Source organism: Streptomyces sp. NPDC002573 (assembly GCF_042889625.1).
GTDB lineage: Bacteria > Actinomycetota > Actinomycetes > Streptomycetales > Streptomycetaceae > Streptomyces > Streptomyces gibsoniae.
This window is the reverse complement of record NZ_JBIARC010000005.1, coordinates 1-113123: the sequence shown is the minus strand read 5'-3', so window position 1 is coordinate 113123 and position 113123 is coordinate 1. Positions and strand designations below refer to the sequence as shown.

The window sequence follows — 113123 nt, the reverse complement described above, 5'->3', positions numbered from 1 at the left end:
GACCTTGTAGAACTTCGATCCGGCCACGCCCTGGACGCCGCCGGCCCGACTGCGCCCGCCCGCGTTCACCATGAAGGCGAAGAAGAGGGCGAGCAGAATGGTGATCACCGGGATGAAGACCAGAAACAGGATGTTGTGCCAGATGGCCTCCAGGAAGACGTCGTCCTGGAGCAGCGCCCGGTAGTTGGCCAGGCCGACGAACTTGAAGGTCTGCGACTGGCCTTTCCAGTCGGTCAGCGAATAGCCGAACGTCTGGATGTACGGCCAGATGACGAAGATCAGATAGAGCGCGACGGGGACGAAGAGAAATCCCGCGACGAACCGGTACTGCCCTTTGCGCATGGCGTTCCTGCCCCTGGTGTGCCGTTCCGGGCCGGGAATCGATCCGATTCCCGGCCCGGAATCCGGTCGGCCGGGCGGGCCCCGGTCGCGAGGGCCCGGCCGGCGGCGAGCGTCAGTCGTGGTGGTTCTTCTTGGAGGCCGGGTCCTTGGCCTGCTTGTCGACCGCGGCCTGACAGCGCTTCAGCCACTCCTTGGGCTGGATGCGCTTGGCCATCAGCTCGTTGGACGCGTTCTGGATGGCGGTGTCCATCTCGCTGTACCAGTCGGGGTAGAGGAAGCGGAAGGTGTTGGTGCCCGCCGCCTTGGACGCCTCGACCGTGGACTGCGTACCCGGGCGCAGGGTCACACCGGTGTCGACACCGTCCTGGAGGATGGTGAGCGAGTTGGCCTGCTTGGCGAACAGCGTCGACCACTCCTTGGAGAGCATGTGGCGCATGAACTCCTTGGCCGCGGGCAGGTTCTTGGCCTTCGCGGGGATGATGAAGGGCTCGCCGGAGCCGGCCCGGATCGCCTCGAAGGGCATCGCGCTGCCGGACAGCAGCGGCATCGGCAGGAACTTCATGTCGAAGTCCGTCGGCGTCTGCTTGAGCTGCTCGTTCTCCAGCCAGGAGCCGCAGGTGATGAAGGCGGCCTTGTACTGGTTCCAGCGGGTCTGCGACTCGGTGTGGGTCAGGCCGTTCGTACCGGGCATCAACAGGCCCTTCTCGACGATCTCGTAGATCGCCTCGATGCCGGCCTGCGCGGCGTCGGAGCCGACGAACGCCTTCGGGTCGAGGTTGTCGATCGCCTTGACGGCGTCGATGCCGCCCTTCTTGGCGATCATGTCCATGATGGCGACGTTGATGTAATAGGGGTACTTGCCCTGGTGGGCGAGGCCGCCGATGCCCTGCTTCTTGGCGTCCTGACAGATGGTGAGGAAGTCGTCCCAGGTCTTGGGCGGCGTCCAGCCCTTCTCCTTGAAGAGCTTGCCGGAGTACCACAGACCCCACACCGTGTAGATGTAGTTGAGGGCGACGACCTTGCCCTCCTGGATGCCCGGGTCGAGGGTGCCGGGGATGAGGGTGTCGCGGACCTTCTTGCTGGGGTCGTCGACCGACGGCGCGTCGAGGACCTCCGCGAGGTCGAGCAGTTGGCCGTTCTTGTAGAGGACGTCGACCTTGATCTGCTGGGCGCCGGAGTCGTCCACGATGTCCGGCGGGTTGCCCGCGTTGAAGCGGGGCTGGAGCTTGCCCGTGATCTCCTGGGTGCCGGTGTGGGTCGAGGTGATGCCGAGCTTCTTCTGGTAGTCGGTCTCCCACGCCTTGGCGTAGTCGTCGCCGTAGCCGCCCTTGAAGATGACGACGTCGAGCTTGCCGCCCTTCTCGGCGCCGAAGGGGTTCGACTTCGACGTCTTCCCCTTGTTCTCGTTGTCATTGGAACCGCCGCCCCCGCCGCTGGCGCACGCGGACAGAAAGCCCATCGCGGGGACGGAGATCAGGCCGAGCGCGGCGGACCGCTTGATCAGGTCGCGGCGGCCGACGCCCCCGGATGTGTTCTCGCCGGAAGTGGATCCCATGCTCAAGTCCTCGCCTTCTCCAGGACTCAGGCGGTGAACCGGATCCTCCCGGCACCGCGGTGATGGTGAAGCTGGGGTCGTGCATGAGGGATTCAGTGGGAGGGCGCGACAGCCCGTCGTGCCGAAAACGGTCCGCCGCCTCCCGATTCCCCCCGGTCGTGCCTGCCCAGGGCTCGCCGTGGCGCTGGGCGACGGCTGCCCGAACGCCGACAGGTATAGTCCACTTCCCGCCAACGGAGCAAGATCGAATGCAAGGTTGACCGTCTGCTTTTCCGAAGTGAGACCTCGCGGAAATACGCGATGCCCGTATGCCACTCGCACGAGATATCCGCCGCAATGACCCCGAATGCCACACTCAACACCCTTGACATCACAGGCCACTTGGACACCTACTGGTCCTTGCGCAGCAGAGTTGACAACGTTGTCCATATTTTCACAGCGCAGGGAGGGTGCTCGCGCATGCAGCACAGATCTCGGCACAGACGGGCTCGGTCGGCGGTCGTGGCAACGGCCGCCTTCGCATTGGTGGCGGGGCTTCAGGGGGCGGCGGCGGCGCTGCCCCACCAAGGCCCCGCCGCGGACCGGGAGTTCGCCTCCTCGTTCGAGGCGGGTGACCCGGCGCCGACGTGGCTGAACACCGTGGACACGGGAGCGGACGGCAGCAAGCGGGCGTCCGGGGTGGACGGCGGATACACCACGGGGATCCCCGGCAATGTGACCGACGAGGTCACCGATGTCCGCGCCGGCGCCGAGAACTCGGGCGCGGGCGAGGTCAAGGAGAACCTGATCGACGGCGAGCCCGGTACCAAATGGCTCACGTTCGCCCCCACGGGCTGGGTCGAGTTCGACCTCGACGCGCCGACCAAGCTGGTCACCTACGCGCTGACCTCGGCCAACGACTACGCCGAGCGGGACCCCGCCGACTGGACCCTCCAGGGCTCCACGGACGGCAAGGACTGGAAGACCCTCGACACCCGCACCGACGAATCGTTCGACCAGCGTTTCCAGACCAAGTCGTACGATGTCGCGGAGCCCGCCGAGTACTCCCACTTCCGGCTCGACATCACCAAGAACCACGGCGCGGACATCCTCCAGCTCGCCGATGTGCAGTTCTCCACCGGCAAGACCACCGAGCCGACGCCCAAGGACATGCGCACCCTGGTGGACCGGGGCCCGATCGGCTCCCCCACCGCCAAGGCGGGCGCCGGTTTCACGGGCCACCGGGCCCTGCGGTACGCGGGAACCCACACGACGGACGGGCGGGCGTACTCGTACAACAAGGTCTTCGACGTGAACGTGCGCGTCGAGCCGAACACCCGGCTGTCGTACCGGATCTTCCCCTCGATGGCGGACAAGGACCGGGACTACGACGCCACGAACGTCTCCGTCGACCTCGCCTTCACCGACGGCACCAATCTCAGCGGCCTCGGCGCGCTCGACGAGCACGGCTTCCCGCTGACCCCGCAGGGGCAGGGCGCCTCCAAGGCGCTGTACGTCAACCAGTGGAACGACGTGGCCTCGCGGATCGGTTCGGTCGCCGCGGGCAAGACCGTGGACCGGATCCTGGTGGCGTACGACTCGCCGAAGGGACCGACGAAGTTCCGGGGCTGGCTGGATGACATCGCCCTGAAGGTGGCGCCGCCGGAGAAGCCCAAGGCCCATCTGTCCGACTACGCGCTCACCACCCGCGGCACCAACTCCAGCGGCTCCTTCTCGCGGGGCAACACCTTCCCGGCGACGGCCCTGCCGCACGGCTTCAACTTCTGGACGCCGGTGACCAACGCGGGCTCGCTGAACTGGCTGTACGACTACGCCCGGGCGAACAACGCGGACAACCTGCCGACCATCGAGGCGTTCAGCGCGAGCCATGAGCCGAGCCCCTGGATGGGTGACCGGCAGACGTTCCAGGTGATGCCCTCGACCGTCGCCGGCACCCCGGACACCGGCCGCGCCGCGCGGGCGCTGGCGTTCCGGCACGAGAAGGAGACTGCGCGCCCGTACTACTACGGGGTGACCTTCGAGAACGGGCTCAAGGCGGAGATGGCACCGACGGACCACGCGGCGGCGCTCCGGTTCACCTATCCGGGCGACAACGCGAGCGTGATCTTCGACAATGTGACCGAGCAGGCCGGGCTGGCCCTCGACAAGGACAAGGGGATCGTCACCGGGTTCTCCGATGTGAAGTCCGGACTGTCGACGGGAGCGACACGCCTGTTCGTCTACGGCGTCTTCGACGCGCCCGTGACGGACGGTGCGACCTCGGGGGTGAAGGGGTATCTGCGTCTGCGCCCCGGTGCGGACCACACGGTGACCCTGCGCCTGGCCACCTCACTGATCAGCATAGACCAGGCGAAGGACAACCTGCGCCAGGAGATCCCCGACGGCACCTCGTTCGACACGGTGAAGACACGGGCGCAGCGCGCCTGGGACAAGCTGTTCGGCACGATCGAGGTCGAGGGCGCCACCACCGACCAGCTGACGTCGCTCTACTCCTCGATGTACCGGCTGTATCTGTACCCCAACTCCGGCTTCGAGAAGGTGGGTTCGGGCTACCAGTACGCCTCCCCGTTCTCCCCGATGACGGGTCAGGACACCCCCACGCACACCGGGGCGAAGATCGTCGACGGCAAGGTGTACGTCAACAACGGCTTCTGGGACACCTACCGGACGACCTGGCCGGCGTACTCCTTCTTCACCCCGAAACAGGCCGGTGAACTGGTCGACGGCTTCGTCCAGCAGTACAAGGACGGCGGCTGGACCTCGCGGTGGTCCTCGCCGGGCTACGCGGACCTGATGACGGGCACCTCCTCGGACGTGGCGTTCGCGGACGCCTATGTGAAGGGCGTGAAGTTCGACGCGGAGGCCGCCTACGACGCGGCGGTGAAGAACGCGACGGTCGCCCCGCCCGCGTCCGGCGTCGGCCGCAAGGGCATGACGACCTCGCCGTTCCTCGGCTACACCAGCACCAGTACCGGCGAGGGCCTGTCGTGGGCGATGGAGGGCTACGTCAACGACTACGGCATCGCGAAGATGGGCGAGGCGCTGTACAAGGAGACCGGCAAGAAGCGCTACCAGGAGGAGTCGCAGTACTTCCTGAACCGCGCCCGGGACTATGTCGACCTCTTCGACCCGAAGGCCGGCTTCTTCCAGGGCCGCGACGCGCAGGGCAACTGGCGGGTGGACTCGTCGAAGTACGACCCGCGGGTGTGGGGCTACGACTACACCGAGACCAACGGCTGGGGCTACGCCTTCACGGCCCCGCAGGACAGCCGGGGCCTGGCGAACCTGTACGGCGGCCGCACCCAACTGGGCGACAAGCTGGACGAGTTCTTCGCGACGCCGGAGACGGCCTCGCCGGAGTTCGTCGGCTCGTACGGCGGGATCATCCATGAGATGACGGAGGCGCGGGACGTCCGGATGGGCATGTACGGGCACTCCAACCAGGTCGCGCACCATGTGATCTACATGTACGACGCGGCGGGCCGCCCCTGGGAGGCCCAGGCGAAGGTCCGCGAGGTGCTCTCCCGGCTGTACAACGGCAGCGAGATCGGGCAGGGCTACCACGGCGACGAGGACAACGGCGAGCAGTCGGCCTGGTATGTGTTCTCGGCGCTGGGCTTCTATCCGCTGGTGATGGGCAGCGGTGAGTACGCCGTCGGATCGCCGCTGTTCAAGAAGGCCACCGTGCATCTGGAGAACGGCCGGGACCTGGTCATCAACGCCCCGAGGAACAGCACGCGCAACGTGTACATCCAGGGGCTGAAGGTCAACGGCCGCCCGTGGACGTCGACGGCGCTGCCGCACTCCCTGCTGTCCCGGGGCGGGGTGCTGGACTTCGACATGGGTCCGCGGCCGTCCTCCTGGGGCAGTGGGAAGAACGCGGCCCCCGTGTCGATCACCCAGGACGACAAGGTGCCCTCGCCACGCACCGACGTGCTGAAGGGCGACGGCCCGCTCTTCGACAACACCTCGCTGACGGAGGCGGCCGTGACGAGCGTGGATCTGCCGGTGGCGAGCCCCACCAAGGCGGTGCAGTACACGCTGACGTCCCCGGCGGACCACACGAAGGCCCCGACGGGCTGGACCCTGGAGGGCTCGGCGGACGGCACCCGGTGGACCACCCTGGACCAGCGCTCGGCCCAGTCCTTCCCCTGGGACCGGCAGACCCGGGCCTTCTCGATCCCGCACCCGGGCTCGTACGCGCACTACCGGCTGGTCCTGAACACCGCGTCGACGCTGGCGGAGGTGGAGCTGCTCTCCTGACACCCCCGTGAGAGAAGGGGCGGGCGCGGGGTCCTCTCCGTGCCCGCCCCGTCGTCGTACGGGCCGGGCTCGGCATCGTGAGACGTCTTGGTGGGCCGCACGCGCCGGCGCACAACGCCCCCGAACATCCCCGGTACGGGCGAACACTCTTGACATCGTTGTCCGTTCTGACGGTACAGTCATGTACAGACCACCCCGACAACGTTGTCGCGCATCGGTCGTCACAAATCATGTCCCACCCGGTACGGCCCACTCCCCCTTCCCGGCCGAGCCGGCTCGCGGACCGGGTGGCACGCTCACCGCCCACCCGGTCCGCCCTGAGTTGTCTCCCGTTCCCCGCGCCGCCGACATCTGCGGCGCCCATGGCATCCACGCCGCCATGGCACCCTCGGCACCCGACACGTCACCCGTGGGGGCGGTGTTGGCCGCACCAGGACACGAACGGGGCAACCCCAGTGCTCTCGTGGTCATCTACCTGTACGAACGCAATGACCTGGGAGAGGGCGGGCTGTGCACGGTTCCGGTGCGGACGGTGGCCACGAGAGGGGCACCGCCGGTTCCTGGTGGGCGCCCGCCGTGGCGAATCTGCTGATCGGACTGGTCGCGATACTGCCCGGTTTGTGCGTACGGTGGCTGCTCGCGCGATATGCGGTGATCCACTGCGCCGACGGGTTCGGCTGCGCCGGCAAGTCGCCGGACAACACACTCGGCATGACACTGGGCGCGCTCCTGGGCGGCGGGTTCGTCCTCGGCATGGTGCTGGTGGTGGACATCCTCATGCCCTGGCAGGAGGGCCGGCCGGTGCATGTGTGGCTCGGCATGGCGACCCTGGTCCCGGCGCCGTTCGCAATCGCTCAGGCCGCGGGGTGGATCTAGGAGGCGTTGCCCGACTTCGGCGACGGCCGGGGTTTCCGCCGAAGCTCGTAGACTCTCGGCGTGGCATTCCTGAGCACCCCGCACTACTGCTTCCTGTGATCGGAAGGCATTGAGGGCGATGTCGGACGGCGTCGCCCTCCTTGGTGTGCCTGCTGCCTGAACACAGTGTCCGGCGCTGCCCGTATCGAGGTGGCCGGACTCCGGGCCCGCTCCTTCATGAGGCGGCCTTCAGAGCATGTACAGGCACGGCCCTTCCCTTCACTGCTGCCAGGAGTGCCTTGTGCGCGTGTCGCCCTCCCTCGCCCTCGAACCGTTTCTCGACCTGCTGCGCTGTCCGGCGTGCGGGGTCCGTCTCCACCTCCACCGCGCCTCGCTGCGCTGCCCGGTGGGCCACACCTACGACATCGCCCGCCACGGCTACGTCGGCCTCCTGACGGGCACCCGTGCCGTCAGCGGGGACGACGCGGCCATGGTCCGAGCGCGGGACCGGTTCCTGTCCACCGGCAGGTACCGGCCCATCCGCCAGGCCGTGGCCCGCCTGGCGGCCGACGCCGTACCCGACCGGTGCACGGTCGTGGATGTCGGGTGTGGCACCGGCTACTACCTCGCCGGCGTACTGGGCCGGCTGCCCGGCGCCCGGGGTCTGGGCCTGGACACCTCGGTGCGCGCGCTACGTTCAGCGACCCGGGCGCATGACCGAGCCGCCGCGGTGACCTGGGACGTCTTCCGCCCCTTCCCGCTGGCCGACGGGGCGGCCGATGTCCTGCTGAACGTGTTCGCCCCGCGCAACCCTTCCCAGTTCCACCGTGTGCTGCGCCCGACCGGCCGACTGGTCGTGGCGCGCCCCACGGGGAGGCACCTGGCGGAGTTGCGCGGTCAGGTGCCCGCGATGCTCACGGTCGACCCGGCCAAGGAACGGCGCCTGCACCGGGCCCTGGACCCCTACTTCGAGGCCGTCGGAAGCCGGAGGGTCGAGTACGCCACGTGCCTGACCGGGCCCGAGGCCCTCGACCTGATAGCGATGACGCCGAGCGCGCACCACCTGCACCGCGCCGACCCGGCCGATGAACGTCGCCTCCTGCCCGGCCCGGTCACCGTCTCCGTCCTGGTCACCGCTTACCGGCCTCGGTGACCACAGGCGGACCCGGCACCGCATGCAGCCGCTCCGGCCCCGGCCGGGAACACGGCAAGGGCCGCACCCCCGCCGGGCGGGGGTGCGGCCCTCGACTGCCGTGCCTGAGCGCTTACTTGCGGATCAGGTTGCGCAGCACGTACTGCATGATGCCGCCGTTGCGGTAGTAGTCGGCCTCACCGGGGGTGTCGATGCGGACGACCGCGTCGAACTCGACGCCCGAGTCGGTGGTGACCTTGACCGTGCGCGGCGTGGTGCCGTTGTTCAGCTCGGTGACGCCGGCGATGGAGAAGGTCTCCTCACCGGTCAGTCCGAGTGCCTCGGCGCTCTGGCCCTCCGGGAACTGGAGCGGCAGGACGCCCATGCCGATGAGGTTCGAGCGGTGGATGCGCTCGTAGGACTCGGCGATGACGGCCTTGACGCCGAGCAGCGCGGTGCCCTTGGCGGCCCAGTCGCGGGACGAGCCGGAGCCGTACTCCTTGCCGGCCAGGACGACCAGCGGGATGCCCTGCTCGATGTAGTTGCGCGAGGCGTCGTAGATGAACGACACCGGCGCGTCGGCCTGGGTGAAGTCGCGGGTGTAGCCGCCCTCGGTGCCCGGCGCGATCTGGTTGCGCAGGCGGATGTTGGCGAACGTACCGCGGATCATGACCTCGTGGTTGCCACGGCGCGAGCCGTAGCTGTTGAAGTCACGACGCTCCACACCGTGCTCGGTGAGGTACTTGCCGGCCGGGGTGTCGGCCTTGATCGCACCGGCCGGGGAGATGTGGTCGGTGGTGACCGAGTCGCCCAGCTTGGCGAGGACGCGGGCACCGGCGATGTCGGTGACCGGGGACGGCTCCATCTGCATGCCCTCGAAGTACGGGGGCTTGCGGACGTACGTCGATTCGGCGTCCCACTCGAAGGTGTTGCCGGTCGGGATCGGCAGGGACTGCCACTGGGCGTCGCCCGCGAAGACGTCCTGGTAGGACTTGTTGAACATGTCCTCGCCGATGGCGTTGGCGACGACGTCGTTCACCTCGGCCTCGGTCGGCCAGATGTCCTTCAGGTGGACCGGGTTGCCGTCCTGGTCGGTGCCCAGGGCGTCCCTGGTGATGTCCACCTTCATGGAGCCGGCGAGGGCGTACGCGACGACCAGCGGCGGGGACGCCAGGTAGTTCATCTTGACGTCGGGGTTGATCCGGCCCTCGAAGTTCCGGTTGCCGGAGAGGACCGAGGTGACCGCGAGGTCGTGGTCGTTGACGGCCTTGGAGACCTCCTCCGGCAGCGGGCCGGAGTTGCCGATGCAGGTGGTGCAGCCGTAGCCGACGAGGTTGAAGCCGACCTTGTCCAGGTACGGGGTCAGGCCCGCCTTGTCGAAGTAGTCGGTGACGACCTTCGATCCCGGGGCGAGGGTGGTCTTGACCCACGGCTTGCGGGTCAGGCCCTTCTCGACCGCCTTCTTGGCCACCAGGGCGGCGGCGACCATGACGTACGGGTTGGAGGTGTTGGTGCAGGAGGTGATGGCCGCGACCGTCACCGCACCGTGGTCGATCGTGTAGGTCGTGCCGTCGGGGGCGGTGACCTGGACCGGGTTGGACGGCGCACCGTTGGGGGCGACGGCCGGGGCGTCGGAGGCGGGGAAGGACTCCACGCCCGCCTCGTCGACGACGTCCACGTAGTTGCGCACGTCCGTCTTGAACTGCTCGGCGGCGTTCGCGAGGACGATACGGTCCTGCGGGCGCTTCGGGCCGGCGATCGACGGGACGACCGTGGACAGGTCCAGCTCGAGCTTCTCGGAGAAGTCCGGCTCGGCCTTCGGGTCCAGCCAGAGGCCCTGCTCCTTGGCGTAGGCCTCGACGAGCGCGACCTGCTGGTCGCTGCGGCCGGTCAGGCGCAGGTAGTTCAGGGTCTCGTCGTCGATCGGGAAGATCGCGGCGGTGGAGCCGAACTCCGGCGACATGTTGCCGATCGTGGCACGGTTGGCCAGGGAGGTGGCGGCGACGCCCTCGCCGTAGAACTCGACGAACTTGCCGACCACACCGTGCTTGCGGAGCATCTCGGTGATGGTGAGCACGAGGTCGGTGGCGGTGGTGCCGGGCTGGAGCTCACCGGTGAGCTTGAAGCCGACGACGCGTGGGATGAGCATGGAGACCGGCTGGCCGAGCATGGCGGCCTCGGCCTCGATGCCGCCGACGCCCCAGCCGAGCACACCGAGGCCGTTGACCATGGTGGTGTGGGAGTCGGTGCCGACGAGGGTGTCGGGGTAGGCCTGGCCGTTGCGCACCATGACCGTGCGGGCCAGGTGCTCGATGTTCACCTGGTGGACGATGCCGGTGCCCGGCGGGACGACCTTGAACTCGTCGAAGGCGGTCTGGCCCCAGCGCAGGAACTGGTAGCGCTCCTTGTTGCGGCCGTACTCCAGCTCGACGTTCTGCTTGAAGGCTTCGTTCGTGCCGAACTTGTCGGCGATGACGGAGTGGTCGATGACCAGCTCGGCCGGGGCCAGCGGGTTGATCTTCGCCGGGTCGCCGCCCAGTTCCTTCACGGCCTCACGCATGGTGGCGAGGTCCACGACGCAGGGAACGCCCGTGAAGTCCTGCATGATCACGCGGGCCGGCGTGAACTGGATCTCCTGCGACGGCCGGGCCTGGGAGTCCCAGTTGCCGAGGGCGCGGATGTGGTCGGCGGTGATGTTGGCGCCGTCCTCGGTGCGGAGCAGGTTCTCCAGCAGGACCTTGAGGCTGTACGGAAGGCGGGCCGAGCCCTCCACCTTGTTCAGCCGGAAGATCTCGTACGACTCGTCGCCCACCTGCAGCGTGCTGCGGGCGTCGAAGCTGTTCGCCGACACGACAGTCTCCTTCATTGATGTGCGCGTACCACCGCAATGCTGCCGCCACGACAGCTGGACCGATCCGCTGAGGTAAGGCTAAGTTAGGTAACCCTTACTAGAGCGTCGGCCGTGGTGCGCCTCGGCAGATATCTCGATGTCGAGATAACTCTAGTACATGGGTGCGGCTCGGTCATGCCGGAGCCACCCCGGGGGCCCCGGAAGGCCCCCCGAGGTCCGGAAGATCCCCCGAAGCCCTCCCCGCACTCCTCCACTCACCCGGCCTGTCATCAATCCGCCGAGCCGGGGTATCCGAGTGATCCGGGACATCCGACACGAGTCGGGCGAGCGAAAAAGGGAGGCATCTGCATGCCGCTCACGTTCCGCAAGAGTTTCCGGATCCTTCCGGGGGTGCGGCTGAACATCAACAGGCACTCCTGGTCCCTCACCACCGGAGGACACCACGGGCCGCGCCACACACAGAGCAGTACTGGACGTCGTACGATATCGATGGATTTGCCGGGACCTTTCGGCTGGCGTCGAACCCGTTCCACCAGGCGCCGTTGACGAGGCATCACCCGAATGGACCCCCCAAGAGGCGCCATCTCATATCTGAGATAACCTCAGTCACATGTCAGACGACTACCTCGTACGTATCGGCAGGCTCATCCGTGACGCCCGGCAGCACCGCGGCTGGACTCAGGCGCAGCTCGCCGAGGCGCTCGGCACCAGTCAGAGCGCCGTCAACCGGATCGAGCGCGGCAACCAGAACCTCAGCCTTGAGATGATCGCCAGGATCGGCGAGGCCCTGGACAGCGAGATCGTGTCCCTGGGCTATGCGGGTCCCATGCATCTGCGGGTGGTCGGCGGCCGCCGGCTCTCGGGCGCCATCGACGTCAAGACAAGCAAGAACGCCTGCGTGGCCCTGCTGTGCGCCTCGCTGCTGAACAAGGGGCGCACCGTGTTGCGCCGGGTCGCGCGCATCGAGGAGGTGTACCGCCTCCTGGAGGTGCTGGCCTCGATCGGCGTCCGCACCCGGTGGATCAACGAGGGGATCGATCTGGAGATCGTGCCGCCCGCGGACCTCGACCTGGAGGCCATCGACGCCGCGGCCGCTCGCCGCACGCGGTCCATCATCATGTTCCTCGGGCCGCTGCTGCACCGTATGGACCGCTTCAAGCTGCCGTACGCGGGCGGCTGCGACCTCGGTACGCGCACCGTCGAGCCGCACATGATCGCCCTGCGCCGGTTCGGGCTGGACGTCACCGCCACCGAGGGGCATTACCACGCGGTGGTGGACCCGACCGTCACTCCCGGCCGCCCGATCGTGCTGACCGAGCGCGGCGACACCGTGACCGAGAACGCGCTGCTGGCCGCCGCCCGCCACGACGGGGTCACGGTCATCCGCAACGCCTCCTCCAACTACATGGTCCAGGACCTGTGTTTCTTCCTGGAGGCGCTCGGCGTCGCGGTCGAGGGCATCGGCACCACCACGCTCACGGTGCACGGTGTGCCCAACATCGACGTCGACGTCGACTACTCCCCATCCGAGGACCCGGTCGAGGCGATGAGCCTGCTGGCCGCCGCGGTCGTCACCGAGTCGGAGCTGACCGTGCGGCGCGTGCCGATCGAGTTCCTGGAGATCGAACTGGCGGTGCTGGAGGAGATGGGGCTCGACCACGACCGCAGCCCCGAGTACGTGGCGGACAACGGCCGCACGCGGCTGGTCGACCTCACCGTACGGCCCTCCAAGCTGGAGGCGCCGATCGACAAGATCCACCCGATGCCGTTCCCCGGCCTGAACATCGACAACGTCCCGTTCTTCGCGGCCATCGCGGCCGCCGCGCAGGGCAAGACGCTGATCCACGACTGGGTGTACGACAACCGGGCCATCTACCTCACCGACCTCAACCGGCTCGGCGGGCGGCTGCAACTCCTCGACCCGCACCGCGTCCTAGTGGAGGGCCCGACCCGCTGGCGCGCCGCCGAGATGATGTGCCCGCCGGCCCTGCGGCCCGCCGTGGTGGTCCTGCTGGCGATGATGGCGGCCGAGGGCACCTCGGTGCTGCGCAACGTGTACGTCATCAACCGCGGCTACGAGGACCTGGCCGAACGACTCAACTCGGTCGGCGCGCAGATCGAGACGTTCCGGAACATCTGAGCCCGACCCGGCACGGCGGAACACCCCGAGCCCCATCGCTCACCGCATCGAGCGATGGGGCTCCGTGCTGCGTGTGCCGCCGTCGTCACCGCCCTGAGCGCCTCTGCGAGACGGGACGGACGGCGGACCGGAACTTGACGGCAGACTGCTCCGGTGCCGTCACTTCGCGCGTCGGATGGGTCACGGTGCTTTTCAGCGGCCGAACCGCCGGCCCACGTTCGGAGGCGATCTCCGGCGCGAGCGCGCGTCGGACAAGGTGACTGATTACGCGGTGGCCGTGGATGCATCAGCGCAGATGCTCTCGGCTCACGAGCGCAAGCGTCTGCGAACGGCCGGCGAGGTGCCTGATCGGTTCCTGACCGACGTCGAGCGTCGGTATCGGGAACTCCGCAAGCAGCGCTGACACCCCGGTGTTCTCCGTGGCTCCCCCTGTCTCGCCAACTCGGCCTCGGTCGTGAGGAGGTGATGGCGAAGCCCGGGTCGCCGCCGGGCTTCCCTGGGCTACCGTGGCCGCCCATGTCAGTGCTGATCATCGGTGGCAGTGGTTTTATGGGGACCGAGTCGGTGCGCCAGGCCGTCGCGGCGGGGTACGAGACGGTCGCCACGTTCGCCTCCCGGCCCGGTGGGGCCTCGGGTGTCGGCTGGTGTCCGCTCGGTCTCCGGGACCCGCGCGAGTCGCCGGGGTGATGGCCGACGTGGCCCCCTCGGTCGTGGTCAACGCGTCCAGCGGCGGGGCTGACTGGGCGGTCACCGCCGACGGCGCGATCCGTGTGGCGCCGGCCGCCGCCGAGCAGGGCTGCCGCCTGGTTCATGTCTCCAGCGACGCGGTGTTCTCCGGCGCGCGCGTCCGCTACGACGAGAGGTGCCTGCCCGACCCGCTCACCCCGTACGGCGCGGCGCATGCCGCCGGTGAGACGGCGGTCCGGCTCCTGGTGCCGGGCGCCGTCGTTGCCCGTACCTCGCTGATCACCGGACACGGCCGATCCGTGCACGAGCGCATGGTGCACGCCCTGGCGGACGGCACCCGCGACGGCGTCCTGTTCACCGAGGACATCCGCTGCCCGGTGCATGCCGAGGACCTGGCCGCCGCCCTCTGGGAGCTCGCGCTGTCCGAGGCGGCCGGCGTGTTCCATCTCGCCGGCCGGACGCCCTGAGCCGTCACGACCTCGGAGTGCTCGTCGCCCGGCGGGAAGCGCTTGACAGCACGCGGCATCCTGCCGGGCGACGAGCCGACACCTCACTGCCGGGGGCCCTCGACGTGCGCCTCGACAGCCGCGCCACACAGGAGCGGCTGCGGACCAGGCTCCGCGGCGCACGCGAGTTCCTCCGTCAGGACGGCCGGCCGTCCTGGGTCGCCGTGTGTCAGGCGGACTGCAGCAACTCGCGGAGTCCGGTGGTGTCGATGAGGTGGGCCCGGCTCGGGAACACCTTGTCGACCAGCACCTGGTGGGTCTCCGGGTCGGAGTCGGCTATGCCGTCGGTCAGGACGTAGACGCGGTAGTCGCGGCCGGCGGCGTCGTGCGGGCGTACATCGAGTACCGCGCGTCGAAGGACGGCCGGGCGAGCAGGTCACGGGCCGTGACGGGAGGGGTGTTGTCCCTTCTGGGAGCAACGGCGGCCATCGCGCAGTTGATCTTTCTGGCCCTCCACCCGGATCTGCCCGTCCAGGAATAGAGGTTCAGCTCGAACGGGTTGTGGGCCTTGACCCGTCGCGCCTTCCCGGCCCCTCGGAGGCACCGGTCACGGAAGCACGGCGAAGCCGTCGAGTTCCACCAGGGCCTCCTCGTCCCAGAGGCGCACGGCGCCCACGACGGCCATCGCGGGATAGGCGCGGCCCGCCAGTCGCCGCCAGATACGGCCGAGTTCGGGGGCGCGGGCGCGGTAGTCGGCGACGTCGGTGGCGTAGACGGTGACACGGGCGAGGTCGTCGGGGGTGCCACCGGCGGCGCGCAGGGCGGCGAGCAGATTGGTGAGCGCCCGCTCGAACTGCTCGGGCAGGTCGGCGCCGACGACCTTGCCGTCCGTGTCCAGGGCGGTCTGCCCGGCCAGGAACACCACCCGGGACCCGGTGGCGACCACCGCGTGGGAGAAGCCTGCCGGAGGGGACAGTTCGGGCGGGTTGATACGCGAGAGGTCGGGCGGGTTGCCGACCGGCAGCTCGGACGGGTCGGTGTGCTCGACGGTCACGGGGCCTCCATGGTGGCGTACAACTCCTTGGCGACGATGCCGCGTTGGACCTCGCTCGCCCCCTCGTAGATCCGGGGCGCGCGCACCTCGCGGTACAGGTGCTCCAGGAGGTGGCCGCGGCGCAGGGCGCGGGCGCCGTGCAACTGGACGGCCGCGTCGACGACGTACTGCGCGGTCTCGGTGGCCAGCAGCTTCGCCATCGCGGCCCGCTTCGGGACGTCCGGGGCGCCTTCGTCGTACGCCGTCGCCGCCGCGTACACCATGAGACGGGCCGCCTCCGTGCGCAGGGCCATCTCGGCGACCTGGTGCGCGACGGTCTGGAGGTCCTTCAGCTTGCCGCCGAACGCGTCCCGCCGCGCCGTGTGCGCGAGGGTCGCGTCGAGGGCCGACTGCGCCATGCCCACCGCGAAGGCGCCGACGCTGGGCCGGAAGAGATTGAGGGTGCCCATGGCGACCCGGAAGCCCCGGCCGGGCTCCCCGAGGACGTCGGCGGCGGTCACGGGCACGGCGTCGAAGACCAGGGCGCCGATGGGGTGCGGCGAGAGCATCTCCAGCGGGGAGCCGGTCAGGCCGGGGCGGTCGGCGGGGACGAGGAAGGCGGTCACGCCGCGCGCGCCCGCGCCGGGGGTGGTGCGGGCGAAGACGGTGTAGAAGTCGGCCTCGGGGGCGTTGGAGATCCAGCACTTCTCGCCCGTGAGCCGCCAGCCCCGCTCACCGTCGCGCTGGGCGTGCACGGAACCGCTGCCGTCGGCCTCCGTGGCGCTGTCGCCGTTCCCGTTCGCGCCGTTCGCGGTGGAGTCCGGGTCCGCGCGCAGGGCCAGCGCCGCGGCGTCCGAGCCCGCGTCCGGCTCGGTCAGGGCGAAGGCCGCCACCGTCGTCCCCGCGCGGACACCGGGGAGCCAGCGGGCGCGCTGGTCCGGGGTGCCGTAGGCATGCACGGGGTGGGCGCCGAGCCCTTGAAGGGCGAGGGCCGTCTCCGCCTCCGTACAGGCATGGGCCAGCGACTCCCGCATCAGGCACAGCTCCAGCGCACCCGAGGTGAACAGCCGGTCCAGCAGCCCGAGTCGGCCGAGTTCCGCGACGAGGTCCCGGTTGACTCGGCCCGGCTCACCCTTCTCCGCGAGCGGGCGCAGCCGCTGCTCGGCCAGGGTGCGCAGTTCCGCACACCAGGCGGTTTGTGCCGGATCGAGCGAGAATGCGGTCATTGCCGGTCCCTCTCCCTGATGGCGCACCGGGGCGAGTGGGCTGCCCACACGAGCGTATCGCGGACCGTTGACTGTCGTCACCAAGACGATACGCTCGATGCGCGAGCCCACCACGACAAGGGGGCGAGACGCCATGGAAGCCAGGGAAGCCAGGGAAGCCACGGACCCGAGGGACCCCGACAGCGCCCCGGACGCCGTCGGCACCACGGACAGCTCCGGTATCGCGAAGACAACCGGCACGGCCCACGCGGCCGCCGGCACGATCAACCGGGTCGGTGCCCCCACCGCCCACCTGGACACCTTCTCCCGGGACCAGCTGCCGCCCCCCGAGCAGTGGCCCGAACTCCTTTTCGACCTGCCCGAGCTCCAGTACCCCGAACGGCTCAACGCCGCCGTCGAACTGCTGGCGGACACCGCCGCCGAGCGCCCCGCGTTCCGTACGGCGGACGGGGCCGTGTGGACGTACGGTCAGCTCCGGGCCCGCGTCGACCGGATCGCGCACACGCTCACCGGCAGCCTCGGCGTCGCCCCCGGCAACCGCGTCCTGCTGCGCGGCCCCACCACCCCCTGGCTCGCCGCCTGCTGGCTCGCGGTCCTGAAGGCGGGCGCGGTCGCCGTCACCGTGCTCGCCCAGCAGCGCGCGCACGAACTGCGCACCCTGTGCGAGATCGCGCGGGTCGGGCACGCCCTGTGCGACGCCCGCGTCGTCGACGACCTGGTCAAGGCCGAGGTCCCCGGGCTGCGCATCACGCCCTACGGCGGTGACTCCCCCGACGATCTGCTGCGGCTGCCGGCGCCCGGGGAGCCGTACTCACCGGTGGACACGGCGGCCGACGACGTGGCGCTGATCGCCTTCACCTCGGGCACCACGGGCCGCCCGAAGGGCTGTATCCACTTCCACCGCGATCTGCTCGCCATCGCGGACACCTTCTCCCGGCATGTGCTCCGGCCCCGCCCCGACGACGTCTTCGCGGGCAGTCCCCCGCTCGGCTTCACCTTCGGGCTCGGCGGGCTCGTCGTCTTCCCGCTGCGGGCCGGCGCGAGCGCCCTGCTGCTCGAACAGGCGGGCCCCCGGCAACTGTTGCCCGCGATCGAGGAACACCGGGTCTCCGTGCTGTTCACCGCCCCGACCGCGTACCGCGCGATGCTCGACGAGCTGAACAGCGAGGACGAGGCCGACAGGCACGACATCGCGTCGCTGCGGCGGTGCGTGTCGGCCGGGGAGAACCTTCCCGCCGCCACCTGGCGGGCCTGGCACGAGCGCACGGGGCTGCGCGTCATCAACGGCATCGGCGCGACCGAACTGCTGCACATCTTCATATCCGCCGCGGACGACGGGATCCGCCCCGGGACCACCGGAGTGCCCGTGCCGGGGTGGCAGGCCCGGGTGCAGGACGCGCACGGCACACCCCTGCCCGACGGCGAGCCCGGGCTGCTCGCCGTGCGCGGCCCGGTCGGCTGCCGCTATCTCGCCGACCCCCGGCAGCGGGAGTACGTGCGGGACGGCTGGAACATCACGGGCGACACCTATGTCCGCGACCCCGACGGCTACTTCCGTTATGTGGCGCGCGCCGACGACATGATCATCTCGGCCGGGTACAACATCGCCGGGCCCGAGGTCGAGGAGGCGCTGCTGCGGCATCCGGACGTGGTCGAGACGGCGGTCGTCGGCCGGCCGGACGAGACGCGCGGGCAGGTGGTGGTGGCGTACACGGTCCTTCGGCCGGGGGCACGCCGCGACCCGGAGGCGCTGCGCGCCTTCCTCAAGTCCGAGCTGGCGCCGTACAAGTGCCCACGCGAGTTCGTCTTCCTGGACGCGCTGCCCCGCACGGCGACGGGCAAGCTCCAGCGCTTCCGGCTGCGGACGGACAATCACCCGGTACCGCCACTTGGTGATCATGAGTGACGCGGACGTTCTAGAGTGATCATCGTGTCCGATCAGCACGCTCCCCGTTCCCTCATCGTGACGTTCTACGGTGCCTACGGCCGCTTCACGGCCGGACCGGTGCCGGTCGCCGAGCTGATCAGACTGCTCGCCGCGGTCGGGGTGGACGCGCCCTCCGTGCGCTCCTCGGTGTCCCGGCTGAAGCGGCGCGGGCTGCTGGTGCCCGCGCGCACGGCGGCGGGCGCGGCGGGGTACGCGCTGTCACCGGACGCCCTGCAACTGCTCGACGACGGCGACCGGCGCGTGTACGCGACGACGCCACCCGAGGACGAGGGCTGGGTGCTCGCGGTGTTCTCGGTACCGGAGTCGGAGCGGCAGAAGCGGCATCTGCTGCGCTCCCGGCTCGCCGGACTCGGCTTCGGCACCGCGGCCCCGGGGGTGTGGATCGCGCCGGCCCGGCTGTACGAGGAGACCAGGCACACCCTGGAGCGGCTGCGCCTGGACCCGTATGTGGACCTCTTCCGCGGTGAGCACCTCGGTTTCGCGCCGACCGCTCAGGCGGTGGCACGCTGGTGGGACCTGGCCGGGATCGCCAAGCAGCACGAGGCGTTCCTCGACCGGCACGCGCGGGTGCTGCACGACTGGGAGGCACGCGGGGAAACCCCGCCGGAGGACGCCTACCACGACTATCTGCTCGCCCTGGACTCCTGGCGTCATCTGCCGTACGTCGACCCGGGGTTGCCCACCGAACTGCTCCCCGGGGACTGGCCGGGCACCAGCTCCGCCGCGGTCTTCCGCGCGCTGCACGAGCGGCTGCGGGACGCGGGAGCGGTCTTCGCGGGAGCCCACTCGGAGGCATGACGCGGCGGTGCCGCGGGACGCGACGCTCGCCTCATCCGCCGGGCGGCCGCGTCCTCAACTGCCCAGTGCGAGACGGGGCTTGGGCGCATCCGTGCGTCCCGTCTGCGGTCGGCGGCTGCCGGCGCGATAGGGCGCGGGCCATACGGCGCCCGGTCCGCTGTACCCCTGTTCGGCCGCCGCGTGCAGCGTCCAGTGCGGGTCGTACAGATGCGGCCGGGCGAGGGCGCACAGGTCGGCGCGCCCGGCCAGGATCAGCGAGTTGACGTCGTCCCAGGACGAGATCGCGCCGACCGCGATCACCGGGATGCCCGTCTCCTGACGGATCCGGTCGGCGTACGGCGTCTGGTACGACCGTCCGAACTGCGGCTGTTCCTCGGCCACCACCTGGCCGGTCGACACATCGATCGCGTCGGCGCCGTGCGCGGCGAAGGCGCGGGCGATCTCGACGGCCTCCTCGGCGGTGGTGCCGCCCTCGGCCCAGTCGGTCGCAGAGATCCTTACGGTCATGGGCCGTTCCTCGGGCCACACCGCGCGTACGGCGTCGAGGACCTCCAGCGGGAAGCGCAGCCGCCCGGCGAGGCTGCCGCCGTAGGCGTCGGTGCGCCGGTTGGTGAGGGGCGAGAGGAAGCCGGACAGCAGATAGCCGTGGGCGCAGTGCAGTTCGAGCAGATCGAATCCGCTGCGGGCGGCCCGGCAGGCGGCGGACGCGAACTGTTCTCGGATGTCCGTCAGTTGGGCGCGAGTCAGCTCGCGGGGCGTCTGGCTGCCGGGCTTGTACGGGAGCGGGGAGGCCGCCACCAGAGGCCAGTTGCCCTCCTCCAGCGGTTCGTCCATGCCCTCCCACATCAGCTTGGTCGAGCCCTTGCGGCCGCTGTGTCCGAGCTGCACGCCGATCGCGGTGCCCGGTGCCTGGGCGTGCACGAAGTCGGTGATCCGCCGCCAGGCCTCGGCCTGCCGCCCGGTGTAGAGACCGGCGCAGCCCGGGGTGATGCGCCCCTCGGCGCTCACGCACACCATCTCGGTCATCACCAGGCCGGCCCCGCCGAGCGCCCGGGCGCCCAGGTGGACGAGGTGGAAGTCGCCGGGGACGCCGTCCACCGCCGAGTACATGTCCATCGGCGAGACGACGACCCGGTTGCGCAGGGTCAGACCGCGCAGCCGGAAGGGGGTGAACATGGGCGGGGTGCCGGGCGGGCAGCCGAACTCCTCCTCCACCGCCTCGGTGAAGCGCGCGTCACGCAGACGGAGATTGTCGTGGGTGACCCGGCGGCTGCGGGTGAGCAGGTTGAACGCGAACTGCCGGGCGGGCTGGTCGAGATGGAGCCGCAGGTCCTCGAACCACTCCAGGCTGGCCCGGGCCGCGCGCTGGGTGGAGGCGACGACCGGGCGCCGTTCCTCCTCGTAGGCGACGAGGGCGTCCCGCAGCGAGGCGTGCTCCTCCAGACACGCGGCCAGCGCCAGCGCGTCCTCCACCGCGAGTTTGGTGCCGGAGCCGATCGAGAAGTGGGCGGTGTGCGCGGCGTCGCCGAGGAGGACCAGGTTGTCGTGCGACCAGCAGGCGTTCACGACCGTGCGGAACGTCGTCCAGGTGGAGTTGTTGGAGCGCAGGGGCCGGCCGCCGAGCGCGTCCGTGAAGATCTTGGCGCAGCGCTCGATCGTCTCGGCGGTCTCCGACTCGTCGAACCCGGCGGCGCGCCACACCTCCTCCCGCATCTCGACGATGACGGTCGAGGCGTCGGCCGCGTACGGGTAGCCGTGCAGTTGCATCACGCCGTGTTCGGTCTCGGCGATCTCGAAGCGGAACGCGTCGAAGGCGAAGTCGGCGGCGAGCCAGATGTAGCGGCAGCGGTGCTCCTCGACGGTCGGCCGGAACACCTGCGCATAGGCCTCGCGGGCGGTGCTGCGCACCCCGTCGGCCGCGATCACCAGGTCGTACGCCTTCATCAGCCGGGCCGGGTGCGGGGCCTCGGTGCTGAAGCGCAGCTCGATGCCGAGCGAGCGGCAGCGCTCGTGCAGGATCTGGAGCAGCCGCCGCCGGCCCAGTGCGGCGAAGCCGTGGCCGCCGGAGGTCTGGCACACCCCCCGGTGCACGATGTCGATGTCGTCCCAGCGCACGAACTCGTCCTTCATGGCCGCGTGCACCACTGGGTCGGCGTGCTCGATGCCGCCGAGGGTCTCGTCGGACAGGACGACACCGAAGCCGAAGGTGTCGTCGGGGGCGTTGCGCTCCCAGACGGTGACCTCCCGCGCCGGGTCCAGACGCTTGAGCAGGGCGGCGGAGTACAGCCCGCCGGGCCCGCCGCCGATGACCGCGACGCGCAGAGGCCGGGGGGCCGCTGTCATGGCTACCTCCCCTGCCATTTCGGGGGCCGCTTCTCGGTGAAGGCCGCGTGGAACTCGGCGTAGTCCTCGCCGTTCATCAGCAGGGCCTGGGTCGAGGCGTCCAGTTCGACGGACGCGGCGAGCGGCATGTCCAGCTCGGCGGTGAGCAGCGCCTTCGTCTGCGCGTACGCCAGTGCCGGGCCCTCGGCGAGGCGGCGGGCCAGCGCCTGGGCGGCCTCGTCGGCGTGTCCCTCATCAGTCAGCTCGCTGATGAGTCCGATCCGCTCGGCCTCGGGGGCCCGCACCGGCTCGCCGAGCATGAGCAGCCGGGTGGCGTGGCCGAGTCCGACGACCCTGGGGAGCAGATAGGCGGCGCCCATGTCGCCGCCGGACAGCCCGACCCGGGTGAAGAGGAACGCGAAGCGGGCGGAGGGGTCCGCCACCCGGAAGTCGGCGGCCAGCGCGAGCACCGCGCCCGCGCCCGCGGCCACCCCGTGCACGGCGGCGATCACCGGGAAGGGGCACTCCCGCACGGCCCGGACAACCTGCCCGGTCATGCGGTTGAAGTCGAGCAGCTGGGCGGTGTCCAGGGAGAGGGTGGCGCCGATGATCTCGTCGACGTCGCCGCCCGAGCAGAAGCCGCGTCCCTCGCCGGCCAGCACCAGGGCCCGCACGGACCTCTCCCGGGACAGCTGGGCGAGCAGATCGCGCAGGTCGGCGTAGGCGCCGAAGGTGAGCGCGTTGAGTTTCTCGGGGCGGGCCAGGGTGACCGTGGCCACCCCGTCGGACTGGGTGTACCTGAGGTGACGCCACTCGGAGGTGTGGGCGGCGGAGCCGGTGAAGGGACTCATGACGTGCGGCCTCCTCGGTCGGGGGCGGCTGTCCGCACTGCTGCTCTGTGATGAAGTTATCACTGATCCGTGACTGTCGTCACGAGTGCGCGATACCCCGAACGGGGAGACATAGGTCGTACGGCGCGCTGCGACAGCCGCCCGCGGGTCGTCACGCCTCGTCGACAACCGGGTAACGACGACCGCCCGTGGGCGCGGCGGGACGTCATCCGGGGTACGCAGCCGGGTACCGGGGCGTAGGAGCTCCGGGCGAAGCCCGCCGACCGCCCCGTACGGGGCGCGCCGTACCATGCTGCCTCGTATCGAAAGCAGGACCGCCTGCGCCATGAACGGACCCGCCGTGTACGAACCCCCCGCCCCCGCCTCCTGGCGCGTCGCGCTGCCGCACACCGCCGCGGCGGTGCCGGTCGCCCGCGCCCTGGTCCGTACGGCCCTGGCGGAGCTGGAGCACCCGGCCGACAGCGACACCGCGGAACTGCTCACCGCGGAACTGGTGGCGAACGCCGTCGAGCACGCGGCGGGCGAGGGACCGATCGAGCTGGTCGTCGAGCTGATGCCGACCGGCTGCACGGTCGAGGTGCACGACCCGGACCCAGTGCCGCCCGGCGACCTGACCCGGCCCGCCCTGCCGCCCGCCGACCCCTGGCAGGAGCACGGTCGCGGGCTGCTGCTGATCCGCAGTCTCAGCTCGTCCTGCGGTCACCGCCCCACCGCGTCCGGCAAGGCGGTGTGGTTCAGACTGCCTGCGGTTCCGCGACAGCGTCGTCCTCGGTGACGGGGGCGGACACCAGCCGGGAGTGACGGCGGCCGTAGAACGCGTAGACCAGGCAGCCGGCGGCCAGGAAGGCCGCGAACTGCACCCAGGTCGTCCAGCCGGTCTCGTACATGAGGTAGAGGCAGAAGCCCACACCGAGCAGCGGCATCACGGGGTACAGCGGGACCCGGAAGGAGCGGGCGAGGCCGGGTTCGCGGCGGCGCAGCGCGATCACCGCGACATTGACCACGGCCATGGTGGCGAGGGTGCCGATGGTGCACAGGTTGACCACCGCGTCCAGCGAGGAGAAGGCCGCCGGGACGGCGAAGACCACCGCCACGATCAGGGTGCCGCTGACCGGGGTCGCGGTCTTCGGGGAGACCCGCTCGAACACGCGCGGGACGAGGCCGTCGCGGGACATCGACATCAGGATGCGGGTCTGGCCGTACATCACCGCGAGCACGACCGAGGCGATGGCGACGACCGCGCCGAAGGCGATGACTCCGCCGCCGACCGTGGAGCCGGTGACCTGGTTGACGACGTACGACAGCGCGGCGGGCCGGCCGCCGACCGCGGGGCCGCCGATGGCGCCGATCGCGGCGAACGCGACCGCGCAGTACAGCACGGTGACCAGGCCGATGCAGACGAGGATCGCGATGGGGATGTTCCGGCGGGGGTTCTTGGCCTCCTCGCCGGCGGTGGTGATCGCGTCGAAGCCGATGTACGAGAAGAACGCGGCCGTGGTGCCCGCGCCGATGCCGCCGAGCCCGGCGGGCGTGAACGGCGTCAGGTTGCCGTGCTTGAAGGCGGTGAAGCCGATGGCGCAGAAGACGACGAGGATCGCGAGCTTGAGGACCGCCATGGCGGCGGTGGCCCGGGCGCTCTCGCGCACGCCGCGCACCAGGAGGACGGAGGCCAGGGCGATGACGATCACGGCGGGGAGGTTGATCACCCCGCCGTCGCCCGGCCCGGCGGACAGCGCCGCGGGCAGCTGCCATCCGGTGAGGCTGGCCAGCAGCTCGTTCACGTACTGGCTCCAGCCGACCGCGACGGCGGACACGGAGACGCCGTACTCCAGCAGCAGGCACCAGCCGACGAGGAACGCCGTGCCCTCGCCGAGGCCGGCGTACGCGAAGGAGTACGAGGACCCGGAGACCGGGATGGCGCCGCCCAGCTCGGCGAACGCGAAGGCGGTGAAGACGCAGGTGAGGGCCGCGAGCAGGAAGGAGACCACGACCGCGGGCCCGGCCTGGGCGACCGAGTCGGACAGTCCGACGAAGATACCGGTGCCGACGATCGCTCCGACGCCGAAGCAGACGAGCTGGAACAGGCCCATATGGCGCTTGAGGCCATGACCCGCGAGATCGGCGCCGGCCTCGGCGACGAGCAGCTCGGGTGACTTGATGCGGAAGGGGTTGGCGGGGCTGCCGGGCATGAAGGTGGTGCTCTTTTCCGTGGTGCGGGGCGACCGGGGGGTGTCCCCTGCCCGGGCGAGGCCGAGAGGCTGCCGGGCGCTGTGGGGGGGAGGTCGCGCGACGAACCGCGGAAGGGGTGGTTCCGGGCTCGCCGAGGATCGTACGGGAAGGGTGCCGGGTTCCGCTGTGGCAGCGGGCACGCCGGTCAGGCGAGGGTGGCGACCAGGATGGCCTTGATCGTGTGCATCCGGTTCTCGGCCTCGTCGAAGACGACGGAGTGCGCGGACTCGAACACCTCGTCGGTGACCTCCAGCTCGGTCAGTCCGTGCCGCTTGTGGATCTCGCGCCCCACCTCGGTGCCGAGGTCGTGGAAGGCCGGCAGGCAGTGCAGGAACTTCACGTCGCCGTTGCCGGTGGCGCGGAGCACGTCCATGGTCACGGCGTACGGGCCGAGCAGCGCTATGCGCTCGTCCCAGACCTCCCTGGGCTCGCCCATCGACACCCATACGTCGGTGGCGACGAAGTCGGCGCCGCGCACGCCGTCCTTCACGTCCTCGGAGAGCGTGATCCGGGCGCCGGAGGCGGCGGCGAGCCGCTGGGCCTCCGCGACGACCCTCTCGTCCGGCCACAGCGCCCGGGGGGCGACGACACGGACGTCCATGCCGAGCAGGGCGCCGGTGACGAGGTAGGAGTTGCCCATGTTGGAGCGGGCGTCGCCGAGGTAGGCGAAGGCGATGCCGGTCAGCGGCTTGGCGCAGTGCTCGGTCATGGTGAGCACGTCGGCGAGCATCTGGGTGGGGTGCCACTCGTCGGTGAGGCCGTTGTAGACGGGGACCCCGGCGTGGGCCGCCAGCTCCTCGACCACGCGCTGCCCGTGCCCCCGGTACTCGATGGCGTCGAACATCCTCCCGAGCACCCGAGCGGTGTCCTTGACCGACTCCTTGTGCCCGATCTGTGAGCCGGACGGGTCCAGACAGGTGGTGTGGGCGCCCTGGTCGGCGGCGGCGACCTCGAAGGCGCACCGGGTGCGGGTCGAGGTCTTCTCGAAGATCAGGGCGATGTTCCTGCCGCTCAGACGGCGCGTCTCGGTCCCCGCCTTCTTGGCCGCCTTGAGCTCGGCCGCCAGCTCCACCAGGAAGCGGAACTCCTCGGCGGTGAAGTCCAGCTCCTTGAGGAAGTGGCGGCCGGCGAGGGCGGTCGGGACTGTCGCCATGGGGCGCTCCAGGGGTTGCGAGAGGCAGGACGAACAAGGGGACGAATGGAAGTCTATACGACGCCTCACATTTATATACGGCCCCCGACCCGCCCCGGCCGCTCCGGCTCCCTCAGACGCCGTCCCTCTCCACCGGGCAGCTCATGCAGCGGGGCCCACCCCGGCCCCTGCCCAGTTCGCTCCCCGGGATCTCGATCACTTCGATCCCCTGCTTGCGCAGATGGGTGTTGGTGGTCGAGTTCCGCTCATAGGCGATGACCACTCCCGGTTCGACCGCGAGGACATTACAGCCGTCGTCCCACTGCTCCCGCTCGGCCGCGTGCACGTCCTGCGTCGGGGTCAGCACCCGGATCTCACTCAGGCCCAGCGATGCGGCGATGGCCCGGTGCATGTGCTCCGGCGGATGGTCGGTGACCTTCAGCTCCTTGTCGCCGACGCCGGGCTCGATGGTGTACGAGCGGAGCATGCCGAGTCCCGCGTACTGGGTGAAGGTGTCCGCGTCCACCATGCTCATCACGGTGTCGAGGTGCATGAGGGCGCGTTTCTTGGGCAGGTCGAGCGCGACGATGGAGCGCGCCGACCCCGCGGCGAACAGCTTGGTCGCGAGCATCTCGACGGCCTGGGGCGTGGTCCGTTCGCTCATGCCGATGAGCACGGCGCCGTTGCCGATGACCAGCACGTCACCGCCCTCGATGGTGGAGGGGTAGTCGGCCTGCCCCTCCGACCAGAGATGGAAGGCCTCGTCGCGGAACAGCGGATGGTGCCGGTAGATCGCCTCGAAGTGGACGGTCTCACGCTGCCGGGCGGGCCAGCGCATCGCGTTGATGGAGACACCGTCGTAGATCCAGGCGGAGGTGTCGCGCGTGAAGAGGTGGTTGGGGAGCGGGCGCAGCAGGAAGTCGTCGAGATCCATCACATGGAACCGCACGGACATCGGCTCCGGGTGCACCTCCAGGAACTCCCGCTTGGTCATGCCTCCGACGAGGGCCTCGCCCAGCTCGGCGGCGGGCATGGCCTCGAAGGCGGCGCGCAGATGGTCGGTGGCGAGCGGCCCGTACTCCTTCTCGTCGAAGACACGGTCCAGCACGAGAGCCCGGGCCGCCGGGATCTCCAGGACCTCGGTGAGCAGATCACCGAAGAGATGGACCTCGACCCCACGGTCGCGCAGCACGTCGGCGAACCCGTCGTGCTCGGCGCGGGCCCGGCGCACCCACAGCACGTCGTCGAAGAGGAGCGCGTCCTTGTTGCTGGGCGTTAGCCGTTTCAGCTCGAGATCCGGCCGGTGGAGGATGACGCGGCGCAGACGCCCGGCCTCGGAGTCGACATGGAATCCCATGCCTCCATCCTGACCATTCGGGCGCGTGTTCATCCTTCGTTCCTTCAGAACCGGGCGGTTTGGTTCGCCCGGGCCGGACTCTTCGATGTCGTCTACTTGACGATAAACAGCTTCCTTGATTATCGTCTCCATGACGAGAATTGGTCGCGAACAAGGGGGCTGCGCACACATGGCCGACATCACCAGACGCTTCGGCTGGCGTCATCTCCGCGGGGCACCGACCGCGCACATCCGTCACCACCGGGCGGGCCGGCTGGTTCACGACGGGCCGGGGCTCAGCTTCTGGTACCGCTCGCTGACCGCCGCGCTCTCCGAGATACCGGTGGAGGACCGCGAACTGGCGATGACGTTCCGCGCCCGCACGTCCGACTTCCAGGACATCGCGGTGCAGGCCACCGTCACCTACCGGATCAGCGACCCGGGCGTCGCCGCCGAGCGGCTCGACTTCTCCGTCGATCCGGACACCGGAGTGTGGCGGGGCGCGCCGCTGGAACAGCTCTCCACGCTGCTGACGGAGGCGGCCCAGCAGCACGCCCTGGACGTCCTGGCCCGTACGCCGCTGTCGGCCGCCCTCGTCGACGGCGTCGCGGCGGTACGGGAGCGGGTCGCGGCCGGGCTCGCCGCCGAGCCCCGGCTGCCCGCGACGGGGATCGATGTGGTCGCGGTCCGGGTGGTGGCGCTGCGGCCGGAGCCCGAGGTGGAGCGGGCGCTGCGCACTCCGGCGCGCGAGCGGATCCAGCAGGACGCGGACCGGGCGACGTACGAGCGCCGGGCCGTGGCCGTCGAGCGGGAACGCACGATCGCCGAGAACGAGCTGGCCAGCCGGATCGAACTGGCCCGGCGCGAGGAGCAGTTGGTCGAGCAGCGGGGTACGAACGCACGGCGCGAGGCGGAGGAGCAGGCGGCGGCGGACGCGGTGCGCGCCGAGGCGGAGGCCGCGCGGACGGTACGGCTGGCGGACGCCGAGGCGCGGCGCACCGAGCGGCTCGCCGAGGCGGAGGCGGCGCGCTCCGTACGGCTCGCCCGTGCGGAGGCCGAGGGTGCGCGCGAGGTCGGCGAGGCGCGGGCCCAGGCGCAGGCGGCCTGGCTGCGGGTGCACGCGGAGGTGGATGTCGCGACGCTGCACGCGCTGACCGGGACCCGGCTGGCCGAGAACCTGCCGCGCATCGACAGCGTCACTGTCTCGCCGGATGTGCTCACCGGACTGCTGTCCCGGCTGGGCGGGTCCTCGGGAGAGCAGGCGTGAGTCTCGCCCCACGCGCCGTGCTGGTCCATCGCGCCACCGAGTACGAGGAGTTGGTGGCGCGGCACGGCACCCATGGGCAGGCCGCGTTCTTCCTGGCGTCCCGGGGGCGGTCGCTGGAGGAGGTGGCGGAGCGGCACCGCCGGGCGCATCAGGCGCTGGCCGAGGTGGCGGCCGCGGTGCCGCTGACCTGGCGGCAGGCCCGGGTGGAGCGGCGCGACCTGGACCGGTTCCTGTTCGCGCCCGAGGACGTGGTGGTCGTGGTCGGGCAGGACGGGCTGGTGGCGAACGTCGCCAAGTACCTCGCGGGCCAGCCGGTGGTGGGGATCGACACGGATCCCGGGCGCAACCCGGGCGTGCTGGTACGGCACCGGCCGCGGGACGCGGGCGCCCTGCTGCCCGCCGCTCTGGCCCGGGACGGCGGGATCGACGAACTCACCATGGTCGAGGCCGTCGCCGACGACACACAGCGGCTCGTCGCGCTCAACGAGATCTATCTGGGAGCCGCCGGTCACCAGACCGCCCGCTACCGCCTGGGCCTCGACGGCGACAGGGGTGCCGTCGAGGCCCAGGCCTCCTCCGGGGTGCTGGTGGGCACGGGCACCGGCGCGACCGGCTGGCTTCGCTCGGTGTGGCAGGAACGCGGCAGCGCTCTCACGCTCCCGGGCACCACGGAGCCACGCCTGCTGTGGTTCGTCCGCGAGGCCTGGCCGTCGCCGGCCACCGGGACGTCCCTGGTCGCCGGTGAACTCGCCCGCTCCGCCCGCCTCCGGGTCACCGTGGAGTCGGACCGGCTGATCGCCTTCGGGGACGGCATGGAGAGCGACGCGGTGGAACTGACGTGGGGGCAGACGGTGCGCGTGGGGGTGTGCGGGGAGCGGTTGCGGCTGGTGGGCTGATGACCGGTGGCCCTCACCGGTACGGCGACCGGTGGGCCGACGGCTGGCATGCGCCGGCAGCACAGGAGTCGGTGGGCCGACGGCACGCATTCGTCAGCGGCGCGGCCGCCGTCGTACTGCCGACAGGCACGCGTCAGCAGTACGGCGGCTGGTCGGTCAGGGAGGACGCGACGCGCATCCATACGCCGAAGAGCCGGTAGAGCGCCGCGAGTTCGCCCTCGGCGCGGACGGTCCGGCTGTCGGTGGCGGTGACACCCGGGATGCCGAGCAGCGTGGCGGGCACCGAGGCCGACTGCCAGCGGACGCTGAGGGTGGACGTTCCCGGTGACGCCGGGACCGGTTCGCGCGGGGCGGTGAGGGCGGCGATGACCGCCTCCTCGATCGCCCGCCGCGCCTCCGTCTCCGGGCGCAGTTCGGCCGCGAACCGGCCGCGCGCGTACTTCACCGCCACGGTGGCGATCGACCCGTCCCAGGCGACGGCCTCCTCGCACGCGGCGTCGTCCCCGGTGAGCGCCACGACGGGGACGCCCAGCGCCGCCGCCGTGGCCTGGGCGAGCCCGATCTCGCCGACCGGACGGCCGTCCAGCCACATGTCCTCGATCTCGTGCCCCATGAAACTGTGGCTGAGCACGCCGGGCTCGCCGGCCCGGGAGTGGTAACCGACGCAGACCATGGCGTCGTGCCCGGGGGTGAGCCCTTCGAGCATGCCCATCTGCTTGGGTCTGCCCCGGACCAGCCGGACCGCCGGATGCAGGTACTCGGACAGCAGATTGCGCATGGGGCCATGGGCGTCGTTGACCAGGACGCCGGTGGCGCCGGCCGCGAGCGCGCCCCGGACCGCCGCGTTGACGTCCTCCGCCATCATCCGCCGGCCGCGCTCGTAGTCCCGCCCACCGGGCTGGACGTCGTCACGGTCGACGAGCCCGGTGATGCCCTCCATGTCGGCGCTGATGTAGATCCGCACAGTGCGTACTCCTCAGGCTTGCTCGTCCGCAGGGACGCCAGGCCCGAGGAGTACGGTTCCGTCACAGCCGGGGGTCCACCGGTTCCGACTCCAGGGCCAGCACCCCGAAGACCGCCTCATGGACCCGCCACAGCGGCTCGCCCTCCGCGAGGCGGTCCAGGGCCTCCAGGCCGAGGGCGTACTCGCGCAGCGCGAGGGAGCGCTTGTGGTTCAGGAACCGGTTGCGCAGCCGGGCGAGGTTCTCCGGGCTGGTGTACTCGGGGCCGTAGATGATCCGGAGGTACTCACGGCCGCGGCACTTGATGCCCGGCTGGACCAGACGCCCGGCCGCACTCCTGACCACCGCCTCCACCGGCTTGACGACCATGCCCTCGCCGCCGCGCCCGGTCATCTCCAGCCACCAGTCGATCCCCGCGCGCACCGACTCCGGGTCGCCGGTGTCGACGTGGAGCCGGCGGGTCGTCTGCAGCAGCCCGCTTCCGTCGTGCTCGACCAGCCGGTCGATCAGCGCCAGTTGCTCGTCGTGCGGCACCGCCGCGAGACTGCGGCCCTGGACCGCCAGCAGCTGGAACGGGGCCAGGCGGACGCCGTCCAGTCCCTCGGTCGTCCAGCAGTAGCGGCGGTACGCCGCCGTGAACGCCTCCGCGTCCGCCGCCCGCGCACGCTGACGCGCCAGCAGCCCGGTCACGTCCACGCCCCGCTCCGCCGCGCCCTCCAGCGCGGCCAGCGCCCCGGGGAACACCGCCCCGGACGCCGCGCCCACCGCCGCGTACTGCGAGCGCAGCAGCCCGGAGGCCTTCAACGACCACGGCATCAGCTCGGCGTCGAGCAGCAGCCAGTCCGTCTCCAGTTCCTCCCACAGGCCCGCCTCGCCGATGGCCGAGCGCAGCAGGCCGAGGATCTCCTCGGTGACCGTGTCGTCGTCGAAGAAGGGGCGGCCGGTACGGGTGTACAGCGACCCGGTGGGGCCGTCCCCGCTGCCGTCCGCCTCCGGACCGAAGGCACTGCCGACGCCGAAGCGCTTGCGTGCCGCCTCGGCATCCCGGCACACCAGGGCCACCGCCCGCGAGCCCATGTGCTTCTCCTCGCACACGACCCGCGCGACCCCGTCCTCCTGGTACTGCGCGAAGGCCTCGGCCGGGTGCTCCAGATAGCCCTCTACGCGGCTGGTCGCGGTCGGTGCCATCGTCGGGGGCAGATAGGGCAGCAGCCGCGGGTCCACCGCGAAGCGGCTCATGACCTCCAGGGCCGCCGCGGCGTTCTCCTCGCGGACCGAGACCCGGCCGGCATGCCGGGTCTCGACCACCCTGCGGCCCTGGACGTCGGCGAGGTCCAGCGGACGGCCGTCGTGCCCGCCGGGCGCCTCGCTGCGCAGCGGCCGGGCCGGCTCGTACCAGACCCGCTCGGCCGGTACGTCGACCAGCTGCCGCTCCGGCCAGCGCAGCGCGGTGAGCTTGCCGCCGAAGACGGCACCGGTGTCCAGGCAGATGGTGTTGTTGAGCCAGGTTGCCTCCGGGACCGGTGTGTGTCCGTAGACCACGGCGGCCCGGCCCCGGTAGTCCTCCGCCCACGGGTAGCGCACCGGCAGGCCGAACTCGTCCGTCTCGCCCGTGGTGTCGCCGTAGAGCGCGTGCGAGCGGACCCGGCCCGAGGTGCGGCCGTGGTACTTCTCCGGCAGCCCGGCGTGGCACACCACCAGTCGGCCGCCGTCGAGGACGTAGTGGCTGACCAGTCCGTCGATGAACTCCCGTACCTGCTGCCGGAACTCCTCGCTCTCGCCCTCCATCTGCGCGACGGTCTCGGCGAGTCCGTGGGTGTGCTGGACGTTGCGGCCGCGCAGATGGCGCCCGAACTTGTTCTCGTGGTTGCCGGGTACGCACAGCGCGTCGCCGGACGCCACCATCGACATCACCCGGCGCAGCACGCCCGGACTGTCCGGGCCGCGGTCGACCAGGTCGCCGACGAAGACGGCGGTGCGGCCCTCCGGGTGCGTGCCGTCGACGTAGCCCAACTTGGCGAGCAGCGCCTCCAGTTCGGACGCGCAGCCGTGGACGTCGCCGATGATGTCGAAGGGGCCGGTGAGGTGGGTCAGGTCGTTGAAGCGCTTCTCGGTGACGACGGTCGCGTTCTCGACCTCCGCCACGCCCCGCAGGATGTGCACCTTGCGGAAGCCCTCGCGCTCCAAGTGCCGCAGTGAGCGGCGCAGTTCGCGGGTGTGGCGCTGGATGACCCGGCGCGGCATGTCCGCCCGGTCGACGCGGGCCGCGTTGCGCTCGGCGCACACCTCCTCCGGCACGTCGAGCACGATCGCGATCGGCAGCACGTCGTACTGCCTGGCCAGCTCGATCAACTGGCGGCGGCTGTCCTGCTGCACGCTGGTGGCGTCGACCACCGTGCGGCGGCCCGCCGCGAGGCGCTTGCCCGCGATGTAGTGCAGCACGTCGAAGGCGTCCCGGCTCGCGCTCTGGTCGTTCTCGTCGTCGGCGACCAGCCCTCGGCAGAAGTCCGACGAGATGACCTCGGTCGGCCGGAAGTGCCGGCGGGCGAAGGTGGACTTGCCCGAACCGGACGCGCCGATCAGCACCACCAGGGAGAGGTCGGTCACGGGCAGGGCGCGCCCCTGGGCGTCGGTCTCGGTCATGCGGCCTTCTCCTCCTTCGTGGTCAGCGTGAACACGGCCATCTGGGTGGGCGGCCCCACCTCGGGGTCGTCGGGTCCGACGGGGACGAACCGCACGTCGTAGCCATGCCGTCCGGCCACCGTGTCCGCCCATGCGCGGAACTCCGCGCGGGTCCATTCGAAGCGGTGGTCGCCGTGGCGGGCGTGCCCGGCCGGCAGGCTCTCCCAACGGACGTTGTACTCGACGTTCGGGGTCGTCACGAGCACCGTCCGGGGGCGGGCCGCGCCGAACACCGCGTACTCCACGGCGGACAGCCGCGGCGGGTCGACGTGCTCGACGACCTCGCTGAGCACGGCGGCGTCATAGCCCTTGAGCCGGCGGTCGGTGTACGCCAGCGAACCTTGGACGAGCCGTACGCGCGACGCCTGCCGCTCCCCCATACGGTCCAGCTTCAGGCGCCGGGACGCGATGGTGAGTGCCCGCACCGAGACGTCCATGCCCACGATCTCCGTGAACCGGGGGTCCTTCAGCAGTGCCTGCACCAACTGGCCCTGTCCGCAGCCGAGATCGAGGACGCGGGCGGCACCGGACTCCTGGAGCGCGGCGATGATCGCCTCCCGGCGCAGCACCGCGAGCGGGGTCGGCCTCTCGTCGGCCTCGGCCGCGGCCTCGGTACCGGTCTCGGTCTTGGTCTCGGTCTCGCCCCTCCCCTCGGTCCCGGTCCCGGTCCCGGTCTCGTTGTCGTTGTCGTAGTTGTCGTAGTTGTTGTTGTCGATGTCGTCGTCGCGGATCTCCTCGACCGCGTTGTCGATCTCCTCGACCTCGCTGTCGTCGGTCTCCGCGAGCCGCACCAGCTCCAGCCGCTCGATCGCCTGCCGGGTCAGCGACCAGCGGCGCGACAGATAACGGCTGGTGATCAGCTTCTGCTCCGGATGTCCGGGCAGCCAACCCTCGCCCGCCCGCAGCAGCTTGTCGACCTCGTCGGCGGAGACCCAGTAGTGCTTGGCGTCGTCGAGGACTGGGAGCAGGACATACAGATGGCGCAGGGCCTCGGCCAGGGTCAGCGCCTCCGACTCCAGCACCAGGCGCACATACCGCGAGTCACCCCACTGAGGGAACTCGACGTCCAGCGCCACCGGTTCGACGGTGACCGCCCAGCCGAGCGGCGCGAAGAGCTGCTGTACGAGATCGGGGCCGCCACGGGCGGGCAGGGCGGGTATCTCGATGCGCAGGGGCAGCGGTTCTCCGGCGCGCTCGGGCAGGGTCGTGCACACGCCCCGCATCGCGGTCGAGAACACACCGCTCAGCGCCACGGCGAGCAGGGAGGACGCCGCGTACGGGCGGTCGTTGACGTACTGCGCGAGGGCCGCGTCGGGAGCGCCGCCCCGGCCCTTGGTCTTGCCCCGCCGGACGAGTGCCACCGAGTCGACCTCCAGCAGCAGCGCCGCCGTGCAGCGCTCGGCGTCCGCCTCGGGGTAGAGGACGTGCGCGGTGCCGTAGGAAGTCGAGAACGCCTGCGCCTTGCCGGGGTGCTTGTGCAGCAGGAAACCCAGGTCGGTCGCGGGGCGTTCGGCCGTGCCGGTGGTACTGATCGTCAGGAACATGCATCGAGTCTTCCGGCTCCGGTCCACCGCGACCACCGGATTTCGAACAGCGCCGCTGGACGGGACCCGTAGAACTTCCTCCGCGATGGGATCTTGACCTTGCCGTCGGCGTCAGGGTCGCACGATGACCGGCATGGAGCTCACCGCACCGCAGAGCCCCGGCTTGCCGCACCGGCGGCGCCGCTCGTCACGGGAGTCGTGCTTCCGGTCGACGGTGGAGCGGTCGTCGCGTGATAGGAGTGGCCCAGGAGATGGAGCGGGTGCGGATCGGTGAGCTGGCCGGGGCAACCGGTACGACCCCTCGTGCACTGCGGCACTACGAGCAGGCCGGGCTGATCTCCTCCGAGCGCGCGTCCAACGGCTACCGCATCTACGACGAGCGGTCGGTGGTCCGGGTCCGCAACATCCGCTATCCGCTCTCCGCCGGGCTCACCCTGGACGACGTGCGCGCGTTCCTGCCGTGTCTGGACGGCGACGTGGCTGCCGCGGCGCCCTCGGACAAGGGCCTGCGGGTGCGTTGCAACGGCTGGCGGTCGTCGACGAACGCATCGCCGCCCGGACAGAGGCCCGCGATCGGCTCGCAGCCGCGCTCCGGGAGCGGACCGGCGGTCGGATCCGCACGGTGGCCTGACCGGTTGTCTCACCACGGCTCCTTCGGTCCGGGGCAGGGCCCCGGACCGGGCAGGGGCTCGCTTCGACTACCGCAGCTGGGACTGGACCTGCGCGGAGATCAGATCCAGGTGGTCCAGGTCGGCGAGGTCGAGGATCTGGAGGTAGATGCGGCGGGAGCCGATCTCCTGGTAGCGGCCGATCTTGTCGACGACCTCGGCCGGGGTGCCCGCCAGGCCGTTGGTCTTCAGCTCGTCCACCTCACGGCCGATCACGGCGGCGCGGCGGGCCACCTCCTGGTCGTCCTTGCCGACGCAGACCACCAGCGCGTTCGAGTACGTCAGCGCGTCCGCGGCACGTCCGGCCTGCTCGGCGGCCGCACGGACCCGGCCGAACTGGCGCTCGCTGTCCTCGATCGACGCGAACGGCATGTTGAACTCGTCGGCGTACTGCGCCGCCAGCCGCGGGGTGCGGGTCGCTCCGTGGCCGCCGATGAGCACCGGGACCCTGGACTGGGCGGGCTTGGGCAGGGCGGGCGAGTCGGTCAGGTCGTAGTACTTCCCGTGGAAGCTGAAGGTCTTGCCGGCCTCGGTCGCCCACAGCCCGGTGACGATCTCGAGCTGCTCCTCGAGGCGGGCGAACTTGTCCTTCGGGAACGGAATGCCGTAGGCCTTGTGCTCCTCCTCGAACCAGCCCGCGCCGATGCCCAGTTCGACACGGCCCCCGGACATCTGGTCGACCTGCGCGACCTGGATGGCGAGGACACCGGGGAGGCGGAAGGTGGCGGCGGTCATCAGCGTGCCGAGGCGGATGCGCTTGGTCTCGCGGGCGAGTCCCGCGAGGGTGATCCAGGCGTCGGTGGGACCGGGAAGGCCGTCCACGTCGCCCATCTTCAGATAGTGGTCCGAGCGGAAGAACGCGTCGAAGCCCAGTTCCTCGGTGGCCTTGGCGACGGAGAGGAGGGTTTCATAGCTCGCCCCCTGCTGGGGCTCGGTGAAGATGCGAAGATCCATGCCTCCATCCTGCACGCTCGAACGCCCTGCGGCCTCCGTGCTCCCGCCGGGGCCCCATGGAACCGGTGGGGTGAAAAATCCGCGAGACCCTCAGCCTGCGCGCCCGGCCGGGGCCACGGAGGGTGTGCTCAGCCCGCCGTTCTGTACTGCTCCCGTATCTCCCCGTCCTTGGCCGCCAGTCTGCGCAGCATCTCTCTGACCCGGTCCCTCGACTCGTCGGCCGCGTCTATGGCCTCCATGCACTGCCAGTACGTGCCCTCGTCACCCGCCGCGCTCGCGACCGCGACCAGGGCCATGCCGAGCTCCGTGAGGAGCGTGCCGAGGTCGAGAAGGGACTTGCGGGCGTCGCCCAGCTCCGTGAGCTGAGCGGCTCGCAGATCGGCCACGTCGATGGAGGGTGTGTCCAGCACGCCACAGCCTCTGCCCGCCAGCTCCGTCAACCCCAGCGCCTCGCCGCGCAGTTCGGGCGGGCCCGAGACCGCCAGGCGACTGCCGATCGCCTGCGCCAGGGCGTAGGCCTGCCACGCCTCCGTCATGATCCTCGACCCGTCCTCGCTCCCCGACAGGGCGCGCCTGCTCATCACGATGAGCCGCACCGCGTCCATGCGCTGCCCCCGCTCTGTTCCGACGCGCTTGCGCACGTCTGGCCCGAACTCCGTTGTCCACTACCCAGAGTGAATGCTCGCGGGACGAAAAGCCAGAGCTGGACCGAAATCTGTGGACAACCTGCGGGATGGGGACAACTTAATGACTCCGGAGAGTGACGGACGGGGTCCCGTCTCCTCGGGGACGGAGGCCCGGGCGTCGCCCATCCGGACGGGGGCGGGGGTGGTCTCGTCTCAATGAGTCCCCGGCGCCGGGAACCTCTCCTCATTGCGGTCGATCTTCGCGTCGAGCGCCGCCAGCGCGTCGATGCCGAGCACCTCGCACAGTTGGAGCAGATACGCGAACACATCCGCCACCTCGTCCGTCACCCGATGAGCCGTCGCCGGGTCGTCCATCACCCGCGCCGACTCCTCCGGCGTCAACCACTGGAAGATCTCGACCAGTTCGGAGGCCTCGACACTCAGCGCGGACGCCAGGTTCTTGGGCGTGTGGTACGGCTGCCAGTCGCGCGCCGCGGCGAAGTCGGCGAGGCGGCGCTGCAGCCCGGCCACATCGAGCCCCTCGCCCGGCCCGGCGCCGGGTGCCGCGGGCTCGGGCCGCGATGTCGGATGCTGCGGTCGCGATGTCGGGTGCTCGGGTCGCGGTGTGAGGTGCTCGGGTCGCGGTGTGAGGTGCTCGGGTTCTCGTCTCACGGGCTCGGGTTCCGGTGTCACGGGCTCGGACTCTGATGTCACGGGCTCAGGTCTACCACCGTCACCCCGTCCGCCTCCGTCGCCCAGCGCGCCTCGCTCACCGCGCCCACCAGGCGGACATGGCCGCGTTCGGTCATCCGCGCGGCCAGCCGCAGCAGTGCCCGCGTCTGCGCGGGGTCCATGCACCGGTCGAGGCCGTCCGCCAGCACGGTGAGGGTCTGCATCGCCGCCGGGACCTCCCCCACCGGGTCCACGTCGAGCACGCCCGGACCGGTGAGGAGCACCAGAGCCAGGGCCACATAGCGCAGTTCGCCGTCGCCCAGGAGCTCCAGCGGCGTCCGCAGCCCGTCACCCCGGTCGAGCAGGGCACGCACCCTGCCGTCGCCGAGCGGCTCGGCCAGCAGATCGACGACCCGACCCGCACAGCCGGCCGCGACCGCCGAGGCCAGCAGGGCATGGCGCCGGGCGCACTCGGCGCGGGTGCGCCACAGGACATCGGCGAGGTTGTCGCACCCCGGCAGCAGCCGGCCTTCACCCGACGGGACGGGGGCGCGCATCCGGCCGGGGCGCGGGTCACATGCGAAGACCGAGCGCAGGGCGACCACCATCTGCTCGGCCGCGGCGAGCACCCGGCGCTGCCCCTCGGTCTTGCCCGCCACGCGCAGCGGCAGCAGGGCGGTGCCTAGGCGGTCGTCCGGGAGCGGACCCCGGGTGACCGGTGCGGAGCCGGCGGTGTGCCAGGCCGCCTGCACCGCCGCCCGGCCCGGATCGCGCAGGGCCGTCTCCAGCAGGACCAGTCGGCCGGAGGTCAGCCGTTCCCCGACGATGCGCAGTTCGGGCTCGGCCTGCACGGCGAGGTCGAGCCGCAGGGGTCCCTCGGGGCCGTCGGCCGTGCAGCCGATACGGAAGCCGCGCCGCCGCTGGGCGTCGGGCCGCGCCCGCTCGGGCACACAGCCCGCCGGGTACGGGAACGCCTCCCCCAGCTCCGCTCCGCCGCCGAGCCGCGCCAGCGCCTCGTAGGCCTGCAACACCCGGGACTTGCCCGAGCCGCTCGGCCCCGTGAAGAGCGTCAACGGCCCCAGCGTGAACGCGGCCCGCCGGTGCCCGGCGAACGCGGACAACCGCAGCTCGGTGACGCGGGGCCGCTGCGGACCCGAGTTCGCGACCCCGGGGCGGTCCACACCCGGATCGGTGACCCCGGGCCGGTCCGTACCCGGATCGGTGGCCGCGGACCGGTCCTCATCCGGATCGATGGCCTCGGGCCGGCCCGGCCCCGGATCGGCGGAGCCGGACCCGTCCGGCAGATACAGCGGGGGTAAGACGGTCATGTCCGGGACCGTAGGGGCCCGTGGCCCGGGCGAACCGTTCCGCCTCCGCAGCCTTCCTACGATCGGGCGACCGAAGCGCCCGCACGTCGACAACCGACATCACGCCGACGACCTGTCAGCGTCCCTTAAACGCCCTTCCACGCCCGATCGGCACCTCGCCGGCACCTCGTCGACGCCCCATCGACAACTCGTCGCCCCTAGGCGCCCCGCCCTCAACCGCCAGGACCCCGGCCTCAGACGCCGGGAACCCCCGCCCCCTCGATCAGCCCTCGCACCTCGGTCCCGGGCGGGGTCAGCAGGAAGACGTTGCGGTCGACCCGGTGCATCCCGCTGGCCAGGCCGAAGACGACACCCGTGCTGAAGTCCAGCACCCGCTTGGCCACCTCGGTCTCGGCGCCCGTGAGGTCGAGCAGCACGGGCACGCCCGCCATCAGCGTCTCGGCGACCTCACGGGCGTCCGCGAACACATTGACCCGCAGGACCACGAAGCGGCGGCGCGCCTCGGTCGGTGCTTCGGGTATGGACCGGTGGCCGACCGAGGACGGCCAGGCGTCCCGGCCACGCAACGGAACGACCTGAGCGAGCCCTTCCCACTGTTCGTCGGTGACATCGTGGCTGTTCACCGGCCCTCCCCGCTGGCTCGCACTCATCGTCTGCACCGGCCAATTCTTACGCATGGTCACTCGTTCGGCCCAACAGCGACACGGGCCGCGACCCGGACCACGGCGCCCAGGGCGGCCACTCGGGCCCTTCCGCCACTCCGCCCACCGAGGCCGAAGTGGCCGTTTGCGCCGTTCCGGCCGCCGCCCGCGGCGAAGCGGCCGCTTCCACCGCACCGTCCACTCCGGCCCCACGGGCCACTCCGCCCGAACTGGCCGCTTCCGCCGCACCGCACTCCCCGGGCACCGTCCGCGCGCCCCCTCACAGCGTCCGGGCGCCCCCTGTGCAGTGCCCGTAACCCCTCAAGATCGAGGCGCATAACATCCGCGTAACCACCGGTTCCTACGGTCGTCGTCATGACCACCAGTCCCGGAACGCGGCAGATACGGACCGTCTGCTCGTACTGCGGCGTCGGCTGCGGGATCGTGCTCGACGTCGCGACCGGCGCCGACGGCCGTCGTCGCGTCGTCAAGGCGTCCGGTGACAAGGAACACCCCGCCAACCGCGGCCGGCTGTGCACGAAGGGCGCGACCACCGCGGACCTGCTGGCCGCCCCCGGGCGGCTGACCACGGCGCTCGTCCGTGCGGACCGCGGCGCTGAGCCGGTTCCCGCGTCCGTCGACGCGGCGGTCCGGGCGACCGCGCACCGGCTGCGGGAGATCGTGGACCGGCACGGTCCGGACGCGGTCGCGTTCTATGTCTCGGGGCAGCTCAGCCTGGAGGCGCAGTATCTGGCGAACAAACTCGCCAAGGGCTTCATACGGACGAACCGGATCGAGTCCAACTCGCGGCTGTGCATGGCGAGTGCGGGGGCGGGCTACAAGCTGTCGCTGGGGGCCGACGGGCCCCCGGGGTCGTACGACGACCTGGACAAGGCGGACGTCTTCCTCGTCATCGGCTCCAACATGGCCGACTGCCACCCGATCCTCTTCCTGCGGATGATGGACCGGGTCAAGGCGGGCGCCAAACTGATCGTGGTCGATCCCCGGCGCACCGCGACCGCGGCGAAGGCCGATCTGTTCCTGCAGATCCGGCCCGGGACCGATCTCGCCCTGCTCAACGGGCTGTTGCAGCTCCTGCACGAGTCCGGTCGCACGGACGACGCCTTCATCGCCCGGCACACCGAGGGCTGGGAGGCGATGCCCGGCTTCCTCGCCGGCTATCCGCCCGCGACCGTAGCGGAGATCACCGGTCTCGCCGAGTCGGACATCAGGGAGGCGGCTCGGCTCATCGGCGAGGCGAAGGAGTGGACCAGCTGCTGGACGATGGGGCTCAACCAGTCCACGCACGGGACCTGGAACACCAACGCGCTCGTCAATCTGCATCTGGCGACCGGTGCGATCTGCCGGCCGGGCAGCGGTCCGTTCTCGCTCACCGGGCAGCCCAATGCCATGGGCGGGCGCGAGATGGGTTACATGGGGCCCGGGCTCCCGGGGCAGCGGTCCGTGCTGGTGCCCGAGGAGCGGGCGTTCGTCGAGGAGTTGTGGGGGCTGCCCGTCGGCACGCTCCGCGCGGACGGGACCGGGCGCGGGACCGTCGAGATGTTCCGGAAGATGGCGGAGGGAGAGATCAAGGCCTGCTGGATCATGTGCACCAACCCCGTGGCGTCGGTGGCCAACCGGAAGACCGTCATCGAGGGGCTGGAGGCCGCGGAGTTCGTCGTCGTGCAGGACGCGTTCGCCGAGACCGAGACCAACGCGTACGCCGATGTCGTCCTGCCGGGCGCGCTGTGGAGCGAGGCGGAGGGCGTCATGGTCAACAGCGAGCGCGGACTGACGCTCGCCCGGCCCGCGCTGGATCCGCCGGGTGAGGCGACGGCCGACTGGCGGCTGATCGCGGCCGTCGCGCGCGAGATGGGGTACGGGGACGGGTTCTCGTACGACAGCGCGGAGGAGGTCTTCGAGGAGATCAGGCGGGCGTGGAACCCGAAGACCGGCTGGGATCTGCGCGGGGTGACGTACGGGCGGCTGCGCTCCGGGCCCGTGCAGTGGCCGGCCGCGCGAGAGGACGGCCCGGCGCGCAACCCCGTCCGGTACGTGGAGGACGGGCTGTCCTTTCCGACGCCGAGCGGGCGGGCGGTGTTCCATGCGCGGCCGCATCTGCCGCCCGCCGAACTGCCGGACGACGACTTCCCGTTCCTGCTCAACACCGGACGGGTGCAGCACCAGTGGCACACGCTCACGAAGACGGGGAAGGTCGCCCGGCTCAACAAGCTCAACCCCGGGCCGTTCGTGGAGGTGCACCCCGAGGACGCCGCGGCGCTCGGGGTCGCGGACGGCGATCCGGTCGAGGTCGCCTCGCGGCGCGGGCGGGCCGTCCTCCCGGCGGTGGTGACGGACCGGGTGCGGCCGGGGTGCTGTTTCGCGCCGTTCCACTGGAACGACCTGTTCGGCGAGTATCTGAGCGTCAACGCGGTGACCAGCGACGCCGTGGACGCGGTGTCGTTCCAGCCGGAGTTCAAGGTGTGCGCGGTGGCGCTGACGAAGGTGGCGGAACCGGCCGCTGCGGCAGGCGGCCCGCAGTCGGCGGCGGCCGGGGCGTCCCCGGCGGACCCGACCGCCCCCCATGGCCAGGTTCCGGCCCCTGCCGTCGCACCGCTCTCCCCCACACCGGGCGCGGCCCTGTTCCCCACCGCCCCGACCGGCGTGCCCTTCGGGTTCGTCCCCTCCCCGCCCCCGGTTCTGAGCAGCCCGGAACGCCGGTATCTGACCGGGTTCCTCACGGGCCTCGTCTCCGGCGCGCCGGGCGTGCCCGTACTGCCGCCGGACGCGCCCTTCAGCCCCGAGCACGCCCTGTGGGTCAACGGCCTCCTGGCCGGCATGTACTCCAGGTCCGGGTCCGGGAGCACGCCCCGGGAGCAGGCCGACCGTGAGGTCGTCGTGCTGTGGGCCTCGCAGACGGGGAACGCGGAGGAGTTCGCGGCGGCCACCCTGCGGCGGCTCACGGAGACCGGCCACCGGGTCACCCTGGTCGGCATGGACGAGACCGACGTACGTCAACTTCCGGACGAAGCCGATCTGTTGCTCATCACGAGCACGTTCGGCGACGGGGATCCGCCGGACAACGGCTCGGGGTTCTGGAGCGAGCTGTCCGGCCACGAGGCCCCCCGGCTCGACGGCGTGCGGTACGCCGTGCTCGCCCTCGGGGATTCCTCGTACGACGACTTCTGCGGGCACGGGCGCCGACTGGACGCGCGTCTGCACGAGTTGGGCGGAACACGTCTCGCGCCGCGCACGGACTGCGAACCCGACTACGAGCCGTCGGCGGGGGCCTGGCTGGAAGAGGTACTCGGCGCCCTGGGCGCCACGACACCCGCCCAGGCCGCCCCGGGAGCAGCGGCCCCGTCCGCACCGGGAACGCAGCCCCCGCTCCCGACGGCACCCGGTGTGAGCGAACCGGCCCCGACGGCCTTCCGGACCGGTAAGCCCGTCCCGGCCAGCGCCCGCCTCGTCGGCAACCAGCCGCTCAGCCGGCCCGGCGCGGTCAAGGAGGTGCGGCGGTTCACCTTCGACACGAGCGGGACGGACCTCTCGTACGAGACCGGGGACGCGCTCGGGGTGCACCCGGTCAACTCCCGTGCTCTGGTGGAGGAATGGCTGGAGGCGACGGGGATCGACGGCTCCACGGCGGTCGAGGCTCCGGACGGCGGCGAGATCCCCTTCGCCGACCTTCTGCAGCGGCATCTCGACATCACCCGGATCACCCCGGACCTGCTGCGTTTCGTCGCCGACCGCACCCGTGACGACCGGGAGCTGCGGCAGCTGCTGCGGCCCGACAACAAGGACGGACTGGCCCGCTGGTCCTGGGGACGGCAGGCGGTCGACGTGGTGGCGGAGCACACGGTGAAGGCGTCGGCCGAGGAGTGGACCGGGGTGCTCAAGCGGCTGCGGCCCCGGCTGTACTCGATCTCGTCGAGCCCGCTCGTCGATCCGCGCCGCGTCTCGCTGACGGTGTCCGTCGTACGTTACGAAGGCCTGCACGGACGCCGCCGGTCCGGGGTCTGCGGTGGCTTTCTCGCGGACACCGAGCCGGACACGGCGGTCCCGGTCTTCGTACAGCGCGCCCCGCACTTCCGGCCGCCCATCGACGGCTCGACACCGATGGTGATGGTGGGCCCCGGAACAGGAATCGCACCTTTCATCGGTTTTCTCCAGGAGCGCCGCGAATTGGGGCACATGGCACCGAACTGGCTGTTCTTCGGCGAACAGCACCGCGCCACGGACTTCTACTACGAGGACGAGCTGACCTCACTCCACCGGGAAGGCGTTCTCACCCGGCTCGACACCGCCTTCTCCCGCGACCAGCGCGCCAAGGTCTACGTCCAGGACCGGATGCGCGAGCACGGCCCGGAGCTGTGGCACTGGCTGCGCGACGGCGCCCGCCTCTACGTCTGCGGAGACGCCTCCCGCATGGCCAAGGACGTCGACCAGGCACTACGGGACATCGCGGCCGTGCACGGCGGCCTGAGCGAACCGGAGGCAGCCGCGTATGTGAAGCAGTTGACCGCCGAGAAGCGCTATGTGCGGGACGTCTACTAGGAGGACGGGACGGCTGCAATGACGGCAGAACCGGTCGGGGTGCGTATCCGACCAGTCGGCACACCTCTGCACATGCACTTCTTACTGCTCTCACACCGGACTCTTCACCTCCAGGCGGCCCTCGTTCATCCTGCCCCCTTACGTTCCGTGGCGTGCAGTTGGCAGAAGTGAGGCCTCCGACAAGCGGACGATGGATACGTCTGCGCCCCCTCGTGGCGTCGGACGAGCCGGACAGAACTCCCGCGCAGTGGCATCGGATCCTGACGCTGCTCGCGGACATCAGCCTGTTCATCGGTACCCGCGAGGTGTGGACCTCCGCCGCGAGCCATCAGCTGGCGATCGCCGCGGTGATCTCCCTCTGCTACGCGTCGATCCTGGTCACCGGCGTACTGACGCTGGTGGTGCGGAGCAGCCGGTCGCTGGCACGGCTCGACCTCGTCGTCCTGGTGACGGCGGTCGCCCTCGCCTACTGCGCGCTGTCCGTGAAGCACGGCTTCAGCGACGAGTCGATCCTCACCACACAGGCCGCCCGTGAGATCCTGCACGGTCACCCGGTGTACGGGCAGCCGTGGCCCTGGCTGTTCGGTCACGGCATCGCGTACACCGCGACGGTCACAGGCGGTTACGACTACACCTACGGCTACCCGCCGCTGACGGCCCTGCTGACCACTCCCCTGCTCTGGCTCGGCCACGGCGCCCTGCCGGAGACCCTGGTCACCACGACCGCGATGGTCCTCGGGGCCATCGTCATGTGGAAGATGCTGCCGACGCCGTGGCGCTCCGCGGCCACCATGGTGTGCCTCGGCTTCGGCATGGTCCCGACGTATGCCCGCCTCGGCTATCCCGCGGTCGTCGCGCTCGCCCTCCTGATCCCGGTCGTGGTCCGCTGGACGCGGATGGGCGCGGGCGGCCCGGCCGACTGGGCACGGGCCGCGTGTCTGGGCGCGGCCTGTGCCACCCAGCAACTTCCCTGGTTCCTCGCGCCGTTCCTGCTCGCCGGGGTCTTCGCGCTGCGCCGCGGTGAGCTGGGCGCGCGCGGGGCCGCCGCGGCGGTAGGACGCATCGTCGGCACAGCCGCCGGGACGTGGCTGCTGATCAACGCGTACTTCATCGTGAGCGAGCCGCGCACCTGGCTGTCGGGCATCGCGCTGCCGATCACCCAGGGCGCGGTGATCCACGGCCAGGGACTGGTCGGCATCTCCCTGTACTACACCGACGGCAGCGACCGGCTGAGCTGGTACTCGCACGCGAGCATGCTCCTGGCGGCGGGCCTGCTGGCGCTGTTCGTGCTGTTCGTGCGTCGGCTGGGGCCCGCCGCGACCGTGCTGCCGTGGTGCGCGTTCTTCCTCGCGACCCGCTCGCAGGACGGCTACTACCTGCTGATGACGCCGCTGTGGCTGGCGGCCGCCGTCACCGTGCCGCCCTCGGCCTTCACCACCGCCTGGCAGCCCCGGGTGCTGTCCGGGCGGCGGGCGGCCCGGATGGTGCTGGCCGGTGCCGTGGTGACTCCTTCGCTGGTGGCCGTGATCCTTGGGGCGACCGGCCGGCCACCGCTGCACATGCAGGCCGCCGCCGTCTCCCGGACGCCCCTGACGGTCAAGACGCTCGGGATCAGGGTGCACAACAGCGGTGACGCGGCCCTGGAGCCCCACTTCATGGTGACCACCGGGCAGGGCATGAGCCGCTACTGGAAGGTGCTCGCCGGCCCCTCGTCCGTCGCCGCCCATACGACGGTCACGTACCGGATCCAGGCGCCGGACGGCGGCTTCGCGATCCCCAAGGACGGCACCCGCATCCGGCTGCGCGCGTTCTCCGCGTCCCCGATGACCCTGTCGAGCCAGGACATCCACCTGAAGCGTGAGCAGGTGCCGTCGAAGGACACGAAGGCGTCGAAGACTTCGAAGAAGGCGAAGGGACCGAAGAAGTCGAAGAAGTCGAAGACTTCTGAGTCCTCAAAGACCTCGACGGGCTGACGGGCTCGAACCGTCCGCCCGTCGCAGTAGGCAGCCTCCTCTCCGGGTTGGTGGCCCTGCATACCGGGCGCCGCCGTCCACTGATCCAGGCGGATGCGGACTCGTCGTCAGAGCATGGCTCGGCCGGCGCCGCGGGCGTCTCCGGCTCGCCCGGTGTGACCGGTGGTCTTGCATGACAACTGGGCCGACGGGAACCGGCGCCGGCGGAAACCGGCGCCGGCGGGACGGGATCCCGTCACTCGGAGGTGGTGGTGCGGCCGCGGCCGCGGACGAGTGCGAAGGCCGCGGCGGCCAGGCCCAGGACACCGACGACCAGGCCCGCGATGCCGAGCCCGCGGGCGGTGGAGTCGCTGCTGGAGGCGGCCTTCGTGGTGGCGCCGCCCGACTTCCCGGTGTCGGTGGTGGTGCCACCGGCGGACGTGGCCGCCGGCGTGGACGCGCTGCCCTCGGCCGTGCCCTTGGCCGTCAGCGCGAGGACCGGCGCGGGGTTCTCCGGCTCGTCCCCGCCCTTCGGGGTCTCCTCGATCCAGCGGACGACGTTTCCGTCGGAGTAGGTCTGCAGCGTCTTGAAGGCCAACTGGTCGGTGTCGTCGGGGAGCTGGCCGAAGGCGACGTGGAAGTCCTGGTACTGGCCGTGCCGGATGCGCCCGCCGGTCCAGGTGATCTGGGAGACCGCGTCGGTGATGTTGCCGTCGTCCGTCTTGACCGGCGTCCTGAGCTTGGTGGTGGTCACCTGCGCGGTCCAGCCGTCCTCGGGGGTGACCAGCACGCCCAGCACCGGGTGGTCGGTGGGCAGGAAGACCTGCACCTTGGTGGTCGCGGCGGTGTCCTCCTCGTTGGGGACACGGAAGGTCAGAACGCCGTCGGTGGCGCCCTTGGCGTAGCTCTCGGGGTGGACGGTGACATGCGCGAAGGCCGCGCCCGCCGCGGCGAGGACACCGCCGGCGGTGAGAGCGGCGACGGTGCCGGCGCGGCGCAGGGTGGTACGCAGAGAGGCCATGGTTGGTGGTGCTCCGTACTCGTGCTCGAATTTTGGGGGGTTCAGATCGTGTACGGGGCAGCCATGGGCGGTCCGCGCCGGGACAGGGCGTGGCGGAGCAGCGCCTGCCGCGGGGGGCGGCGCCGGTCGGCGTACGGACGCGGGAGTCTGGCGTACGCGGGCAGAGGCGCCGTGCGCCACCAGGCGACGAGGCGCGGAACGAAGGCTACGGCCTTGCGCAGCAGGGACCACAGAGCGACCTCACCGCGTCGCAGACACCAGGCGGCCAGGAGTGCGGCGACCAGGTGCGCGGCGACGGCGTGCGAGGTCATGGCGTGCGGCTGGGCGGCCATGTGCATGCCGTGCGGCATGCCCGGCATGGGCATCGTGGTGTCCGGCGGCCCGGCCGCGTCGAAGGCGAGGTGCAGACCACCCTGCACGAGGAGCATCGCCAGGCCGATGCCGAGGAGCGAACGCTCTCGTCCGGCGAGGAGCACACCGCCCGCGAACACGGGCAGCAACCCGGCCGCGTCGACCCACAGTGCGGGCACCATGCCGGTGGCCAGGGTGTGCCCCCCGGCGGCGAGCAGGACGCAGACGACGGCGAACACCGCCGCGCGCACGCTCCGCACCGCCCAGGACACACCCATGGGGTGGGATCTTGCCATGCGGACGGCGGCGGCCACGCCGAATCTCGCAGATCCGCCGCGCCCGGGGCCGTCCGGGGCGTGTTGCGGCCGGGGCGACCGGGGCGCCTATCGTGGCGCCCATGCAGTCCTACACAATCGGGCAGGCCGCCCGTCTGCTGGGGGTGAGCCCGGACACCGCACGCCGATGGGCGGACGCGGGCAGGGTGGCGACCCGTCGCGACGAGGGCGGGCGCCGGGTCATAGACGGCAAGGATCTGGCCGCGTTCTCGGTGGAGCTGGCGCGCGGCGGCACGGGCGAGGACGACGCCCCCTCGTACACCTCCGTCCGCAACGCCTTCCCCGGCATCGTCACCGCCGTGAAGCTCGGTGACGTGGCCGCCCAGGTGGAGATCCAGGCGGGGCCGCACCGCCTGGTCTCGCTGCTGACCCGGGAGGCCGTGGAGGAACTCGGCCTGGAGGTCGGGATGGAGGCCACCGCGCGTGTGAAGTCGACGAACGTGCACATCGACCGCGCATGACACGTGGCATCCCGGCGGGGACAAGACTCCGTAGAAACGCATATGCGGGGTTCCAGAGGACGATCACCCAGTTCATGCGATGCCACAGCAGACTTACGGATGGCATCTGCGTCAGTATGATCGCCGTATCGGAGGGGTCCGGGGGATCTCTCCTGCGACGAAATAAGGGAGTGCATCCGTGATGACCCGTTCCGTGCGCCTCAACCGCCGGATGCTGCACGTGACCGGCGCGACGGTCGCCGCACTGCTGGCCCTGAGCGCCTGCTCCTCCTCGTCCGACTCGGGCTCGGGCTCCGACTCCACCAGGAAGTCGGACTCCTCCGGCTCCTCGGCGTCCTCGTCGACGAAGCTGTCCGGCACGGTCACCGTCTTCGCCGCCGCCTCCCTCAAGGAGAGCTTCACCACCCTGGGGAAGCAGTTCGAGAAGGAGCACCCCGGCACCCACGTCACCTTCAACTTCGGCGGCAGTGACACCCTCGCCGCGAGCATCACCGGCGGTGCCCCCGCCGACGTCTTCGCCGCGGCCAGCCCCAAGACCATGGCCGTCGTGACGGACAAGAAGGACGCGGCCGGCACCCCGGTCACCTTCGTGCGCAACCAGCTGGAGATCGCCACCCTGCCCGGCAACCCGGACAAGGTCGCCTCCCTCAAGGACCTCACCAAGTCCGGTCTGAAGGTCGTGCTGTGCGACAAGACCGTCCCCTGCGGTGCCGCCGCGCAGAAGGCGCTGGACGCGAGCAAGCTGAAGCTCACGCCGGTGTCGTACGAGCAGGACGTCAAAAGCGCGTTGACGAAGGTGGAGCTGAAGGAGGCCGACGCCGCGGTCGTCTACAAGACCGACGTGAAGGCGGCGGGTGACAAGGTGGAGGGCGTGGAGTTCCCCGAGTCCGCCAAGGCGGTCAACGACTACCCGATCGCCCTGCTCAAGAACGCGCCCAACGCCGAGGCGGCCAAAGCGTTCATCGCCCTCGTGCAGTCCGCCGAGGCCCGCAATGTGCTGACCGAGGCCGGGTTCCTCCAGCCGTGACGCCCACCGACACCTCCGACGCTGCGGCCCGCCCCCTTGCGGTTGGGCCGCGGCGCGGGCCTGCCTGTGGGCCGGGGGTGCCGCTGCCGTTGCTGCTGCCCGCGCTGGCCGGCCTGGCGTTTCTGCTGCTGCCGCTGGTGGCCCTGCTGATGCGGGCCCCGTGGCGCACCCTGCCCGCCCAGCTGACCGGCACGGAGGTGTGGCAGGCGCTCCAGCTGTCCCTGGTGAGCGCGACCGCCGCCACCGCGCTGAGTCTGGTGCTGGGGGTTCCGCTGGCGTGGCTGCTGGCGCGTACGGACTTCCCGGGGCGCCGTCTGGTGCGGGCCCTGGTGACCCTGCCGCTCGTGCTGCCCCCGGTGGTGGGCGGTGTCGCACTGCTGCTGGCGCTCGGGCGCAACGGGGTGGTGGGGCGGTGGCTGGACGCATGGTTCGGGATCACACTGCCGTTCACCACGGCGGGCGTGGTGGTGGCGGAGGCGTTCGTGGCGATGCCGTTCCTCGTCATCAGTGTCGAGGGCACCCTGCGGGCGGCCGATCCGCGCTACGAGGAGGCCGCCGCGACGCTCGGCGCCTCCCGCTTCACAGCCTTCCGCCGGGTCACGTTGCCGCTGGTCGCGCCCGGCATCGCGGCGGGTGCGGTGCTCGCGTGGGCCCGGGCGCTGGGCGAGTTCGGGGCGACGATCACCTTCGCGGGCAACTTCCCCGGCCGTACCCAGACGATGCCGCTGGCCGTCTATCTGGCGCTGCAGGACGACCCGGACGCGGCTATGGCCCTGAGCCTGGTGCTGCTGGCGGTGTCGATCGCGGTCCTGGCGGGGCTGCGGGACCGTTGGACGACGGCGTCATGACCGGCCGCCGCACGCCGTACGAGGAACCGTCCTACGGGCGTACGACAGCAGGGGCGGGCCCGGGATGACCGACATCGACGACACCACGGCCGCCCGGGAGGCCGGTGTCCGGGCGGAGGGCCTCGACGCCCGGCTCGTGGTCGACCGCGGCTCCTTCCGGCTGGACGTCTCGCTGTCCGCCGCGCCCGGCGACGTCATCGCCGTACTCGGCCCGAACGGCGCGGGCAAGACCACCGCGCTGCGCGCCCTCGCCGGTCTCGTCCCGCTCATCGACGGCCATCTGCGCCTGGACGGCAGGGCCCTGGACCGTACGCCGCCGGAGTCCCGCCCGGTCGGTGTGGTCTTCCAGGACTACCTGCTCTTCCCGCATCTGTCCGCGCTGGACAACGTGGCCTTCGGGCCGCGCTGCCGAGGCGCCTCCAGGGCGGAGGCGCGCAGGCAGGCCGCCGCGTGGCTGGAGCGCATGGACCTCGCCGAGCACGCGGGCGCCAAACCCCGGCGGCTCTCCGGCGGCCAGGCCCAGCGTGTCGCCCTGGCCCGGGCCCTGGCCATCCGTCCCCGGCTGCTGCTCCTCGACGAGCCGCTGGCCGCGCTCGACGCCCGTACCCGGCTCGATGTACGCGCCCAGCTGCGGCGTCATCTCGCCGAGTTCGAGGCGGTCGCGGTGCTGGTCACCCATGACCCGCTGGACGCGATGGTGCTCGCCGACCGGCTGGTCGTGGTCGAGCACGGCCGCGTCGTCCAGGAGGGCGCCCCCGGCGACATCGCCCGCCGTCCCCGCACCGACTACATCGCGCAGCTGGTCGGCCTGAACCTCTACCGGGGGCACGCCGACGGCCACATCGTGCGGCTCGACTCCGGGCCCGCGATCACCACCACGGAGGACCTCGCCGGGCCCGTCTTCGTGGCGTTCCCGCCGGGTTCCGTGACCCTGTACCGGGAGCGGCCCGGCGGCTCCAGCGCGAGGAACCTGTGGCGCTGCGAGGTCGCGGGGCTCGAGACCCATGGCGACCAGATCCGCGCCGACCTCATCGGTGAACTCCCGCTCGCCGCGGATCTGACCACCGTCGCCGCGGCCGAACTCGGTCTGCGACCGGGCGCCACGGTCTGGGCGACGGTGAAGGCGGCGCAGACACACGCATATCCGGCCTGACGCTCGCCGCACGCGCGTCCCGCCTGACGCGCCGCGCGAGCGCCGTCCGAGTGCCGCCCTGGACTCCGGCTACGGTGGGTCCGTCGGAACGGAATCCGACCTTTCGCCGCATGTCGCCGCGTTCCCCACTCCCCACGTCTCGCGAGGCGCGCCCATGAACCTGAGCATCCGCAACCAGATGCCCGGCATCGTCACATCCGTCACCCCGGGCGAGGTCATGGCGACCGTCAAGGTGAGACTGGCGGGCGGCCAGGACCTCACGGCGGCCATCACCGCGGAGGCCGTCGACGAGCTGGACCTCGCCCCCGGAGCCTCCGTGTCCGCGCTGGTCAAGTCCACGGAGGTCGCGCTCGCCAGGGCCGTGGTGGACGGCGTGTCCATCCGCAACCAGCTCCCCGGTGCCGTCGACGACGTCACCACCGGCGCGGCGATGGCGTCGGTGAAGCTCACGATCGCGGGCGGCGCCCTGACGGCCGTGATCACGAAGGACGCCGCGGAGGATCTGGGCCTGGTGGCCGGCTCCTCGGCCGTCGCCCTGATCAAGTCGACGGAGATCTCGCTCGCCACCTCCTGAGCGCGCCCGACGGCAGGCGAAGTCCACGAGCCGCGTGCCGTGCCGTTCACTCGTGACGGTGATCGAGGGAACGCCTGCCGCCCGGTTCTCGTCTACAGTTCAGTAGACGGTCTACATGATTGTAGTCAGCTCCGGGCGGGCGCCCCGTCGCGCCCGGCCTCCCGTACGGAAAGGCTCGCGACGATGACATCCCTGTCCCTGGGCTCACAGCTCGCGGTGAACGTGCTGGACGCCCAGTCACTGCTGGCGGCCTTCGGAGTCCTGGGCGTGGGCGTGGTGATGTTCGCCGAGACGGGCCTGCTGATCGGCTTCTTCCTGCCCGGCGACTCCCTGCTGTTCACGGCGGGCCTGCTGTGCACCGGCTCCGGGCAGCACGGCGTGAAGCTGTCGCTGCCCGCGCTGCTCGTCGCGGCGGCCGTGGGCGCGGTCGCCGGGTCCCAGTGCGGCTATCTGCTCGGGCGCAAGGCCGGCGGCGCGCTGCTCGCCCGCAGCCGCTCGGCCCGGCTGCACGAGGGCGCACAGCGCGCCGAGGAGCTCCTGGAGCGGTACGGACACGCGAAGGCGATCGTCCTGGCCCGCTTCGTCCCCGTGGTGCGCACGGTGCTGAACCCGATGGCCGGCGCCCTTCAGGTGCCCGTGCGGACCTTCACCGTCTGGCAGGTGGCCGGCGGCCTGGTGTGGAGCCTCGGCCTCACCCTCGCCGGGTACGCGCTGGGTTCGTCGGTGCCGAACGTCGACAGGTATCTGCTGCCGATGATCGCGGTGATCGTCGCGATCTCGCTGATCCCGCTCGCCCTGGAGCTGCTGCGCTCCCGCCGTGCCGCGAAGGAGGGGGTCCGCGGATGATGTACGCCTTCGACGGCTCGTCCATGGACGGCGACGCCTACACCGACGTGGTGGACCTGGCCCACCGCGCCCCCTCCTGGCTGGACTCCCTGGTCTCCGCCTGGTCGACGTACGGGCTCGGAGTGTTCGCCGTGCTGATGCTGGCCGCCTGGTGGCGGGCGCGCCGGGCCGGCCCGGGTCCGGCCGTGGTCGCCCTGGCGGTCCCGCTGGTGGTCGTCCTCGGGTACGCGGCGAACTCGGTGGTGAAGCTGCTGGTCCGTGAGGACCGCCCCTGCCAGAGCCTGCACGTGGTCACGCTGGAGGCTTGCCCGGCGCCGGGCGACTGGTCGTTCCCCAGCAACCACACGGCGATAGCCGCGGCGGCCGCGGTCGCCCTCATATGCGTCTCACGCCGGATCGGCTACGTCGCGCTGGTGGCGGCGGGTGCGATGGCGGCGTCCCGGGTGTGGATCGGCGCCCACTACCCGCACGACGTGATCGCCGGGTTCGTCGTCGGAGCCCTCGTCGCCTCCGTCACGATGATCCCGCTGAGCAGCCGCCCGGACACCCTGGCCCGCCGCCTGGAGACCACCCGGCTGCGCCCCCTTCTCACGGCGTCCGCGTCGGCGCCCCAAGCCGTCCCGGAGCGGGTGGGCACCCCCACGTAGTCCACGGGTAGCGAGCCACGGAGAACCATGCGCCACAAGATCCTGGTCGTCGAGGACGACCACGCGCTGCGGGACGTGCTGCTGCGCGGTCTGCGGGACGAGGAGTACGACACCGTGGCCGCCCCGGACGGCGCGACCGCGCTGCGGCTGGCCGGCGACGGCGTCTCCGCGGCCGTCCTGGACATCGGGCTGCCCGACGCCGACGGGCGGGACGTGTGCCAGGCGATCCGGGCCAACGGGTTCGCCGGGCCCGTCATCTTCCTCACGGCCCACCACCGGCTGACGGACCGGCTCTCCGGGTTCTCCGCGGGCGGCGACGACTATCTGCCCAAGCCCTTCCACCTCGCCGAACTCGCGGCCCGGCTGCGGGCGGCACTCAAGCGTGCCGGACCCCGTCCGGCCCCCGTCGGGGACCTTGTCCTGGACGCCGTCCGGTACGGTTTCACCGTGCGCGGCAGACATGTCGGGCTGACGCCGACGGAGTTCCGTCTCCTCGCGGTCCTGACGGCGGCCTCCGGGGACATCGTGCGCCGGCGCGAGCTGATACGGGCGGGCTGGTCCGAGGGCGCCCACGTCAGCGACAACACCCTGGACCAGTATCTGACCCGGCTGCGCCGCAAGCTGCGGGAGTCGGGCAGCGGGCTGACGATCGGCACCGCGCGCGGCATCGGCCACCGGCTGTCATGACGACCCGGTCCGCCCCGCCGAGGCCGCCCATGGCCCGGCCGGCGTCGCTTCTGGCCCGGCTGGGGCCGCATACCCTGCGGGGCCGGCTCTCCCTGGTGGCGCTCACCACGGCCGCGCTCATCATGGTGATCCTCACAGTCGTCTTCAACGCCGTCGTACGGCAGCATCTCCAGCGCCAGGCGGACGACGAGCTGCGCACCCGGGCGGCGGCGGTCGCCACGACGATCGACACCAGGGGCCCGCAGGTGCGGGTCCTGGAGACCGCCAACGACGCGCTCCTCGACGCCAATGTGTGGATCTACGCCGGTGCCCGTCTGCTGGAACAGCCCTCCTCGACCACGGCGCACGGACCGCTGACCCGTGTCGCGGACGCCCTGGTGGCCCGTGGCGGCCCGGACTGCGTCACCGCCGACGCCCACGGCCGCGGACCCGTCCGGCTGTGCGCCCGGCCCGTGTCGCCTCGTGCGGGAGAGCGCGCGGCCACGGTCGTCACCGCCCTGGACCTGTCGCCGTACCGGAGTTCGGCGGACACCCTGCTGCTGGGGTCCCTCGTCCTGGACACCGTGATGCTCGCGTGCACCTACGCGCTCACGCGCCTGGCGGTCGGGCGGGCCCTGCGGCCCGTGCGCACGATGACGGACCAGGCCACCCAGTGGGGTGCCGTGGCCTCCGAGGAGCGGTTCGGGGCGATCCGGCAGCCGATCGAACTCGCCCGCCTGGGTGGCTCGTTGGACGCGCTCCTCGACCGCATCCGGGCGGTGCTGCGCCATGAGCGCCAGCTGACCGCGGAGCTGTCGCACGAACTGCGCACACCGCTCAGCCGGATCGTCGCCGAGCTGGACTGGTGGCAGGCCCGGCCGCGTACGGGCGCCGAGACCAGGGCCACGCACGCGGTGATCGCCGACGCCGCCCAGTCGATGCGCACCATCTGCGACACCCTGCTCGACGACGCCCGGGAGGGCGCGCCCACGGCTCCCGGCACGGCCCGAGTGCTGCCGGTGCTGCGGCAGCTCGCCGCGGGCCTCGACCGCCCGGCCCGGGTGACGGCCGAGGTCCGCGTGAAGGACGAGCTGCTGGAGGCGGGCGTCCAGGCCGCGCTGCTCGAACGGATCGTCAGCCCGCTGCTCGGCAACGCCCTGCGCTACGCCCGCGCGCACATCACCGTGGAGGCCCGGCGCACGCGGGACGGCGTACGCATCGACGTCACGGACGACGGCCCCGGGGTGCCGAAGTCGTTCGCCGGGCGGCTCTTCCAGCCTGGGCAGCGGGCCGACCCGGACGACGGGCACGGCGGGGCGGGTCTGGGGCTGCCGCTGGCGCGACGGCTGGCCCGCTCCGTCGGCGGGGAGGTGCACCACGATCCGGGGCACGGCCCGGGCGCACGGTTCGTGGTCAGCCTGCCCGCTGGGTGACCGGCTCCCTCCCGCCGGCATCCGGCGCGAGCGCGGCGCCCCGCCTGCGTTCCTGAAGGTGGGCGTAGGCCATCAGGCCGAACAGGACCGCGAGGAGCACGGCGGACGAGCCCGCGGTGCCGAGGTCCAGGCCGCCCTTGGCGACCGGCTTGGTGAGGAAGTCACCGGCGGTGGCACCGAGCGGGCGGGTGAGGACGAAGGCGATCCAGAACAGCAGCACATTGGGCACCGAGGGGACCCGCATCAGGACCACGAGCACCGCGAGCAGACCGGTCACGAGCAGCGCCCCGCCCGCGTAGCCGAGGCCGGAGCTGTCGGAGAGGAAGTCGCCCATCGAGGTGCCGAGCGTGTTGGAGACGAGGATCGCCGACCAGAACAGGGCCTCGCCCTGGAAGCTGACAATGTCGCGGATCCGGAAGGTCATCCCGGTCAGCTTCCAGATCGCGAAGATGACGAGCAGGACCGAGACGAGAAGGGCGGCTCCGGCGGGGTAGCCGAGTCCCAGGCCCTGGGGGCCCCAGCCGAGCGAGGTGGCGCCGTTCGAGAGGTACGCGGCACTGGCGTCGCGGTTCATGAAGTCGGACATGGTGGTGCCGGCCATGCTGGTCGACAGGATCACGGTCCAGTAGAAGAAGGGGTTGTAGCGGGCGGAGCGCAGTTGGACGACCAGGGTCACCACGAAGACCAGGAACAGCGCGACGGTGGTGAGGAAGTAGCCCAGCCCGAGGGTCTGGGAGAACAGGTCGCCCGCGGTCTCGCCCAGGGTGGTCGCCGCGATCTTCATGATCCAGAAGGCCAGGGTGACCTCCGGGAGCTTCTTCACCACGCTCTTCAGTGCCTCTTGCCGCAGCTCCGCGCCGTCGGGGCCGGTGCGGGTCGCGGACTTCTCCGTCTTCTCCATGTGCGGACACTCCTGTTCGTGCCACGACGCGGGGCGCTCGTCATGGCGAGCGCCCCGCGCGGACGGTGGGGACGACCGCGCACGGCGGCCGCGTCGGTGTCCGACCCTGTCAATGGTGACCTGAATCGATCCTGAATGTGTGATGAGTCGTCACACCGCGTGTTCGGCGGCGCGTTCGGGTTCGATGACGTCCTTGCGGGTCACCGAGAGGCGGATGACCAGGCCGAGGATGACCAGGAGGAACAGTGCGCTGGTCACCACGGTGCCCAGGCCGAGGCCGCCGTCGCCGGTCGGCTGGGAGAGGTAATCACCCATCGAGGCGCCCAGCGGACGGGTGAGGATGTACGCGATCCAGAAGCTCCCCACGGCGCCCAGGCCGAGAGCGAAGCGGGCCATCGCCACGGCGGCGATCGCCGCGGCGAACAGAACGGCGGAGACCCAGTAGCCCAGGTCCATCCGCTCGGCGACGAGGTCGCCCGCCGAGGTGCCCAGGGCGAAGGTGAACAGGACCGCCAGCCAGTAGAAGGTCTCGCGGCGGGTGGAGTCGATGTGGTGGATGGACAGGGTCCGCTCGGCGCGGTACCAGGCGGCGAACACGATCGCGAGGACGATCGCGAACACCGTGGTGGTGGTCGTCAGCGGCACGCCCATGTTGTCGGTGAGGTTGTCGCTGACCAGGGTGCCGACGACGCTGATCAGGGCCACGGCGAGCCAGTACACGCCGGGGCGGTAGGCCCGGGTGCGGAACTGGACGACGAGCACGACCGCGAGCAGCGCGCTCATCAGCAGCGACACACCGGTGAGCCCGAGCCCCGCCTTCTCGTTGAGCAGATCCGCCGCGGTCTCGCCGACGGTCGTGCACAGGACCTTGATGATCCAGAAGTAGGCGGTGACTTCGGGGACCTTGTTCCAGCGTGTGCGGGGAGCGGGCGCGGCTGCGGCGGGGTCCCGCGGCCCCGCTGTGTCGGGTATCTCATGGCTCATGGGGCCCGACGCTGCCACCGGGAACCTGAACTCATCCTGACTGCCGCCCGGCAGCCGCCGGATCACAGGGCCTTGCGGCGTACGAGCAGGCCGAGCACCACCAGGCCGGGGACGAGCGGCAGCCACACCGTCAGCAGCCGGTAGCCGAGGACCACGGAGGCCGCCGCGCTGCCGGGCACTCCGGCGAGCGTGAGCGCGAGCGCCAGCGCGGCGTCGAGGGACCCGATGCCGCCCGGCGTGGGCAGCAGGACCGCCGCGCTGCTGGCCGCGAGGTAGGCCAGCGCCACCCGCTCCGGGGGCACGGGCAGGCCGAGGGAGCAGGTGACCGCGATGACCACCAGAGCGTGCAGCGAGGGGAAGGCCAGGGATCCGCCCCACAGGGCGGCCGCCCGGGCGGGCAGCCGGTGCACGGCCCGTACGTCCGCCGACACGGTTCGCACCGCGCGCCGCAGCGGTCCGGACAGCAGCAGCAACGGGAGCGCGGAGGTCGCGAGCAGTGCCGCCGTCACCACGGTCGGGGAGACGCGCGGCAGCCGCAGCAGTCCGGGTCCGGCGAGGGCGAGGGCGGCGATCAGTGCGCCGCGGGCCACGGTCCCGGCGGTGGCCTTGACCGCGAGCGCGGTCGCCGAGCGGGGCACGGACAGTCCGCAGCGGGTCAGAAAGCGCACATTGACGGCGCCCGCGCCGAGGCCCGCGGGCAGCACATGGTTGGCGGCGGAGGCGGCGAACTGTGCCGCCACCAGCCGTCCGCCGGGCAGCGCCTCGGTCACCGCGCCCTGCTGGGCGAGGGCCGAGCAGGCCCAGGTCGAGGCCGCGGCCGTCGCGCCGAGCAGCAGCCAGCCCGGGTCGGCGCCCGCGAGCCGGGCGGCGCCCGCCTCGATCACGGGCCAGTGGCGCCGGGCGAGCAGCGCGGTGCCCACGAGCACCACGAGGGTGACGGCGGCGTGCCAGGAGGCGCGTGCCGGCCGGACCCGGGGCCGGGCGCGCGCCGCCGCCGGAGTCTCGTAAACCTCGGGGACCTCGGAGACCTCGGAGACCTCGGGGACCTCGGGGACCTCGGGAGTCTCCTTCGTGGTCGTCGGCGGCGTCATCGGTGTCCGCCCGGGGCTGTCGAGCGGCTGGTCCTGGGGGCGATGTACAAGCGGATGCCGTCGAAGGAGTGGGCGCGCCAGCCATGGGTGTACGCCGGTGGACGGCCCGTGGAGGTGCCCAGATACGCGACGGGCATGCGCTGTGCGGTGCGTGTGATGCCGGCGGGGGTGCTGTTGGCGTTGCTGCCGCTGGTCGCCGCCGAGGAGCAGCCGGCGTAGAAGGCGATCGGGACGGAGTCGTTCCCGGTGAGCAGACAGGGCGGGCGGAGGCCCAGCCGGTGCAGTTCGGCGACGGTGCGGGACCAGCCGTGGCGATCGGCGTCGGTGCGGGCCACGGTGCGGTGCAGGACCGTGAACTGCACCACCAGATGGCCCGCCAGCCCGAGCGCCACGAGCGTCCCGACCAGGGGCCGCCACCGGCCGTCCGGCACGGTGACCAGATCGAGGAGGCCGTCGGCGACCGGAATCGCGAGGAGGGCATAGGAGGGGAGCAGGAAGCGGGGCGCCGCGTACCCGATCAGGAAGAGGTAGGGGAAGGCCGCGGTCGCCGCGCAGGCCAGTGGCACCACGGTGCGGGCCGGGCGCCGGTCCCCGACCGCGACGAACGCCGCGAGCACGGCGAGCAGGGGCAGCGCGAACCACCAGGCGGTCACCGCGGGGTTGGGCAGCGGGCCGGTGCACGGGCGGCACAGCGCGCGTCCGGCGAGGCTGCGCAGCTGGTCGGCGACGGCGATGTCCCAGCCCAGGCCGCCCTGGATCCGGGAGCCCTCGGACAGGCGGCGCAGCAGTCCCCCGTAGTCGGCGACATACGCCTCGGTGATCCACTCGGCCGCCCCGAGGACCAGCCCGGCCAGCAGTGCGTACAGCAGTGCGCGGCGCCGCCATCGGCGCAGGAACACCACGACGACCAGCAGGGGCGTGGCGATCCACAGGGCGTCCGTGGGCCGCATCCACGCCATGAGCGCGGCGCTCGCGGCGACCCCCCACACGGCCGCCCGGTCGGTCGGGTCGGCGTGGGCGCGCAGGAAGCAGCCGGTGCCGGCGAGGGCGCCGATCGCGACCCAGTAGTTGGGCATGGCCTGCGGGCCGTAGAACAGGGTGATCCACAGGCTCCCGAACAGGGCGCCGCCGAACACCAGCACCCGGACCGGGAAGAGCCCGCGCCAGGCGCGCAGGGCGAGGTACAGGGCGGCCCCGGCCAGCACCGCCACATAGACCCGGAGCAGCGCGGTGGACGAGGACCACAGGGTGACGGGCGCGACCAGCAGGGATATGCCCCGGGCGCGCGGTGCGCTGAAGTACGCGGCGGGGGCGTGGGCGCTGACCTGGCTGACGTACACCGTCTCGTCCCAGCCGAGCCCCATGCCCGGCCCTACGAGGACGAGCTGGGCCAGGGTGAAGGCGCCCGCCACCACGGCGATCAGGCCCGGGCCGCGGTCGCGCCACGAGGTGCCGGCGACCGACGGTCCGGCGTACCGGCGGACTCCTGCGAGCGCGATGTTCGAGCTGTTGGCCACGGCCCACCCCTCACTTCCCTACAGACCGTAGGGGCCTCACACCCTACAAGCCGTAGGGTGACGGCGTGAGTCGGGAATGAAGTCGGCAAAACACGGACAAGCTATCCCGTATGGAAGGGCGTTGCAGGACCAAGCGGCTCGCCACACCGGTCACAGCGCATCGCATTGCGCCGAACGGGTGATCCGGGCCGCACCCGTTGGCCTCCACCGCTGGTACAGGCGGCTTCCCTACGCGCTGTAAGGTTGCGGGCATGGCTGGCAGAGGCCCCCAGGGCAGGGCGGAACGGCGCAGCGCCGGCGAGTTGGAGAGCGAGGTGCTCGCCACGCTGTGGGCCACCGAGCAGGCACTCACCCCCGCCGAGATCCAGGCCGACATCGGCGGCGGCCTCGCCTACAACACCGTGCACACCATCCTGAAGCGTCTCTACGACAAGGGCCTCGTGCTGCGCGACGTGGACGGGCGGCGCGGCGCCTACCGGCCCGCCAAGAACGCGGCCCAGCTCACCGCCGAGGCCATGCACGAGGCCCTCGACCGCGGGCCCGACCCGATCGCCACGCTCCAGCAGTTCGTGACCGGACTGAGCCCCGAGGAGGAGCAGGCCCTGCGCGAACTCCTGGGCGGGGGTGCACACCGGCAACCGAACGGGGGCGCCGCATGAAGATCGACGTCTACCTGCCGATCCTGCTCTCACTACTGCTGGCCGTGGTCGGTCCCGTGGTCGGCCGGCGGGTGGCGCCCGCGCTCGCGGCCCGGGTGCTGACCGCGTCCGCCCTGTTCACCGCGGCCGCCACCACCTGGTCGCTGCTCCTGCTCGCCGTCACCCTGATCGACCGGGCCCAGCCCGTCGCGGCGGACGCCCGCGCCGACGGCCACCGGTTGCCCGACCCGGTCCCGGAGACGGTCGCCGTGGCCGCCGCACTGGCCCTCGTCCTGGTCGCCGTGCGGGTGTACCGCACCGCCCGTGCCGAGCGCCTCACCCGGCGCGCGCTGCGCGGCCTGTGCGCCGGGCATCCGCCGGACACCGAGCTGATCGTCGCCGCCTCACCCGTACCGCAGGCGTTCGCCATCCCCGGCAGCGGTGGCGCACCGGGCCGGATCCTGGTCACCTCGGCCATGCTCAGCGCCCTCGAACCCGCCGAGCGCCGTGTGCTGCTGGCCCATGAGCGCACCCATCTGCGCCACCGGCACGCCCTGCTGGTGACCGCCATGACGCTCGCCACCGCGGCCGACCCGCTGCTCGCTCCCGTCCGCACCACGGTCGCGTTCCTGGTCGAGCGCTGGGCGGACGAAGAGGCGGCCGACGCCGTCGGCGACCGCTCCACCACGGCCCGGGCCCTCGCGCGCGCCGCGCTGAGCGCGGGCCGCCGGGCCCCGGTGTGCGCACTGCACTTCACCGACCGCGCGGTCAGCCGCCGCATCGCCGCCCTCCAGGTCGCTCCGCTCCCGCATCTGTGGCCGCTCGCCGCGACGACACTGGCGCTCGGGGCGCTGCCGGCACTGGGGGCCGCGGACGCCACCAGCGATCTCCTGCAACTGCTCACACACCTGTTCATGTGACCCGGCCGACATCTCCGGCGTGCGGATGTGCGCCGTCTGTTCCGCCGTCATGCGCCGGGCGTAGATTCGATGATCCACTCGAACGGAGGGATCCCATGAGCGACATCATCGAATCCGGCGACGGGTTCCGGGACGTCCCGACGACCACGCTCGCCGATCTGCTCGGCCGCGGGCAGGTCATGGACATCGGCATCCGCCCGCTGTGGTCCGGTGCCCCGCGTGTGGCCGGTCCCGCGTTCACGGTGCGCTGCCCTCCCGGCGACAACCTGATGCTGCACGCGGCCATCCACCGTGCCGAGCCCGGCCAGGTCATCGTCGTCGAGTCCGGGGACGTGGACCACGCCCTGGCCGGTGGCAACGTCTGCGCGGTCGCCCAGCGCCGGGGCGTCACCGCGTTCGTGGCCGACGGGGTCATCCGAGATCTCGCGGAGGTGCGCGAGAGGGGCTTCCCCGTCTTCGCCCGGGGCGTCATCCCCATCCCGGGCGCCAAGAACGCCGTGGAACCCCTCAACACCGAGGTGCGGTGCGGCGGTGTGCAGGTGCGTCCCGGGGACATCGTGGTGGCCGACGAGGAGGGCGTCGTGGTGGTTCCGGCGGACCGCCGCGAGGAGATACTCGCCGCCGCCCGGAAGAAGCTGGCGAAGGAGGCGGACGAAACCCTGGACGCCTGGGAGAAGGCGCACCGGGCGAAGATCGACGCCCTGCTGGCCGAGCGGGGCTTCGCGGACCACGCCGCAGCTGACACTCCGTCCACCGGCGTCTGAGCAATCGCCCGGCAGGGTCACTCGCCACCACACGGGGGAATCGAACAACCTCACGCACACCATTCCCCCTAGGGCGGCTTGCGGCGAAGCGTGTCACTCGAACCTTTGTCCGAGAATTCGCTCCCGGGTACCCGTTACGAGTTCATGATCGGGGCGGTTGTTCGGGCGACTGTTCGGCAGTCCCGCCCGCATCGCCCGAGCCCTGGAGGAATCATGAACCCCGTCCCCGCCCCTGCCGCCGCTCACCCGGTGTTCGAGAATCGGCCCGCGCGCCCCGTCGCCGCCGGGCGCGGAGTTGACGTCCGCGCCCGGGCCGGTGCCGCCGCACGGCCCGCAGATGTCCGCGCCCTGACCCGTGACGCCGTCCGTTCCTCCTCATCACGTCCGGCACCGAGGAGGGAGGCATGACCGTCCGCACCCCGCTGCCGCCCACCCTGACAGCCTGGGCCGAGGGTGTCGTCGGTCCCGTCCGGTCCGTGCGGGACGTCTCCCGGCCCCGTACCCCCTCCCGGGTCTGGGAGCTGACGTCCGACGACGGCCGCGCGTACCTCAAGGTCGCACCGACACCGGCGTGCTACGCCCGCGAGACCCGCGCCTACCGTGAGGCGGCCCCCGCACTGGAGCGGGACAGCGTGCCCCAGTTGCTGGAGACCGACGCTCACCACCAGGCCCTGCTGCTGACCGCGGTCCCCGGCCGCCCCGTGGGTGCCGTCGCCCTCACCTCCGGGCAGCACCGCGCCCTGCACCGCCGCGCGGGCGCATGGCTGCGCCGGTTCCACGGCGACGCCCGGGACCTCACCGCCCGGGACCGCGCCGAGGCACGGGCCGAGGTCGAACGCGCCGTCCCCGACGCCGAGGCGTACCTGGAACGCGCCGGTGACCTCATCACGGCACCGGAGCGGGACGTCGTCCGCCGCTATGCCGTCGGGCTGGCGCTGCTCGGCCCGCTGCCCGTCGGATACACCCACGGCGACTTCGGGGAGCACAACTGGCTGTACGACTCCGCGACCGGCGCGCTCGCGGTGGTCGGCCTGGAGCGGGCCCGCCCGCACGCGGCGGTCGCCGACCTCGTCCGGCTCGCCCGCGGCCCCTGGGCACGGTGGCCCGAGCTGCGGACGGCGTTCCTCGAGGGCTTCGGACGCCCGCTGACCGGCGAGGAGGAGGCCGCGCTGCGCTGCTTCTCCGCCCTCGACGCGGCGAGCGCCATCGCCCGGGGTGCGCTCCACGACGACCCGGGGGCGACCACCCGCGGCCGCACCACCCTGGCCCGTCTGCTCACCCTGCCCGGACAGCGCTGAACCAGGCCGGAGCCGGGGCCCGACCGACGCCCCGGCTCCGCCCCGCGCCCCACCCGCTCCTGCGTGGGCCCCGCCTACGACATCGCACGCTCGCCGCCCCGCCGAGGAGACCGCCGATGCCTAGCACCTCGTATCTGACAGCCGTCCTGGTGATCGTCTTCACGATCACCCTGGCCCTGCGCGCCCTGCCCTTCGCGGTGCTGCGCACCCTGCGCGGCTCGGCGATGGCGCGACAGCTGTCGGTGTGGATGCCGGTGGGCATCCTCGCGATCCTCGCCGTGTCGGCACTGCACGGCACGATCACTCAGGACCCTAACGCCCTGCTCTACGCCCTGGTCTCCGTGGCCGTCACCATCGGCTTGCACCTGGCCTTCGGCCGCCGCACCATCCTGAGCGTGGGCCTGGGAACCACGGTCTACGTGATCCTCCTCAACGCCCTGTGACCGGTCCGCCCGATCCGTGACAGCCGGCCCTCCCGCCGTCAGGCCGGCTTCAGCTCGGTGCGGGGGTCGATGGCCCAGTGGTTGCTTCGCAGCACCCGGTCCGCGAACGTGACGTCCTGCTCGGCGACGAAGCGAAAGCCGAGGGACCGGCAGATGCCGTTCGAGGCCCCGTTGCTCGTGGCCGGGAACGCGTGCACGACGCCCCAGCGGTCTTCGACCCGCGCCTGTTCGAGCAGGGTCCAGGCCGCGCGCTTGCCCAGGCCACGGCCCTGGAACTGCGGCAGGATCATCCACCCGATCTCCGAGACGGGCCCTTCCCCGGTGTTGTGGGACCAGATCGTCACCGACCCGGCCACCACGTCGGGCGTGTCCGGATCGGGCACGATCATCTTGATCCAGGAGACATCGGCCGCCGCCTCTACGGCGTCTCGACGCACCTTGTCCGGCATGGGTTCCCGCGGCAGCGGCCCACCGAGCTCGGCCATCATCACCGGGTCGCATCGCATCCGGACGTAGGCGTCGACATCGTCCGGTGTGACGTTGCGCAACTGCACGGAGACCTCCTCGCTGCTTCGGAACACTCACATGATCCGGGGCGCCACCCGCCGACGTCCCTGATCCCACCGGCCGGCCACGGAGGACCGCCACGTTTCGGCCAACCCCACTTTCTCCGGGCGCCCTTGTGGGGCAAAGCCCCGTGCATCCCGCACCTTTCGCGAACCGCCTGAGGACGGGATCCGCAGACCGACCGAAAAACACGCGTTCGAAACCGGGGGTCGCCTCGTTGAGCCCGGCAACACCGCCACGACCTCGAAGGAGCCACGTTGACGACGACCGACTCGGGCCGCGACACGCTGCCGGGCACGAAAGCCGAAGACACCAGGATCTCGAACGCGGAACGCGAGCTGTACGGCGGCCGGCTCCGCTACGACCACTCCTTCGTACGCCACGAAGGCCCGCTGACCCGGCTGTCGTTCGGGCACATGGCCACCGCCCTGCCCCGCATGATGGGCATGGTCCTGCGCACCGGATGGCAGACGGACCCGCGGGCACTGGCCGGAGTCGTGGCGGCCCAGCTCGGCCAGGGGGTGACGTCGGCATGGGGGCTCGTCGCGGTCAACAGCGTCCTCACGGAGCTGTTCGCGGACGGCCCGACCGCGAACAAGCTGCGTGACGCCCTGCCGTCGCTGGTCCTGCTGGGCGCGACCGCGGTGACGGCGGCGCTGCTGGCGGCGTGGTCGACGGCGATGTCGGGCCGGCTGGAGCCGCAGGTGGAGCGGGCGGTGTCCGGCCGGTACTACGCGGCCGTCACCCGCGTCGAGGTGGAGGCGACCGAGCGGCCCGAGGTCCAACGCATCCTGGAGGCAGGGAAGTTCGGCACCGATTCCGCGCGGAACATGCTGCGGCTCTCGGTGGGTGTGGGCAACGTGCTCATCGGGATGGCCGCGGCCGCGGTCGTGCTGGCCTCGCTGCACTGGGCGCTGCTGCCGATGCTGCTGGCGATCGCACTTCCCAAGGGATGGGGTGCCGTCCGCTCCGCGCGCCGCGACTACATCTCGCGGCTGAACTGGGTCGATCACCGGCGGGCGATCGCTTCGCTGCTGGCCTATCTGACCCGTCCGCACGCAGCCGGGGAGATCCGCGTGCACGCGGCCGGCACCAAACTGCTGGCCGGCTATGAGGAGATGTCGCGGCTGACCGAGGCCGAGCAGCGCCGGCTCGCCCGCGCCCAGGCCTCCACCGATCTGGTCGCCGGCGTCTTCGCCGGTCTGGCGTCGCTCGCCTGCTACGGGCTGCTGTGGTGGCTGCTGTCGAACGGGGGGCTGCCGCTCGCCGTGGGCGGGACCGCGGTCATCGCCATCCGCACCTCGACCGCGCGCCTGACCTCCCTCGTCCAGCAGGTCAACAGGCTCTACGAGGAACTGCTGTTCCTCACCGACACCGAGACCGCCGTCGAGGTGGCGGGCGAACACGCCATCCCGGCGGCGGGCACCGCGCTGCCCGCCGCCGTGGACCGGGTGCGCGTACAGGACGTGTCGTTCACCTATCCCGGGTCCGATGTCCCGGCGCTCAAGCAGGTCAGCCTGACGGTCCGCCGGGGCGAGGTGACCGCACTGGTGGGCGCGAACGGCTCCGGCAAGACGACCCTGACCAAGGTGCTCGCCGGGCTGCTGCTGCCCGCCGAGGGAGACGTGTGGTGGGAGGACGGGAACGGCGCCCGGGTCGAACTGCGCGAGGCGGACCGTGCCGGTGTCTTCGCTGCGGTAGGCCTGCTCGCCCAGGACTTCCCGCGCTGGGAGATGACCGCCGCCGCGAACGTGGCCATCGGCGCCGGTGACCGCCCCCGGGACATGGACCGGGTCCGAACGGCCGCGCAGGACGCGAACGTGCTCACCCTCGTCGAGGGCCTGCCCCACGGCTGGGACTCGATCGTGTTCAAGGGCTACGAGCGGGGTGTCCAGCTCTCCGGCGGGCAGTGGCAGAAGCTGGGCACCGCGCGCAGCCTGTACCGCGGCGCGCCGTTCCTGTTCGTGGACGAGCCGACCTCCGCGCTCGATCCGCACGCGGAGATCGCCGCGTTGGATTGACGCGCACATGCCCGATCCTTACTTTCTGAACGGTTGACCGAACCATGTTCGACATGCCGAGCACCGCCGTTGTCCTCAAGGGCCCCACACACCCCCTGGAGCACGCATGGCCACCTCCCGCCGTCAGTTCCTCGGCCTCGCGGCCGCCACCCCCCTGGCCGTGACCGGCGCGCTCAGCCTCGGTGCCGGGACCGCAGAGGCAGCTGACTCGGCCTACGTGATGTGCTACTTCACCGAGTCGACCAGTCTCGGCGACGGCACGGACTACGGCCTCCATCTGGCCGTCAGCCAGGACGGGCTGGAATGGACACCGCTGAACCAGAACAACCCCGTCGTCACCCCCACGGAGGGCGACCTCGGGCTGCGCGACCCCTTCGTCCTGCGCAAGCAGGACGGCACGTTCGTCGTCCTCGCCACCGACCTCAAGGGCACCGCCTGGACGTACGTCAGCCAGTACATCCACGTCTGGTTCTCGACCGACCTGTGCACCTTCACCGGCTACCACCGGCTGAAGCTGCACGACATGAACACCCACGCCTGGGCGCCGGAGGCGTTCTGGGACGCGAGCCGGGGCACATACGCGGTGATCTACTCGGCCGTCGACGACACCGGCCACAACGTCATCATGGTGAACCACACCACCGACTTCCTGACCGCCTCCGAGCCGCAGGTCTTCTTCGACCCGGGCTACGACGTGATCGACGGCGACATGGCGGTGAGCGTCTCTGGCGTCAACTACCTCTACTTCAAGAAGAACCAGACACTGGTGGGCGCGCGCTCCACGTCGCTCGACCCGGGAAGTTTCACGGAGTTCAGCACGGCCGTCGCGCACGGCGGCACCGAGGCCCCAGAGCTGGTCAAGTCCCTGGGCTCCAACACCTGGTACCTCTACGGAGACACCTACACGCCCAACGGCGTCTTCTACGTCTGGCAGTCCGGTGATCTGTCGACGGGCACCTGGACCGCGCTCGACCAGAAGACCTACACCCAGCCGGTCAACTCCAAGCACTGCGGCATCCGCGCGATCACATCGGCCGAGTACACCGAACTGCTGGCGTTCTGGGGAACTCCGAGCAGCAACCGCCTCAAGTCGTACAACTACCCAGCCCGTTACATCCGCCATGCCGACTTCGTCGGCCGCATCGACGAGTACCCGATCGACCCGTATCTCGACTCGCAGTGGAAACTGGTCCCCGGCCTCGCGGACTCGGCGGGCGTCTCCTTCCAGTCGGTCAACTACCCGACGCGCCACCTGCGCCACCACGACTACCGGCTCCGGCTGGATGCCGACGACGGCACGTCCACGTTCGCCGGGGACGCGACCTTCTATCGCACCCCGGGCCTGGCGGACTCGGGCTGGGCATCGTTCCGGTCGTACAACTACCCGGCCCGGTACATCCGCCATTCCGACTACGTACTGCGCATCGACCCGGTCTCCACGGCCGCGGACCGGCAGGACGCGACCTTCCGAGTCGGGTACTGACCTCCGAGAGCAAGACCCCTACAGCCTGACCGCGCCCGGGCCCAGGGCCGGTTCCACCTCCGAGCCGGCGACCTCGTGCCCGCAGGAACAGCGCAGCTCGACGTGAACGGGGCCGCCGCAGCCGGAATGCCGCAGCACCACGGGCGCGCCGCCCGCACCGTCGGCGAGATGGGCGTCGCCGTACTGGAGGAGGGCGGCCAGCACCCACTGCAGGTCGTGCGCCTGGGGCGTCAGGTGGTACTCGTGGCGGGAGCGCTGCCCGGCCTCCTGGTAGCTGCGGCGTTCCAGCAGGCCGGCGTCGACCAGTTGCCGAAGGCGTTCGGTCAGGACCCGACGGGAGATCGCGAGATGGTCGGCGATCTCGTCGAAGCGGTGCAGCCCGGCGAAGACCTCGCGCAGGATGAGCAGAGTCCATCGCTCGCCGACCAGGGCCAGGGTCGCAGCGATGCTGCAGTTGCCCAGATCAAGTTCTCCCCACTCCATGACCTCAGAATACGCCAGGGTTGCCATCTGGAACTCAGCCTTGACGCCACCTGGGTTCCAGATGAAGACTTAGCCTCGACGGATTCGCTCGATTCGCTCCCCCACCTCCCACTCCCGGCCCCGCCCCAAGCAGGAGGAAACATGTCGCACAACCAGGCGGTCGTGGACGCCTGCCGACGCGCCTATTCCGGATTCGAGAAGAACGATTCATCCGATCTGGTGGCCCTGATGTCACCGGATGTGGTTTTCCATTTCCCCACCTCCCTGCCCTATGGCGGCACATTCCACGGCCGCGAAGGATTTCTCGCCTTTTATCGGGACCTCTTCGATCATTACTACGAGTATTTCAATTACGACGCACACGCGGTGCTCGACGCCGGGTCACACGTCGTGGTTCCCGTAACGGCCAGGGCGAAGGCGAGTAACGGGCGCACCATGGAAAACGAACATTGCCTGCTCTTCACCTGCTCCGACGGGCTGATCACGGAGGCGCGACTGTACGCGGACACCGCCAAGGGCCGTGACGTGATCGAGGGCCTCCGGACTTTCCCGTCGGCGGCCTCCTGACCGCACTATCGCAGGAGAACCTCATGCCCGTTTTCAACGCTCACATTCCCGCCAACCGCTTCTCGCCGGACCAGAAGCGCGCCCTCGCCGATGCGCTCAACCAGTCCCTGATAGAGGCACTCGGTATCCCCGAGGGCGACCGCTTCATCGTGATCAGCGAACACGGTGACAGCGAAATTTTCCTGGACCCGACGTTCATGGGTATGCAGCGCAGCAGCGACGCGATGATCATCACGGTGCTCCTCGGGGCTCATCGTCCTCTGGAGGACAAGAAGGCCGTGAGCGCTGCCATCAACAAGCTGGTGGTCGAGGCGCTCGGCATCTCGCCCGACGACGTCTTCATCGCACTGGTTCCGGTCCCGATCGAGAACTTCTCCTTCGGCAGGGGCGAACTCCAGCTCGCCGAAGGCGCCCCCCGCTGGTGAACGGCACAGCGGTCAGCCTCCTTTGCGCGCCCTTCGGCGAGCGCCCAGCAGTACCCGCAGCGCCGGCACCGGCGACGGCCTCGCCGAGCCGCGCAGCAGCTCGGCACCACGCGCCAGCGCGGCATCAGCGGTCAGCAGCTCGACCTCGATCAGCGCGCCCATCAGCGGACGGTAGGGCGCCGGAGCCAGAGCGGGCAGTTCCCTCGCCGCCTGCAAGGTCGTACGCGCCTGTCCGACCTCATGGGCCACCAGCTCCCGCACGCCCGGTGCTTCGCGCCCCGCGGCCATGTCCTCCAGCTTGACGGAGAAGAGTTCCAGCGTCTTCGCCGGGATGCCCAGCCGTCCCTCCCGCAGGTCCTCCGCGATGTCGTTGACGAAGTCCAGCCGCTGGCTGCCGTCCATGAACGTCCGGCAGGCCGCCCGATACGACCCGTCGTCCTTCTCCGGCCCCACCAGCGCGCCGACCAGCATGAACGCGGGCAGTGAATAGGCATCGACATAGGCCTGGTAGTCCGCCTCGTCGTGGAATCCGGCGAACTCCAACTCGGCTGTAGCGGTGGACAGATACTCCTCCACTGTCCTGCGAAGCCGCGGGTGCGCCGCGATGGTGTGAGCCAGCGTGCGGAGCAGCGGATCACCGCTCACACCGGTGTCCAGCACCTGACGCACCTGCTGTTCCCAAGACGCCCACCTCGCGGCTCGCTGCGTCTTCGTACCGGTGTCCAGAAGGTTGTCCCCGTGGTGCATCACGGCCGTCGCCGCGACCACATGGGGCAGCATCGGCCGCGGGAGCAGCAGCTGAACCGCCAGATATGAGGTACGGCGGAAGCGCGACACCAGGCGGCGCTGGGCGTCGTAGTCCCTGCGTAGCGCCGGTTCCCGGATCCCCGCCGCGTCCAGGCTCTCATTCCATGCGTTCATGACTTGATCGTATGTGTGGCGACTTGAACGCCGTGGCCGTCTCCGGCTCTGCGTGGTGGATCGCGAAAGGGGGGCCCGACATGTGCCGGGCCCCTTCTTCCGGCAGCGGGACGAGATACGACCCTGCGATCTCAGGGACGGAGTCCTGGCATCACGCCGGGTCGAGCGCCCCCGGCTGCCGCGGGTCCGCCGGCCGGCCCATGACGCGCGGATCGGCGGGGCGGCCGACGAAGACCGGGGAGTCCGACTGGTAGAAGATGTCGATGTCGGCCTCCTCGCCGCCGACGATCAGCGTGTCCCAGGCACCGCTCTCCTGGAGGGTCCGCAGGGTAGACGGAGCCAGGGCGGACAGGTGGCTGCGCAGTTCCTCGTCGCCGGGCATTCCGGGGAGGCGGGGAGCGAGGCGCTCGCGGATCGCGCCCATGCGGTCCAGCAGGATGTCCAGATCGGACCGCTCGGCGCCGGGTTCGGCGACGACCCGGTCCCCCTCCATGCTGTCCGCGATGATGTCCTTGATGGCGCGGGTCGTGCCTCGTTCGTCGGTGGTGACCATGGCGTTCCAGGCCCGGCTCTTGTGCCTGTACTGAAGCATGGACATCGCCGCCTCGTGCCGGATGAAGTCGGCGTCGCGCAGCGGACGGCCCTGCCAGACCCGGCTGAGGGAACGGGCGAGGGAAACGGCCGACGCGAGGCCGCTGTTGAGGCCACGGCCGGGCCAGAAGTGGATGGCGTTGGCCGCGTCGCCCAGCAGGAAGCCGTAGGTTCCGGGGGTCGTGGCGGTGGGGCGGGTGAGCTGGGCCGTGAACCGGGGCCGCTGCACCATGTCCAGCCGGAACGAGGTGATGGCGGTGAGATCGTCCTCGGCGACGCCGAACAGCCGCAGGCCCTCCCGGATCCGCTTCCACAGCGGCGAGCTGCGCAGCAGGGCGGGCAGGAACAGGGTGCCATGGGTCGGGCAGACGAACTCGTTGTCCTCCTGGCGGCTCATCAGGCAGGGCCGGGCCGCGACGCACTCCTCGAAGACCTGCCGGACCGGGTCGATGCCGATCACGTTGCCGGCCTCCTCCCGGGTCAGCCTCATGTTGAGGAACCCCTCGCCACGCAGCGAGTTGAGCAGGAACCGGTTCTGCGCCACGGTGAGCAGGACGCTCATGGGGTCCGAGAGCTGGGACTTGACCCGCAGTCCCAGCACCAGGTCCTGAAGGTGCTCCCCGTCGAGGGAGTAGATCGAGGAGTCGGCCGCGCCGAAACGGTCCGCGAAGTGCTCTCGGGTGCGCGACCGGCCGCCCTCACCGATCACCAGGACGTGTTCCTGGGAGAGCCGGTTCTGCTGCTCCGACGGATCGAACCGCTTCGGCACCAGGCGGATCGCGGGCTTGGCGTTGGCCAGCTCCAGCAGCTTGTCCTCGATGTAGGCGATCCGGATGTTGCGCGGCGGGCGGCCGTCCACGGAGTCCGGTCCCAGGGGCCACATCTCGGAGAATCCGCCCGCGTCGAACAGCGCCGACCGCATCTCGTCGGTGAGTGCGAGGTACTGCCGGCTCTGGACGGTGACGACCTGCTGGCGGCGCACGTTGCCCTGGGTCTCGTCCTTCCAGACCACGGTGGAGCCGTTCCTGATCCACCGGCCGTCGTAGACGGTGATGGCGACCCGCCCCGACAGAGCGTTCTCCAGCAGCAGGGCGAAGGCAAGGCCGACCGGGCCGCCTCCGGTCACCGTGACCCGCAGCTCGCCCGGGTTCGCCGCCGCATTCGAGCGGGGCAGGTCGAGCTGGGAGAGGTCCATGACCGTCTCCAGGGCCTCCTGCGTCTCGAACAGGAAGGTCTCGTCGCCGATGCGTATGGAGTCGCCGGGCGCGAGCACATGACGGGTGACGCGCTCCTCGTTGACGAAGGTGCCGTTCTTGCTGCGGTCGTAGAGGACGTACGCGCCCTCCTCCGCCACGATCTCGGTGTGCAGGCGGGAGGCGCTCACGCTGACGATGATGACGTCGTTGTCACTCTTGCGTCCGAACCGCAACGGGGCGCTGCCCAGAACCACGCTCTGACCGGCGAAGGGACCCGTGCGTCCCACGATGACCGACGACACAGAAACTCCTTGCGAAAGTCTCGGGTGCGGGCAGAGAAACCGCACCCTGCGGTTGATCCGCTACGAGGAGGGGAGCGGTACCTCACTCCCACAGAACTCCGGTCCAGCAGCTCTCACTTGACCGGTGATGTCCGAGCCGGCCCGGAAGCGATCCGACTCGTACTGGTTGAAGTATGGCGGATGCGCGGGAATGACTCGGTTGCGCAGCACCGGCCTTGATGCCCGGTCACCAGTGCTGTGGCCGACAAGGTTTGCCGGGCGTCGCGAGCCGGCGAACCTTTCCGGTCGCAGCACTAACCGCCCGTCGTCGAGTCGCATGTCACCGAGAACGGCACCGCGTTGGACACCGCCTCGAACGGCGAGCGGATCTCGACGGCCATCTTGCTGCGGAGCGTTCCGGTCTGCGCGTACGTCGACAGGCGCACCGTCTCCTGATGGGTGCGGGGGCCGCCTTCCGGGAAGGCCAGCGTCCGCCACTGCCGGTCGATCACGGACCCGTTCGCCGAGACCCAACGGTACGAGAACTGGAAGGGCAACTGGGAGACCTTGAAGGTCGCGGTGAACCAGGGAGCCTGTGAGTCCGCCGGGGGACAGTCGCCGACATACGTGGTCGCGCCCCCCTGCACGGTGACCGAGACGGGCTGTTCGGCGGTCTGGTCCGACCCGCTGCCCGCCCCGCCGGAGGCGGCGCTCTGCGCCTGCTTCGTGGGCGAGCCGCTGCCCTTGCGGCCCCCACCGTCGCCGCCGGCGAGCGCATAGCCCAGACCGCCGACGAGCAGCGCGAGCACGGCCGCTCCCGCCGCGGTCAGATACCCGACGCGCCGGCTCCGCCGCTCGGGGCCCTGGCCGGACGTTTCGGCGCCCCCGGGCGCGAGCGGCGCGGAGACGGCTGTGGGCACGGGTTCTGCCGCCGGCCCGGCCGCTACGGTGGCCGACTCGTCGTTGCCCGAAGCCGAGGCGGCCTCCGGGGCCCGGGAGTCGGGGGCGTCGGGGTGTGCCGGGGCCGTGGGGGTGGCGACCGTGGCGGTGGGTGTGTCGACCGGGGCCGCGGACATGTCCGCCGCCGGTACGTCGACCGTGGCCGTCGCCCCCGTTTCCGGCGCGGCGGGGGCGGCGGCGGTGACGTCCGTGACTTCTTCCGGGCCAGACGGTGACGCCGGAACAGTCGCTGTCCGGGCCGCGGTTGTGGTCGTGGCTGTGACCGGGGACGTGGCCGTGGACGTGGGTGCGGTCTCCCCGAGCGGGGACTCGGCGGTGGGCAGCTCTCCGGTGGCCGATGCGGGCAGCGGGGCGGCGGACGGCGTTGCCGTGTCGGCCCCGGAGACGGCTTCGGCACCGGCGAGGTGCAGTTCCTGCTCGGCCTGTTCGACCGGCATCCGGTCGTCAGGGTCCTTGCGCATCAGGCCTTCGATGACGGACACGAGGGGCCCGGCCCGGTGCGGCGGGGGCAACTCGTCGTCGACGACAGCGCGCAGAGTGGCCAGCGGGGTGGTCCGGCGGAAGGGCGAACGGCCCTGGACGGCCGTGTAGAGCAGCGCCCCGAGGGACCACAGGTCCGACGCGGGGCCGGGGTTCCGGCCCAGTGCCCGCTCCGGCGCCAAATACTCGGGAGAGCCGACGACCTCACCGGTCAGCGTCAGCGCGGAGTCCCCCTCCACGGTGGCGATGCCGAAGTCGGTGAGCACCACCCTGCCGTCGTCCGCGAGCAGGACGTTGGCGGGCTTCACATCCCGGTGCAGCACTCCGGCACCGTGCGCGGCGCGCAGCGCGGCCAGCACCTCGGCACCGATGCGCGCGGCCTCCCGCGGTGCGAGGGCGCCCTCGGAGCCGATCACGTCGGCCAGCGACCGGCCGCGGACCAACTCCATGACGATCCAGGGTCGGCCGTCGTCGGTGGCGACGTCGTGGACGGTCACGACGCCGGAAGCGCTGATACGCGCCGCCGCCCAGGCCTCCCGCTCCAAGCGGGTGTACATCCGCTCGATCTGCGCCGCGGCCAGTCCGGCGGGAGGCCGTACCTCCTTGACGGCGACCTCGCGGTGCAGCACCTCGTCGAGGGCGCGCCACACGGTGCCCATACCGCCCTCGCCGAGAACGGCCAGCAAGCGGTACCGACCGGCGACCAGCCGTTCGGCACCCGCGTCCGGCGACGCCGTGTTCTGTTGTGGCATGAGGGCCGTACTCCCTGTCCTGATGCGAACGGCCGAGGAGTGGCGACGCCCCCGTCCGATCCGTGGCCTGCCGGGGCGGGATCCCTTCGGTTCGGCCACGGCCGGACGTGTTCCGCCGACGTTCCGCCGCCGCGGAACGACCGCCGACCACCACGCCGATGACCGCAAGGACACAGCCCCTGGACAGTATGATCAAACACCCGAAGTTCGTGAAGTGCGGACCAGGGCAGGGGCTCGTCCTACGGCTCAATGTGGGGAAGTTGTGACGAGACGACCACGGATACGTGGCAAGCCGTGCGGCAGCCCATGGCTCTCAGCCGCGGCGGATCGCGCCGACTCGCGTATGGCCCTCGTCCGGCGCGTCCTAAGACGTTCCACCACCCGGAGGTCGGCGACCTCACCCTCGGCCACCAGTCCATGGAACTCGAGGGCACCCCGGACCACCGCCTGGTCGTCCATCCCGCCGAGCCGGACACACCCGAGTACGACGCCCGGGTCCCCTCGACATACTCGGCTCCCAGCCGTCACCGGCGGGACGGGCACGGCCCGAACCCTCCTCCTGACCCCACCCGGTGATCCACATCGTCAGTTGAAGTGAGCGACCCGCCGTGGCGCCGGGGCCGCGCGCAGGCGGTCGGGCAGTGTGCCGTCGTCGGGCATTCCGGCCTCCAGCCACGCGGCGACCGTCTCTGCGTCGGCCTCGGTCACGAGCGGCCCCAGGCGTACGACGGCGCCGCTGGGCCGGCGGTCGATCCCGCACGGCTGCACTGCGGCATGGACGTCGCGACCCCAGCGGCAGTGCAGCACCTGCTCCAGGCAGCCAGTGACGACCATGACCCCGTGCGGGCCGGCCCGTACCGCGCGGCGCAGCGCGTCCATCACCCGGCCGGTCGCGTCGGCGCCACAGGAGCCGCAGACGACAAGGGTGAAAGGTCGGCCCCGAGGGCCGTATGCCGCATGGCTCATCTGCCTGTTTCCTCCGCAAGGCTCAAAGGGACCCCCACTCCTCCCACGTACGGCCCAACTTGCCTGCGGATCAGGTGAGTTGAGACGCGACTGATTTGACACCGCCCCGTCGCACCACCAGCCTATGCGCATGACATCCATTTTCAATAGGAGCCGTTAACCATGCGTGTCGCATTCGCGGGCAAGGGCGGCAGCGGCAAGACGACCTTGTCGGCCCTCTTCGCCCGTCACCTGGCGCGTTCGGGCGCGCCGGTCGTCGCCATCGACGGCGACATCAACCAGCACCTGGCGTACGCCCTCGGTCTCGAGGAGGAAGAGTTCTTCGCCGCGCCGCCGCTCAGCGCGCGGGCCGGGGAGATCAAGGACTATCTACGGGGCACCAACCCGCGGATCCCGTCCCGCGACGCCATGGTCAAGACGACCCCGCCCGGCCGCGGCTCCCGCCTGCTGCGGCTGCTGGAGGAGGACGAGGTCCACTCCCACCACGTCCAGGCGGTCGGTGGCGTACCGCTCATGGTCACCGGCGCCTTCGACGAGACCGACCTCGGCGTGGCCTGCTACCACTCCAAGCTCGGCGCGGTCGAGCTGTACCTGAACCACCTCGTGGACGGCCCCGGAGAGTACGTCGTCGTCGACATGACCGCCGGCGCCGACGCCTTCGCTTCCGGCCTGTTCACCCGCTTCGACATGACGTTCCTGGTGGTCGAGCCGACCCGCAAGAGCGTCTCGGTGTACCGCCAGTACCGCGACCACGCGGCCGAGTTCGGCATCCCGATCGCCATCGTCGGCAACAAGGTCACCGGCAAGGACGACCTCGCCTTTCTCCGCGCCCAGGTCGGCGACGACCTGCTCGCCCACTGCGTGCAGTCGTCGTACGTCCGCGCCCAGGAGCAGGGCCACGGCCACGGGGAACTGGAGCCGCACAACACCCGCACCCTGGACCGGTTGCGCTCGGCCGTCGACGCCCGCCCCAAGAACTGGGCGGCCTTCCAGCGGCAAGCCGTCGAGTTCCATCTACGCAACGCCACCGCCTGGGCCGACGACGCCACCGGACAGGACCTCACCGCCCAGGTCGACCCCGACTTCCGGCACGGCCCCGAGGCCCTGGCCGCCGTCGCCTGACCCCGGCCCACCTCGAGCCCCGCAGAACCTCAGCACAGAACCTCAGCACAGAACAGGACAGATCCCATGTCGCTCGACGTCTCCCCGCATCTGCTCGCCGAAGCCGAGAACGGCGAGGTACGGGACCAGGACTTCGTGGAAACGGTCCGCAGCTCCCTGCCGTACGCCTACGACCTCATCGCCCGCCTCGCGGACGAACTGCGGTCCGGCACCGCCGAGTTCACCGACAACCAGACCCCGCCGCCCTCCGAGAAGGAGCGCGGGCAGCTGCTGCGCGCGCTGTCCAGCGACGCGATCCGAGGCAGCCTCGAGCGTCACTTCGGCGTGGCTCTCGCCTTCCAGAACTGCCACCGCGTCGCCGCCTTCCGCCCCGAGGCGCGCGGCGGCGCGACCCACACGCGCTTCACCTCGCTGCGCGCGCAGATCCTCAACCAGTCGCCAGAGCTCCGCGACTGCTGAGCCGCTCGCGGGGACAGTGACCTCCGCCGATCCAGAGCTGTCGCCGCCGATGCCGGCGACAGCCCCGCCCCGTCGCACGCCCGGGGCAAGAGATGGCAACGGTTTTCATTTGCAATTGATGTGAAAATCATTTCCATCTAGCGTGACGATGTCACCGCACCGCCGGCACGTGTCCGCCCACCATCCGGCACCGCCCGAAGGAGCCCCGCATGTCCCCCGTCCCCGCCTCCCGTTCCGCCCGCCCGGCCGCGAGGCTCGCCCTCGTCACCGCGACAGCCGGCCTCACGGCCCTGACGGCGACCGCCTGCTCGACCTCCTCCTCGCACACCGGCGACACCGCCGCGACCGGCAGCGGCAGCAGCTCGGGCAAGACGATCCAGGTGGTGGCGGCGGAGAACTTCTGGGGCAGCATCGCCTCCCAGCTCGGCGGCAGCCATGTGAAGGTGACCAGCGTCATCACCAACCCCAGCACCGACCCGCACGACTACGAGCCGACCGCCGCCGACGCCCGCACCGTGGCCGGCGCCCGGTACGCCATCGTCAACGGCATCGGCTACGACAGCTGGGCGGACAAGCTCCTGGCCGCCAACCCCAACAGCGGGCGCACCCAGTTGAAGGTCGGCGACCTGGTCGGCATCGAGCCGGGCGGCAACCCGCACCGCTGGTACTCCCCCGACGACGTCCACCACGTCATCGAGAAGATCACCGCCGACTACAAGAAGATCGACCCGGCCGACGCCGCCTACTTCGACCAGCAGAAGACGGCCTTCGAGACCACGACCCTCGCCGGCTACGACAAGCTCATCGCCGACATCAAGGCGAAGTACGCGGGCACGCCGATCGGCGCCTCGGAGTCCATCGTCACACCGCTCACCGAGGGTCTGGGGCTGAAGATGCTCACCCCGGAGACGTTCCTGGACGCGATGAGCGAGGGCTCCGACCCGACGGCCAAGGACAAGGCCACCATCGACCAGCAGATCAAGAACAAGAAGATCAAGGTCTACGTCTACAACTCCCAGAACTCCACGCCGGACGTCCAAGCGCAGGTCAAGGAGGCCAAGGCGGAAGGCATCCCCGTCGCCACCGTCACCGAGACGCTCACCCCGGCGGGCGCCTCCTTCCAGCAGTGGCAGACCGCCCAGCTCCAGGGCATCGAGCAGGCCCTGCACAAAGCGACCGGAAAGTGAGCTGACGTCATGAACCCGATCGCGAAGGCCCGCGAGGCCGTCACCCACAGCGCCCACACCCTCCCCACCCGCCGGACCGGTGGTCACGACACCGCACCGGACGGCGGAGGCGCCCCGGTGGCCGCTCTGCGCGGGGCGGCCGTTCAGGTCGGCGGCCGTACGCTCTGGTCGGGCGTGGACCTTCGCATCGGGGCCGGCGAGTTCACCGCCGTGCTCGGCCCCAACGGCGTCGGCAAGTCCACCATGATCAAGGTGCTGCTCGGCGCCCTGCCGACGGCCGCCGGTGAGGTGCGGGTGCTCGGCGCTCGGCCCGGTCAGGCCAACGACCGCGTCGGCTATCTGCCGCAGCGCCGCAGTTTCGACGCCTCCCTGCGGATCCGTGGCGTGGATGTGGTGCGCCTGGGCCTGGACGGCGACCGGTGGGGGGTGCCGCTGCCGCTCCCGAGCGCGCGCCGGCGGGCCGCCCGCGCACGTGTGGACGAGGTGATCGAGCTGGTCGGGGCGTCGGCGTACGCGTACCGGCCGATCGGTCACTGCTCCGGCGGTGAGCAGCAGCGGCTGCTGATCGCCCAGGCCCTGGTGCGCAGGCCCGAACTGCTGCTGTTGGACGAGCCGTTGGACAGCCTCGACCTGACCAACCAAAGTGCGGTCGCCGCGCTGATCGGGCGCATCTGCCATCAGAAGGGGGTGTCGGTGGTGATGGTCGCCCATGACGTGAACCCGATACTTCACCGTCTGGACCGGGTGGTGTACCTGGCCGAGGGCGGGGCCGCCTCCGGCACACCGGCCGAGGTCATCACCTCCGAGACACTGACCCGGCTGTACGGCACACCGATCGAGGTGCTGCGGACCGCGGGCGGACGGCTGGTCGTGGTGGGCCGGCCGGCGCCCGCGGTGCACACCGATCGGCACGACACCCCGGGAAGCGGTCATGATGCTCGCTGAGACGGGGGCGCCGGCCTGGTCGTGGAACCTCCTCGCCGACGTCCATGAGATGTGGTCGTACCCCTTCATGCTCAACGCGTTCCGCGCGGGCGCGGTCGTGGCCGTGGTCTCCGCGGTGGTGGGATGGTTCGTGGTGCTGCGGCGGCAGACGTTCGCCGCGCACACCGTCTCCGTGGTCGCTTTTCCGGGCGCGGCCGGAGCGCTCCTGCTCGGAGTGAGCGCGGTTTACGGCTACTTCACGCTGTGCGTGGCCGCCGCGCTGGTCCTCGCGGCCCTGCGCGCCGGCGGTGACCACGAGGAGTCCGCGCTCGCCGGGACCGTGCAGGCGTTCCTGCTCGCCTCCGGGTTCCTGTTCACCGCCCTGTACCGGGGGCTGCTGGAGGGGCCGCAGACCATCCTCTTCGGCACCTTCCTCGGGATCACCTCGGCGCAGGTGACCCTGTTGACCGTGGTCGGCGCGCTGGTGCTGGCCGTGCTGGCGGTGATCGGACGGCCGCTGCTGTTCGCCTCCGTCGACCCGACGGTGGCCGCCGGACGCGGGGTGCCGGACCGCGCGCTGTCCGTCGGCTTTCTCGTCCTGCTCGGCGCGGCCACGGCGGAGGCGAGCCAGATCACCGGGACCCTCCTGGTCTTCGCGCTCATGGTGATCCCGGCCGCCACCGCCCAGGTCCTCACCACCCGCCCGGCCCTGAGTCTGGCCCTGGCCGTCCTGCTGGCGTTCGCCGCGACCTGGCTCGGGCTGACCGCCGCCTACTACTCGCCCTACCCGCTGGGCTTCTTCGTGACGACCATCGCCTTCGCCGGGTACCTGCTCGCCCTGGGCCGGCGCTCGCTGCGCGAGGTGCTCGGCCGCCGAGGCGCCGTACCGGCCGCGGTCCGGGAGGTGACGGCATGACCTGCCTGCTCGCCGCCTCACCGCTGACCCAGCCGTTCTTCCAGCACGCCTTCCTCGCCGGGACCGCCATCGCTGCGGCCTGCGGACTGGTCGGCTACTTCCTGGTGCTACGCGCCCAGGTCTTCACCGGCGACGCGCTCAGCCACGTCGCCTTCACCGGCGCGATGGCCACCCTCGCCTTCGGCGTCGACCTGCGCCTGGGCCTGTTCGCCGCCACCATCGGCATGGCCGTGCTCTTCGGCGCCCTCGGCCGCCGGGCGCGCCCCGACGACGTGGTCATCGGCAGCGTCTTCTCCTGGATCCTGGGCCTGGGCGCCTTCTTCATCACCCTCTACACGACCTCCCGCAGCACCAGCAAGGGCACCGCCGGCATCAGCGTGCTGTTCGGCTCCGTCTTCGGCATCTCCGCCAGCAGCGCGATCGTCGCCGCCCTGGTGGCCGCCGGGGTCGCCCTGCTGGTGGTGCTGATCGCCCGGCCGCTGCTGTTCGCCACGCTCGACGAGGCCGTGGCCGGCGCCCGCGGGGTGCCGGTGCGCCTGCTCGGTCACGGCTTCCTCGCCCTCGCCGGCATCAGCGCCGCCGAGGCCACCCAGGCCGTAGGCTCCCTGCTTCTGCTCGGCCTGCTCGCCGCCCCCGCAGGAGCCGCCGTCCGGCTCACCGACCGGCCCTACCAGGCACTCGCCCTGTCCGCCGGGCTGGCGGTACTGGAGATGTGGGCGGGACTGTTCGCTTCCTACGCGGTGCCGAAGATGCCGCCGAGCTTCGCCGTCATGGCCGTCGCCACGGCCGTCCACGCCGCCACGTTCCTGATACGACGCCCCGCGCGTCCCGCGCACACCACCCGCTGTCCCCACCGGCCCATGAGCACCTGAGCGAGGCACGCCGATGGCACGCACCCGGCAACGCACCCCCACCGAAGTCACGCTGATCGGGCGCCGCACCCAGCAACGCTCCGTCGTCCTCAAGGCGTTCATCCGGGCCGACGGCTTCATCGGCGCCCAGGCCCTCCACGCCCGGCTCGCCGCCGACGGCACACCGGTCGGCCTGTCCACGGTCTACCGCACCCTGACCCGGCTGGCCGGCGCGGGCCGGGCCGACCTGGTCCGCGACGCGAGCGGCGAACGCCTCTTCCGCTACCGCCCCGGCCCGGGCCACCGCCACTACCTCATCTGCACGGAATGCGGTCTGAGCCGCCCCGTCGACTCCGGCCCGGTCGAGGACTGGGCCGAAGCCGTCGCACAGGACTCCGGCTTCGCGAACGTCCGGCACACGGTCGAACTCTGCGGAGTGTGCCCCGACTGCCGCCGGGCGCCCGCGGCGGCGGACGGATCTGTGCGCGGCGGCAGTCGGTGACCCATGGCTGTTGCTCAGTCAGTGTTCGGTGGCTTCGTTCCAGTGAGCCGCGGGGTCATCGAAATGGGCCTGGTAGTCGGCGTTCGCGATGGGCCGGGACGCGAGGACCTCTTCCGGCAGGTAGAAGGCGCCGACGAGCGTCAGAGCGTGGTCCTGGAGGCTGTGGAGGGCTTCTTCGATCGCTTCGGGCAGGTGGTGGACATGCGTGCTCTCCAGGTGGCCGTCGGACAGCAGGGCGCCGGTGCGCGGCTGCAGGTGATCCAGGGCGAACAGGATGTGCAGCGTGTGCAGCAGCGTTCGGGCCGGTGGGTCGTGGGCGCGGCGCGCGGTGTCGAGCAGCGCCTGCCCGGCCAGTCGTTCGGCGCGCGCGGTGACGGCGGCAAGGGCGGCCGGGGCGGCGGCGTTCCAGCGGCTTTGGCTGTCCGTCCGGGGTGCGCTGCGCATCCGGGCGCGGGCCCGGGCCAGGTGCTGCCGCTCAGCGGTGTGCAGCAGGTGTTGCAGAAACGCCGGCTCGTCCAGTCGGCGACCGGCCGGTGCGGGTGCCGGGCTGTCGTCGGTGTCGGCGGCCAGGAGGAGTTCGGCGCCGGTCTTCGCCCACTGGGCCAGGTTGTCGCCCTCCGCGGTGATCGTTCCCTCGGCGTCGACGGCCCAAGGGATGATGCCGTTGACGGGGAGCAGCCCCTGAGCGCCGCACCGTTCACGGCATTCGATCAGGATCATGCGGGCCTTCCACGTCGTCCATCCCTTGGTGACGGCAGCCAGTTGCTCGGCGTGGGCGGCGTCCGGGTCGGTTCCGTCGTGGTCGGCACAGTGGTCCACCGCCGTGCGGCGCAGAGCGTTCATGGCGTAGGTGGTGGCCAGGGCGTGCAGCAAAGGGCCGTGATGGCTGCGGTGGGCCCACAAGGAGACGCGCCGGCCCTTGCGGGGGCCGCTGATGTGCCGGTGGTGGCTGTACCGTACGGCCGTCGCGACGCCGGCGCGGCTCGCGCCGAGCGCGGCGGCACTCATGCACAGTTTGCCGAGCGTGACGCGGCGGATGGCGGTGAGGAAGCGTTTACGGGGGCTGCCCAGGCTGCTGCTGAAGGTCCCGTCGTCGGCCAGACAGCCGTGCTCGCCGGTCAGCATGGCCTCATGTGGCAGGACGACCTGGTTGAAGGAGGTCAGACAGTGGTCGACCGGACTGCCCGGCCGCGGCGGCAACGGGCGGACGCTGACGCCGGGAAGAGGACCCTCGTCGTCCGACAGCGGGGCGAGAAAGAGAAAGATGCCGTGGTCCTGGCCTCGACTCAGGAGCCGCGCGGCCACCACGGCGTCCTTGGGGCCGCCCGCCTTGTGAGGTGTTCGGCATGAACTTCTGTGCCGCAGCCGTCGGAGTGTGCAGCGTGAAGGTGCGGTCGTCGGGGTCGTAGGTGGCCGTCGTCCGCAGTGCGGCCGCGTCGTTGCCGTGCCCGAGTTCCGTGCACAGGAAGGTGCCGATGCGGCCCATCGCCGCGTACTCCGCCAACGGCCGCTTGTCGAGCCCGTCGTGATCGAGCAGGCTCCCGAGAAAGAGGTTGTAGTGGATACCGCTCACCACCGTCAGGGCACCGTCCAGGCATGCGGTCCACTCCTGCAACACGGCCACACCACGAGGGTCCCGAGCGAGCTCCAGGGCGTCCACGCACTCGTTGACCAGACGCAGGCGCTCGTACGAATCCGAGATCTGCTGTGCGGCAGAGGCTCCATGGTCCGGGCGGAACCGGTCGTCCCGGCACATCTGCCGGAACCGTCCGTGCACACTCTCACGGTCGTCACCGAACAGGAGTCGCGTCAGTTCGGCGACCGTGCCCATGCTGCTCTCCTCGACCGCGGGACGGTCGGTCCGGGAGAGCGGTGACGGGAAACTCAAGACGTTGATCACGGAAGCTGTAAAGATCTCCGGCCGCATCGGTCACACGCGATCAGGCGACGCCCGCGACTGCGGGCGGCGGCACAGGTGAGGTCCTCCAGCACGGCGTAGAGGCGCTGCGGATGGAAGGGCCGTTCACGCCGCCAGACGAGGGTGCTCACGCCGTGCTCGTCGCACTCCTGCGGCAGCAGCGCGCACGCGGGATGCAGACGGGCGGCCGCCGCTGCCACGTCGAAGCCCGCCAGCAGAGCGGCCCCCAGGCCACCGTCCTGTACGTGTAGCGCCCGTACGCCCGGTGTGAGCTGGGCGAGCAGCGCGTCGTCGGTGTAGTCGGCGACCTCGCCACCGTGCCCCACGAGCTGTCCTCGACGACGGCGATCACCGTGGGGTACTCCAACTGCCGGGCGAAGGTGTCGGCGACCGTGCGCCGGTCGGTCGGGGCGGCCGCGAGGCCGACGTCGGCCAGGTCGTCGCCGTTGGACAGATAGGGCAGGAGGAGCGCGGGGTCGATCGCGGTGGCGACGCCGGTCAGCACCAGCGGCGCGCCCGCGGCGGCGATGACCTCGGCCATGGCCTCGGGCTCGACGGAGTCCCACAGTTCCAGGACGGCCAGCCGATGCCTGCCCTCCTCGGCGAGCCGCCGCAGTTCGGGCACCATGTCCTCGCGCAGCGCGCAGCATGCACAGTCGTTCACCAGGGGCGCGTCGCCGCTGCACAGCGGACCGCCGGCGTCCCGTACCGGCCGGTGCACCGCGCCGTCGACGGCGGACGTCAGATCGTGGTGCAGCGCCACCGAGCCGGGAACCGTGCGCAGGATCTCCTCCACGGCGGCCCGGCGGGCGTCGGCGTGCAGCCCGGCGACGACGGCGACCGGCAGCCGCGTCCCGTCCACGCTCACCCCTGCCTCCGTCCGCGTCCGTAGCGCCGCGCGAAGCGCTCGACCCGGCCCGCGGTGTCCAGGACCCGCTGGGTGCCGGTGTAGAAGGGGTGGCTCGCCGAGGAGATCTCGACGTCGATGACTGGGTAGGTGTTGCCGTCCTCCCACTCGACGGTCTTGTCGCTGGTGGCCGTCGACCGGGTGAGGAAGGCGTAGTCGGCGGCCCGGTCACGGAAGACGACCGGGCGGTACTCGGGGTGGATTCCGGGCTTCATCGCTCTCAGCGCTCCTCACGGAAGTCGACGTGCCGGCCGACGACGGGGTCGTACTTGCGCAGCGCCAGCCGGTCGGGGTCGTTCCGGCGGTTCTTGCGGGTCACGTAGGTGTAGCCGGTGCCGGCGGTGAACCTCAGCTTGATGATCGGACGCAGTTCGTTGCGGGGCATGGGCAGCACCATACAGGAGATTGGTTTTCATTTTCATTTAAGGCTAGTGTGCTGCCACGCTGCCACCACAACAAGGAGGAACCGTGTCAGCCCACTGCCAACTCACCGGCCGACAGCCCGGATTCGGCCACCACATCTCCCACTCGCACCGGCGCAGCAAGCGCCGCTTCGACCCCAACATCCAGCACAAGCGCTACTGGCTGCCGAGCGAAGGCCGCCACGTCCGGCTCACCCTCTCCGCCAAGGCCATCAGGACGGTCGACACGATCGGCATCGAGGCCGCCGTGGCCCGCGTCCGCGCCCGCGGAGGGAAGGTCTGATGGCGAAGAAGAGCAAGATCGCGAAAAATGAACAGCGGCGCCTCGTCGTGGCCCGCCACGCCGCGCGCCGCGCCGAGCTGAAGGCGATCATCTCGTCGCCCCGTACGTCCGACGACGAACGCGCCGCCGCCCAGCGCGAACTACGCCGGCAGCCCCGCGACGCCAGCGCCACCCGCCTGCGCAACCGCGACTCCGTGGACGGCCGCCCCCGCGGCCATCTGCGCGCCTTCGGCCTGTCGCGCATCCGCGTACGTGAGATGGCCCACGCGGGCGAGCTCCCCGGCGTGACCAAGAGCAGCTGGTGACCTGGGCCGGATCCCCGCACCCTTCGAGGCCGCGCCCTCTCCGGCCCCCTGCGTGCCCGCACCGGGAGTCGCGAGGGCGGTGATCGTGGCTGAGACCACGGCACAGCCGCTCCCGTACTCTTCCTCGAAGCCGCCCCATGCAGGACGGCTCGGGAGGGGGCATGGACAACCGCGAGGGAGACGGTATGGGAGCGGCGGACCGGCACGGTGCCGGAGACTGGAACGGCGTCGGCAACCCGCCTCCGGCCGGGGGTGGTCGCGCGAGCGGGTACGGACACGGCTACGACTACGAGTACGGGGCTCCTCCCCAGCCCGGACCCCGTCCCGGCTACGGCCCCGACACCGGCACGGGCCCCATCCCCTCCCCTCCGTCCATGCGCCACGGGCATGCCCCCGTGCGGGACGACGCGTACGCCCCGGCCCAAGGCTCCGGCCCCGGCCCCGGCCCCGACGACGACCCGGAGGCGGGCTCCGGCGGTCACGGACACACCCACGGCCACAGTCACAACCACGGCCCGGCGGCGCCCGTCTCCCGGCATCTGCGCAAGGTCATCGCGGCGATCCTGATCCCCTTCACCGCCGCCGTCGTGGTGGCCATCGTGATGCTGTGGCCGGGCAGCGCGCCGCCGCACAAGCGCACCGGCGTCGGCTTCGACCAGCAGACACAGCAGGCCACGGTCAGCAGAGTCGTCGAAGTGAGCTGCAAGTCGGTGAACGCCTCCGGTGAGACCCCGACCGGCGACACCTCCACCGCCGAGGGCACATCGGCCGAGCAGGAGGCCAACGGCACCTGCAAGAAGGCGACGGTGCGGGTCGACACCGGCAAGGACAAGGGCCGTACGTTCACCGAGATCGTGCAGCCCGACCAGTCACGGCAACTGCACCAGGGCGAGAAGGTCGTGGTCGCCTACGAGCCCTCGGCACCGGCGGGCCTGCAGTACTCGGTCTCCGACGTGAACCGCCGGTTCCCCATGGGACTGCTGGCCGCGGGCTTCGCGCTCGCCGTCGTGCTGGTGGGCCGACTGCGCGGTGTGATGGCGCTGGTCGCCCTGACCATCAGCTTCCTGGTACTGAACTTCTTCATCCTGCCCGCGGTCCTGCAAGGCTCCAACCCGCTGCTCGTGGCCGTGGTCGGATCGAGTGCGATCATGCTGATCGCCCTGTACATGTGCCACGGTCTGTCGGCCCGTACCTCGGTGGCGGTGCTCGGCACGCTGGTCTCGCTGTCGTTGATCGGCGTCCTCGGCTCGCTGTTCATCGGCTGGGCGGCCCTGACCGGCAACACGGACGACAGCACCGGCCTGATCCACGGCCTGTACCCGCACATCGACATGAGCGGCCTGCTGCTCGCCGGCGTCATCATCGGATCCCTCGGCGTGCTCGACGACGTCACGGTGACCCAGACGTCGGCGGTCTGGGAGCTGCACGAGGCCAACCCGACGATGGGCTGGCGAGGGCTCTACCGCGCGGGCATCCGCATTGGCCGCGACCACATCGCCTCGGTCGTCAACACGCTCGTCCTGGCGTACGCGGGAGCCGCCCTGCCCCTGCTCCTCCTGTTCTCCATAGCGCAGAGCAGCGTGGGCACGGTCGCCAACAGCGAGCTGGTCGCCGAGGAGATCGTGCGCACCCTGGTCGGCTCGATCGGCCTGGTCGCCTCTGTACCGGTCACCACGGCCCTGGCCGCCCTGGTGGTCTCGGCGGACCGGCCCGGACCGCGGACAGAGACGGCGACCGCGAGCACGGCGGCGACCGGCGGACCGGCCACGGGCCGAGGCGGACGCCGACGCAAGCGTTGAGAGCGCTCGCGGAGGGGAGCCCATCGCGACCGATCCGTCCCGGGCCAGTTCACACTGGACGTCCGGGTGGTGGCCCGGGTCACCACCCGGGTGCGCACGAGCCGCAGCGGTACGGCCGTATGCGAGACGACCCTGCCGCTACCGATGGTGATCCGCGTATCGGAGCCGATGGTCCGCCACATGCTGACGACGGCGGGCACACAACTCCAGGACCCCGACAACCACTTGGGCCTCACATCGACGGCAGCACCGGCACCGCCCGCCGACCGGTAGGCCTCCGTCGGGCCTACGGGCCGGGGCTTTCCGTCCCCGACTGACGTGACCCGGGGGTCAGGAACCCTTTGCAGCAGGCTCCAAAATCGCCACGCACTCCACATGCGACGTCATCGGAAACAGATCGAACGCCCGCAGCGTCCGCACCCGGTACCCCCCGTCCCGGAAGTACCCCAGGTCCCGGGCGAGGGCTGCCGGGTCGCAGGCAACGTAGGCGATGCGGCGGGCGCCCAGTGATGAGAGGTGGGCGACCGTTTCCCGGCCCGCGCCGGCGCGGGGCGGGTCCAGGACGATCAGGTCGACCTCCGTGATGCCGGTGCGCGGCAGGACCGACTCGACCTTGCCCTGTTCGACGCGCACCCGGGGGAAGTCGGCGAGGTTGTGCCGGGCGTCCTCCACCGCGCGCTTGCCGGACTCGATGCCGAGCACCGCGCCCTTCTCGCCGAGCCGGTCGGCGAGCGCGCCGGCGAAGAGACCGACACCGCAGTACAGGTCGAGCGCGGTCTCCCCCTTGCGCGGCAGCAGGCCCTGCATCACCGCCGTCACAAGGGTGTCTGCCGCCTTCGGGTGGACCTGCCAGAAGCCGCCGTTGCCCACGCGGTGCGTACGGCCGTCGGCGCGTTCGCGGACGAAGGGGCGGCCGTGGACGCGGTGCACGCCCCCCGTCCTCTCGTCGATCCGCAGGACCGAGACCGGCTTGTCCAGTTCGACCAGCGGCAGTCGCGCGCCCGGCTTCGGCGTCAGGATGACCTGGCGGTCCTGCGAACCCGTCGCCGCGATGGCCTCGACGGAGTCCATGCCCGTCCAGTCCCGCTTCTCGATGCCCAGCTCGCTGACGCCCTCGGCGGCGATCATGCAGTGATCGACCGGCTCGACCTCGTGCGAGCGGTGCCGGCGCAGACCCGCCCGGCCGGCGGGGTCCACCGCGTACTGGACCCGGGTGCGCCACTGCGGCACCTCGCCGAGCGGCAGCTTGTCGCCCTCGGCCGGCATCACCGTGCCGTCCCAGCCCGCCTCCTCGGGGGTCAGGCCCGCGAGCCGCCGCAGTTGCTCGGCGATGACCTCGCCCTTCAGCCTGCGCTGCGCGCCCGGCTTGGCGTGCTGCCAGTCGCAGCCGCCGCAGCGGCCGGGACCCGCGTACGGGCAGGGCGCGTCGACCCGGTCCTTCGACGCCTCCAGCACCCGCACCGCGTCCGCGCGCAGGAACCGGGCGCCCTCCTCGCCCTCCGTCACCCGGGCCACCACCCGCTCCCCGGGCAGGGCGTGCCGGACGAAGAGGACCTGACCGCTCTCGGTACGGGCGATGCAGTGGCCACCGTGGGCGACCGGGCCGATCTCGACCTCGTACTCCTCGCCCACCAGCGACTTCTTCGGTTCTGCCTGCATGGTGGGACGACTCCAGATCAGAGATGGGGGGACGGGCCGCAATCGATGCGGCCGGACGACAGCCCACCAGTCTACGTGGCTGTCGCCCGGCCGTTCACCATGAATGCCGTGCGGGGGGCCTCAGCTCTGTGAGGCCGAGGACTCCTTGGGGCGCTGCTCCGCCGGGCCGCGCCGGACCGCGCCGGGCGCGTTCCAGTCCTGCCGTCTGCGGGCCCGCTGCTTCGCCAGCTCGGACGACTGCAGCTGGTACGGCACCGACGTGACCATGACGCCCGGCGTGAACAGCAGCCGGCCCTTGAGTCGCAGTGCGCTCTGGTTGTGCAGCAGATGCTCGTACCAGCGACCGACGACGTACTCGGGGATGATCACGGAGACGGCGTCGCGCGGGGACTCACGGCGCAGGCTCTTCACGTACTCGATCACCGGTCGCGTGATCTCGCGGTACGGCGAGTCGAGGATCTTCAGCGGTACGTCGATGCCGCGCCGCTCCCACTCCTCCTTGAGCGCCTTCGTCTCCGCCGGGTCGACGTTGACGCTCAGCGCCTCCAGGGTGTCCGTGCGCAGCAGCTTGGCGTAGGCCAGGGCGCGCAGGGTCGGACGGTGGATCTTGGAGATGAGCACCACCGAGTGGACCCGCGAGGGGCGGACGCTGTCGTCGGTGGGGCCCTCGGGGGCGGCCAGTTCCTCGGACACCCGGTCGTAGTGGCGGCGGATCGCGGTCATCGTCGCGTAGAAGATGCACATGCCGAGCAGGGCGACCCAGGCCCCGTGCGTGAACTTCGTGACCAGGACGACGACCAGGACCAGGCCGGTGAAGAAGGCACCGAAGGCGTTGATGCCGCGCGAGCGGAGCATGTGGCGGCGCTTGGCCTGGTCCTGCTCGGTGGCGAGGTGCCGGTTCCAGTGGCGGACCATGCCGGTCTGGCTCAGCGTGAACGACACGAACACACCGACGATGTACAGCTGGATCAGCCGGGTCGAGTCGGCGCCGTAGATCCCGATCAGTGCGGCGGCCGCGCCCGCGAGCAGCACGATGCCGTTGGAGAAGGCGAGGCGGTCACCGCGGGTGTGCAGCTGGCGCGGCAGATAGCGGTCCTGGGCGAGGATCGAGCCGAGCAGCGGGAAGCCGTTGTAGGCGGTGTTCGCGGCGAGGAACAGCACCAGCGCGGTGGCCGAGGCCAGCACGACGAACAGGAAGCTGCCCTTGCCGAAGACGGCCACGGCGACCTGGGAGATCACCGGGTTCTGGACATAGCCGGTGCCCAGCCCGACGCCGTTGCGGAGGAGGTCCGTGGCCGGGTTCTCGGCCATGCGGACCTTGGTCGTCACGGCCAGGGCGATGATGCCGCAGAACATGGTGACGGCGAGCAGGCCCATCATCGCGAGCGTCGTCGCCGCGTTCTTCGACTTGGGCTTGCGGAAGGCCGGGACGCCGTTGGAGATCGCCTCGACTCCGGTGAGCGCGGCACAGCCGGAGGAGAACGCGCGCAGCAGCAGGAACACGAGTGCGAAGCCCGCCAGGCCCTGGTGCTCCGCCTTGATCGTGTACGCGGCCGTGGGCGCGCGCATGGTGTCCCCTAGGACCAGCCCGCGGAACGCGCCCCACGCGATCATGATGAAGACGCCCGCGACGAAGACGTACGTCGGGATCGCGAAGAGCGTGCCGGACTCCTTGACCCCGCGCAGGTTCATCAGCGTGAGCAGCACGACCACCGCGACCGCGCAGAGGACCTTGTGCTCGACGACGAACGGGATCGCGGAGCCGAGGTTCTCGATGCCCGAGGAGATCGACACCGCGACCGTGAGGACGTAGTCGACGAGCAGGGCGCTGGCGACGGTGAGGCCCGCCTTGGGGCCGAGGTTGGTGGTCGCCACCTCGTAGTCGCCGCCGCCGCTGGGGTAGGCGTGGACGTTCTGCCGGTACGAAGCGACCACCGTGAACATCAGTACGACGACGGCGACCGCGATCCAGGGGCTGAAGTGGTACGCCGACACGCCCGCGATGGAGAGGACCAGCAGGACCTCGCCGGGGGCGTAGGCCACGGAGGAGAGCGGGTCGGAGGCGAAGACGGGGAGTGCGATGCGCTTGGGCAGGAGGGTCTCCCCCAGCCGGTCACTGCGCAGGGCGCGCCCGATCAGGATGCGTTTGGGCACGTCGGTCAGTTTGGACACAAGAGAGGATCGTAAAGGGTCGGTCCGGGGGCCGCCCACCCGCTGACGGAGATCTGCCTCACGAGTGAATTCGAGGAGGGGCCACGCTGCGGATTTCGCAGGAGAGGAGTTCTGCGTGCCTCTGTGGCAAAACCCGTTCCGTTGCCGCTTCCGGAGGATCCGTGCATACGTCCGCGATGCCCGTCGGCGCCCGCACCCGGCTCGTCGGCCTCGGAATCATGACAGTTCTCGGCGGCCGCGGCATCGGCCGTCGCTGAGCGCGGAAGGTGTCCAGCACGTGTGCCCGAAGGGTGCCCTACCCGGACCGCGCGTGTGTAGCTTGGGCGGCGGTCTGAGACCCTGTTGTTGGTTTTCGACCGAGCTATGACCCTTGACATCGGAAGGACGGTCGTGCACATCGTCATCATGGGCTGCGGACGAGTGGGCTCCGCTCTCGCCCAGACCCTGGAGCAACAGGGGCACACGGTCGCGGTGATCGACCAGGACCCCACCGCCTTCCGACGGCTGGGCTCCGGGTTCGGCGGCCGCCGTGTCACCGGAGTGGGCTTCGACCAGGACACCCTGCGCGAGGCCGGCATCGAGGAGGCCGGCGCCTTCGCCGCGGTCTCCAGCGGGGACAACTCGAACATCATCGCCGCGCGCGTCGCCCGCGAGATGTTCGGCATCGAGAACGTGGCTGCCCGTATCTACGACCCCCGACGCGCGGAGGTCTACCAGCGCCTGGGCATCCCCACCGTGGCGACCGTCCGGTGGACGGCCGACCAGATGCTGCGCCGTCTGCTCCCCTCGGGCGCCGAGCCGCTGTGGCGGGACCCCACCGGCGGTGTCCAGCTCGCCGAGGTGCACGCCTCGCCGGCCTGGGTCGGGCACAAGATCAGCCGGCTCCAGGAGGAGACCGGGGTCCGCGTCGCGTTCCTCACCCGGCTGGGCGAGGCCATGGTGCCCACCTCGCAGACGGTCTTGCAGGAGGGCGATCTGGTGCACGTGATGATGCGGACGCACGACGTCGAGAAGGTCGAGGCGGCGTTCGCCGAGGGGCCTGAAGGAGAGGGCGGGCACTGATGAGGGTCGCCATTGCCGGTGCCGGTGCCGTGGGTCGCTCGATCGCGGGCGAACTGCTGGAGAACGGGCACGAGGTCCTGCTGATCGACAAGGCGCCCACCGCGATCTCGGTCGAGCGCGTGCCGCAGGCGGAGTGGCTGCTGGCCGACGCCTGCGAGATCACGTCCCTGGACGAGGCGGCGCTGCAGCGCTGCAACGTGGTGATCGCCGCGACGGGCGACGACAAGGTGAACCTGGTCGTGTCCCTGCTGGCGAAGACGGAGTACGGCGTTCCGCGCGTCGTCGCCCGGGTGAACAACCCGAAGAACGAGTGGCTGTTCAACGAGGCGTGGGGCGTGGACGTGGCCGTGTCCACCCCGCGTCTGATGTCGGCGCTGGTGGAGGAGGCGGTGAGCGTCGGCGACCTGGTCCGCCTGCTCCGCTTCAGCCACGGCGACGCGAACCTCGTGGAGCTGACCCTGCCTCCGGAGTCGGCTCTGGCCGGCACGCAGGTCGGTGACGTGGAGTGGCCGCAGGACACCTCGCTGGTGACCATCATCCGCGGCACCCGGGTACTGACCCCGTCCCAGGAGGACTCCCTGGAGGCGGGCGACGAGCTGCTGTTCGTGGCGGCGCAGGCCCGCGAGGGACAGCTGGAGGATCTGCTCTCGGTACGCCGGGAGGACTCGGCCGACTAGTGCTGTCAGTCACCGGCCGTGGGGCGCTCCGATGATCGTGTCGGGGCGCCCCGGCGCTTCTCGAGGGAGCCCCCTGGACTCGCGGTAGTCCTCAGGAGTCCCGGCGGTGGCGGCCGCCCTGGGCCTCCCGGTCGACGGCCGGCACCGCCGCTGCCGCCGCCTTCCGCTCCTCCTCGGCCTTCTCCTCCGCCTCCATCTCCGCGAACACGTCGATCGGCGCGGGGGCCTTCGCCAGGAACACCCAGGTGAGCCAGACGGCGAGCAGGAACGGCGGGATCTTGAGCGCGATCAGCACCCAGCCGAGCTGGGCGGTGTTGGCCCACCAGTACAGTGGGAACAGGATCGCGCACTTGGCGAGCAGGATCAGACCCCAGGCCCAACTGGCCTTGGTGTACGCCTTCTTGCGACCCGGGTTACGGGTGCGCCAGGAGAGGTTCTCCTTGAAGACCGGACCGAGGATCAGCCCGATCAGGGGCACTCCGGCCAGCGTGGTGATGACGTACGCCAGGGCCAGGCCCAGCGTGTAGAGCATGCCCGGCAGATAGAAGTCCTTGGCGTTGCCGGTCATCATCGCGAAGACCACGCCGAAGGCGACACCGAACACACCGCTGAAGGCGTGCTTCACGGTGTCCCGCATGACAAGGCGGACGACCACGAGCAACAGCGACACCGCGAGCGCGGTGATCGCCGACCAGTGCAGGTTCTTGTTGATCGTGAAGATGGTGACGAAGAAGAGACCCGGAACCACGGTCTCGACCATGCCGCGCACCCCGCCGAACGCCTCGAACAGCGCGGCCTCGGTCACCGCCCGTGAATCGTGCTGGGCGTCTTCGGTCGGCTTCTCGAGTGACGTCACCGGCTACTCCCGTCCGAGCGGTCTGAGTTCGTACTTGGGATTGAACAGCACCCTGCGGCCCCGGCTCAGTGAGATCCGGCCTGAAGCCATGAGCTTGCGCCCCGGCTCTATGCCGACGATGGAACGCCGGCCGAGCCAGACCAGGTCCAGCGCGGCCGAGCCGTCGAACAGCTCGGCCTCCAGGGCCGGGACACCGGCCCGCGGGCGCAGCGTGACCGTCCGCAAGGTACCAGTAACCGTCACGATCTGCCGGTCGTGGCAGTCGCCGATACGCGTGCATCCCGCGGTCTCGGCGTCCTCACGCAGTTCCTCGGACTCCAGATCCTCCTGTGACGAGGAAAGCCGGTCGAGCATCCGCCGGAAACGGCCCACCGGCTTTTCGGAACGAGGGACAGCGCTCATACAGAAAGCGTACCGGGGTGCTGCGACAGCCCCGCACGGATGCCGCAGCCCCGCGCCCGGACGTCACTTCTCGAATCTGTATCCCATACCCGGCTCGGTGATGAAGTGCTTCGGGTGCGAGGGGTCCGCCTCCAGCTTGCGCCGCAGCTGGGCCATGTACACCCGGAGATAGTTCGTCTCCGTGCCGTACGACGGTCCCCACACCTCCTGCAGCAGCTGCTTCTGGCTGACCAGGCGACCGGTGTTGCGGACGAGCACCTCCAGCAGATGCCACTCTGTGGGGGTAAGGCGTACGTCCCTCCCGGCCCGGTTGACCTTCTTGGCGGCCAGGTCGACGCTGAACCCCTCGGTCTCCACCAGCACGTCGTCCTCGCCCGAACCGTTCGGCTCGGCCCGGCGGACGGCGGCGCGCAGACGGGCCAGCAGTTCGTCCATGCCGAAGGGCTTGGTGACGTAGTCGTCGGCGCCCGCGTCCAGCGCCTCGACCTTCTCGTCCGAGGAGTGGCGGGCGGACAGTACGAGGATCGGGACCCGGGTCCAGCCGCGCAGCCCCTTGATCACCTCCACGCCGTCCATGTCGGGCAGTCCGAGGTCGAGCACGACGACGTCGGGGTGGCGGGCGGCGGCCAGCTGGAGTGCGGTGGCACCGTCGGGAGCCGCGTCCACCTCGTACTTGCGCGCCTTGAGGTTGATCACGAGGGCGCGCACGATCTGCGGCTCGTCGTCGACCACGAGCACCCGGGTCATGTGGTTTGCCTTTCTGGTTCGGCGACGCGTGCGAGGCCTTGAGGGCTCCCCACGCCCCGCAGGGAGAGGACCATCGTGAGTCCGCCGCCGGGGGTGTCCTCGGCGTTCAGAGTGCCGCCCATGGCCTCGGCGAAGCCACGGGCGACCGCGAGGCCGAGGCCGACACCGGCACCGCGGGGGGCGTCGCCGTAGCGCTGGAAGGGTTCGAAGATCCGGTCCTTCGCCTCGTCGGGGACGCCCGGACCCCGGTCCACCACCCGCACCTCGACCCGGTCGGCGAGGGCGCTCGCGGCGACCAGGACGGGCGTTCCCAAAGGGCTGTACTTGACCGCGTTCTCGACCAGGTTGGCAACCGTCCGCTCCAGCAGCCCGGCGTCCACGGCGACCATCGGCAGGCTCTCCGGGACGTCCAGCTCGACGCTGTCCTCGGGCACCCCGCCGAGCGCCATCGGCACCACCTCGTCCAGGTCGATCGACCGGATGAGCGGGGTGACGGTTCCGGTCTGGAGGCGGGACATGTCGAGCAGGTTGCCCACGAGGTGGTCGAGCCGGTCGGCGCCTTCCTCGATCGCCGCCAGCAGCTCGGCGCGGTCCTCCTCCGACCACTCCACGTCGTCCGACCTGAGCGAGGTGACCGACGCCTTGATGCCCGCGAGCGGGGTGCGCAGATCATGGCTGACGGCGGCGAGCAGGGCGGTGCGGATGCGGTTGCCCTCGGCCAGCGCGCGGGCCTGTTCGGCCTCCTGCTGCAGGCGCTGGCGGTCCAGCACCACCGCGGCCTGCGCGGCGAACGCGGCCAGGACGCGGCGGTCGGAGGCGGGCAGGACCCGTCCGGACAGCGCCAGCGCCATATGGTCGCCCACCGGTACGTCCACGTCGGCGTCCTCGGGCCGTTCGACCGCGGTGCCCGGGCCCACGCTGCCGGCGCAGGTCCAGGGGTCGACCTCGCTCGTCCGCTCCAGCAGGGCCGCCGACTCCATGCCGAAGGTCTCGCGCACCCGTTCCAGGATCTCCTGGAGGCCGGTCTCGCCGCGCAGCACGCTGCCCGCCAGGAAGGAGAGGATCTCCGACTCGGCGCGCAGCCGTGCCGCCTGGTGGGTGCGCCGAGCGGCCAGGTCCACCACCGAGGCCACCGACACCGCGACCCCGACGAAGATCACGATGGCGACGATGTTCTTCGGGTCGGCGATCGTCAGCCGGTGCAGCGGGGGCGTGTAGAAGTAGTTCAGCAGCAGGGAGCCGAAGGCCGCCGAGGCGAGCGCGGGGAAGAGACCGCCGAGCAGGGCCGCCGCCACGGTGAGTGTCAGGAACAGCAGCATGTCGTTGGCGAGGCCGAGGTCCACGGTGTTCAGCAGCACCGCGAGGACGGCCGGGCCGACGATGCCGACCAGCCAGCCCGCGATGATGCGGGTACGGCCGAGCCGTGCGCCGCGGGCCACCGGCAGGCCGCGCCCCTTGGCGACCTCCTCGTGGGTGACGATGTGCACGTCGAGGTCGGACCCCGACTCACGGGCGACCGTGGCGCCGACGCCGGGTCCGAAGACGTACTGCCAGGCCTTGCGGCGCGAGGAGCCGAGGACGATCTGGGTGGCGTTCACTCCGCGGGCGAAGTCCAGGAGCGCCGCCGGGATGTCGTCGCCGACGACGTGGTGGAAGGTTCCGCCAAGATCCTCCGCCAGAGTGCGCTGCACCGCCAGCTCCTTGGGCGACGCGGAGGTGAGTCCGTCACTGCGGGAGATGTAGACGGCCAGCACCTCGCCGCCGGCACCCTTCTCCGCCAGCCGGGCGGCCCGGCGGATCAGGGTCCGGCCCTCGGGGCCGCCGGTCAGGCCGACCACGATCCGCTCGCGTGAGCCCCAGATCGTCGACACCCGGTGTCGTCGGCGGTACTCGTTCAGATACTCGTCGACCCGGTCGGCCACCCACAGCAGGGCGAGTTCCCGCAGGGCGGTCAGGTTTCCGGGCCGGAAGTAGTTCGACAGTGCCGCGTCGACCTTGTCCGACTTGTAGATGTTGCCGTGTGCCATCCGCCGGCGCAGGGCCTGCGGGGACATGTCCACCAGCTCGATCTGGTCCGCCCGGCGCACCACCTCGTCGGGGACGGTCTCCCGCTGCCGTACGCCCGTTATGGACTCCACGACGTCGCCGAGGGACTCCAGGTGCTGGATGTTGACGGTCGAGACCACGTCGATCCCGGCGGCGAGCAGTTCCTCGACGTCCTGCCAGCGCTTGGTGTTGCGCGAGCCGGGGATGTTGGTGTGGGCGAGTTCGTCCACCAGGGCGACGGCGGGGGCACGGTCCAGCACCGCGTCCACGTCCATCTCGGTGAAGACGGCGCCCCGGTGGTTGAGCTCCTTGCGCGGTATCTGCTCCAGGCCGTGCAGCATCACCTCGGTGCGCGGACGGTCGTGGTGCTCGACGAAGGCCACCACGCAGTCCGTGCCTCGCTCGATGCGGCGGTGGGCCTCGGACACCATGGCGTAGGTCTTGCCGACACCCGGTGCCGCACCGAGATAGATCCGAAGCTTGCCGCGTCCCATGGCCCCATTGTCTTCCTACACATACCTGCGTACGCTCCGTCGACCTTACGGCCAACAATTACGACAAATCGGACAGGGTGCACCCCGACGTGCGTCTTTGACACAACCCTGATGCAGCCACGAACCGATGGATTCGCGTACGACGGAGGCCGTACCCCCAGGGGATACGGCCTCGCACGATCCTGTCCGCCGAGCGGTCAGCGGACCTCGGTGATCTCGGGTCCCCGCTGCAGCTGACCCATGCCGCCGGAGAAGCGCGAGCCGCCCTCCTCCTGCTGGACACCCTCGGGCACCATCTGCGCGTCGTTCGGCAGCTTCAGGACGATCGGGTCGCGCGGCGCCATCGGGCCCTCGCCCCGCACCACGACCGTGTCCCGGAAGATCTGCTCCAGCAGCCCCGCGGCCTGCGGCTGCACCGCTCCCTGGCCGGAGATCACACCCCGCAGGAACCAGCGCGGACCGTCCACGCCGACGAACCGCACGACCTGGAAGCCGCTCGTGCCGTCCGGCAGCTGCACCGGAACCTGGGCGCGCAGCTCCCAGCCCAGCGACCCCTCGACCTCGTCGACGATGCCACCCTGCTGGGTGATACCGCTGGCGATCTCCTCGCGCACCTCACCCCAGATGCCCTCGCGCTTGGGCGCGGCGAAGGCCTGCAGCTGGATGGCGCTGTCGCGCAGCACGACGGTCGCCGCGACGATGGCGTCGCCCGCGACCTCGACCCGCAGCTCCATGCCCTCGACCCCGGGCACGAACAGACCGCCCAGGTCCACCCGGCCCTCGCCGGGCTCACGGACCTCGGTGTCGTCCCAGGGGCCGTCGGGGCGCGGCTCCGGCTCGAGCCTCACGCGCTCACGCTCGACCTCTTCTTCCTCCGCCTCGGTGTCGATACCGTCGACGACCTGCTCGGCCTCGCCGGCCGCATCCTCGGCGGCACCCTTCTTGTTGCGACGTCCGAACACGTCACTGTCCTTCCCGGTCGGATACGACCGAAGCGTATCGATTCCCACCCGTTGCCCCGCCCACGGCGGCATGACCGCCGGTGGACCCGAAGCCCCCCTCGGCCCGCGTTGAGCCGGGAAGCTCCGCGACCTCCTCGAAGCGGACCCTCTCGACCTGCTGGACGACCAGTTGGGCAATCCGGTCGAAGCGCTCGAACCGCACGGACTCGCGCGGGTCGAGATTCACCACGATCACCTTGATCTCCCCACGGTACCCGGCATCAACCGTCCCCGGGGCATTCACGAGGGCGACACCGCAGCGCGCGGCGAGACCCGAACGGGGATGCACGAAGGCCGCGTACCCCTCAGGAAGCGCGACAGACACACCTGTGGGCAATACGGCCCGTTCGCCGGGTCCGAGCTCGCAGCTCTCGGTGGTCCGCAGATCGGCCCCCGCGTCACCGGGGTGCGCGTACGCCGGAAGGGGTACGTCGGGGTCGACGCGCCGGATCAGCACGTTCACGGGGTCGCGGGTCACGGGTTCACCTCGAAGGCTCGTGTGCGCCGGAGCTGGTCCGGGTCGTTCATGGCCGCCTTGATCTCCTGCGGGCGGCCGTTGTCGATGAAGTGGTCGACCTTGACCTCGATGAAGAGGGCCTCGGCGCGGACGGCGACGGGTCCGTCGGGGCCGCCCACCCGGCCGGTGGCCGTCGAGTAGATCTTCCGTCCGGCCACGGCCGTCACCTCGGCCTCCAGATACAGCACGGTACCCACGGGAACCGGCCGTACGAAGTCGGTCTCCAGCCGTCCGGTCACCGCGACGGTGCGCAGCAGCCAGTTCAGTGAGCCGAGGGTCTCGTCGAGGGCGGTGGCGAGCACCCCGCCGTGGGCGAGGCCCGGCGCCCCCTGGTGGGCGGGCCGGACGGTGAACTCGGCGGTCAGGGACACGCCCTCGCCCGCCCGCGCCTGGAGGTGCAGTCCATGGGGCTGGTCTCCCCCGCACCCGAAGCACTGCCCGTAGTGCGCGCCGAGCAGCTCTCCCGGAGCGGGCGCGGCGGGGTGCCGCACGGGCGCCACGGCGTCGGCAGGGGGCGTCAGGGCTGCGGAAGTACCACTCACAGCCGCAGACCTTACCCGCGCGTGAACGCCTCCCGGACACCATGCCAAGCTTGGGCTCATGCAGCCCTCCGCGTCGCCGTACGAAGAACGCCTCACCGCGCCCCGCTCCTGGTGGCTGATGTGCCTCCTGGTCGGTGTCGCCCTGGCTCTCGTCCTGCTGCCCTTCGGCACGCTCCCGCTGCTCGGCGGACTGGTCGGCGGTACCGCGGCCTCGGCTGTGGTGGTCAGCTCCTACGGCTCCGTGCGGATCCGTGTGGTGGGGGACTCGCTCGTGGCGGGCGAGGCCCGGATCCCGCTGTCGGCGCTCGGCGACTCGGAGACACTGAACGGGGAGGAGGCGCGCGCCTGGCGCACGTACAAGGCGGACACGCGCGCCTTCATGCTGCTGCGGGCGTACATTCCGACGGCTCTGAAGGTCGAGGTCGCGGACCCGGCCGACCCGACGCCGTATCTGTATCTGTCGACGCGGGAGCCGGAGCGGCTGACGGCGGCGCTCAAGGCGGCGCGGGCGCAGGCGTAGGGACGCGCCGGCCCACCGGCCCCGGCGGTCAGGTGCCGAGCTCCAGGGGATTCTTCGGTTCCTCGAGAGGCGGCAGCTGCGGCAGTGCCTCCCAGGGCACCTGCCGGCGTCGCAGATCTCTGCGGATCCGTGCCGCGAGGCGTCGCGTGTCCCGTCGGTTCATGACCGCGCCCACGGCGGCCCCGACCATGAACGGCATCAGGTTCGGCAGATTGCGGACCACGCGCTTCATGATCTGCTGCCGCAGTTCCCGCTTCATCTGGCCGCCCAGAGCCGCGTCTATCGTCGACGGCTTGGTCACCTCGATCCCGCGTTCGCCGGACCAGGACTTCAGATACGCGGTGCTGCGCTGTCCGAGGGTCCCCTGCGGTCGTACGCCGTAGACCTCGTGCAGTTCGGCGATCAGTTTCAGCTCGATCGCCGCGACCCCGGTGATCTCCGCGGCCAGTTCGGTCGGCATGGCCGGCGGCACCGGCATCATCGCGGCCGCGCCGACTCCGGCTCCGACGGTGGCCGTCGCCTTCGAGGCGCCCGCCACGAGCTTGTCGGCCAGTGCCTCGGGCCCGAGCCCGGGGAACTGTGCGCGGAGGGTCTGGAGGTCCCGTACGGGGACCCGAGGGGCCAAGTCGATGATCCGGTCGGCGAGATACGCCAGACCCGCCCTGGCCCTACTGCCGCCCTTGCGGACGCCCTCCTCGATGCCGGCCCGGACAGCGGCCGCACGGCGGCGCGCGACGGGTGCCGGCAAGTCGACCGGCACCTCCGGCCCCTGGGGGGCCGTAGAGGCGTGTGCCGGTTCGAGCGAGGCTGTTCCCTCCACTCCCTCGACGGAAGAGCCTCGCTCGTCGTCACGCACGCCGTCAGAGCCGCCGAGCGGCTCAAGGTCCGCTCCCCGGCGCGGGAAGCGGCGCTTCCAAGGTGGGGTCGAGCCGTTCACGGCCGACCCCGCCTCAGTCGCAGTCGCGACAGATCGGCTGACCGTTCTTCTCCCGGGCCAGCTGGCTGCGGTGGTGCACCAGGAAGCAGCTCATACAGGTGAACTCGTCCTGCTGCTTCGGGAGCACACGGACGGCCAACTCCTCGTTGGAGAGGTCGGCGCCCGGGAGCTCCAGGCCTTCCGCGGCCTCGAACTCGTCGACGTCTACGGCCGACGCGGACTTGTCGTTCCGCCTGGCCTTCAGCTCTTCAAGGCTGTCGGAGTCCACGTCGTCGTCGGTCTTGCGTGGGGTGTCGTAATCCGTTGCCATTTCGCTCTCCCCCTCTGGGTGTCTGCGGGTGTCTCCAGCGCACGTAACGCGTGAGAGGCCGGACTTGTGCCCGCCTCGAGGCGGAGATTTTGCCTCACATCAAGGTCTGTTACTCAATCGACACCCAACCGGACTCCTCAAGAGTGATCGGGTTGGATGGCGAAGCGGACCGTACACGGTCTCGGGGCTGCACTTCAAAGCCACCTCATCGTGTACTTCCCGTGATCAAGCCCCCGGAAAACCCGGATTTTCCCGGCTTTACGGGAGCCGCGGGCTCACGGAGAGTAGATGGCCGGAAAGGTGCCCTTGTGATCGATCACACACCGGCCTCTCGGATTCCGTGTCCGAAAATTCCGCTCAAAGCGAACAGCGCGCAGCGCCCGGGGGCATGATCTCAGACCGGCAGCGTGACGCGCATCACGAGGCCACCTCCTTCACGGGGCTGGGCGGTGATGTGACCGCCGTGGGCGCGCGCCACGGACCGGGCGATGGACAGACCCAGGCCGACGCCCTTGTCGCTGCCCGTGCGCTCCGTCCGCAGCCGCGTGAACGGCTCAAACAGATTGTCGATCTCGTACGCGGGAACGATCGGACCGGTGTTCGTGACCACCAGGACCGCCTGCCCGTGCTGCAACTCGGTGGTCACCTCCACCCAGCCGCCCTCCGGGATGTTGTAGCGCACCGCGTTCTGGACGAGGTTCAGGGCGATCCGCTCCAGCAGCACCCCGTTGCCCCGGACGACCGCGGGAGCACGGTCGCCGCGGATCTCCACCCCCTTGGCCTCCGCCTCGGCGTGCACCTGGTCGACGGCCTGCGAGGCCACCTCGGCCAGATCGACGGGCTTGCGCTCGACGATCTGGTTGTCGCTGCGGGCGAGCAGCAGAAGGCCCTCCACGAGCTGCTCGCTGCGCTCGTTGGTGGCGAGCAGCGTCCTGCCGAGCTGCTGCAGCTCCACGGGCGCCCCGGGGTCCGAAAGATGGACCTCCAGGAGCGTGCGGTTGATCGCGAGCGGGGTGCGCAGCTCGTGGGAGGCGTTGCCGACGAAGCGCTGCTGGGCCGTGAAGGCCCGCTGGAGCCGCTCCAGCATGTCGTCGAAGGTGTCCGCCAGCTCCTTCAGCTCGTCGTCCGGGCCGTCCAGCTCGATCCGCCGGGACAGGTCCGAGCCGGCCACCGCACGGGCCGTGCGGGTGATCCGCCCGAGCGGCGACAGCACCCGGCCCGCCATCGCGTAGCCGAAGGCGAAGGCGATCACCGCGAGTCCGAGGAGGGCCAGCAGGGAGCGGCTGAGCAGGTTGTTCAGGGCCTGCTGGCGTTGTTCGTTCACGCAGGCGTTCATGGCGTCGTTGAGCTCGGACGCCGACGGGCGGGACGGGAAGTTGCAGGAGTCGCTAGCGACCTGCCCCGAGAGGATCTTGAACGGCAGTTCGCTGCCCACGTTCAGCGCGTGCGCGGCGAACAGGTAGATGATCGACAGCAGCAGGATGCCGGCGATCAGGAACATGCCGCCGTAGAGCAGCGTGAGCCTTATCCGGATGGTCGGGCGCAGCCAGGGGAACGGGGGTTCGGGCCGCCGGGGGTCCCAGGTGGGCTTGGGCGGTGCCGTGGGTGGTGCGGGTGTCGTGGCCACGGTGATCAGATCCGGTATCCGGAGCCGGGCACGGTGACGATGACCGGGGGCTCGCCGAGCTTGCGGCGCAGGGTCATGACGGTCACGCGCACGACGTTGGTGAACGGATCCGTGTTCTCGTCCCAGGCCTTCTCCAGGAGCTGCTCGGCCGAGACGACGGCGCCCTCGCTGCGCATGAGCACCTCCAGGACCGCGAACTCCTTGGGCGCGAGCTGGACCTCACGGCCCTCGCGGAAGACCTCGCGGCGGTTGGGGTCGAGCTTGATCCCCGCGCGCTCCAGAACGGGCGGCAGCGGCACGCTCGTACGCCGGCCGAGGGCCCGCACCCGGGCGATCAGCTCGCTGAACGCGAACGGCTTGGGCAGATAGTCGTCCGCGCCGATCTCCAGGCCCTCGACACGGTCGCTGACATCGCCCGAAGCGGTGAGCATCAGGACGCGGGTGGGCATCCCCAGCTCGACGATCTTGCGGCAGATGTCGTCACCGTGCACCAGCGGAAGGTCACGGTCGAGGACGACCACGTCGTAGTCGTTGACGCCGATGCGCTCCAGGGCGGCCGCACCGTCGTACACGACGTCGACGGCCATGGCCTCCCGGCGCAGTCCGGTGGCCACCGCATCGGCGAGCAGCTGCTCGTCCTCGACGACGAGTACGCGCACGTCGCTTGTCCTTCCTGTGTCCACCCGCGGCGCCCGGATAGCGGGCAGCCCGCGGGCGGGTCTGTCGTGGGTGTGACCTCCATCCTGCCCTTTTCGGCCGTAAACCGGCTGTAAGGCGGGTGAGTGGGGCCCAGGACGACGATCGCGGCGCGAGGGAATGCGAAATTTTCTCGGGTGGTTGAGGTTTCCGACGGAGAACGTCGGGGGAGGACGGCTTTACACCCCACGATCACGCTCTGCATGTGACACACCACATGTGGTCGGCTGCTCACCGCTTCCGCAGAGCGGGCGTGGGTGTCCGGCACCGTCGCCGCCCAGCCAGGGCAGCGCTGGGCACCCAGAAGACGTGATCGTCCCTTCCCAATGGCACACCCCCGTGCCACCGACCCACGACCCAGGACGAGGGGGCGCAGCATGGACGCATTCACCGCAGGACTTCTGCAGCGCATACGGGCGACCGAGTCCGACCTGACGCGTGCCCGTGAAACCGGCGACGACTTCCTTGCGGACGTCGAACAGTCGGAGCTCGACGACCTGCACCGCCTTGCCGCCGAGCACGGTGTGGAAGTCGGCGCGACGCGCGTCTGATCAGCTCGCTCGAAGCGGGGCCCCGGCAGATCCAGGCCGGGGCCCCGCCTCACGTACGGCGCCGGGGCGTGGGGCCCGTGGCGCCGTCGCGCACACTCACCCCTCCGGCCGAACGGGCCGGAGGGCGGTTTCGGTCAGTCGTGCCACGCCCCCAGGTCGTCCAGCCTGGCCCGAAGGCTTTCGAAGAGGCCCGGCGGGGCCGCGATCGTCAGGGCCGGGGAGATCGGCTCCCCGGCGCGGCCGCCGGTCAGGGCGCCCGCCTCCCGGGCGATCAGGTCGCCCGCCGCGTAGTCCCAGGGGTTCAGCCCTCGTTCGTAGTAGGCGTCCAGGCGTCCCGCCGCCACGTCGCACAGGTCGATCGCGGCGGAGCCGCCCCGGCGGATGTCCCGCACCTCCGGGATCAGCCGCCGCACCACCTCGGCCTGCTGGGCCTTGCGCTCGGCGAGATAGCCGAAGCCGGTGCCCACCAGGGCGAGCCCCAGTTCGGGCGCGGGGCGCACGTGCGCGGGGCGGTCGTTCAGGAACGCGCCCCCGCCCAGGACCGCCCGGAACATCTCCTCGCGCATGGGGGCGTGGACCACTCCGACGAGGGTCTCCCCGTCCTTGCGGGCCGCGATGGAGATGGCCCAGCTCGGCAGCCCGTAGAGGTAGTTCACCGTGCCGTCGATCGGGTCGATCACCCATTCGACGCCGCTACGGCTCTCGACGCTGGCCCCCTCCTCACCGAGCAGGCCGTCGTCGGGCCTGCGGTCGCTGAGCAGCCCGGTGATCAGCTTCTCGGCGGCGATGTCCATCTCGGTGACGACATCGATGGCGCTGGACTTGGTGGCGGCCACCCCGAGGTCGTCGGGGCGCCCCTCGCGCAGGAAGGTCCCCGCCCGGGTCGCCGCCTCCAGCGCGAGGTCCAGCAGTTCGGCCTTCAGCCGTTCGGACGGCTCTGCCTGGTCGGTCACGGTGCTCCTCACACGTACGGGCTGTCGGCGCCCGCGGCGGCGGGCTTGGGAGTGCGGGCCGGGCAGCAGCCCACCGGACAGAGGTTGTGGCTCGGGCCCAGCGCCCCGAGGGCGCACGGGGTCACCTGCTGCCCGCGCTCGGTGGCGGCGCGCTCGACGACCAGGTCGCGGACGGCGGCGGCGAACCGCGGGTCGGCCCCGACGGTGGCCGAGCGGCGCACCGGCAGGCCCAGCTCCCCGGCCTTCGCCTCGGCCTCCGTGTCCAGGTCGTACAGGACCTCCATGTGGTCCGAGACGAACCCGATCGGCGCCATCACGACGGCCGGGACCCCGGCGCCGTGCAGCTCCTCCAGGTGGTCGCAGATGTCCGGCTCCAGCCAGGGGATCTGCGGCGCGCCCGAGCGCGACTGGTAGACGAGCCGCCAGGGGCGGTCCACACCCGTCCGCTCGCGCACGGCGTCGGCGATCAACCGCGCCACGTCCAGGTGCTGGCTCACATAGGCCCCGCCGTCCCCGTGCCCCTCGGCCGGGCCGGAGGTGTCGGCCGCCGTGGTCGGGATGGAGTGGGTGGTGAAGGCGATGTGGGCGCCGGCCCGGACGTCCTCGGGGAGGTCGGCCAGGGACGCCAGGACACCCTCGATCATCGGCTCCACGAAGCCCGGGTGGTTGAAGTAGTGCCGCAGCTTGTCGATCTCCGGCAGCTCCAGCCCTTCGGCCTCCAGCGCGGCCAGGGCTCCGGCGAGGTCCTCGCGGTACTGGCGGCAGCCCGAGTACGAGGCGTAGGCGCTGGTGGCGAGGACCAGGATGCGGCGGTGACCGTCCGTGACCATCTCGCGCAGGGTGTCGGTCACATAGGGCGCCCAGTTGCGGTTGCCCCAGTAGACGGGCAGGTCGAGGCCGTGGCCGGCGAAGTCCTTGCGAAGGGCGTCCAGGAGGGCGCGGTTCTGGCCGTTGATGGGGCTGATCCCGCCGAAGAGGAAGTAGTGCTGCCCCACCTCCTTCAGGCGCTCCTTGGGGATGCCTCGGCCCCGCGTCACGTTCTCCAGGAACGGGACCACGTCGTCCGGGCCCTCCGGGCCGCCGAACGAGAGGAGCAACAGGGCGTCGTACGGGCTGGCATCCAGTGCATCGGGCATGTCTACGATCCTGCCACTCACCACCGACAGCGCTTGCGCCACCCGCCCGTACGCATGACGCCCGCCCCGCGGTCACACCGCTCAGCCATGTCCGAACACTGGTGCGGACACCGCATGGCGAATACGTTAGGGTTGCCTAACGCGTAAGGTACATGCCTCCTTTTCACGCCTTACCGGACGCATCGGAGACTCCGTGCCAAGCCCCTACCGCGCCCTGTTCGCCGCCCCCGGCTCCAAGGGCTTCTCCGCCGCCGGTTTCCTCGGCCGGATGCCGCTGTCGATGATGGGCATCGGCGTGGTCACGATGGTCTCCCAGCTCACCGGACGCTATCGGCTCGCGGGCGGCCTCTCGGCCACCATCGCGCTGTCCGCCGCCGTCGTCGGCCCCCAGATCTCGCGCCTGGTCGACCGGTACGGTCAACGCCGGGTGCTGCGCCCGGCGACGCTCGTCGCGCTGACCGCGGCCACGGGACTGCTCCTGGCCGCCCACCTCGCCTGGCCGGACTGGGTGCTCTTCGGATGCGCCGCGGGCATCGGCGCGGTGCCCAGTCTCGGCGCGATGGTCAGGGCCCGCTGGGCGGCCGTGTACCGGGGCACCCCGCACCTGCACACCGCGTACTCCTTCGAGTCGGTGGTCGACGAGGTGTGCTTCATCTTCGGACCGATCATCTCCATCGGTCTGTCCACCAGTTGGTTCCCGGAGGCCGGGCCCCTGCTGGCGGCATGCTTCCTCGCGACCGGCGTCCTCTGGCTCACAGCGCAGCGCGCCACCGAACCCGAGCCGCACCCGCGCGACGACCACACCGGGGGCACCGCGCTGCGCTCACCGGGACTCCAGGTCCTGGTCGCCACGTTCGTGGCCACGGGAACGATCTTCGGCGCGGTCGACGTGGTGACCGTCGCCTTCGCCGACGAGCAGGGCCACAAGGCGGCCGCCAGCGTCGTCCTGGCGCTCTACGCGGCGGGCTCCTGCGCCGCCGGCCTGGTCTTCGGGCTGCTGCGCTTCACGGGCGCCCCGGAACGCAGATGGCTACTGGGCATATGTGCCATGGCCGTGAGTATGATCCCCCTCCTACTGGTCGGAAACTTGCCGTTTCTGGCCGTGGCGTTGTTCGTTGCGGGCCTGACCATCGCACCCACCATGATCACGACGATGGCCCTCATCGAACGGCACGTACCACGCGCGTATCTGACCGAGGGAATGACCTGGGTGTCCACCGGGCTCGCGGTCGGGGTCGCGATCGGTTCCTCCATGGCCGGCTGGGTGATCGACGCGGCCGGCGCGAGGACCGGGTACGGGGTTCCGGCCGTGTCCGGGGCCGTCGCGGTCGCGGTCGGTTTCCTCGGGTACCGCCGGCTCAGCAGGCCGGTTCCGCAGCGGGGAGGGTCCCATGAGCACCACAGTGAGCGGGAAGAGCGGCACGTGGCGTAACTGGGCGGGGAACGTCACCGCCCGGCCCCTGCGGGAGATCACCCCCGCCTCGGTCGAGGAACTCTCCGACGCCGTGCGCAGGACGGCCGAGGACGGCCTCACGATGAAGGCCGTCGGCACCGGGCACTCCTTCACGGCCGCCGCGGCCACCGACGGGGTGCTGATACGTCCTCAACTGCTGACGGGCATACGCGGGATCGACCGAGCGGCCGGCACGGTCACCGTCGAGGCGGGCACCCCGCTCAAGCGACTCAACGCGGCGCTCGCGCGCGAAGGACTGTCGCTCACGAACATGGGCGACATCATGGAGCAGACCGTCTCCGGCGCCACCAGCACCGGCACGCACGGCACCGGCCGCGAGTCCGGCTCGATCGCCGCGCAGATCAGGGGACTTGAACTGGTCACGGCGGACGGCTCGGTGCTCACCTGCTCCGAGAAGGAGAACCCGGAGGTCTTCGCGGCGGCCCGCATCGGCATCGGCGCCCTGGGGATCATCACCGCGATCACCTTCGCGGTGGAGCCGGTCTTCCTGCTCACGGCCCGCGAGGAGCCGATGCCCCTGGAGAGGGTCCTCACCGAGTTCGACGAACTGTGGGCCGAGAACGAGCACTTCGAGTTCTACTGGTTCCCGCACACCGGGAACACCAACACCAAGCGCAACAACCGCAGCGCCGGCCCCGAGAAGCCGGTCGGGCAGCTGAACGGCTGGTTCGAGGACGAGTTCCTATCCAACGGCGTCTTCCACGCGGCCAACCTGGTCGGCCGCGCCGTTCCCGCCACCATCCCGGCGATCGCCCGGATCTCCAGCCGCGCCCTGTCGGCGCGCACCTACACCGACATCCCCTACAAGGTCTTCACCTCGCCGCGGCGGGTGCGGTTCGTGGAGATGGAGTACGCCGTCCCGCGCGCGGCCCTCGTGGACACGCTGCTCGAACTGAAGGCCATGGTCGACCGGTCGAACCTGCGCGTCAGCTTCCCGGTCGAGGTCCGCACCGCCCCGGCCGACGACATCCCCCTGTCCACGGCGTCCGGACGGGACAGTGCGTACATCGCCGTACACATGTTCCGCGGTACGCCATATCAGGCATACTTCACCGCCGCCGAACGGATCTTCACGGCACACGAGGGGCGACCGCACTGGGGCAAGGTCCACACGCGTGACGCGGAGTACCTCGCCGGGGCCTATCCGCGTTTCGGCGAGTTCACGGCCGTACGGGACCGGCTCGACCCGGACCGGCGCTTCGGGAACGACTACCTCCGGCGGGTACTGGGCGCGTAACGGAGACTCAGGTCGCACCCGGTCGCCCGTGGAAGATCGTCCGCCCGCACGAGAGGGCGGACGCACGGCTCCCACCATTGGTTCCGTTTCGGGCGGTTGGGTGAGGTGCGCCACGTTTGAGGGACACGAAAACGGCTCATCGGACGGCCAACTCGCGCAGCTTGCCAGAAGTTGGGCGGCGCGCCGATCCACGCAGGTGGCCCGAATGGAGTACTGTTGCGAGCCCTGGGTCCGGTCTCCCGCCAGGGCGTCCGGGGCCTTACTGGACCGCCGGGAGGGGGCTAGTTGCACAGGGTGACGGAGTTGGTCACTTAGCGTTGCGAATAGGTAACCGTGCCATAACGGCGGCCCAGGGCCCATGCCCGACACGCCGGGCAACTCGGCAAGGTTGTGGCAGGCTGCACCCGGGCAGGCCACACTCGACTAGCGGAAGCAGCGACGCACGTGACGTCGGCAGGCACCACCCGGGAGGTCCCCATGCCCGAACTGCGTGTCGTGGCCGTCTCCAATGACGGCACACGGCTGGTGCTGAAGGCTGCGGACAGCACGGAGTACACGCTTCCGATCGACGAACGGCTCCGCGCCGCCGTGCGCGGCGACCGTCCCCGCCTCGGCCAGATCGAGATCGAGGTGGAGAGCCACCTCCGCCCCCGCGACATCCAGGCCCGGATACGGGCCGGCGCGTCCGCCGAAGAGGTCGCACAGCTCGCCGGGATTCCGGTCGACCGCGTGCGCCGCTTCGAGGGCCCGGTCCTCGCCGAGCGCGCCTTCATGGCCGAGCGCGCCCGCAAGACGCCCGTGCGCAGGCCCGGGGAGAACGCCGGCCCCCAGCTCGGCGAGGCCGTCCAGGAACGGCTGTTGCTGCGCGGTGCCGAGAAGGACACCGTCCAGTGGGACTCCTGGCGCCGCGACGACGGCACCTGGGAGGTCCTGCTCGTCTACCGGGTCGCGGGCGAGATGCACTCGGCGAGCTGGACGTACGACCCGCCCAGGCGACTCGTCCAGGCCGTCGACGACGAGGCCCGTTCGCTGATCGGCGAGTCCGACGACCTGGCGGCGCCCGAGCCGAGCTACCCGTTCGTACCGCGGATCGCGCGTCTGCCGCGCGAAGGCCGGCTCGACCGCGCCCTGGACCGCCCGGCGGACCGGCCGGTCCTCCCCGCGCAGGCGCCCGAGCCCGCCGAGGAGAGCACGAGTGAACGGGACTCGCTCACCAGCCTCCTGGAGGCGGTGCCGAGCTTCCGCGGTGACATGGTCGTGCCCGAGCGGCCCGCGGAACCTCAGGAGGAGGAGCCCGTCGAGGAGCCCGCGGCGGAGGAGCCCCCGGCGCCCGCGGCCTCGGCCGGTTCGGCGTACGCGGACGTGCTGATGCCGCGCACGGTCGCCAGCCACCGCGATCGCCTCATCGGTGCGACGGACCGTCAGGCCGAGGCGGACGGCGTCCGTCCGGGTCGTCGGGCGGCCGTCCCCAGCTGGGACGAGATCGTGTTCGGAACGCGCCGCAAGAAGCAGGAGTAGGCGTAGGCGTACGCGCACAGGAACAGTCGGGACATGGGTGCGGGGCCCGCGCGATCGCGTGGGCCCCGCACCCATGTGGTCACCCTGAGGCGGTCAGGCCGGGCAACGGGCGTTCACTGCGGGTCGGATCCCACCGCCACCGGCCGGCTTCCGTCCGACGACCACTCCGACCACGAGCCCACATACAGCGCGGCGGGGATCCCCGCGAGCGTGAGCGCCAGGACCTGCTGGGCCGCTGAGACTCCCGAACCGCAGTACACGCCGACCTCGCCGCCCTCCGTCACGCCGAGCGCCTTGAAGCGTTCGGCGAGTTCGGCGGCGGACCGGAAGTGCCCGGTCTCCGTCAGGTTCTCCGTCGTCGGCGCGGACACCGCGCCCGGGATGTGGCCGCCCACGCGGTCGATCGGCTCGACCTCGCCCCGGTAGCGCTCACCGGCCCGCGCGTCCAGCAGCAGGCCCGTACGGGCGAGCGCCGCGGCGCCGTCGGCGTCGAGCAGCCGTACGGCACCCGGCGCGGGCCGGAAGTCGCCGAGGGTGGTCTCCTCGACGCCGGTGGCCAACGGCCCCTCCCAGGTGCCCAGTCCGCCGTCGAGCACCCGCACGTCCGGGTGACCCGTCCAGCGCAGCATCCACCACGCGCGCGCGGCGGCCCAGCCCGGTCCGTCGTCGTACACGACGACCGGCCGGTCGGAGGAGACGCCCGCGGCCCGCATCGCGGCACCGAAGTGATCCATGTCGGGCAGCGGATGACGGCCCGCGGGACCGGGCGGGCCCGCGAGGTCGGCGTCCAGGTCCACGAAGACGGCACCCGGAATGTGCCCGGCCGCATGGGCGGCGCGGCCGTCGAAGCGGGGACCGGCCGCGGTGCTGAGCTGCCAGCGGATGTCCAGGAGCGTCGGCGGACGCGGCCCCGCCAGGTCGGTCGCGAGTTCGGATGCGGAGATGATGGCCTTCATGGCCCCATCCTTGCGCACGGGGTGGCCGCCTCGCCCGTCTCCGGCTACTCTGCTCCGCCGGACGGTCCCGATCACCGTTCGTACGGAATCGGGCACACCCCGTACTCCCGATCGGCCGTGCCCGCCATCCGCGGGGACGGCCAGGCCCACGGCTCGCGGACGCCACACCCCGGCGCGGCCGCAGCGCAGGACACACGCCGTGGTGCGAGCATCGGCACGGGGCGTGCACCTGCGCGTGCGCGGCACATGCGCACGCGGTGGAAGCCGAGCGGCCACCACCAATGGCCGAGAAGAGAGTGACCATGACCGAAGCGCGGGGGCCGAACGGCACTACGCATGCGTGGCATCCGCCCGGCACCCCTTGCTGGGCGAGTCTGATGGTGCACGGGATGGCCGCCACCCAGGAGTTCTACGGGGCACTGTTCGGCTGGGAGTTCCGGCCGGGCCCCCGGCCGCTGGGACGGTATGTGCGGGCCGTGCTGAACGAACAAGAGGTGGCCGGTATCGGTCTGCTGCCGCCGGACGGTCAGCTGCCGGCCGCCTGGACGCCGTACTTCGCCTCGGACGACGTGGACGCGACCGCCGAGTCGGTCCGCAGCTGCGGCGGCACGGTCGCGGTCGGTCCGCTGGACGCCGACGAGGCCGGACGGCTCGCGATCGTCTCCGATCCGATGGGCGCGGTGTTCGGCGTCTGGCAGGCGGCCGAACACCTCGGCAGGGGCCTGACGGGCGTCCCCGGCACCCCCGCATGGAACGAGCTGTTCACCTACGACGCCGCGGGCGTCGCCAAGTTCTACCGGACCGTCTTCGCAGCCGGGCGGGAGCCGGTCGTGGACGACGACCCCGACGACGTCGTCCTGCGTATCGACGGGCGTCCGGTCGCCGGCATCCATGGGGCATGCCCCGCCCTGCCCCGGGACCGCGGCCCGCACTGGCTGACGTACTTCCAGGTCGAGGACGTCGACCGGGCGGCCGAGCGGGTCGCCGCACTGGGCGGGCGTGTGGTGCGCTCCGGGGACGTCACGGCCGTCGGCCCTGCGGCCACCGTCGCGGATCCGGAGGGCGCGGTGTTCGCGGTGGTCAGCCGGCTCGACCGGCCGATCGGGTGATTCCTCGGTTCGTCAGGTGGACGACACCGGCAGGACGTCCGGGGAGAGGGCGGCGGCGCGGGCCGTGGCCGCCGTCATACGGCGTCGGTGGTGGCGGCGGCACAGCACCTCGTAGCCGACCTCGTCCGCGGACTGGTTGACGTCGCCCACGACCACCTGGGCGCCCTCGACCACCATCGCGCCCCCGATCGTGCGGGCATTGTGGGTGGCGCGGGCGCCGCACCAGCACAGGGCCTCCACCTGGAGGACCTCGACCCGGTCGGCCAGCTCCACGAGGCGCTGTGAGCCGGGGAAGAGCTTGCTGCGGAAGTCGGTGGTGATGCCGAAGGCGTAGACGTCGAGGCCGAGATCGTCGACCGCACGGGCCAGCTGGTCTATCTGTTCCGGCGCCAGGAACTGGGCCTCGTCCGCGATCACGTAGTCGGCGCGGCCGCCCTGCGAGAGATGGTCGACCAGATAGGCGTAGAGGTCCTGCCCCTCGGCGACCTCCTCCGCGTCCGTGACCAGGCCGAGCCGTGAGGACAACTTGCCCTCGCCGGCCCGGTCGTTCCGCGTGAAGATCATGCCCTGCAGACCGCGCGCGGAGCGGTTGTGCTCGATCTGGAGAGCCAGGGTCTTCTTGCTTGGGTATCCACCATGTACGGGTAGCTTCGCCATCATGACGCTACGTGTTCTCGGGTCACTCCGGTTTCCGTCGAAACAGACGACTCAACTCCCATCCTCCGCCAGTCAGCCCACCGGCACGAGCGGGACTTCGTCGTGCAGACCCTTGGCGTCCACGCCGGTGAACAAGCTGACGTGCCCGTCGCTCCAGCGAACGATG

General features: G+C 71.1%; 101 protein-coding genes and 3 pseudogenes (1 of these 104 running past the window's edge). 52 read left to right on the top strand and 52 right to left on the bottom strand.

Annotation, left to right across the window (positions count from 1 at the left end):
* Both ACFYX0_RS07010 and ngcE read right to left on the bottom strand, forming a co-directional pair.
* Positions 1 to 342: the 5' end (the start) of a sugar ABC transporter permease gene (locus tag ACFYX0_RS07010; RefSeq protein WP_355906162.1), read on the bottom strand. 594 nt of this gene lie to the left of the window's left edge; only the first 342 of its 936 coding nucleotides appear in the window; its start codon is at positions 340 to 342; its stop codon lies off the left edge, out of view.
* Positions 343 to 454: 112 nt separating this feature from the next.
* A complete protein-coding gene (gene ngcE / locus ACFYX0_RS07005) occupies positions 455 to 1897 on the bottom strand; it encodes an N-acetylglucosamine/diacetylchitobiose ABC transporter substrate-binding protein (protein WP_388967266.1) in 1443 nt (480 codons plus the stop codon).
* A gap of 459 nt (positions 1898 to 2356) precedes the next feature.
* On the opposite strand from ngcE, the gene ACFYX0_RS07000 reads away from it, so the two are divergent.
* From ACFYX0_RS07000 to ACFYX0_RS06990, 3 genes are all read left to right on the top strand, one after another.
* The gene (locus ACFYX0_RS07000) at positions 2357 to 6160 is read left to right on the top strand and encodes a GH92 family glycosyl hydrolase (protein WP_388967263.1); all 3804 of its coding nucleotides are present in this window, start codon (positions 2357 to 2359) and stop codon (positions 6158 to 6160) included.
* Positions 6161 to 6670: 510 nt separating this feature from the next.
* A complete protein-coding gene (locus ACFYX0_RS06995) occupies positions 6671 to 7036 on the top strand; it encodes a hypothetical protein (protein WP_388967261.1) in 366 nt (121 codons plus the stop codon).
* Positions 7037 to 7271: 235 nt separating this feature from the next.
* A complete protein-coding gene (locus tag ACFYX0_RS06990; RefSeq protein WP_388967259.1) occupies positions 7272 to 8168 on the top strand; it encodes a putative RNA methyltransferase in 897 nt (298 codons plus the stop codon).
* 112 nt (positions 8169 to 8280) lie between these two features.
* Here ACFYX0_RS06990 and acnA read toward each other — a convergent pair whose 3' ends face one another.
* Complete coding sequence (acnA, locus tag ACFYX0_RS06985; RefSeq protein WP_388967256.1) at positions 8281 to 10998, bottom strand: aconitate hydratase AcnA; 2718 nt, start codon at positions 10996 to 10998, stop codon at positions 8281 to 8283.
* Between the two features lie 348 nt (positions 10999 to 11346).
* Between acnA and ACFYX0_RS06980 the strand changes: the two genes are divergently transcribed.
* From ACFYX0_RS06980 to ACFYX0_RS06965, 4 genes and pseudogenes are all read left to right on the top strand, one after another.
* Positions 11347 to 11544: a DUF4236 domain-containing protein gene (locus ACFYX0_RS06980; RefSeq protein ID WP_388967253.1), complete on the top strand. Its 198-nt coding sequence runs from the start codon at positions 11347 to 11349 to the stop codon at positions 11542 to 11544.
* Positions 11545 to 11608: 64 nt separating this feature from the next.
* Positions 11609 to 13138 (top strand): UDP-N-acetylglucosamine 1-carboxyvinyltransferase, encoded by a 1530-nt coding sequence (locus ACFYX0_RS06975; RefSeq protein WP_355906183.1) that lies wholly within the window; start codon positions 11609 to 11611, stop codon positions 13136 to 13138.
* Positions 13139 to 13654: 516 nt separating this feature from the next.
* Positions 13655 to 14465 (top strand): annotated as a pseudogene (locus ACFYX0_RS06970) (SDR family oxidoreductase); the annotation flags it as partial.
* 32 nt (positions 14466 to 14497) lie between these two features.
* The gene (locus ACFYX0_RS06965; RefSeq protein ID WP_388967250.1) at positions 14498 to 14812 is read left to right on the top strand and encodes a hypothetical protein; all 315 of its coding nucleotides are present in this window, start codon (positions 14498 to 14500) and stop codon (positions 14810 to 14812) included.
* A 66-nt stretch (positions 14813 to 14878) separates the two neighbouring features.
* Here the strand turns inward: ACFYX0_RS06965 and ACFYX0_RS06960 are convergent, their stop codons facing one another.
* Together ACFYX0_RS06960 and ACFYX0_RS06955 are read right to left on the bottom strand one after the other, a co-directional pair.
* Entirely contained in the window at positions 14879 to 15325 is a 447-nt protein-coding gene (locus tag ACFYX0_RS06960; protein ID WP_355906186.1) for a RidA family protein, read from the bottom strand.
* Positions 15322 to 16530 (bottom strand): acyl-CoA dehydrogenase family protein, encoded by a 1209-nt coding sequence (locus tag ACFYX0_RS06955; RefSeq protein WP_388967247.1) that lies wholly within the window; start codon positions 16528 to 16530, stop codon positions 15322 to 15324. The genes ACFYX0_RS06960 and ACFYX0_RS06955 overlap by 4 nt, the downstream gene beginning before the upstream one ends.
* Positions 16531 to 16663: 133 nt before the next feature.
* On the opposite strand from ACFYX0_RS06955, the gene ACFYX0_RS06950 reads away from it, so the two are divergent.
* A complete protein-coding gene (locus ACFYX0_RS06950) occupies positions 16664 to 18436 on the top strand; it encodes an AMP-binding protein (RefSeq protein WP_388967244.1) in 1773 nt (590 codons plus the stop codon).
* Positions 18437 to 18451: 15 nt separating this feature from the next.
* Positions 18452 to 19276 (top strand): PaaX family transcriptional regulator C-terminal domain-containing protein, encoded by an 825-nt coding sequence (locus tag ACFYX0_RS06945; RefSeq protein ID WP_388967242.1) that lies wholly within the window; start codon positions 18452 to 18454, stop codon positions 19274 to 19276.
* A gap of 54 nt (positions 19277 to 19330) precedes the next feature.
* Here the strand turns inward: ACFYX0_RS06945 and ACFYX0_RS06940 are convergent, their stop codons facing one another.
* Positions 19331 to 21619 carry a bifunctional salicylyl-CoA 5-hydroxylase/oxidoreductase gene (locus ACFYX0_RS06940; protein ID WP_388967239.1) on the bottom strand — a complete coding sequence of 763 codons (2289 nt, stop codon included), beginning with the start codon at positions 21617 to 21619 and terminating at the stop codon, positions 19331 to 19333.
* Between the two features lie 2 nt (positions 21620 to 21621).
* Positions 21622 to 22449, bottom strand: a complete 828-nt coding sequence (locus ACFYX0_RS06935) for an enoyl-CoA hydratase family protein (RefSeq protein ID WP_311692101.1) — start codon at positions 22447 to 22449, stop codon at positions 21622 to 21624.
* Positions 22450 to 22774: 325 nt separating this feature from the next.
* Between ACFYX0_RS06935 and ACFYX0_RS06930 the strand changes: the two genes are divergently transcribed.
* Positions 22775 to 23224, top strand: coding sequence for an ATP-binding protein (locus tag ACFYX0_RS06930; RefSeq protein ID WP_311692099.1), 450 nt, complete (start codon positions 22775 to 22777; stop codon positions 23222 to 23224).
* On the opposite strand, the gene ACFYX0_RS06925 is transcribed toward ACFYX0_RS06930, so the two are convergent.
* The 3 genes from ACFYX0_RS06925 to ACFYX0_RS06915 form a co-directional block, all read right to left on the bottom strand.
* On the bottom strand, positions 23184 to 24638 hold the full coding sequence (locus ACFYX0_RS06925) for an amino acid permease (protein ID WP_388967236.1): 1455 nt from the start codon (positions 24636 to 24638) through the stop codon (positions 23184 to 23186). The two genes, ACFYX0_RS06930 and ACFYX0_RS06925, sit on opposite strands and share 41 nt — an antisense overlap.
* Positions 24639 to 24823: 185 nt before the next feature.
* Positions 24824 to 25831, bottom strand: coding sequence for an ornithine carbamoyltransferase (gene argF / locus ACFYX0_RS06920; RefSeq protein WP_388967233.1), 1008 nt, complete (start codon positions 25829 to 25831; stop codon positions 24824 to 24826).
* 112 nt (positions 25832 to 25943) lie between these two features.
* A complete protein-coding gene (locus ACFYX0_RS06915; RefSeq protein ID WP_388967230.1) occupies positions 25944 to 27167 on the bottom strand; it encodes an arginine deiminase in 1224 nt (407 codons plus the stop codon).
* 169 nt (positions 27168 to 27336) lie between these two features.
* Here ACFYX0_RS06915 and ACFYX0_RS06910 point away from each other — a divergent pair, with 169 nt between their 5' ends.
* Both ACFYX0_RS06910 and ACFYX0_RS06905 read left to right on the top strand, forming a co-directional pair.
* Positions 27337 to 28413 carry an SPFH domain-containing protein gene (locus ACFYX0_RS06910; RefSeq protein WP_388967227.1) on the top strand — a complete coding sequence of 359 codons (1077 nt, stop codon included), beginning with the start codon at positions 27337 to 27339 and terminating at the stop codon, positions 28411 to 28413.
* On the top strand, positions 28410 to 29309 hold the full coding sequence (locus ACFYX0_RS06905; RefSeq protein ID WP_388967224.1) for a hypothetical protein: 900 nt from the start codon (positions 28410 to 28412) through the stop codon (positions 29307 to 29309). The genes ACFYX0_RS06910 and ACFYX0_RS06905 overlap by 4 nt, the downstream gene beginning before the upstream one ends.
* Before the next feature lie 133 nt (positions 29310 to 29442).
* On the opposite strand, the gene ACFYX0_RS06900 is transcribed toward ACFYX0_RS06905, so the two are convergent.
* From ACFYX0_RS06900 to ACFYX0_RS06890, 3 genes are all read right to left on the bottom strand, one after another.
* Complete coding sequence (locus ACFYX0_RS06900) at positions 29443 to 30273, bottom strand: M55 family metallopeptidase (protein ID WP_388967222.1); 831 nt, start codon at positions 30271 to 30273, stop codon at positions 29443 to 29445.
* 61 nt (positions 30274 to 30334) lie between these two features.
* On the bottom strand, positions 30335 to 32914 hold the full coding sequence (locus ACFYX0_RS06895) for a polynucleotide kinase-phosphatase (RefSeq protein WP_388967219.1): 2580 nt from the start codon (positions 32912 to 32914) through the stop codon (positions 30335 to 30337).
* On the bottom strand, positions 32911 to 34497 hold the full coding sequence (locus tag ACFYX0_RS06890; protein WP_388967216.1) for a 3' terminal RNA ribose 2'-O-methyltransferase Hen1: 1587 nt from the start codon (positions 34495 to 34497) through the stop codon (positions 32911 to 32913). Before ACFYX0_RS06890 ends, ACFYX0_RS06895 begins: the two co-directional genes overlap by 4 nt.
* A gap of 260 nt (positions 34498 to 34757) precedes the next feature.
* On the opposite strand from ACFYX0_RS06890, the pseudogene ACFYX0_RS06885 reads away from it, so the two are divergent.
* Positions 34758 to 35128: pseudogene (locus tag ACFYX0_RS06885) on the top strand (MerR family transcriptional regulator).
* 67 nt (positions 35129 to 35195) lie between these two features.
* Here ACFYX0_RS06885 and ACFYX0_RS06880 read toward each other — a convergent pair.
* From ACFYX0_RS06880 to ACFYX0_RS06860, 5 genes are all read right to left on the bottom strand, one after another.
* Entirely contained in the window at positions 35196 to 36119 is a 924-nt protein-coding gene (locus ACFYX0_RS06880) for an LLM class F420-dependent oxidoreductase (RefSeq protein ID WP_388967213.1), read from the bottom strand.
* Between the two features lie 128 nt (positions 36120 to 36247).
* Entirely contained in the window at positions 36248 to 36724 is a 477-nt protein-coding gene (locus ACFYX0_RS06875; protein ID WP_355906331.1) for a DUF6099 family protein, read from the bottom strand.
* 234 nt (positions 36725 to 36958) lie between these two features.
* Positions 36959 to 37276 carry a nucleotide pyrophosphohydrolase gene (locus tag ACFYX0_RS06870; RefSeq protein ID WP_311692075.1) on the bottom strand — a complete coding sequence of 106 codons (318 nt, stop codon included), beginning with the start codon at positions 37274 to 37276 and terminating at the stop codon, positions 36959 to 36961.
* Positions 37277 to 37455: 179 nt separating this feature from the next.
* Positions 37456 to 38745 (bottom strand): AAA family ATPase, encoded by a 1290-nt coding sequence (locus ACFYX0_RS06865; protein WP_388967210.1) that lies wholly within the window; start codon positions 38743 to 38745, stop codon positions 37456 to 37458.
* 233 nt (positions 38746 to 38978) lie between these two features.
* Positions 38979 to 39368 (bottom strand): cell division protein SepF, encoded by a 390-nt coding sequence (locus tag ACFYX0_RS06860; RefSeq protein ID WP_311692071.1) that lies wholly within the window; start codon positions 39366 to 39368, stop codon positions 38979 to 38981.
* A 393-nt stretch (positions 39369 to 39761) separates the two neighbouring features.
* On the opposite strand from ACFYX0_RS06860, the gene ACFYX0_RS06855 reads away from it, so the two are divergent.
* Together ACFYX0_RS06855 and ACFYX0_RS06850 are read left to right on the top strand one after the other, a co-directional pair.
* Positions 39762 to 43943 (top strand): molybdopterin-dependent oxidoreductase, encoded by a 4182-nt coding sequence (locus ACFYX0_RS06855; RefSeq protein ID WP_388967207.1) that lies wholly within the window; start codon positions 39762 to 39764, stop codon positions 43941 to 43943.
* A 152-nt stretch (positions 43944 to 44095) separates the two neighbouring features.
* A complete protein-coding gene (locus ACFYX0_RS06850) occupies positions 44096 to 45916 on the top strand; it encodes a hypothetical protein (protein ID WP_388967204.1) in 1821 nt (606 codons plus the stop codon).
* Positions 45917 to 46151: 235 nt separating this feature from the next.
* Here the strand turns inward: ACFYX0_RS06850 and ACFYX0_RS06845 are convergent, their stop codons facing one another.
* Positions 46152 to 46916 (bottom strand): YcnI family protein, encoded by a 765-nt coding sequence (locus tag ACFYX0_RS06845; protein ID WP_388967201.1) that lies wholly within the window; start codon positions 46914 to 46916, stop codon positions 46152 to 46154.
* 41 nt (positions 46917 to 46957) lie between these two features.
* Entirely contained in the window at positions 46958 to 47545 is a 588-nt protein-coding gene (locus ACFYX0_RS06840) for a hypothetical protein (RefSeq protein WP_388967198.1), read from the bottom strand.
* 119 nt (positions 47546 to 47664) lie between these two features.
* On the opposite strand from ACFYX0_RS06840, the gene ACFYX0_RS06835 reads away from it, so the two are divergent.
* The 9 genes from ACFYX0_RS06835 (at position 47665) to ACFYX0_RS06795 (ending at position 55257) form a co-directional block, all read left to right on the top strand.
* On the top strand, positions 47665 to 48063 hold the full coding sequence (locus ACFYX0_RS06835) for a helix-turn-helix transcriptional regulator (RefSeq protein WP_311692061.1): 399 nt from the start codon (positions 47665 to 47667) through the stop codon (positions 48061 to 48063).
* Positions 48064 to 48244: 181 nt separating this feature from the next.
* Positions 48245 to 49090, top strand: coding sequence for a molybdate ABC transporter substrate-binding protein (gene modA / locus ACFYX0_RS06830; protein ID WP_388967195.1), 846 nt, complete (start codon positions 48245 to 48247; stop codon positions 49088 to 49090).
* Positions 49087 to 49938 carry an ABC transporter permease gene (locus ACFYX0_RS06825; RefSeq protein WP_388967192.1) on the top strand — a complete coding sequence of 284 codons (852 nt, stop codon included), beginning with the start codon at positions 49087 to 49089 and terminating at the stop codon, positions 49936 to 49938. The genes modA and ACFYX0_RS06825 overlap by 4 nt, the downstream gene beginning before the upstream one ends.
* A 64-nt stretch (positions 49939 to 50002) precedes the next feature.
* Positions 50003 to 51091, top strand: a complete 1089-nt coding sequence (locus tag ACFYX0_RS06820) for an ABC transporter ATP-binding protein (RefSeq protein ID WP_388967189.1) — start codon at positions 50003 to 50005, stop codon at positions 51089 to 51091.
* Between the two features lie 154 nt (positions 51092 to 51245).
* Positions 51246 to 51665 carry a molybdopterin-binding protein gene (locus tag ACFYX0_RS06815; RefSeq protein WP_388967186.1) on the top strand — a complete coding sequence of 140 codons (420 nt, stop codon included), beginning with the start codon at positions 51246 to 51248 and terminating at the stop codon, positions 51663 to 51665.
* Positions 51666 to 51848: 183 nt separating this feature from the next.
* Positions 51849 to 52511 carry a DedA family protein gene (locus tag ACFYX0_RS06810; protein WP_355906255.1) on the top strand — a complete coding sequence of 221 codons (663 nt, stop codon included), beginning with the start codon at positions 51849 to 51851 and terminating at the stop codon, positions 52509 to 52511.
* A complete protein-coding gene (locus ACFYX0_RS06805) occupies positions 52508 to 53158 on the top strand; it encodes a phosphatase PAP2 family protein (protein WP_388967183.1) in 651 nt (216 codons plus the stop codon). The genes ACFYX0_RS06810 and ACFYX0_RS06805 overlap by 4 nt, the downstream gene beginning before the upstream one ends.
* Positions 53159 to 53185: 27 nt before the next feature.
* Positions 53186 to 53845 carry a response regulator transcription factor gene (locus ACFYX0_RS06800; protein WP_388967179.1) on the top strand — a complete coding sequence of 220 codons (660 nt, stop codon included), beginning with the start codon at positions 53186 to 53188 and terminating at the stop codon, positions 53843 to 53845.
* Complete coding sequence (locus ACFYX0_RS06795; RefSeq protein ID WP_388967176.1) at positions 53842 to 55257, top strand: sensor histidine kinase; 1416 nt, start codon at positions 53842 to 53844, stop codon at positions 55255 to 55257. The genes ACFYX0_RS06800 and ACFYX0_RS06795 overlap by 4 nt, the downstream gene beginning before the upstream one ends.
* Here the strand turns inward: ACFYX0_RS06795 and ACFYX0_RS06790 are convergent.
* From ACFYX0_RS06790 to ACFYX0_RS06775, 4 genes are all read right to left on the bottom strand, one after another.
* A complete protein-coding gene (locus ACFYX0_RS06790; protein ID WP_388967173.1) occupies positions 55238 to 56158 on the bottom strand; it encodes a hypothetical protein in 921 nt (306 codons plus the stop codon). The genes ACFYX0_RS06795 and ACFYX0_RS06790 overlap by 20 nt on opposite strands.
* Before the next feature lie 150 nt (positions 56159 to 56308).
* Positions 56309 to 57142: a hypothetical protein gene (locus tag ACFYX0_RS06785; protein ID WP_388967170.1), complete on the bottom strand. Its 834-nt coding sequence runs from the start codon at positions 57140 to 57142 to the stop codon at positions 56309 to 56311.
* Between the two features lie 62 nt (positions 57143 to 57204).
* A complete protein-coding gene (locus ACFYX0_RS06780) occupies positions 57205 to 58233 on the bottom strand; it encodes a YbhN family protein (RefSeq protein ID WP_388967167.1) in 1029 nt (342 codons plus the stop codon).
* Complete coding sequence (locus ACFYX0_RS06775; protein WP_388967163.1) at positions 58230 to 59750, bottom strand: hypothetical protein; 1521 nt, start codon at positions 59748 to 59750, stop codon at positions 58230 to 58232. Before ACFYX0_RS06775 ends, ACFYX0_RS06780 begins: the two co-directional genes overlap by 4 nt.
* Before the next feature lie 251 nt (positions 59751 to 60001).
* Here ACFYX0_RS06775 and ACFYX0_RS06770 point away from each other — a divergent pair, with 251 nt between their 5' ends.
* The 5 genes from ACFYX0_RS06770 to ACFYX0_RS06750 all read left to right on the top strand — a co-directional run bounded on the left by ACFYX0_RS06770 (position 60002) and on the right by ACFYX0_RS06750 (position 63813).
* Positions 60002 to 60409 carry a BlaI/MecI/CopY family transcriptional regulator gene (locus ACFYX0_RS06770; RefSeq protein ID WP_355906270.1) on the top strand — a complete coding sequence of 136 codons (408 nt, stop codon included), beginning with the start codon at positions 60002 to 60004 and terminating at the stop codon, positions 60407 to 60409.
* Entirely contained in the window at positions 60406 to 61308 is a 903-nt protein-coding gene (locus tag ACFYX0_RS06765; RefSeq protein WP_388967160.1) for a M48 family metalloprotease, read from the top strand. The genes ACFYX0_RS06770 and ACFYX0_RS06765 overlap by 4 nt, the downstream gene beginning before the upstream one ends.
* 95 nt (positions 61309 to 61403) lie before the next feature.
* On the top strand, positions 61404 to 62072 hold the full coding sequence (locus ACFYX0_RS06760) for an RraA family protein (RefSeq protein WP_388967158.1): 669 nt from the start codon (positions 61404 to 61406) through the stop codon (positions 62070 to 62072).
* Between the two features lie 404 nt (positions 62073 to 62476).
* Positions 62477 to 63370, top strand: coding sequence for an aminoglycoside phosphotransferase family protein (locus ACFYX0_RS06755; protein ID WP_388967155.1), 894 nt, complete (start codon positions 62477 to 62479; stop codon positions 63368 to 63370).
* A gap of 116 nt (positions 63371 to 63486) precedes the next feature.
* Complete coding sequence (locus ACFYX0_RS06750) at positions 63487 to 63813, top strand: branched-chain amino acid transporter permease (RefSeq protein ID WP_388967152.1); 327 nt, start codon at positions 63487 to 63489, stop codon at positions 63811 to 63813.
* A gap of 38 nt (positions 63814 to 63851) precedes the next feature.
* On the opposite strand, the gene ACFYX0_RS06745 is transcribed toward ACFYX0_RS06750, so the two are convergent.
* On the bottom strand, positions 63852 to 64367 hold the full coding sequence (locus ACFYX0_RS06745) for a GNAT family N-acetyltransferase (RefSeq protein ID WP_388967150.1): 516 nt from the start codon (positions 64365 to 64367) through the stop codon (positions 63852 to 63854).
* Between the two features lie 270 nt (positions 64368 to 64637).
* On the opposite strand from ACFYX0_RS06745, the gene ACFYX0_RS06740 reads away from it, so the two are divergent.
* Together ACFYX0_RS06740 and ACFYX0_RS06735 are read left to right on the top strand one after the other, a co-directional pair.
* Positions 64638 to 66401 (top strand): ATP-binding cassette domain-containing protein, encoded by a 1764-nt coding sequence (locus tag ACFYX0_RS06740; protein WP_388967147.1) that lies wholly within the window; start codon positions 64638 to 64640, stop codon positions 66399 to 66401.
* A gap of 106 nt (positions 66402 to 66507) precedes the next feature.
* A complete protein-coding gene (locus ACFYX0_RS06735) occupies positions 66508 to 67884 on the top strand; it encodes a glycoside hydrolase family 43 protein (protein WP_388967144.1) in 1377 nt (458 codons plus the stop codon).
* 18 nt (positions 67885 to 67902) lie between these two features.
* On the opposite strand, the gene ACFYX0_RS06730 is transcribed toward ACFYX0_RS06735, so the two are convergent.
* Positions 67903 to 68367 (bottom strand): helix-turn-helix domain-containing protein, encoded by a 465-nt coding sequence (locus ACFYX0_RS06730; RefSeq protein WP_355906303.1) that lies wholly within the window; start codon positions 68365 to 68367, stop codon positions 67903 to 67905.
* A gap of 141 nt (positions 68368 to 68508) precedes the next feature.
* Between ACFYX0_RS06730 and ACFYX0_RS06725 the strand changes: the two genes are divergently transcribed.
* Together ACFYX0_RS06725 and ACFYX0_RS06720 are read left to right on the top strand one after the other, a co-directional pair.
* A complete protein-coding gene (locus ACFYX0_RS06725; protein WP_388967141.1) occupies positions 68509 to 68934 on the top strand; it encodes a nuclear transport factor 2 family protein in 426 nt (141 codons plus the stop codon).
* Between the two features lie 23 nt (positions 68935 to 68957).
* The gene (locus ACFYX0_RS06720) at positions 68958 to 69359 is read left to right on the top strand and encodes a tautomerase family protein (protein ID WP_388967138.1); all 402 of its coding nucleotides are present in this window, start codon (positions 68958 to 68960) and stop codon (positions 69357 to 69359) included.
* Positions 69360 to 69371: 12 nt separating this feature from the next.
* On the opposite strand, the gene ACFYX0_RS06715 is transcribed toward ACFYX0_RS06720, so the two are convergent.
* From ACFYX0_RS06715 to ACFYX0_RS06705, 3 genes are all read right to left on the bottom strand, one after another.
* Positions 69372 to 70280, bottom strand: coding sequence for a squalene/phytoene synthase family protein (locus ACFYX0_RS06715; RefSeq protein WP_388967135.1), 909 nt, complete (start codon positions 70278 to 70280; stop codon positions 69372 to 69374).
* Between the two features lie 151 nt (positions 70281 to 70431).
* Positions 70432 to 72369, bottom strand: coding sequence for an FHA domain-containing protein (locus tag ACFYX0_RS06710; protein WP_388967132.1), 1938 nt, complete (start codon positions 72367 to 72369; stop codon positions 70432 to 70434).
* Positions 72370 to 72662: 293 nt separating this feature from the next.
* Positions 72663 to 74540: a protein kinase gene (locus ACFYX0_RS06705; RefSeq protein WP_388967129.1), complete on the bottom strand. Its 1878-nt coding sequence runs from the start codon at positions 74538 to 74540 to the stop codon at positions 72663 to 72665.
* 306 nt (positions 74541 to 74846) lie between these two features.
* Here ACFYX0_RS06705 and ACFYX0_RS06700 point away from each other — a divergent pair, with 306 nt between their 5' ends.
* Positions 74847 to 75116, top strand: a complete 270-nt coding sequence (locus tag ACFYX0_RS06700; protein WP_388967126.1) for a hypothetical protein — start codon at positions 74847 to 74849, stop codon at positions 75114 to 75116.
* 9 nt (positions 75117 to 75125) lie between these two features.
* On the opposite strand, the gene ACFYX0_RS06695 is transcribed toward ACFYX0_RS06700, so the two are convergent.
* Positions 75126 to 75506 (bottom strand): hypothetical protein, encoded by a 381-nt coding sequence (locus ACFYX0_RS06695; RefSeq protein ID WP_388967123.1) that lies wholly within the window; start codon positions 75504 to 75506, stop codon positions 75126 to 75128.
* Between the two features lie 162 nt (positions 75507 to 75668).
* Here ACFYX0_RS06695 and ACFYX0_RS06690 point away from each other — a divergent pair, with 162 nt between their 5' ends.
* From ACFYX0_RS06690 to ACFYX0_RS06660, 7 genes are all read left to right on the top strand, one after another.
* Positions 75669 to 76628, top strand: a complete 960-nt coding sequence (locus ACFYX0_RS06690; RefSeq protein WP_388967120.1) for an adenylyl-sulfate kinase — start codon at positions 75669 to 75671, stop codon at positions 76626 to 76628.
* A 66-nt stretch (positions 76629 to 76694) separates the two neighbouring features.
* Complete coding sequence (locus ACFYX0_RS06685; RefSeq protein ID WP_388967117.1) at positions 76695 to 77087, top strand: SCO5389 family protein; 393 nt, start codon at positions 76695 to 76697, stop codon at positions 77085 to 77087.
* 209 nt (positions 77088 to 77296) lie between these two features.
* Positions 77297 to 78274, top strand: a complete 978-nt coding sequence (locus ACFYX0_RS06680; RefSeq protein WP_388967115.1) for a metal ABC transporter solute-binding protein, Zn/Mn family — start codon at positions 77297 to 77299, stop codon at positions 78272 to 78274.
* Positions 78275 to 78283: 9 nt separating this feature from the next.
* Positions 78284 to 79219 (top strand): metal ABC transporter ATP-binding protein, encoded by a 936-nt coding sequence (locus tag ACFYX0_RS06675; protein ID WP_388967112.1) that lies wholly within the window; start codon positions 78284 to 78286, stop codon positions 79217 to 79219.
* Positions 79206 to 80114, top strand: coding sequence for a metal ABC transporter permease (locus tag ACFYX0_RS06670; protein ID WP_388967110.1), 909 nt, complete (start codon positions 79206 to 79208; stop codon positions 80112 to 80114). Before ACFYX0_RS06675 ends, ACFYX0_RS06670 begins: the two co-directional genes overlap by 14 nt.
* Positions 80111 to 80986 (top strand): metal ABC transporter permease, encoded by an 876-nt coding sequence (locus ACFYX0_RS06665; RefSeq protein WP_388967107.1) that lies wholly within the window; start codon positions 80111 to 80113, stop codon positions 80984 to 80986. Before ACFYX0_RS06670 ends, ACFYX0_RS06665 begins: the two co-directional genes overlap by 4 nt.
* Positions 80987 to 80999: 13 nt before the next feature.
* Positions 81000 to 81467, top strand: a complete 468-nt coding sequence (locus tag ACFYX0_RS06660; RefSeq protein ID WP_388967104.1) for a Fur family transcriptional regulator — start codon at positions 81000 to 81002, stop codon at positions 81465 to 81467.
* A gap of 18 nt (positions 81468 to 81485) precedes the next feature.
* On the opposite strand, the gene ACFYX0_RS06655 is transcribed toward ACFYX0_RS06660, so the two are convergent.
* From ACFYX0_RS06655 to rpmG, 5 genes and pseudogenes are all read right to left on the bottom strand, one after another.
* Positions 81486 to 82667: an acyl-CoA dehydrogenase gene (locus ACFYX0_RS06655; RefSeq protein ID WP_388967101.1), complete on the bottom strand. Its 1182-nt coding sequence runs from the start codon at positions 82665 to 82667 to the stop codon at positions 81486 to 81488.
* Positions 82597 to 83298 (bottom strand): hypothetical protein, encoded by a 702-nt coding sequence (locus tag ACFYX0_RS06650; RefSeq protein WP_388967098.1) that lies wholly within the window; start codon positions 83296 to 83298, stop codon positions 82597 to 82599. The genes ACFYX0_RS06655 and ACFYX0_RS06650 overlap by 71 nt, the downstream gene beginning before the upstream one ends.
* 104 nt (positions 83299 to 83402) lie before the next feature.
* Positions 83403 to 84253: pseudogene (locus ACFYX0_RS06645) on the bottom strand (cobalamin biosynthesis protein CobW); the annotation flags it as partial.
* Positions 84250 to 84507 (bottom strand): type B 50S ribosomal protein L31, encoded by a 258-nt coding sequence (locus ACFYX0_RS06640; RefSeq protein ID WP_388967095.1) that lies wholly within the window; start codon positions 84505 to 84507, stop codon positions 84250 to 84252. The pseudogene ACFYX0_RS06645 and the gene ACFYX0_RS06640, both read right to left, overlap by 4 nt.
* A 5-nt stretch (positions 84508 to 84512) precedes the next feature.
* A complete protein-coding gene (gene rpmG, locus ACFYX0_RS06635) occupies positions 84513 to 84677 on the bottom strand; it encodes a 50S ribosomal protein L33 (RefSeq protein WP_388967092.1) in 165 nt (54 codons plus the stop codon).
* A gap of 83 nt (positions 84678 to 84760) precedes the next feature.
* On the opposite strand from rpmG, the gene rpmB reads away from it, so the two are divergent.
* The 3 genes from rpmB to ACFYX0_RS06620 all read left to right on the top strand — a co-directional run bounded on the left by rpmB (position 84761) and on the right by ACFYX0_RS06620 (position 87101).
* Complete coding sequence (gene rpmB, locus ACFYX0_RS06630) at positions 84761 to 84997, top strand: 50S ribosomal protein L28 (protein WP_388967089.1); 237 nt, start codon at positions 84761 to 84763, stop codon at positions 84995 to 84997.
* Positions 84997 to 85302, top strand: a complete 306-nt coding sequence (rpsN, locus tag ACFYX0_RS06625; RefSeq protein ID WP_388967086.1) for a 30S ribosomal protein S14 — start codon at positions 84997 to 84999, stop codon at positions 85300 to 85302. The genes rpmB and rpsN overlap by 1 nt, the downstream gene beginning before the upstream one ends.
* Before the next feature lie 374 nt (positions 85303 to 85676).
* On the top strand, positions 85677 to 87101 hold the full coding sequence (locus ACFYX0_RS06620) for a YibE/F family protein (RefSeq protein WP_388967572.1): 1425 nt from the start codon (positions 85677 to 85679) through the stop codon (positions 87099 to 87101).
* Positions 87102 to 87431: 330 nt separating this feature from the next.
* On the opposite strand, the gene ACFYX0_RS06615 is transcribed toward ACFYX0_RS06620, so the two are convergent.
* On the bottom strand, positions 87432 to 88760 hold the full coding sequence (locus ACFYX0_RS06615; protein ID WP_388967083.1) for a class I SAM-dependent RNA methyltransferase: 1329 nt from the start codon (positions 88758 to 88760) through the stop codon (positions 87432 to 87434).
* A gap of 120 nt (positions 88761 to 88880) precedes the next feature.
* Positions 88881 to 90932 (bottom strand): APC family permease, encoded by a 2052-nt coding sequence (locus tag ACFYX0_RS06610; protein ID WP_388967080.1) that lies wholly within the window; start codon positions 90930 to 90932, stop codon positions 88881 to 88883.
* A 390-nt stretch (positions 90933 to 91322) separates the two neighbouring features.
* On the opposite strand from ACFYX0_RS06610, the gene ACFYX0_RS06605 reads away from it, so the two are divergent.
* Positions 91323 to 91994: a potassium channel family protein gene (locus ACFYX0_RS06605; protein ID WP_388967569.1), complete on the top strand. Its 672-nt coding sequence runs from the start codon at positions 91323 to 91325 to the stop codon at positions 91992 to 91994.
* Complete coding sequence (locus ACFYX0_RS06600; protein ID WP_355920273.1) at positions 91994 to 92671, top strand: TrkA family potassium uptake protein; 678 nt, start codon at positions 91994 to 91996, stop codon at positions 92669 to 92671. Before ACFYX0_RS06605 ends, ACFYX0_RS06600 begins: the two co-directional genes overlap by 1 nt.
* 91 nt (positions 92672 to 92762) lie before the next feature.
* Here the strand turns inward: ACFYX0_RS06600 and ACFYX0_RS06595 are convergent, their stop codons facing one another.
* From ACFYX0_RS06595 to ACFYX0_RS06565, 7 genes are all read right to left on the bottom strand, one after another.
* Entirely contained in the window at positions 92763 to 93527 is a 765-nt protein-coding gene (locus ACFYX0_RS06595) for a DUF3159 domain-containing protein (protein ID WP_388967077.1), read from the bottom strand.
* Between the two features lie 3 nt (positions 93528 to 93530).
* On the bottom strand, positions 93531 to 93929 hold the full coding sequence (locus ACFYX0_RS06590) for an OB-fold nucleic acid binding domain-containing protein (protein WP_355920269.1): 399 nt from the start codon (positions 93927 to 93929) through the stop codon (positions 93531 to 93533).
* Between the two features lie 63 nt (positions 93930 to 93992).
* Positions 93993 to 94676, bottom strand: a complete 684-nt coding sequence (locus tag ACFYX0_RS06585; RefSeq protein WP_388967074.1) for a response regulator — start codon at positions 94674 to 94676, stop codon at positions 93993 to 93995.
* Entirely contained in the window at positions 94673 to 97216 is a 2544-nt protein-coding gene (locus ACFYX0_RS06580) for an ATP-binding protein (protein ID WP_388967071.1), read from the bottom strand. Before ACFYX0_RS06580 ends, ACFYX0_RS06585 begins: the two co-directional genes overlap by 4 nt.
* Positions 97217 to 97413: 197 nt before the next feature.
* Positions 97414 to 98178 (bottom strand): DUF3710 domain-containing protein, encoded by a 765-nt coding sequence (locus ACFYX0_RS06575; RefSeq protein ID WP_388967068.1) that lies wholly within the window; start codon positions 98176 to 98178, stop codon positions 97414 to 97416.
* A gap of 1 nt (position 98179) precedes the next feature.
* Positions 98180 to 98695, bottom strand: coding sequence for a dUTP diphosphatase (gene dut / locus ACFYX0_RS06570; protein ID WP_311691956.1), 516 nt, complete (start codon positions 98693 to 98695; stop codon positions 98180 to 98182).
* Positions 98692 to 99276: a PaaI family thioesterase gene (locus ACFYX0_RS06565; RefSeq protein WP_355920255.1), complete on the bottom strand. Its 585-nt coding sequence runs from the start codon at positions 99274 to 99276 to the stop codon at positions 98692 to 98694. Before ACFYX0_RS06565 ends, dut begins: the two co-directional genes overlap by 4 nt.
* Before the next feature lie 58 nt (positions 99277 to 99334).
* On the opposite strand from ACFYX0_RS06565, the gene ACFYX0_RS06560 reads away from it, so the two are divergent.
* Positions 99335 to 99796 carry a DUF3093 domain-containing protein gene (locus ACFYX0_RS06560; RefSeq protein ID WP_388967065.1) on the top strand — a complete coding sequence of 154 codons (462 nt, stop codon included), beginning with the start codon at positions 99335 to 99337 and terminating at the stop codon, positions 99794 to 99796.
* Positions 99797 to 99824: 28 nt separating this feature from the next.
* Here ACFYX0_RS06560 and ACFYX0_RS06555 read toward each other — a convergent pair whose 3' ends face one another.
* The 4 genes from ACFYX0_RS06555 to ACFYX0_RS06540 form a co-directional block, all read right to left on the bottom strand.
* The gene (locus ACFYX0_RS06555; protein WP_388967062.1) at positions 99825 to 100733 is read right to left on the bottom strand and encodes a hypothetical protein; all 909 of its coding nucleotides are present in this window, start codon (positions 100731 to 100733) and stop codon (positions 99825 to 99827) included.
* A 13-nt stretch (positions 100734 to 100746) separates the two neighbouring features.
* Positions 100747 to 101043, bottom strand: a complete 297-nt coding sequence (locus ACFYX0_RS06550) for a DUF4193 domain-containing protein (RefSeq protein WP_003993510.1) — start codon at positions 101041 to 101043, stop codon at positions 100747 to 100749.
* Between the two features lie 394 nt (positions 101044 to 101437).
* Positions 101438 to 102670 (bottom strand): sensor histidine kinase, encoded by a 1233-nt coding sequence (locus ACFYX0_RS06545; protein WP_388967059.1) that lies wholly within the window; start codon positions 102668 to 102670, stop codon positions 101438 to 101440.
* A gap of 5 nt (positions 102671 to 102675) precedes the next feature.
* Positions 102676 to 103329: a response regulator transcription factor gene (locus tag ACFYX0_RS06540; protein ID WP_311691946.1), complete on the bottom strand. Its 654-nt coding sequence runs from the start codon at positions 103327 to 103329 to the stop codon at positions 102676 to 102678.
* A 414-nt stretch (positions 103330 to 103743) separates the two neighbouring features.
* On the opposite strand from ACFYX0_RS06540, the gene ACFYX0_RS06535 reads away from it, so the two are divergent.
* The gene (locus ACFYX0_RS06535; RefSeq protein ID WP_234513720.1) at positions 103744 to 103917 is read left to right on the top strand and encodes a hypothetical protein; all 174 of its coding nucleotides are present in this window, start codon (positions 103744 to 103746) and stop codon (positions 103915 to 103917) included.
* Between the two features lie 134 nt (positions 103918 to 104051).
* Here ACFYX0_RS06535 and ACFYX0_RS06530 read toward each other — a convergent pair whose 3' ends face one another.
* On the bottom strand, positions 104052 to 104870 hold the full coding sequence (locus ACFYX0_RS06530) for an inositol monophosphatase family protein (protein WP_355920243.1): 819 nt from the start codon (positions 104868 to 104870) through the stop codon (positions 104052 to 104054).
* Positions 104871 to 104878: 8 nt separating this feature from the next.
* Positions 104879 to 106006 (bottom strand): ferrochelatase, encoded by a 1128-nt coding sequence (locus ACFYX0_RS06525; RefSeq protein WP_388967056.1) that lies wholly within the window; start codon positions 106004 to 106006, stop codon positions 104879 to 104881.
* A 193-nt stretch (positions 106007 to 106199) separates the two neighbouring features.
* On the opposite strand from ACFYX0_RS06525, the gene ACFYX0_RS06520 reads away from it, so the two are divergent.
* From ACFYX0_RS06520 to sepH, 3 genes are all read left to right on the top strand, one after another.
* The gene (locus ACFYX0_RS06520; RefSeq protein ID WP_388967053.1) at positions 106200 to 107438 is read left to right on the top strand and encodes an MFS transporter; all 1239 of its coding nucleotides are present in this window, start codon (positions 106200 to 106202) and stop codon (positions 107436 to 107438) included.
* Complete coding sequence (locus ACFYX0_RS06515) at positions 107398 to 108717, top strand: D-arabinono-1,4-lactone oxidase (RefSeq protein WP_388967050.1); 1320 nt, start codon at positions 107398 to 107400, stop codon at positions 108715 to 108717. The genes ACFYX0_RS06520 and ACFYX0_RS06515 overlap by 41 nt, the downstream gene beginning before the upstream one ends.
* A 477-nt stretch (positions 108718 to 109194) precedes the next feature.
* Entirely contained in the window at positions 109195 to 110235 is a 1041-nt protein-coding gene (gene sepH, locus ACFYX0_RS06510) for a septation protein SepH (RefSeq protein WP_311691935.1), read from the top strand.
* A gap of 113 nt (positions 110236 to 110348) precedes the next feature.
* On the opposite strand, the gene ACFYX0_RS06505 is transcribed toward sepH, so the two are convergent.
* A complete protein-coding gene (locus ACFYX0_RS06505) occupies positions 110349 to 111191 on the bottom strand; it encodes a sulfurtransferase (RefSeq protein WP_355920232.1) in 843 nt (280 codons plus the stop codon).
* A gap of 302 nt (positions 111192 to 111493) precedes the next feature.
* Here ACFYX0_RS06505 and ACFYX0_RS06500 point away from each other — a divergent pair, with 302 nt between their 5' ends.
* Positions 111494 to 112300: a VOC family protein gene (locus ACFYX0_RS06500; protein WP_388967047.1), complete on the top strand. Its 807-nt coding sequence runs from the start codon at positions 111494 to 111496 to the stop codon at positions 112298 to 112300.
* 12 nt (positions 112301 to 112312) lie between these two features.
* Here the strand turns inward: ACFYX0_RS06500 and ACFYX0_RS06495 are convergent, their stop codons facing one another.
* The gene (locus ACFYX0_RS06495; protein WP_388967044.1) at positions 112313 to 112960 is read right to left on the bottom strand and encodes a thymidine kinase; all 648 of its coding nucleotides are present in this window, start codon (positions 112958 to 112960) and stop codon (positions 112313 to 112315) included.
* Positions 112961 to 113123 lie beyond the last annotated feature (163 nt).

Bases quoted from the DNA above. Each gene is read 5' to 3' on its own strand.
- ngcE (WP_388967266.1), bottom strand. From the start codon at position 1,897: ATGGGATCCACTTCCGGCGAGAACACATCCGGGGGCGTCGGCCGCCGC.
- ACFYX0_RS07000 (WP_388967263.1), top strand. From the start codon at position 2,357: ATGCAGCACAGATCTCGGCACAGACGGGCTCGGTCGGCGGTCGTGGCA.
- ACFYX0_RS06990 (WP_388967259.1), top strand. From the start codon at position 7,272: ATGTACAGGCACGGCCCTTCCCTTCACTGCTGCCAGGAGTGCCTTGTG.
- ACFYX0_RS06980 (WP_388967253.1), top strand. From the start codon at position 11,347: ATGCCGCTCACGTTCCGCAAGAGTTTCCGGATCCTTCCGGGGGTGCGG.
- ACFYX0_RS06975 (WP_355906183.1), top strand. From the start codon at position 11,609: ATGTCAGACGACTACCTCGTACGTATCGGCAGGCTCATCCGTGACGCC.
- ACFYX0_RS06955 (WP_388967247.1), bottom strand. From the start codon at position 16,530: ATGACCGCATTCTCGCTCGATCCGGCACAAACCGCCTGGTGTGCGGAA.
- ACFYX0_RS06950 (WP_388967244.1), top strand. From the start codon at position 16,664: ATGGAAGCCAGGGAAGCCAGGGAAGCCACGGACCCGAGGGACCCCGAC.
- ACFYX0_RS06940 (WP_388967239.1), bottom strand. From the start codon at position 21,619: ATGACAGCGGCCCCCCGGCCTCTGCGCGTCGCGGTCATCGGCGGCGGG.
- ACFYX0_RS06935 (WP_311692101.1), bottom strand. From the start codon at position 22,449: ATGAGTCCCTTCACCGGCTCCGCCGCCCACACCTCCGAGTGGCGTCAC.
- ACFYX0_RS06930 (WP_311692099.1), top strand. From the start codon at position 22,775: ATGAACGGACCCGCCGTGTACGAACCCCCCGCCCCCGCCTCCTGGCGC.
- ACFYX0_RS06925 (WP_388967236.1), bottom strand. From the start codon at position 24,638: ATGCCCGGCAGCCCCGCCAACCCCTTCCGCATCAAGTCACCCGAGCTG.
- argF (WP_388967233.1), bottom strand. From the start codon at position 25,831: ATGGCGACAGTCCCGACCGCCCTCGCCGGCCGCCACTTCCTCAAGGAG.
- ACFYX0_RS06915 (WP_388967230.1), bottom strand. From the start codon at position 27,167: ATGGGATTCCATGTCGACTCCGAGGCCGGGCGTCTGCGCCGCGTCATC.
- ACFYX0_RS06910 (WP_388967227.1), top strand. From the start codon at position 27,337: ATGGCCGACATCACCAGACGCTTCGGCTGGCGTCATCTCCGCGGGGCA.
- ACFYX0_RS06895 (WP_388967219.1), bottom strand. From the start codon at position 32,914: ATGACCGAGACCGACGCCCAGGGGCGCGCCCTGCCCGTGACCGACCTC.
- ACFYX0_RS06890 (WP_388967216.1), bottom strand. From the start codon at position 34,497: ATGTTCCTGACGATCAGTACCACCGGCACGGCCGAACGCCCCGCGACC.
- ACFYX0_RS06880 (WP_388967213.1), bottom strand. From the start codon at position 36,119: ATGGATCTTCGCATCTTCACCGAGCCCCAGCAGGGGGCGAGCTATGAA.
- ACFYX0_RS06875 (WP_355906331.1), bottom strand. From the start codon at position 36,724: ATGGACGCGGTGCGGCTCATCGTGATGAGCAGGCGCGCCCTGTCGGGG.
- ACFYX0_RS06865 (WP_388967210.1), bottom strand. From the start codon at position 38,745: ATGACCGTCTTACCCCCGCTGTATCTGCCGGACGGGTCCGGCTCCGCC.
- ACFYX0_RS06855 (WP_388967207.1), top strand. From the start codon at position 39,762: ATGACCACCAGTCCCGGAACGCGGCAGATACGGACCGTCTGCTCGTAC.
- ACFYX0_RS06845 (WP_388967201.1), bottom strand. From the start codon at position 46,916: ATGGCCTCTCTGCGTACCACCCTGCGCCGCGCCGGCACCGTCGCCGCT.
- ACFYX0_RS06840 (WP_388967198.1), bottom strand. From the start codon at position 47,545: ATGGGTGTGTCCTGGGCGGTGCGGAGCGTGCGCGCGGCGGTGTTCGCC.
- ACFYX0_RS06835 (WP_311692061.1), top strand. From the start codon at position 47,665: ATGCAGTCCTACACAATCGGGCAGGCCGCCCGTCTGCTGGGGGTGAGC.
- modA (WP_388967195.1), top strand. From the start codon at position 48,245: ATGACCCGTTCCGTGCGCCTCAACCGCCGGATGCTGCACGTGACCGGC.
- ACFYX0_RS06820 (WP_388967189.1), top strand. From the start codon at position 50,003: ATGACCGACATCGACGACACCACGGCCGCCCGGGAGGCCGGTGTCCGG.
- ACFYX0_RS06815 (WP_388967186.1), top strand. From the start codon at position 51,246: ATGAACCTGAGCATCCGCAACCAGATGCCCGGCATCGTCACATCCGTC.
- ACFYX0_RS06810 (WP_355906255.1), top strand. From the start codon at position 51,849: ATGACATCCCTGTCCCTGGGCTCACAGCTCGCGGTGAACGTGCTGGAC.
- ACFYX0_RS06805 (WP_388967183.1), top strand. From the start codon at position 52,508: ATGATGTACGCCTTCGACGGCTCGTCCATGGACGGCGACGCCTACACC.
- ACFYX0_RS06800 (WP_388967179.1), top strand. From the start codon at position 53,186: ATGCGCCACAAGATCCTGGTCGTCGAGGACGACCACGCGCTGCGGGAC.
- ACFYX0_RS06795 (WP_388967176.1), top strand. From the start codon at position 53,842: ATGACGACCCGGTCCGCCCCGCCGAGGCCGCCCATGGCCCGGCCGGCG.
- ACFYX0_RS06790 (WP_388967173.1), bottom strand. From the start codon at position 56,158: ATGGAGAAGACGGAGAAGTCCGCGACCCGCACCGGCCCCGACGGCGCG.
- ACFYX0_RS06785 (WP_388967170.1), bottom strand. From the start codon at position 57,142: ATGAGCCATGAGATACCCGACACAGCGGGGCCGCGGGACCCCGCCGCA.
- ACFYX0_RS06780 (WP_388967167.1), bottom strand. From the start codon at position 58,233: ATGACGCCGCCGACGACCACGAAGGAGACTCCCGAGGTCCCCGAGGTC.
- ACFYX0_RS06770 (WP_355906270.1), top strand. From the start codon at position 60,002: ATGGCTGGCAGAGGCCCCCAGGGCAGGGCGGAACGGCGCAGCGCCGGC.
- ACFYX0_RS06765 (WP_388967160.1), top strand. From the start codon at position 60,406: ATGAAGATCGACGTCTACCTGCCGATCCTGCTCTCACTACTGCTGGCC.
- ACFYX0_RS06760 (WP_388967158.1), top strand. From the start codon at position 61,404: ATGAGCGACATCATCGAATCCGGCGACGGGTTCCGGGACGTCCCGACG.
- ACFYX0_RS06755 (WP_388967155.1), top strand. From the start codon at position 62,477: ATGACCGTCCGCACCCCGCTGCCGCCCACCCTGACAGCCTGGGCCGAG.
- ACFYX0_RS06750 (WP_388967152.1), top strand. From the start codon at position 63,487: ATGCCTAGCACCTCGTATCTGACAGCCGTCCTGGTGATCGTCTTCACG.
- ACFYX0_RS06735 (WP_388967144.1), top strand. From the start codon at position 66,508: ATGGCCACCTCCCGCCGTCAGTTCCTCGGCCTCGCGGCCGCCACCCCC.
- ACFYX0_RS06730 (WP_355906303.1), bottom strand. From the start codon at position 68,367: ATGGAGTGGGGAGAACTTGATCTGGGCAACTGCAGCATCGCTGCGACC.
- ACFYX0_RS06725 (WP_388967141.1), top strand. From the start codon at position 68,509: ATGTCGCACAACCAGGCGGTCGTGGACGCCTGCCGACGCGCCTATTCC.
- ACFYX0_RS06720 (WP_388967138.1), top strand. From the start codon at position 68,958: ATGCCCGTTTTCAACGCTCACATTCCCGCCAACCGCTTCTCGCCGGAC.
- ACFYX0_RS06715 (WP_388967135.1), bottom strand. From the start codon at position 70,280: ATGAACGCATGGAATGAGAGCCTGGACGCGGCGGGGATCCGGGAACCG.
- ACFYX0_RS06705 (WP_388967129.1), bottom strand. From the start codon at position 74,540: ATGCCACAACAGAACACGGCGTCGCCGGACGCGGGTGCCGAACGGCTG.
- ACFYX0_RS06700 (WP_388967126.1), top strand. From the start codon at position 74,847: ATGGCTCTCAGCCGCGGCGGATCGCGCCGACTCGCGTATGGCCCTCGT.
- ACFYX0_RS06695 (WP_388967123.1), bottom strand. From the start codon at position 75,506: ATGAGCCATGCGGCATACGGCCCTCGGGGCCGACCTTTCACCCTTGTC.
- ACFYX0_RS06690 (WP_388967120.1), top strand. From the start codon at position 75,669: ATGCGTGTCGCATTCGCGGGCAAGGGCGGCAGCGGCAAGACGACCTTG.
- ACFYX0_RS06685 (WP_388967117.1), top strand. From the start codon at position 76,695: ATGTCGCTCGACGTCTCCCCGCATCTGCTCGCCGAAGCCGAGAACGGC.
- ACFYX0_RS06680 (WP_388967115.1), top strand. From the start codon at position 77,297: ATGTCCCCCGTCCCCGCCTCCCGTTCCGCCCGCCCGGCCGCGAGGCTC.
- ACFYX0_RS06675 (WP_388967112.1), top strand. From the start codon at position 78,284: ATGAACCCGATCGCGAAGGCCCGCGAGGCCGTCACCCACAGCGCCCAC.
- ACFYX0_RS06670 (WP_388967110.1), top strand. From the start codon at position 79,206: ATGATGCTCGCTGAGACGGGGGCGCCGGCCTGGTCGTGGAACCTCCTC.
- ACFYX0_RS06665 (WP_388967107.1), top strand. From the start codon at position 80,111: ATGACCTGCCTGCTCGCCGCCTCACCGCTGACCCAGCCGTTCTTCCAG.
- ACFYX0_RS06660 (WP_388967104.1), top strand. From the start codon at position 81,000: ATGGCACGCACCCGGCAACGCACCCCCACCGAAGTCACGCTGATCGGG.
- ACFYX0_RS06650 (WP_388967098.1), bottom strand. From the start codon at position 83,298: ATGGGCACGGTCGCCGAACTGACGCGACTCCTGTTCGGTGACGACCGT.
- ACFYX0_RS06640 (WP_388967095.1), bottom strand. From the start codon at position 84,507: ATGAAGCCCGGAATCCACCCCGAGTACCGCCCGGTCGTCTTCCGTGAC.
- rpmG (WP_388967092.1), bottom strand. From the start codon at position 84,677: ATGCCCCGCAACGAACTGCGTCCGATCATCAAGCTGAGGTTCACCGCC.
- rpsN (WP_388967086.1), top strand. From the start codon at position 84,997: ATGGCGAAGAAGAGCAAGATCGCGAAAAATGAACAGCGGCGCCTCGTC.
- ACFYX0_RS06620 (WP_388967572.1), top strand. From the start codon at position 85,677: ATGCGCCACGGGCATGCCCCCGTGCGGGACGACGCGTACGCCCCGGCC.
- ACFYX0_RS06615 (WP_388967083.1), bottom strand. From the start codon at position 88,760: ATGCAGGCAGAACCGAAGAAGTCGCTGGTGGGCGAGGAGTACGAGGTC.
- ACFYX0_RS06600 (WP_355920273.1), top strand. From the start codon at position 91,994: ATGAGGGTCGCCATTGCCGGTGCCGGTGCCGTGGGTCGCTCGATCGCG.
- ACFYX0_RS06590 (WP_355920269.1), bottom strand. From the start codon at position 93,929: ATGAGCGCTGTCCCTCGTTCCGAAAAGCCGGTGGGCCGTTTCCGGCGG.
- ACFYX0_RS06585 (WP_388967074.1), bottom strand. From the start codon at position 94,676: ATGACCCGGGTGCTCGTGGTCGACGACGAGCCGCAGATCGTGCGCGCC.
- ACFYX0_RS06580 (WP_388967071.1), bottom strand. From the start codon at position 97,216: ATGGGACGCGGCAAGCTTCGGATCTATCTCGGTGCGGCACCGGGTGTC.
- ACFYX0_RS06560 (WP_388967065.1), top strand. From the start codon at position 99,335: ATGCAGCCCTCCGCGTCGCCGTACGAAGAACGCCTCACCGCGCCCCGC.
- ACFYX0_RS06550 (WP_003993510.1), bottom strand. From the start codon at position 101,043: ATGGCAACGGATTACGACACCCCACGCAAGACCGACGACGACGTGGAC.
- ACFYX0_RS06535 (WP_234513720.1), top strand. From the start codon at position 103,744: ATGGACGCATTCACCGCAGGACTTCTGCAGCGCATACGGGCGACCGAG.
- ACFYX0_RS06525 (WP_388967056.1), bottom strand. From the start codon at position 106,006: ATGCCCGATGCACTGGATGCCAGCCCGTACGACGCCCTGTTGCTCCTC.
- ACFYX0_RS06515 (WP_388967050.1), top strand. From the start codon at position 107,398: ATGAGCACCACAGTGAGCGGGAAGAGCGGCACGTGGCGTAACTGGGCG.
- sepH (WP_311691935.1), top strand. From the start codon at position 109,195: ATGCCCGAACTGCGTGTCGTGGCCGTCTCCAATGACGGCACACGGCTG.
- ACFYX0_RS06505 (WP_355920232.1), bottom strand. From the start codon at position 111,191: ATGAAGGCCATCATCTCCGCATCCGAACTCGCGACCGACCTGGCGGGG.
- ACFYX0_RS06500 (WP_388967047.1), top strand. From the start codon at position 111,494: ATGACCGAAGCGCGGGGGCCGAACGGCACTACGCATGCGTGGCATCCG.
- ACFYX0_RS06495 (WP_388967044.1), bottom strand. From the start codon at position 112,960: ATGATGGCGAAGCTACCCGTACATGGTGGATACCCAAGCAAGAAGACC.